Source organism: Mongoliimonas terrestris (assembly GCF_001927285.1).
Lineage (GTDB): Bacteria > Pseudomonadota > Alphaproteobacteria > Rhizobiales > Pleomorphomonadaceae > Chthonobacter > Chthonobacter terrestris.
Window position 1 is genome coordinate 1 of the sequence record NZ_MSIG01000010.1, and the last position, 113,875, is coordinate 113,875.

Sequence of the window (113,875 nt, forward strand, 5' to 3'; positions counted from 1 at the left end):
GGGTGGGAGCGGGTCTTGCGTGGTTCGTGCTCGCCGGCCTTGCATCGTTCGGCGTTGCCGGCCTTGCATCGTTCGGCGTCGCGGGCCTTGCGTGCTTCCGGGTCGCCAGTGTCGCACGACCGACGCCGCCCCCTCCTCCCTCGTCATGGTCCGGTTCAGCCGGACCAGCCACGCATTCCGCCGCACGTCACCTGGAAAAAGCGTGGGTGGTCCGCCTTCGCGGACCATGACGATCGGGGGGGTTCGGGTGGGAGCGGGTCTTGCGTGGTTCGTGGGTCGTCGGCCTTGCGTGGTTCGTGGTCGCCGTTCGCGCACCACCGCTCGCGCGCCCTCCTCCCTCGTCACCATGAAGACGGCTTCGCTACCCCGCCGGCGCGCCGGACCGGCGCAGCCGGATCTCGATGCGGCGGCGTTCCGCCACGTCGGCGAAGGTGGCGCCCTCGATCAGCCGCCCGTCGGTGCCGACCAGGGGGCCGGCGGAGAGCGGCAGCACGTCGAGGCCGGCAAGGCGCGGGTCGGCCGCCAGCACCCGCGCCACCGCCACCGCGCGGGCAAGGCCGAGCCCGGCATTGTCGGCCGGCACCAGCGCCTCCACCGTGCCGCCGCCGCGCACCACGTCGATCAGCGCGCCGTCGAGGTTGGAGATGGTGTTGCGCGCCACCGGCCGCTCGTCCGTGTGGCCCACCACCTCGATCACGTCCACGTCGAAGCGGTCGACGAGCGCGCGCAGCCGCGCTGCCGTCTCGCCGGTCAGCCGGTCGGCGAAGGCCGGGCCGAGCACCGCGCTGCCGGTCTCGAACAGGAAGCCCTCGCGCTCCTTCAGGGTGATGATCGGCGGCAGGTCCGCCGCCCGGCCGTCGCGCGCCGCCACCACGTCGTCCGGCACGAGGTTGGCCGCGCGCGCCGCGGCGGCGGCCGCCTCCGCCTCGGCGATCTCCGCCGCCTCCCGCGCCGCAGCCGCGTCCTCGGTCAGCGCCGCCACGCTCTCCTGAAGCGCCGCCACCTGGCGCTCGGCCTCCAGCAGCCGGCGCGCGGCGGCGACCGCCTGGTCGCGGCTCTCCGCCACGAAGGCCGCCACCTGATCGGCGTCGAGCGGCGCATCGGCCGCAACCCCCAGCCGCTCGCGAAGCGCGTCGGCGAGCGCCACGTCGGCTAGCACCCGCTCGGGTCCGGCGCCCTCGACGAGCGGCCGGAGCGCCCCCAGCGTGTCGCCGGTCTCGGCCATCGCCTCCGGGTCGATCCCCGCCGCCTTCAGCCGCGCCACCGTTCGGTCCGCCGCCACCAGCCGGTCCCAGGTGTCGTCCACCGCCGCCCCGGATGCCGGCGCCACGGCCGCCGTCGCCGTCCCGCCCCCCGGTTGCACCGCCGCCGCCTGGACCGCCTGGGGCGGCGTCGCCAAGGCCTCCCGCCGTGCCTCGTCCAGGGCGGAGAGCGCCAGCGTCCGCGTCGCCGCCAGCTCATCCTCCGCCTTGTCCAGCTTCAGCTTGGCGTCGGCCAGCAACGCCGCGAGCGCGATCAGCAGGCAGAACACCAGGAGCAGCAACAGCTCCGCCATGGTCAGCCCGAGGATGAGCCCCTGGCGGTAGGAGCCGTTCTGCCGGTCCACGTCCTGTCTCATCGCGCGCTCTCCCGCTCCACGTCCGTCGCCGGAAACGCCGCCGGCTCGCGCGGATCATCCGCCGCCGGCTCGGGCGCCTCGACCGCCGCCGCCACCGCGTCCCGCGCCGCCTCCCCCGGGTCGGCCGCCGCCCGGTCCGCCTCGGCCACCACCACCGGCACCGACCATTCGGCAACCGGCGTCGGGTCGGCGAACGCCACCGGCGTCCGCCCCCTATCCGTCGGCCGGTCGTCCCCCGTCCCCGTCGCCGACAGCGCCGCCGTCAGCCGGTCCATGGCGGCGGCGTGGTCGACCAGCATCTGCCCCATCCGGTCCACCACCCGGTCGAACCCGTCCGCCCGCATCGCCGACGTCACGCCCGCCACCGGCACACCCGCGCCCGAAGAACCCGCCCCCGGCACGCCCATCACCGGATCCGGCCGCGAGCCCGCGAGCGGCGCCTTCAGCGCGGCCCGCGCCTCCCCGTCGGCGATGCGCCGGGTCACCCCGTCGAGGGCGGCGGCCAGGGCGGCCGCCTGTTCGCCGAGCTGACGCAGGTCGGCCACGCCCTCCTCCGCCGACTGGCGCACCGAGCGGCGGAAGTGGTTCATCTCGATCACCGCGCTGTCGAGTTCCCGGCGCACCCGCCGGGCCGCGTCGGCCAGCTCCAGCCGCGTCACCCGCTCGATCTCCGCCGGGTCGCGCCGCATCTGGTTCATGAAGAGCCGCAGCGCGATGCCGGCGATCGTCGTCGCGATGGCGACGCCGAAGTTGCGGACGATCTCCTCCGCCGCCCCGGACACGGTGAACTGGGCGAGCGACACGCCGAGCGAGGTCAGCGTGAACAGGAACCCCATGTAGTAGAGGTTGTCGCCGGTCTGGTCGTCCCGCAGCAGCAGCCCGCGGGCGAGCCGCACCGTCACCGCGTAGGCCACCATGATGGCGACCGGCACGAAGGTTACCCAGCCGGCCGGGATGCCGGCCGACTTGGCGATCAGGATGTAGAAGGCCCCGATCGCCACGAAGGCGATGAAGACCATCGCGTCGAGGAAGCCGGTGCCGCCGGCGGGCGCGTCGGGCCGGGCCGCCATCAGCCGGTCCCCTGCAGCTTCACGGCCTCCACGAGGCGGCCCCGCATGGTCTCCACCCAGGTGTTCCAGAAGGCGATGTGCGCGCCCGTGTCGAACGGCGCCGCGCCCGACCGCCGCTGCACGTAGAGCACCGTCACCGCCGCCCCGGCGAGATCCGTGCGAAGGTCCTGGAAGGCCGGCGTTGCGGCGAAGCGCGCGAACGTGAGGTCGCCCGCGTACTGGCTGTAGGCCGGCGTGTTCTCCAGCATGTCGGACACCACCACCAGCCGCTTCTCCCGCGCGGCGGCCGCCTGCCCGTCGAAATGGTCGAGGGCCGCCCGCTGGATCGCCCGCATGATGGGCGAGGTGTCGGCCGGGGCCGCCGGCAGCCCGGCCTCCAGCAGCGCCGTCAAAGGCTGGCGGAAGCCCTCGTCCCAGGTCCGCCGCACGGCCTCCGGGTTGGCGGTGAGGCTGGAGAGCCCCTCCCCGGTGCCCGGATTGCAGCGCGAGAACAGCACCCGCCCCGCCGCGTCGTCCGGCGACAGTACCCGAAGCTCCAGCAGCCCGTGCGTCGGCATGGCGTCGGCAAGGTCGAGGAGCCGCGTGCGCACTTGGAGCCGCGCCGGCTCCGGCAGATCGTCGGAAACGTCGAGCAGCACCACCGTCACCGCCGCCGGCCCGCCCTCCGGGCAGAGCGTCTCGGCGTCGAGCGTCGGCGGCGGCGCCACCGTGGCGCTGAACCAGGCGACGGCGCCGAGGCCGCCGAAGGCGATCAGCGCCAGCACCGCCCCGAAGGCGATCTTCCAGCCGTCGCCGCCCGCGCCGCCGCGCCGGCTCCCGCGCCGGCTACGTCGTTGGCGCGCCATGGGGCCTCTCCTCAAACAGGTCGTCGATCTGGTGATAGCCGGCCACCGCCTGGTCGAAGGCCGCGTGCACGGCAGCCACCTCCCGCTCCAGAAGCCCCTGGGTGTCGTGGATCGCCTGCCGGAGGTCGCCCCGCGCCGGCGCCACCACGTCGGCGTCGAGCGGGATACGGCGAAGCTCGTAGCGGGTGTCGAAGCGCACCGGCGCCGGCGTCGTCCGCGCCTCCCGGTTGGCGGTCCGGTAGAGGCCGAGGAGCATGTTGGCGGTGGTCTCCAGGTGGGTCTGGTGCGCCTCGAACAGGCGGGCGAGGCGCGCCCGCGCGGCGACGATGGCGTCATACTCCGCCCGCCGCACGGCGAGGTCCCGGTGGGCGTCCTCCATGGTCTCGATGTTCTCGTCCCGCACGTCGAGGAGCGCGTCGATCAGCTCCTGCTTGCGCCGGATATAGGTCTCCCGCGCCGCGGAAAGCCGCCGCTCCAGGTCGCCGAACCCCGGATAGGGGTCCACCGTGGCGAAGCCGTCGATGAGGGCGACCACCGAGAAGAAGAAGCCGATGGCGAAGAAGAGCCAGGACTTAACGTCGGCCAGATCCGCCGGCGCCGCCGCCAGCCGCTCCATCACCAGCCGTCCCGCGTCGCCGGAGAGCGCCGAGGCCACCTCCCGGTAGTGGGCGAGCGCCAGGTTGAGGCCGACCGCGAAGGCGAGCCAGGCGAGGAAGCCGATCAGGCCGACGAGCTTGCGCAGCCAGTTCCGGTGCACCAGCTCGGGCAGCGCCATCCGGCCGACGAGGAAGCTCGCCATCACGTTGAGCACCGCGAAGGCCAGTGCCTCGGTGGTGCCGCCGAGAAGGCCGGTGGCCGAGCCGCGGGCGAGGAACGCCCCGTTCACCACCGTCTCCAGAAGGAGCAGCACGGCCAGGAGGCCGAACTTCAGCGCCTGGGCGCCCGTGGTCGGCGGGCGCGGCGTGCGCTCCAGCCGGTGGCGCTTCTTGAACGCCTCCTTCTCGGCCTCGTGGTCCTTCAGCGCCCGGCGCAGCCCGTGCAGCTCGTCCCGCCCGGTCGCCGCCTCGGCGCGGAACTCGCTCACCGCCGCCGGCGCCGCGTGGCGGATCGCCCCGAACCGGCCCTCCAGGTCGAGGCCCGCCAGCCGCTCCTGATAGACCTGCAGCTGGTCGGTCAGCGTCGCGTGGGCGGCCTTCAGCTCCGCCTCCACCCGCTCCACGATCCGCCCCTCCACCTCGTCCGCATAGGCGGCGTCCGAGGGCGGCAGTTCGGCGGCGCCGCGGGCGCGCCCGGCCTCCACCAGCTTGAGGTCGGCGGCGACCCGGTCAGGATCGAGATCGGCGAACAGCTCCAGGTTGGGCTTCAGGTCCCCCGGCTCGCGCCGCAACCCCTCCACCAGACGCGACAACGGATTCGACTTGGCCACGGACACCCTCACCTCATCCCCGTTCCCGCGCGGGCGGCGTCCGGGTCTACACGCTGGCATTGAAAAACGAGACCGTTCACCAATCTTTAAGAGCACCGCGCCGAGGCTTGGACCCGGCGCCGGCCGGATCCGCCCGGCGGTCGCTCAACGCCCAAGGTAATATGAAACGTCTTCTCGTGCTCGCATGTGCGGTCTTTATGGCCATTCTGCAACCGTCCTTCGCCGCCAAGCGGTTTCGCGTCGTGGACGGCGACACCCTGACCCTCGACGGCGAGACCATCCGCCTCCACGGCATCGACGCGCCGGAGGCCGGCCAGACCTGCGCGGCGGCGAAAGGCGGCCGCTGGCCCTGCGGCAACGCCGCCATCAAGGCCCTGACGCTTCTCATCGGCGACGCCACGCCCGTCTGCGACGACCGCGGAAAGGACGCCTACGGCCGCACCCTCTCGGTCTGCGCCGTCCGCGGCCGCGACGTCAACCGCCAGATGGTGGAGCGCGGCGCCGCCTGGGCCTTCCGCCGCTACGCCGACGACTACGCCGCCGCCGAGGACACCGCCCGCGCCGCCGGCCGCGGCATCTGGCAGGCGCCGACCGAGACCGCCTGGGACTACCGCGCCCACCGCTGGGCCGCCGCCGCTGAAGCCGCCCCGTCCGACTGCCCCATCAAGGGCAACGTCTCCGGCGCCAAGCGCATCTACCACGCCCCCTGGAGCCCCTGGTACGACCGCACCCGCGTCAGCCCCGCCAAGGGCGAACGCTGGTTCTGCACCGAAGCCGAAGCCCTCGCCGCCGGCTGGCGCGCCCCCGCCTGGGGCGGCTGAGGGGGCGGGCAGGAATCGCCCCGACGACGGAGGATCGGGGGCCACCGGTGCGCCCCAACCATCACGGGCGCCCCCTCGGGCACCCGCCACCCCCTCACCGCCACCCCCTCCATCGTCATCCCGACGAACGTCGGGATCCAACCGTCCGACCCATCACCCGCACCGGTCCCGCCCCCGCCACCGTCGGCTGGATCCCGACGTCCGTCGGGATGACGGGCAGCGCGCTGCGCCTTCGGCATGACCGGCGCATTCCCTTTCCCACCCCCTCCTCGATCGTCATGGTCCGCGAAGGCGGACCACCCACGCTTTTTCGCCACCCGCCAACCGACGCAATGCGTGGCTGGTCCGGCTGAACCGGACCATGACGATGGCGCAGAGGCGCGGCCCCCAGTACGCCCACCTCACCCGTCGTCACCATCCCCCTCCGTCACACGATCAGCGACTCCCCCCCGTCGATCCAGATCGGCGTCCCTGTCACATGCCGCGCCCGGTCTGAGGCGAGGAAGAGCACCAGGTCGGCCACGTCCTCCGCCTTGCCCTTCTCCCCGCCCGTCAGCGGGATCTCCCCGTCCGGATACTCCACCCGCACCGCCGCCTCCTCCAGGTTGCGCTTCGCCGTGTTGTCCGAGATGGCCGTGCCGATGGCGCCGGGGCAGATCACGTTGACGCGGATGCGGTGCTTGGCGAGCTCCAGCGCCAGCACCTTCGTCATCGCCACCTGGGCCGCCTTGGTGGCCGCGTAGGCGACCGTGCCCGGGTTGGAGAAGGTGCGCGTGCCGTTGATGGAGGCGGTGATCACGATCGACCCGCCCCCCTTCTTCAGGTGCGGCACGGTGGTGTGCAGCGTCAGGTAGGTGCCCCGCAAATTCACCGCGATCGTCTTGTCCCATTCCTCCGGGGTGAGGTCGTCGATCGGCGCCCAGGTGCCGTTGACGCCCGCGTTGGCGAACACCACGTCGAGCCGGCCCGCCGCGTCCACCAGCCGGTCCACCGCCGTGCGCATGGCGCCCTCGTCACTCACGTCCGCGACGAGCACGTGCGCCGTCCCGCCCGCCTCGGCTATGGCCTCCGCCACGTCCTGCAGCTCGCTCTCGGTGCGGCCGAGAAGCCCCACCACCGCGCCTTCGGCGGCAAGCTTCTCGGCGCTCGCCCGGCCGATGCCCGAGCCCGCGCCGGTGACGAGGGCGACCTTGCCGATGAGTTCCATGATCCGTTCCCTTCGCGAGAGGACAGGGCGAGACGCCCGTCGAAGCCCTTCAGAACCCGACGGCCCTCGCCGGTGTTCCGGGGGGCCTGGGCACCGCCGTCGAACGACGCGAAACGCGGAGGGAACGGAGTCGCTCCGCTTCCGTTCGAGTCTGATCCAAGGACCGGGGCGCGTATTGCCGGACCGGTCGCGTCAAGGAGGATGTCCGATGGCCGAGAAGGTCCGGACCATGTGGAAGGGTTTTCTCAGGCTCTCCCTGGTCACCATTCCGGTGCGGATGGTCAGCGCCAGCCGCACGTCGAACGCGGTGAGCTTCCACCAGATCGACCGCAAGACGAACCAGCGGATCCGCTACCAGAAGGTCGTCCCCGGCAAGGGCGAGGTCGACAAGGAGGACATCGTCCGCGGCTACGAGGTGGAGCCCGGCCAGTATGTGCTCCTGGAGGACGAGGAGCTCGACAGCGTCAAGATCGAGAGCCGCCACACCATCGAGCTCACCCAGTTCGTGGAGGCCTGCGAGATTGATCCGCTCTACTTCGAGAAACCCTACTACCTGCTGCCCGACGGCGACGTGGCCGAGGAGGGCTATCGCACCATCCGCGACGCACTCCGGCAGATGGGCAAGGTCGGCATCGGCCAGCAGTCGGTACGCGGGCGGGAGAACCTCGTCACCATCCACCCGGCCGGCGACGGCCTGCTTCTGGAAACGCTCCGCTACGAGGAGGAGGTGAAGGAGGCCGACGAGGTCTTCGCCGACATCGGCCGCGGTACGCTCCGCGGCGACCTGATCGAGATGGCCAAGGACCTGATCGCCCGCAAGGCCGAGCCCTTCGACCCGGGCGCCTTCGAGAACCACTACGCCCAGGCCCTCCGCGAGCTGGTGGAGGCCAAGATCGCCAGCGGCCGGTCGGTCGCCGTCGGCGAGAGCGAGACGGAAGGCCCGTCCACGGTAGTCGACTTCATGGAGGCGCTCCGCCGCTCCGTCGCCCGCGAAGGCGACGGCAAGGGTGGCGACGGCAAGGGCGCCGCTAAGCCCGATCCCAAGCCGGCTGCCAAGGCGTCCGCCCGTGAGACCACTGCCAAGCCGGCCGAACCGAAGCCCGAACCCGCGCCGAAAAAGACCACAGCCGGCAAGGCTGGCGCCTCCAAGCCGGCGGGCAAGACCGCCGCCCCGACGAAGACCGCCGCCGCGTCGAACCGCGCGCCGTCCCGGTCCGAACCGGCCGAGCCGAAGCCGCCCGCCAAGGCTGCGCGCGGCAAGAAGCCCGCCGCCAAGACTGCCGAGCCGGCGCCGAAGCGGCGGAGGGCCGGGTGATGCCCGCCGCCGGGCGAACCCGCCATCCGGCCGCCCCGGCGCCGGTCGGCGACCTCAGCCTCTACAAGGCCAAGCGGGACTTCGGCCGCACGGCCGAGCCGGCGGAGGGCGGCGTCGCCGGCACGGGCCTCTTCGTCATCCAGCACCATTGGGCGCGCCGCGAGCATTTCGATTTCCGCATCGAGATCGACGGCGTGCTCGTCTCCTTCGCCGTCGCCAAGGGCCCGAGCCTCGATCCGTCCATCCGCCGCCTCGCTGTCCGGACCGAGGATCACCCCATCGCCTACGCCGAGTTCGAGGGCACCATCCCGGCCGGCGACTATGGCGGCGGCACCGTCCTCGTCTGGGACCGGGGCGTCTGGGCGCCGATGACCGACGACCCGGCCGCCGCCCTTCGGGACGGGGAGCTGAAGTTCGTCCTCCTCGGCAGCCGCATCGAAGGCGCCTTCGTGCTCGTCCGCATGAACGTGGAGAGGGGGCGCGAGAATTGGCTCCTCATCAAGGAGCGGGACCCCTACGCGGAGCGGGACGGCGACGAGCTCACCGCCCGCCATCCGACATCCGTCCTCACCGGTCGCACCCGCGCGGAGATCGAGGCGGAGGCGGCAACCCATGCGGCGGAAAGTAAGGGTCGCAAGCCGATGGCGTCGACGGATGCAAGCGCCCGAAAGGATCGGAAGTCCCCCGCCGTGGCGGCGGCCCGGACCGCCGCGCCGGTGAAAACGGCGCCGAGACGGGCCGCCACGAAGGCGAAATCGCCCGAGGCGGCTACAACACGCGACAAGGCGGCGACAAAGACCGCTACGAAGGCCCCTACAAGCGCCGCTACAACGGCTTCAAAACCGGCTACGAAGGCGACACGTTCTCCCCGAAAGCCGCCTGTCGCCGCCGATACCCTAGCCGCGCTCGCCCGCCTCACCCACGCCGACCGGGTGGTCTTCCCCGCCGCCGGAGTCACCAAGGGCGACGTCGCCGCCTACTATCTGGGCATCGCCGATCGCATCCTCCCGCACCTCGCCGGCCGGCCGGTCAGTTTCTTGAGGGCGCCCGAAGGCCTTGCCGGCGAGACCTTCTTCCAGCGCCATCCCCTCCCCGGCATGCGCAAGGGTCTTGCCCGGGTGGCCGATCCGGAGGGTCGGCACGCCGACTACCTGGCCGTGGAGACCGCCGAAGGCCTTGTGACGGCAGCACAATTCGGCGTCATCGAGTTCCACGGCTGGAACGCCCGCCTGCCCGACCTGAAGGCGCCGGACCGCATGGTGTTCGACTTCGACCCGGACGAGGGGCTCGACTTCCAGGCCGTCAAGGACGCCGCCTTCGCCATCCGCGAGGTGCTGACGACGGTCGGGCTGAAGAGCTATCCTTTGGCGAGCGGCGGCAAGGGCCTGCACGTGGTGGTGCCGCTCGATGCCAGCCAAACCGTTGACGATCTTGGCGATTTCTCCGGCGGGGTGGCCAAGGGGCTGGCCAGGGCGGAGCCGAAGCGCTTCGTCGCCGTCGCCTCCAAGGCCCGCCGGTCCGGCCGCATCTTCATCGACTGGCTCAGGAACCGGTCCTACGCCACCGCCATCGTGCCCTGGTCGCTGCGCGCCCGCGACAGCGCCTCCGCGGCCGTGCCGCTTGCCTGGAACGAGCTGGAAAAGCTGAAGTCCGCCAATGCCTTCGACCTGAAGGCCGCGCTCGCCCGGCCGGATCCCTGGACCGACTATTTCGATCTCCGCCAGCGCATCGACCCGGACGCCCTCGCCTTCCTGAAGCGATCCACCCGGCGCTAGAGCGTTTTCCGACCTGACGGGATCGTCAGGTCGGCAAGACATCGCTCCCGATCCAATCTCCTCAGCCCATCGCCCGGATCCGCTCGGCCACCAGCTTGAGATCATCGACGAACCGCTGCCGCTCCCGGGCCTTCATCTCCGGGTCCGGCAGGCGCAAGAGATAGGACGGGTGGACCGTCGCGAAGACGCTCGGCCCATCGTCGAAGTCCATGAATTTCCCACGGATTTCGGTGATCTTCACCGGCCGGTCGAGCAGCGACTGGAGCGCCGTTCCGCCGAGCCCGACGATCAGTTTGGGCTTGATCACCGTCAGCTCCTGGGCAAGCCACCAGCGGCAGGCCTCGATCTCCGCCCCGTTCGGCTTCTTGTGGATCCGCCGCTTGCCCCGGGGCTCGTTCTTGAAGTGCTTCACCGCATTGGTGACGTAGGCGAGCGTCCGGTCGATGCCCGCCTCTTCGATCGCCTCGTCGAACACCTGGCCGGCGGGCCCGACGAAGGGCCGCCCGGCCAGATCCTCCCGGTCACCCGGCTGCTCGCCGACGAACACCACCTCGGCCCGCTCCGGACCCTCGCCGAAAACCGTCTGGGTCGCCCCCGCCCAGAGCGCGCAACGACGGCAGCCGTCCGCCTCGGCGCGGATGCCGGCGAGCCCGATGCCGGCGGTTTGACCAATCTCATCAATAGCTTGTGGTCCAACGATGCCGGCAGCCATGCGATCCCCTCCCCGGGCCTGCAGCCGTTCGTGGTGGGCCGGCGGGGCGGTGGGGGCGGCCGCGATCATGGCGGCCACGCGCGCCTCGGCGCCGGCGATCAGGTCGCCAATGACCGTGGCCTCCGGGAGGTTCCGCCAGTATTTCTTCGGCATTTCCGCCGTCATCGCCTTCACCTTCAGCCGGGCGGGGTTGAAGATGTGCGAGAAATAGGTGCGCCAGAGATCCTCCGTGGCGTCCTCCGACGGCGCGTCCTCCCGCCGGGCACCGGGTCCGACGGTCAGGCTCTCCAGGTCCCAGTGGAGCGACAGGCGCGGCGTCAGGACGGACCAGCGCATGGGCGCGAAGCGGCGCACGAAGAAGCCGCTCGCGCGCTCCTCGATGAAATGCTCCGGCTCGAAAAACGCAATGAAGTGAGGGCCTTCCGGGGTGGCGAGCTCGCGGAAGCGGACGAAGGCGTGCATCTTGTGCACGTCCCGCCCGACCGCCTTCTCCATCCGTCTCGCCGCCGTGACGTCCGGATCGGAAGCGATCTCCAGGAGCTTAGGCTCGATCCGGAAGCGGTAGAGGATCTGGTAGAGGAGCGACAGGCGTTCCGGCGCCGAATGGCAGATCACCGCCTCGGCGAGCGGCACGAAAGCGCGCGGCACCTTCACCTCCGTCTCCGCCACCGTCGGCGGCGGCAGCGCTTCGGTGCTGCCAAAAAGATCTCCGGTCTCGCGCCCGGTCCGCCAGACCACGTCGGCGGGCTTCACCCCGTGGGCGGCCAACCGTCTGGCGGTATTGCGAAATCCGGCGAAGTCGGTGTCGCCGGCAAGGTCGACGGCGATCATCAGAAGAGCGACAGCTGCTGGGGTTTCGGAGCGGCGCGGGCGCCAAGGTCGAGCCGGTCCAGACTGCCGCCCGGATGCCAGTCCGCCGCGATCACGAACGGCCGCACCGCCCCGATCGACTTCACCAGCCGGCCGAGATCGTCGAGCCGCAGCCGGGTGTGCCGGCGCGCGCGCAGCAGCCGGTCCACCGATTTGACGCCGAGCCCCGGCACTCTGAGGAGGGTCTCCCGGTCGGCGCTGTTGATATCGACCGGGAAACGGTCGCGGGACTTCAGCGCCCAGGCGAGCTTCGGGTCCACTTCCAGGTCCAGCATGCCGTCCGGCCGCCCGTCGGTGATCTCGGTCCGGTCGAAGCCGTAGAAGCGCATCAGCCAGTCGGCCTGATAGAGACGGTGCTCGCGGATCAGCGGCGGCTTCAGCAGCGGCAGGATGGCCTTGGAGTCCGGGATCGGACTGAAAGCCGAGTAGTAGACCCGCTTCAGGGCGTAGCTGCCGTAGAGATGGGCGCTCCTGTCCAGAATGGCGGCATCGTTCGTTTCGTCCGCCCCGATGATCATCTGGGTGGACTGACCCGCCGGCGCGAACTTCCGCGCCTTCGCCCGCCCCTTCTGCCCGTCCGCCGCCGCCTCGATCCGGGTGCGCAATCCCCCCATGGCCCGGCGGATATCCACCGGCTTCTTCTCCGGGGCGAGGCGGACCACGCTGTCGTCGGTGGGCAGTTCCACGTTGACCGAGAGCCGATCGGCGTGGAGCCCGGCCTGGTCGATCAGGTCCTGGCTGGCGCCCGGGATCGCCTTCAGGTGGATGTAGCCGCGGAAATCGTGCACCGTCCGCAGCGTCTCCACCACGCGCACCATCTCGCCCATGGTGTAGTCGGTGTCCCGGATGATGCCGGACGACAGGAAAAGGCCCTCGATGTAGTTGCGCTTGTAGAAGTCGAGCGTGAGCCGGACCACCTCCTCAACGCTGAAACGGGCGCGCTCCACGTTGGAAGACGAGCGGTTGACGCAATAAGCGCAGTCGAAGACGCAGAAGTTGGTCAGAAGGATCTTCAGGAGCGAGATGCATCGGCCGTCCGGCGCATAGGCGTGGCAGATGCCCATACCCTCGGTGGAGCCGATGCCGGTGCCCTTGCCGGCCCGCCGTTTCTCGCTGCCGGACGACGCGCAGGACGCGTCGTACTTGGCGGCGTCCGACAGGATGGCGAGTTTCTGAACCAGGGTCTTGGCTGACATGCGGCGGCGCTTCGGCTTGTGCTTGTTCGTGCTTTGTACACGAAGAGTTAGAGCGCGTTGCGCCCGCCGGCAAGGGGGCCCGCCGCGCGCCGGCTCTCGCCCGCAGGCCAAGTCCGCTCACCGCGATCGGTCGAACCGGCGGGCGATCGCATAGCCGAACCCGGCGGAGGCCGCGCTGACGAACGTGCCCCAGATCATGTCCACCACGGCCACGGTGGTCGTGTAGCCGGCAAGGGTGGCGAGGTTGGTGAGGTCGTAGGTGCCGTAGGCGGTAGCCCCCAGCAGCGCTCCATAACCGGCCGCCGTGGCGATCCGGCCCGAGACGACGGCCGGACGGACGGCGAACACCACCAGGGAGACGGCATAGAAGGCGTAGAAGCCGGCGGCCACGGGCAGATTGAAGTCGGGCTTCAAGAGGGAACCGAGTTCGGCCCTGTAGAGCGGCTCAGCGGCGAGCGTCAGCCAGATGGCGTCGAGCAGGAGGAACACGGCGAAGACGGCGGCGTAGCGGATCAGGAAGGCGCGCAAGGGGTGGGCTCCTCATGTCGGATCCGGGCATTTGGCCGCGCCGGCTGGCCGAAAGGTGAAGGCAACGGTTGAAGCGTTTTCAACGTTGAGGGTCTACGGTGGATCCGGCTGCTCTGGTTCACAGGGACCCCGGCGCCGCAGACAAGGACAGCAGATGGACAAGAAGACCTACGCGGCCGTGGCCCGCTCCGCCGAGACATCGGCGGCCGCTGTGCTCGACACGGCGACGACCTTGTGGTTCCGCATGCCGATCCTGTTTGCCAACCCCACCGCCGCCTCCATGACGGAATGGCAGCGCGCCTGGTCGGAAAAGGTGGAAGCCGCCTGCACCGGTGCTTTTGCTGCGGGCGTCGCCAGCCATCGGATGACCCTGATGATGGCCTCCGGGGTGCTGGCCGCCGATTCGGTTCCCCTGGAGATGATGCGGATCGCCGAAGCCGCCACTGCGCCCGGCTACAAGGCCGTCGCCGCCAACGCCAAGCGCCTGTCCCGGCCGAAGCGCCGCTGAGCCGCGGCCAGGCGGCGCGTCACCCGGTCCGCGGCATGTTCGCCGCGGCAAGCGAGCCGGTCAGTCGGCAGTGGAACCCCTCCGGGCGGTAGTCGGCCACGAAGGTGCCGGCAAGGTCCACCGTCACACTCCGCTCGATCAGGCGCGAGCCGAAACCCCGACGGGTGGGTGGTTCGGCCGGCGGCCCGCCGGTTTCGCGCCAGTCGACCACCAGACCCGGCTCGCCGTGCAACGGCTCGGCGGCCCAGGCGACCCGCAGGTGCCCGCCGGCGCTTGAAAGCGCGCCGTATTTGCTGGCATTGGTGGCGAGCTCATGAAAGACGAGGCCGAGCGAGAGCGCGGCCTGGGGCGGCAGGATGATGGGCGCGCCCTCGAGGGTGACACGGTCGAGGCCGTGCGGCGCCAGGGTGCGGCGGATAAGATCGCCGAGGTCGGCACCGGCCCACTGCCCCTTGGTCAGGACGTCGTGGGTGCTGGCGAGGGCGCTCAGACGGGCGAGAAACGTATCGGCGAAGGCGCCCGGCGGCGTCGCCCGCAAAGTCTGCACGGCGATCGCCTGCACGGTGGCGAGCGTGTTCTTCACCCGGTGGTTCAGTTCATCCATCAAGAGCCGCTGCTGCTCCTCGGCCCGTATGCGGCCGGTGATGTCGGACCCTTCCACGAAGATGGCCGACACGGTCCCGTCCGGCTCCAGAATGGGCTGATAGACGAAATCGACGTAGCGACGCTCCGGTCGGGCTCCTTCCGTCGGCTGGATGACGAGCTCCATGCCTTGGCCCACGTAGACCTTTCCGGTCTGGTGCACCTTCTCCAGAAGTTCGAAGAAGCCTTGCCCCTTGAGGTCGGGAAGTGCCTCCCGGGCAGGCAGGCCCACCACCTCCCGGCCGCCGATCACCTGGCGGAAGGCCTTGTTGGCGAGTTCGAACACCAGGTCGTCCCCCACCAGCACGCACATGAAGCCGGGCGCCTCGGTGAATAGGCGGCGCAGGTGCGCGCGCTCGGCCCGTAGCGTCCGATTCACCTGGTGCACCGCTTCGGCCCGGCGCAGCACGTCGGTGCCGAGCACACTGGCGCTGTCGACCCGGGCGGCCTCCCGAAGCCGCTGCAGTTCGGTCACATCCTGGGTGTGCTGGAGAATGTAGGCGACGTCGCCGTCCTTTCCGCGAAGCGGTATGTGCGTGGCGCTCCAGGTGCGCAGGTCCACGCCGCCTCCCTGGTCGGCCGGCCGGGCGATCGAATAGGGAATGAGCGCCAGAACGTCGCTCACGCCCTCGTCCCGAGCCCGTTCCAGGCTCTCCTGCAGGCGGCTGCGGCTTTCGCCCTCCGAGGGGAAGGCGTCGAACATGTTGCGGCCGACGATGCTCTCGCGGGTGCGCATGGTCGCCGCCAGATAGGCCTCGTTCATGTCCACGATGGTGAATTCCCGATCGAGCAGCACGTAGGGACTGGGAAGCGCGCGAAACAGCGTGCGGAAATCGATCGGAACCGTCGAAGGCATGAAGAAGACCTGAGTTCGGGATACGGCGTGGACACGACCACCATGGCACAAGGAACCCGCCAGGGAACGAAGCGTTCAGGACAGGGTCACGCTTGAGGGGTTTTCACCCGAGGCCTCTTGCGTTGGAGGTCTGGCTCGTCGATCTTCATATGAACATGTCATGTATGATGTCTCAACACAGGTCGGGCATGGCGCAGTCGCCTGCGCAATCCGGCACAGACAAACCGCTCACCGGGCCGATGCGCCTGCGGCGGGGACCCGCCTCCCCATGATCCTGACCCGGCTTCGCGACGACACGAGGGCGTTGCACCGTGAGATCGAGTCCGTCACCGGATTCGACTCGCCCGACCTGACCCTGGCTCGCTACGTCCGCCTCCTGGCGCGATTTCACGGCATTGTGAAGCCCCTGGAGGACCGGCTCGGGGCGTCGCTTGCCGACGAGGGCTTCTTTGCGCCGCGCCGGAAGACCCCATGGCTCCGCAAGGACCTGGCGCACTTCTGCATCGATGCCGATCGGCTGCCCGTCGCGGAACGCCTGCCCTCGGTGGAGGGACCGGCCGCCCTCGGGGTGATGTACGTGCTGGAGGGATCGACCCTCGGCGGCATGGTCATCGCCCGCCTGCTGGAGCAGCGCTTCGGCCTGACGCCGGAGACCGGCGCCGCCTACCTGCAGTCCTACGGCACCGCCACCGGGCCCATGTGGCAGACGTTCCGGGCGCGGCTCGGGGCCGCCTCCGGTCCGGCCGCGGACGTGGCGATCCTCGCGGCGGCGGCCGAAACCTTTCGCCGGATGATCGCTTGGATCGACGCACCCGCCGAGACCGTCGATCGCCTCGGCGCCCAAGACAGCGAGGAAGGCCAGCCGTGCCGACCGACAACCGCCCTGATCTGACCACCTGCGACCGCGAGCCCATCCACCTCCCGGGCTCGATCCAGCCGCACGGCGTCCTGTTCGCCCTTGCGGACGGTCGGATCGTGGAGGCAGCGAGCGCCAACGCGGCGCCGCTGATCGGCGGCCCCGTGTCGGACGCCTGCGGGCGCCCGCTGGAAGCGGTGTTCGAGGGTCTCGACCCGGCGCACCTCGACGCCCTCATGGGTCCGATCCCGGCGGATCGGGCCGTCCGCCTCGGGCCCGTGCGGTTCGGGCGGCCGAACAGCGGATCCGATGCCGCGCGCACGGAGAGGGGGGCGGTCTTCGATGTGCTTGCCCACCGCAGCGGCGGTCTCACGCTGTTGGAACTGGAGACGATCGAGCCCGACTCCCCATCGCCCGAGGCCGCGGATGACCCGGTCGCTGCCCTCGTCGGACGCCTGCAGCAGACGAGGCGCGCGGGCGAGGCCTTCGCGGACGTGGCGGCGGTCATCCGCGCCGTCTGCGGCTTCGACCGGGTGCTGATCTACCGCTTCGACGAGACGTGGTCGGGCACGGTCATCGCCGAGGACCGGAACGACACCCTGCCCTCCTACATGGACCTCCGCTTCCCGGCGAGCGACATTCCGGCCCAGGCCCGCGACCTCTACCGGCGGAACCGGGTGCGTCAGATCCCGGACGCGGACTACGCGCCGGTGCCCATCCTCGGCCGCTGGCCGGAGCCGATCGACCTCTCCAACGCCGTGCTGCGCAGCGTGTCGCCCGTGCATGTGGAGTACATGCGCAACATGGGCACGGCGGCGTCCATGTCGGTGTCCATCCTCACCGAAGGGCGGCTCTGGGGGCTCATCGCCTGTCACAACCGGCTTGCCAAGGTGGTACCGCCCGCCATCCGGGCGACGTGCGATCTGGTGGCCCAGATCCTCGCCATGCGGATCGCCGTGGAGGACGTGCACGGGGATGCGGCCGACCGGGTGACCGTGCAGGCCTCGCACGCGCGCCTTCTGACCGCGATGGCGCGCGCGACCGATTTCACCGCCGGCCTGGAGAGCGCGCCGGACGCGCTTCTCGGCCTCACCCGCGCCGAAGGGGCGGCGATCGTGCACGAGGGCAAGGTGGTCCGGGTCGGCGCGACGCCGGATCCCTGGCAGGTGCAGCGCATCATCGGCTGGCTCATGAGCCGCGGCGGCGAAGACCTCTTCGCCACCGCCTCGCTCGTGGAGGAGATGCCCGGCGCGGAGGCGTTCGCCGATGTGGCGAGCGGCGTCGTCGCCGTCTCGCTGTCGCGCGTGCACGCCAGCCACATCCTGTGGTTCCGCAGCGAGGTCGTGCGCACCGTCACCTGGGGCGGCGACCCGCGCAAGCAGTTCGAGCCGATCGGCCCGGACACCCGCATCAGCCCGCGCAAATCGTTCGAGGCGTGGCGCCAGACGGTCCGCGCGACGTCGCGGCCCTGGACGCCGGCCGAGATCGACGCGGCCCGAAGCCTGCGCCAGGCCGTGGTGGAGATCGTGCTGAAGCGGGCCGAGGAGCTCGCGGCCCTGACCGAGGACCTGCAGCGCTCCAACCGGGAGTTGGAGGCCTTCTCCTATTCGATCTCCCACGACCTCCGGGCGCCCTTCCGGCATATCGTCGGCTACGCGGAACTGCTGTCCGAGCGCTACGGGCCGCAGTTCGACGACAAGGGCCGGCACTATCTCGCCAACATCACCGAGTCGGCCCAGACCGCCGGCAAGCTCGTCGACGACCTCCTCCACTTCTCCCAGCTCGGCCGGGTGCAGATCCTGCCGGTCAGCATCGACATGGACAGGCTGGTCGCCGAGGTGGTGCGCTCGCTCGCCTTCGAGACCCGCGACCGGCCGATCACATGGCGGATCGACCCGCTGCCGCCGGCGACAGGCGATGCCTCTCTCATTCGCCAGGTCGTGTTCAACCTGATCGGCAACGCGGTGAAATACACCCGCGGCAAGGAGCCGGCGGAGATCGCCGTGCGGGGGCGCCAGACGGTCGGCGAGAACGGGGCGGAGACCATCTTTGAAATTGAAGACAACGGTATAGGCTTCGACATGACCTATGCGGACAAGCTGTTTCAGGTATTCCAGCGGTTGAACCGCGCCGAAGCGTTCGAGGGCACCGGCATCGGGCTTGCGCTCGTCCGTCGGATCGTCGACCGGCACGGCGGACGCACGCTCGCCTTCGGCGAGATCGGCAAGGGCGCCACTTTCACCTTCAGTCTGCCGGCCGGCCCCGGCGCCGCGACGCGGGGAGACGCCTGATGTCGTCGACCCTTCGTCCCATCCTCCTGGTGGAGGACAGCCCCAAGGACATCGAGCTGACACTCGCGGCCCTTGCCAAATGCCAGCTCGCCAACGCGATCGACGTGGTGCGCGACGGGGTGGAAGCCCTCGACTACCTGCACGCCCGCGGCACCTTCGAGGGCCGCAACACCGGCGAGCCCTCCGTCGTGCTCCTCGACTTGAAACTGCCGCGCGTGGACGGCCTGGAGGTGCTGGAGGCGATCAAGAACGATCCGCATCTGCGGCAGATCCCGGTCGTGATGCTCACCTCGTCGCGGGAGGAGCGGGACCTCGTCACCAGCTACCGGCTCGGCGTCAACGCCTTCGTGGTGAAGCCGGTGGGCTTCCAGGCCTTCCTCGAAGCCATCCAGGACATCGGCGTGTTCTGGGCGATCCTCAACGAGCCGCCGCCGCACCGCCTGTCCGGCGTGGCGCGCGACGAGGTCTGAGGCTGGCCGGGGACCCTGACGTCCGCCGCCTTCCGGTTCGACCGAGGACTGATCGAAAGTTGATGGTGATGACCGTTCGCATCCTGCTTCTGGAGGACAGTTCGTTCGATGCCGAACTGATCGGCGAGCACCTCACCAAAGCGCCGTTTCCGTGCCTGATCGAGCGTGTGGTCACCCGTGACGAGTTCGCCGATGCGCTCGACAGCGGCGGCTTCGACCTCATCCTGTCGGACTATGCGCTGCCGGCGTTCGACGGCCTGAGCGCCCTCACCATGGCGCAGGCGCGGGTGCCGGACACGCCCTTCATCTTCATCTCCGGCATGTTCGGCGAGGAGACCGCGACCGAGACCCTGAAACGCGGGGCGACCGACTATGTGCTGAAGCAGCGCATGCACCGGCTGCCGGCCGCCGTCGGGCGAGCGCTCAAGGAGGCGGCGACGCTCCGCGAGCGACGGCTGGCGGAGGAGCGGACGCGCCTCCTGGTCGCCGAGCTCAGCCACCGGGTGAAGAACACCCTGGCCACCGTTGTGGCCATCGCCCAGCAGACCGCCGCGAAGGCGGGCGACCTCGACAGCTTCATGCCGGTCTTCATGGGGCGGATCGAGACCCTGTCGGCCGCCCACGCGCTTCTGTTCAAGGTGCACTGGAGCGAGGTGGACATCCGCGACATCCTGAAGGCCGCCCTCGCGCCCTTCTCGGAGCGGCGCGACGCGGTGGACCTTAACGGCGAGCCGGTCGCCATTCCGCCCGGACACGCGCTGACGCTGAACCTGATCGTCCACGAACTGGCCACGAACGCCGTCAAGTTCGGCGCGCTCAGCGTGCCGGACGGGACGGTCACGGTCCGCTGGCGCGCCGAGACCACGGGCGGCCGGCGCTGCGTGAGCTTCTCCTGGGAGGAGGCGGGCGGACCACCGGTCATGCCGCCGCGGGAGCGGGGCTTCGGCTCCACGTTGATCCAGCGCGCCATCACCTATGAGTTCGACGGTGAAAGCACCCTGGACTTCCGGCCGACCGGCGTCGTCTGCCGGCTCTGCATGCCGATCGAGACGCCGCCCCGGCTGCACTGAGCGAGGCCCCGGTCCTCAACAGGCCCTGACATGGAGGGCTCTGCCGTCAGGCGGCCTTGCCGCCGGCGAACACCACGTTGAGGGTGTCGCGAAGCGCGCTCGGATTGTAGGGCTTGGCGATCTGGGGAAGCTTGTCGTAGGGCGCCGGGATCGCCGAGGTCAGGGCGTAGCCGGAGCAGAGGACGACGGGCACGCCCCGTTCGATGAGGGCCTCGGCCACTGGATAGACCAGCGTGCCGCGCACGTTGATGTCGAGCAGCGCCCCGTCGAGGCGCTCGCTGGCGGCCATGTCGAGGGCCGCGTTCACGGTGGACACTGGACCTATCACTTCGCATCCGAGGTCGAGGAGAATGTCCTCGAGCGCCATCGCGATCAGCGCCTCGTCCTCGACGACGAGAATCCTAGAACCGGCAAGACCCTGCATACGTTAAACTCTTTCCGGCTGGCCGGCTCGTGGGCGTCCGGCGCTTCGCCCGAAGTCTCGATCTGAAAAAACGGCGGTGGGGGCACCGACCGACGCGGCGACCCGCGTGATAACGCATCATGAGGCCCTTCGGTTCTGTGGCGAACCGAAAAAATTCCGCGCGCATTCCGCGCGGGCTCGGCGGGAACGCCGGACGCCCCTGCTCGTTGAGGAAACCTGATGGTGGGTGACCCGGAAGGCGAACATCGATGGCCATGCATGACCGTCCCGAGGCGGTGGAAACGACCGGTATCCCGGACGTCCTCAAGGCCATCGGCCTCAGCTTCGGCAGCGACGAGGCGCCCGGCATCCGCCGCCGGCGCTCCGGCAAGGGATTCACCTACCGGGCGCCGGACGGCCAGACGGTGAAGGACCGGGCGGTGCTCGACCGGATCCGCAAGCTGGTGATCCCGCCGGCCTGGACCGACGTCTGGATCAGCCAGGATCCGACCAGCCACCTGCAGGCGACCGGGCGCGACCAGAAGGGGCGCAAGCAGTACCGCTACCATCCAGCCTTCTCGCTCCAGCGCGAGGCGGTGAAGTTCGAGCACCTTCTGGAGTTCGCCTCGGTGCTGCCGCAGATCCGGGCACGGACCTTGGCGGACCTCCGCAGGCGGTCGCTCTCGCGCGAAAAGATCCTGGCGACGGTGGTGCGTCTCCTGGAGACCACGCTGATCCGCATCGGCAACGAGGACTATGCACGCGAGAACAAGAGCTTCGGCCTCACCACGCTGCGCTGCCGCCACGTGGCGGTGGAAGGTCAGGCGATCCGTTTCTGCTTCAAGGGCAAGAGCGGCAAGGAGTGGCGGCTGCGCGTGAGCGACCGGCGCATCGCCCGGATCCTGCGCACCTGCCAGGAACTGCCGGGCCAGCGGCTGTTCCAGTACCTGGACGAGGACGGCCGGCTGCAGGCCGTCGACAGCGCCGACGTCAACGCGTACCTGAAGGAGATCACCGGCAAGGACGTGACCGCCAAGGACTTCCGCACCTGGGCCGGCACCGTGCAGGCGGCGCTGGCACTCGCCGGGTCCGAGCGGCCCGAGACCAAGACCGCCACCCGCAAGGCGCTCCGGCAGGCCATCGTTGAGGTGTCGGCCAAGCTCGGCAACACCCCGTCCGTCTGCCGCAAGTCCTATGTCCATCCGGAGGTCCTGACGGCCTTCGAGGAGGGCGCGCTCGCCCTCGCCATCGAGGAGCAGGTCGCCGCCGAGGCCGAGGCGGAAGGCACCCTCGAGCCCTACGAGCAGGCGGTGCTCACCTTCCTGTCGGAGCGGATCGAAATCGCCCGCCGTGCGGCCGCGGCGGAAGCCCCGAAGGCCGGGCGCCGGCGACCGGCGGCCGGGAAGGCGGCGCATGTGGCCTGACCCTGGCGCGCCGGATCAGCGCTTCGTGATGCCGTGAGCTTGGCCGTGAAGGAACCGGGGTAGCTGGTTGCGCGTCATCCCTCCGATCCTTCCACTTGAAAAACCGGTGCTCATGTGACGAGCGAGTTGGCGCTTGCGGGAATCTGGCGGACCGAGACCGCGACACGGGCAGCCATGCTGCGGGACGCGGCCCCCTACTACGGGGCGCTGCGCGCCGCCATGCTGAAGGCGGAGCATCAGATTGTCATCGTCGGCTGGGACATCGACAGCCGCACGCCCCTGGTGGGTCCGAGCGGGACCGCCGACGACGGCTACCCGGTGGCGCTCGGCGCCTTCCTGTCGGCCCTGGTGGCGGACCGGCCGGCGCTTCAGGTGCACATCCTGCTCTGGGACTTCTCCGTCCTCTTTGCCGCCGAGCGGGAGATGTTCTCCTCGCTGGTCCTCGGCTGGTCGACGCCGGAGCGGATCCGCTTCTGCCTGGACGACTGCATCCCGTTCGGCTCGTCGCACCACCAGAAGCTCGTCGTGGTGGACGGAACGCTCGCCTTCGTCGGCGGCATCGACCTCACCATCCGCCGCTGGGACACACCGGACCACCCGTTCGAGCACGCCTTCCGGGTGGACCCGGCCAACAAGCCCTACCGCCCGTTTCACGACGTGCAGCTGATGGTGGAGGGCGACGTCGCCCGAGCCGTCGGCGATCTGGCACGCATCCGCTGGCTGCGGGCGCGCTGCGAGGCCCTGCCAGAGCCGCCGCCCCGCGTCGGCACCGCCTGGCCGGACCACGTGACGGCGGACTTCGCCGACATCCAGGTCGCGCTCTCGCGCACGGAGCCGCAGCACGGCGAGGCCGAGGAGGTGCGAGAGGTGGCGGCGCTGTTCGACGCCATGGTGCGCACCGCCGAGCGCACGCTCTACATTGAGAACCAGTTCCTGACCGCCACACCGATCGCCGAGACGATCGCCGCCCGCATGCTGGAGAAGCCCGACCTGGAGGTGCTGCTCGTCGGCCCGAAGACCTACCAGACCTGGCTGGAGGCCCGCACCATGGGGGGCGGCCGGCTGGCCTTCATGAAAGTGTTCGAGGACGCCGGCGTCGCCCGCCGGGTGCGCCTGGTCCATCCGGAGGTCAGCCTGGAAGGCACCTGCGTCGACGTGATGGTGCACGCCAAGGTGACCATCGTGGACGACCGGCTGCTCCGGGTCGGCTCCGCCAATCTCAACAACCGGTCGATGGGATCGGACAGCGAACTCGACCTGTTGATCTTCGCCGAGACCCCGGAGGACAGAGCCACCGTGACACGCCTGCGCGACAGTCTGATCGGCGAACATTATGCCGCCGCGCCCGACCGGGTGGCGGCGACGGTCGCGGCGGCCGGCTCGCTGCTCGGTGCCATGCCGCGCCTTGAAAGCCCCGAGCGGCGCCTCGCCCCCATCGACGACACGCCGCACGGCAGGGAGGACGCGCCGGCGGCCGTGGTGGCGATCGCCGATCCGGACCGGCCGATCGACGCCGACACCCTGGTGACCACCGTCGCCGAGCCGAAGCCGGTACGCCGCACCCTGTCAGGCTATTCCAGGCTGCTCGCGCTCTGCGCCGTCACGGCCGGACTGGTGCTGATCTGGCGGATCACGCCGCTGCGCGAATACACCGACGTCGCCACGCTCCGGGCGGCCGCCGAGGAGCTCAACGGCGACCCGCTGGCGCCGATCTACGTGATCGTCGCCTACATGGTGCTCGGCCTTTTCGCGTTTCCGATCAACATCGCCATCATCGTCACGGCGATGACCTTCGGCACGGTGCTCGGCCTCTTCTACGCGGCGGTCGGCACCCTGGCGAGCGCGCTCCTCACCTACGCGATCGGCGCCACCGTGGGCAAGGGCACCATCGACCACATCCTCGGGCCGAAGTTCGCCCGGGTCGGCCGGCGCATCCGCGACAAGGGGATCTTCGCCGTGGCGGCGATCCGGATGATGCCGGTCGCCCCCTTCACCATCGTCAACCTGATGGCGGGGGCGAGCCACATCCGCCTGCGCGACTACGCCATCGGCACCTTGATCGGGCTCGCCCCCGGCTTCATGGTGATCGCCCCGCTCGGCGGCCAGATCGCCCGGGTGGCCACCAACCCGACGAGCACCGACATCGCCATTCTGGTGGGGCTGTCGCTGTTCTGGCTCGCCGTGTCGTGGGGCCTTCAACGGGTCCTGTCGCGGCTCTCCAATCGTTGAGACCGTTCGGCCCATGCGGGTGATGACCTGGAACATCCACAGCTGCATCGGCTGCGACTTCCGCCGCGACACGCGCCGCGTCGCCAATGCGGTGGGCCTTGCCCGGCCGGATATCTTCGCCGTGCAGGAGGTGGACATCCGGCCCCGCTGGGGCGATCCGGTGCACCTTCTCGACCTTCTCGGCGAACAGGCCGGCGTGCACCGGTTCGAGACCTACACCATGAGCGGGCCATCGCGGGAGTACGGCATCGCGCTTCTTTCCCGCTGGCCGCTCACCCTCAACCGGATCGTCGACCTCGCCTACCGGTCGCGCGAACCGCGCCGGGCGATCGACGCCACCGTGGCGACGCCGGACGGGCCGGTGCGGATACTGGCGACACATCTCGGCCTTACCCGCGGCGAGCGGGCCGATCAGATCGCGCGCCTGATCGACGCCCTGGGGCCGGACGACGGGCCGACCATCGCGCTCGGCGACTTCAACGACTGGCTGAACCCCGGGCCGGTCGGCCGGGCCATGGCGGACCGGTTCCCGTCGGTCGTCACCGGCCGCACCTTCCCGTCGCGCTTTCCGCTGTTCGCCCTCGACAGGATCTTCCTGACGCGCCACTTCCGGGCGACGCCCTTGGCGGTGGACATTCCATGGAAGGCATCCGACCATAGGGCCGTGGTGGCGGACGTGACCCGCACGGATTAGCGCCGGCGCCGTCGTTCGATGTGCGTGAACAGTGCGGCACCCTTCCGGCCCATTGCTCCGGCCGGCCGCAGTCCGATATCGGGGACACACGAAACCCCCACGCGGGAAGGCCATCAGCCATGACCAGCACCACCGCAGACGACGCCCTCGCCCTTGGCGGCATCCACCACCTGACGGCCATCACGGCCGACGCGCCCGGGAACCTGCGCTTCTACACGCACGTGCTCGGCATGCGGCTCGTGAAGAAGACCGTCAACCAGGACGACACCAGCGCCTATCATCTCTTCTACGGGGACGGCGCCGCGACGCCCGGCTCTGACATCACCTTTTTCGACTGGCCGGCCCCGCCGTCCCGCCGCGGCACCCACCAGGTGGCGCGCACCGCCCTCCGGGTGACGGGTGACGCCCTGCCCTTCTGGCGCGACCACCTGAGGGCGGCCGGTGTCGTCACTGGCGACGTGATCGTCGTGGACGGCCGCGCCACCCTGGTGTTCGAGGACCCGGAAGGCCAGCGGCTGGCCCTGGTGGATGATGGCGGCGTCGGCGAGGCTCACCCGTGGGCGAAGAGCCCGATCCCGGCGGAGCACCAGATCCGCGGCCTCGGGCCGATCACCATGAGCGTGCCGGACCTGAAGCCGACGGCGGCCGTGCTGATGCACGTGATGAACATGGAACCGGTGCGGGACTATGCCGACCCGGTCGATCCGAACCGGCAGGTGATCGTCTTCCAGATGGGTCCCGGCGGCGCGGCGGCGGAGCTGCACGTGGCGGTCGACCCGGCGGCGGCGCCCGGCCGCGAGGGCGCCGGCGGGGTGCACCATGTGGCCTTCCGCACGCCGGACTACGACGGCCTGCGGGCCTGGACCGAGCGGGTGCAGGGCTTCCGGGTGCCGTCCAGCGGCGAGGTGGAGCGCTACTATTTCCGCTCGCTCTACTTCCGCGAGCCGAACGGGGTGCTGTTCGAGATCGCCACCGACATCCCGGGCTTTGCCGCCGACGAGCCGGCCGAGAGCCTCGGCGAGCGCCTGTCGCTGCCGCCTTTCCTGGAGCCCAAGCGGGCCGCCATCGAACGGAACCTGAAGCCGCTCTGACGGCCTTGCCGAAGGGATCGACGCCATGACTTCGACCACGAAAACCGGCAACCCGCGGCAGGGTCCGCACGCCGGCGTGCGCATCTTCGCCCGCGGCACCCGGCCGGACGAGGCCGCCGCCGCCGTGATCCTGATCCACGGCCGCGGCGCCAACGCGCCGGACATCCTCTCCCTCGCCGACCCGCTCGGCGGAAAGACGGTCGCCTACGTGGCCCCGGAGGCGACCGGCAACGTCTGGTATCCTGAGCGCTTCCTGGTGCCGACAGCCGCCAACGAGCCGCACCTCTCCTCCGCCCTCGGGGTGGTGGAGGACCTCGCCAAGGGTCTCGTCGAGGCCGGGATCCCGTACGAGCGGCTGGCGATCGCCGGCTTCAGCCAGGGCGCCTGTCTGGCGCTGGAGTTCGCCGCCCGCCACCCGCGCCGCTACGGGGCGGTGATCGGCTTCTCCGGCGGGCTGATCGGCAGCGACGCGGAAATCGAGGGCCGGGACGGCGACCTTGAGGGCACGCCGGTCTTCCTCGGCTGCAGCGACGTGGATTTCCACATCCCGGTGGAGCGGGTGCACGCCAGCGCCCGCATTCTCTCCGCCCTCGGCGGGGCCGTGACCGAGCGCATCTACCCGGGAATGGGGCACACGATCAACGACGACGAGATCGCCTTCGCCGCCGCCATGATCGCCCGGCTGGAGGGTGCGACACCGGGTGCGACCTGACGGCGGTCGCCCGGATCAAACCGAAGGGCGGGCGGGGACGTATTCAAGATCAGACGACCCTGGCCCGTCAAAACGGTGTCCCCGACCGGGGCCAGGGTCCAAGGTCGGATGCCCGGTTTCCCTCGACCGGGCTGCCGGCTCGGAAACCCCGGCGCCTCGGCGTCGGGGTTTCTCATGTCCGGTGCGGCGGCGGCCACCCGGTTCCGCCTCCGCGATACCGGAGGGCCAGGCCGGCACGTCGCGGCCGGGCAGCCCGCCTATTTGCCCTTGAGAGCCGCCGCCAGGGCGGCCGCCAAGGCGCCGTTCGCCGCGCCGGCCTTGCCGTCGCGGGGTGACGCGCCGCGGCCGGGACCGGCGCTCCGAAGGTCGTCGCGGCCGCCGCGCCCACCTGTGCGCGCTTCGGCCTGCTCCGGACGACGGGGCGCCCCGTCGGCGGCGCGGCCGTCGTCCTTGCGCATGGAGAGGGCGATGCGCTTGCGCTTCACGTCGACCTCCACTACCCGCACGGACACCACGTCGCCGGCCTTCACCACCGTGTGCGGATCCTTGACGAACTTGTCGGCAAGCTGGCTCACGTGGACGAGGCCGTCCTGGTGAACGCCGACGTCCACGAAGGCGCCGAAGGCCGCCACGTTGGTGACCGTCCCTTCCAGCACCATGCCGGGCTTCAGGTCGCCGATCTCCTCCACCCCCTCCGCGAAGCTGGCCGTGCGGAATTCCGGGCGCGGATCGCGGCCGGGCTTCTCCAGCTCGGCGAGAATGTCGCGGACGGTCGGCAGGCCGAAACGGTCGTCCACGAAGACGGCCGGGTTGAGGCTCTTCAGGGCGGCGCTGTCGCCCATCAGGCTGCGCACGTCGCGCCCGCAGGCGGCGACGATCTTCTTGGCAAGCCCATAGGCTTCCGGATGCACCGACGAGGCGTCGAGCGGCTCGTCGCCATTCGGGATGCGCAGGAAGCCCGCCGCGAGCTCGAAGGTTCGGGCACCGAGGCGCGGCACGTCGAGGAGGGCCTTGCGGGTGCGGAACGGCCCGGTCCCGTCCCGATGCCGCACGATCGCCTCGGCCAGCGCCGCGCCAAGCCCCGACACCCGGGCGAGCAGCGGCGCGGACGCCGTGTTGAGGTCCACCCCGACGCCGTTCACCGCGTCCTCCACCACCGCGTCGAGCGCCTTGGCGAGGCGCGCCTGATCGACGTCGTGCTGGTACTGGCCGACGCCGATCGCCTTCGGGTCGATCTTGACCAGTTCGGCCAGCGGATCCTGCAGGCGGCGGGCAATGGAGACGGCGCCGCGCAGCGACACGTCGAGGCCGGGAAATTCCGCCGCGGCCGTCTCGGAGGCCGAATAGACCGAGGCGCCGGCCTCGCTCACCACCACCTTCACGGGCTTGGGCGCCGGCAGGGCGTCGAGCAACGCGGCCGCAAGCCGATCCGTCTCCCGGCTGGCGGTGCCGTTGCCGATGGCGATCAGCTCCACCTTGTGCTTGCGGGCGAGCCGCCCCAGTTCGGCGAGCGCGCCGGTGACGTCGTTGCGCGGCTGGAAGGGATACACGGTGGCGGTGTCGAGGAGCTTGCCGGTGCCATCCACCACGGCCACCTTCACGCCTGTGCGGATGCCGGGATCGAGGCCCATGGTGGTGCGCGACCCGGCCGGCGCGGCGAGCAGCAGGTCCTTGAGATTGCGGGCGAACACCCGGATGGCCTCCACCTCCGCCCGTTCGCGCAGGGTGTTCATCAGCTCCACCGAGAGATGCAGCGACAGCTTGACCCGCCAGGTCCAGCGCGCGACGTCGGTGAGGAAGGCGTCGGCCGGGCGGCGCGCCGGATGGGCGATGCCGTAGGCGGCGAGGATGCGCTGTTCCACCGGCTTGATCGGCGCGGGGTCGTCCGCGTCCATCTCCAGGTCGAGGGAGAGCACCTCCTCGTTGCGGCCGCGCAGCATGGCGAGCGCCCGGTGGCTCGGCACCTGCGACCAGCGCTCCTTGTGGTCGAAATAGTCGGCGAACTTGGCGCCGGCCTCCTCCTTGCCGGCCACCACCTTCGCCCGCAGCACGGCGCGGCCCTGCATGTCGGCGCGAAGCTGGCCGACGAGATCGGCGTTCTCGGCGAACTGTTCGGCGAGGATGTCGCGGGCGCCATCGAGGGCGGCCTTCACGTCCGGCACCGCCTCGCCAAGATAGGCGGCGGCGGCCTCCTGGGGCATCAGGCTCCGGTCGGCGAGGAGGGCCGCGGCGAGCGGACCGAGGCCCTTCTCGCGGGCGATCTCCGCCTTGGTGCGGCGCTTGGGCTTGAACGGGAGATAGAGGTCCTCCAGCTCCGCCTTGGTGGAGGCCGCGGCGATCCTGGCCGCCAAGTCCCCGGTCAGCTTGCCCTGGCCGTCGATCGACGAAAGCACGCTCGCCCGCCGGGCCTCCAGGTCGCGGAGATAGGTCAGCCGCTCCTCCAGCTTGCGCAGCTGCGTGTCGTCGAGGCCGCCGGTCGCCTCCTTGCGGTAGCGGGCGACGAAGGGGACGGTCGCGCCGTCGTCCAGAAGGGCCACGGTGGCGTCCACCTGGGCGGGCCGGCAGCCGATCTCCGCGGCGATCAAGGCGGCGATTCGCGCCTTTACGGCGGGGGCGGTGGTGCTCATCGGTCTCATCTCTTCCGGCGTTCGCCCGGCTTCGGGCGCTGACAGCCCGCGCGATCGGCGGCAGGGCGGCTTCGGGAGGGGACCATAAGCCGCCAACGGATCCGCCTCAACGCCATCCGGCGGCGACGATCCCGACATTCCACGCCGACATGCCATCGGACGGTTGATCCGCGAGGCCCAAACGCTGCACAAAGAGTGCAGTGCGGCGACGGTCCTGTCACCGCGTCCGGCGGACGTTCGGCGGTCGAGGAGTAGAGGCGTGAAGATCGCGGTTCTGGGGGGCGGCGTCATCGGCGTGACGACCGCGTGGTATCTGATGAAGGCCGGCTGCGAGGTGACGGTGATCGAGCGCCAGCCCGGCGCCGGCCTGGAAACCTCCTACGCCAACGCGGGCGAGATCTCGCCCGGCTACTCGTCTCCCTGGGCCGGGCCGGGCGTGCCGGCGAAGGCCGTCAAATGGCTGATGATGGAGCACGGCCCCCTGGTCATCCGGCCGCAGTGGGATCCGGCCCAGTGGCGCTGGATGCTGCAGATGCTGCGCAACTGCACCACCGCGCGCTACCACGTGAACAAGACCCGGATGATGCGCGTCGCCAACTACAGCCGCGACATGCTGCAGGCGATTCGGGCGGAGACCGGGATCGCCTACGACGAGCGCACGCTCGGCACGCTCCAGGTGTTCCGGACGCAGAAGCAGCTCGAAGGCATCGGCGAGGATGTGCGGGTGCTGAAGGAGATGGGTGTGCCGTTCCAGGTGCTGGACGCGGCCGGCTGCATCGGCGCCGAGCCGGCGCTCGGCCGTGTGCGCGACCTCCTGGTCGGCGGCCTGCGCCTGCCGGGAGACGAGACCGGCGACTGCCACATGTTCACCCAGCGGCTGGCGCATCTTGCCGCCGAGAAGGGCGTCGACTTCCGGTATGGCACGCTCATCCGCGGGATCCGCACCGAGGGGGACCGGGTCACGGGCGTCGACACCACCAGCGGCCTCGTCACCGCCGACGCCTACGTGGCGGCGCTCGGCAGCTATTCGCCGCTGATGCTGAAGGCGCTCGGCATCAAGGTGCCGGTCTATCCGGTGAAGGGCTATTCGCTCACCATTCCGATCACCAACTCGCAACTGGCGCCCATCTCCACGGTGATGGACGAGACCTACAAGGTGGCGATCACCCGGCTCGGCGACCGGATCCGGGTCGGCGGCACGGCAGAACTTTCCGGCTACAATGACAAGCTCGACCCCAAGCGCCGGGCAACGCTGGAGAAATCCGTGGGCGACCTGTTCCCGGAGGGCGGCGACCGGGCGGCGGCGAGCTTCTGGTCGGGTCTTCGGCCGATGACGCCGGACGGCACGCCGGTGATCGGTCCCACGCGCTTGCGCAACCTCAGCCTCAACACCGGCCATGGCACGCTCGGCTGGACCATGGCCTGCGGCTCAGGCCGTGTGCTCGCCGACATGGTGACGGGGCGGACGCCGGCCATTCCGGTCGACGACCTCTCGGTCGCCCGCTACGGATGACGGCCGCCCGGCACGGATGCCGGGCGGCTCAGTCGAAACACGGGAACGAATGGGCAGGGGAAACGACGACCGGCGGTGGGCACGCCACGCCGGGTCCGGGCGGACACGTCTTCGCGTCGGATCAGCGCCGGCGCTTGCGGCCGGCGGGCGGGATGGCGTCGTTGGCCGCGGCCGGCGGATCGTCGGACCGGACGCTGGTGATCGGCTGCACGATGGCGAGCGGATCGCTCGCCGGGAAGCTTTCCTCGCTGCCCTCGTCCACCGCGTCGGGCGCCGGTGCCCCTTGGGCGGCGTCTTCTTCGTCGACGATGCGGGCGGCGATGCTCCAATGCACGCTGGCCCGATCGTCCGGCCGGCCTTCGCTTTCCCAGATCCGGTGCGCCCGTTCGCGAATGCGGGCTTCCCGGTCGGTGCTGGTGGTCATAGGACATCCTCGGTTGAAAGGTGTGGCAGGAGGAAAACAACGCGCTCCCGCCTTCCGTTCCCACACGGACCCGATTCGGCCGGCCGCCGGACCGTCGCCGGTGTTGAGGCGGTCCGTTCGGCTCGACGGATCCGTCACCCGGGTCGGTGGCAGACCGGGTTCGGCGCGCACCCCCGACTGTTTCGCTGGCGACCCGCGCAAGGTTCGCGTCGGGCAAGGGTTGCGCGACCTGGCGAGGGCGTCAGGCCGGCATGCGTCCTCAGTGGGTGACGTGAGCCCCCTTGCGCGGAGCCGCAGCCCGTGTCCGCGCCTTGGTGAAGCCGGCCTCTTCCGTGCGGGTCTCCGCGTCGGCCCGGGCGGCAGCGGTGCGGCGGGTGTCCTCTTTGGGATGCGCGGGCTCGCCTTCGCCGCGGCCTGGACCGTGCGAAGCCTGGCCGCCCTTGCGGCCCGCCGCGGCGGCCAGCGAATGATCCCGCGCGAAGGACCGCTTCTCCCCGGGCACGCTCTGGCCACCCTTGCGGCCGGCGGCGGCGGCCAGTTCACGATCCTGCGAGAAGGAGCGCTTTTCGTTCGGCACGCTCTGACCACCCTTCCGGCCCGCCTCGGCGGCGAGGGACCGATCCTGCGAGAAGGATCGCTTCGCATGCGGCACGCTCTCGCCACCCTTGCGGGCGATTTCGCGCTGCTTCTCGTCGTCCATCGCCGCGAAACCGCGGTTCGACTTCCTCTGGTCTTCAGCCATGGTGCATCTCCACCGATCATCTCCTGATGAGCCACTTGGCGACAGCTCCAATCTGGAACACCATCTAGACGGCTTTGTTCCCCGTAGAGACCATGTGGTTCAGTGTAGAATCAGGCTTCAGCTGCAGCTTGACCGTTTGCCGTTGAATATAGGGAAGCGTTATTGCGCCGAGACTTTGTGATGACGACTTTCCCCATGCGTGTTTGTTTGTTCGTTTTGACGAAGGAGAAGCACCGATCGCAGCACTGGCGCATTGAAGCATCGGCTGTTGGGACGGAAATACAGAAAACTATCGATCTCCCGCAGGTCCGACCTGCCCCCAGCAGCACCCCCGCGTGTTTCGACGGCCAGAAAGGCCGGGCGGCTGGGGCCGCTTGCAGAGACCGAGCCTGATCGGGCGCGACAGCAAAAAGCCGCCGAAGCGCGTTCGGCGGCTTTCAACAAAGCGGACGGGGCAGATGGTCAGGTGGCTTCCACCGCCTTGCGCCGCCCTTTGGGCTTGGTCGGTGCGGGCGTCTCCGTGGTGCCCTCCGCGCCAACCGTCTTGCCCTTCCGTTTCGGCGCCTTGGGCGCGTCTTCGACGGTCAGTTCGGACGTGTCGCGAGCATCGCGCGCCGCATCGTAGGACGGCGCGGCCGGCCCGTCGCCCTGATCGCGAATGTCGGGGAATTCCCCCTGGTTCTCGACGGCCAGCGCCGGTTCGGCACCGTCGCCGAGGCTGTCTTCGAGAGGTATCAGCGTGGTCGCATTGGAATCTTCGAGAGCGATGATCTCGCGCGCTTCGGTCCAGTGGGCGTCGGCGCGACCCTCCGGCTGGCCTTCGGCCACCCAGAGCTCGTAGGCCTTCTCCCGGACGCGTCGTTCGGTATCGTCGACCATGGATGCATCTCCCGCAGAATCAGTTGCAACGGAACCCGGCCGTCTCCGTATTGTTCCGGGTTTCGCCCCCTGTGCCAATCCCTCGGGCGCGGACTTGCCGCATTGCGGCACGGCTCGGTTCTTTGTTCATCAAGAGGCGCGAATGGGCATGGGCTGGAGCGAAGCGGCCAGTCTTCAGGAACAAAAGCGGGACCGTGACGGTTGAGCGGAACCGGGTGCGCTGCCGTACAGCCCCATGCCGCGCAGGGCGTGTCCGGTCCATTGCTGCCTGAGGACACTCACCATGACGCTCTCGACCATCCTGATCATCATCCTGATCCTCCTTCTGATCGGCGCCATTCCGAGCTGGGGCTACAGCCGCGGCTGGGGCTACGGTCCGGGCGGGATCATCGGGCTCATTCTGATCATCGTCATCATCCTGGCCTTGCTCGGCCGGATCTGAGACATGCGGCGACCACCCGGCCCCTCGGGGACCCGGTGGTCGCCGGCCTGTTGCCGGTTCGCTTCAGGCGACACTGCTCGGCGTATCGTTCGATGGCCGGTCGGCCGCCGCGATCATGTCGCGCACCGTCCGGAGCAGGCGATGGACCTCTCCGTCGGCCGCCCGTTCGACCGCGAACGCGGCGTCCGGTTCGACGCCGGGGTCTTCCTGGTGGTCCTGATAGCCGAGGTGCTGTTCGATCTCGCCGACGAGATCGGCGCCCCGCCCGGTGTGTTCGGCCATCAGGGCGACCAGGACCTGCAGGATCTTGCGGTGCGCGGTGATCGCGCCCTCGATATCCGGCGGCCAGCCGTTACCGGTCGGTCCGGCCGTCATGGGCACCCTCCGATCTGTCCGAGCGATCATCGTCCGAACGCGTCGCATCGGCCTCTCGCCGGAACTCCGGCAGGTCGCGGCGAACCTCGGCGGGCATCTGATCGCCCGTGGTCCGGAAGGTCTCCGGGGTGGTCATGCCGCTCGCATAGGCGCCCTCGACCCGCTCGGCTCCCTCGTAGCGGGGCTGCGGCACGGCGGCCGCTCTGCGCTCGGCAGGAGGCGCATCGATCTCCGCTTTCGGAAGCACGTCGAAGTGGGGCGGACGGGGGCCGTGCGGTTCGCCGTAGGCGAAATCCGCGGGATCGTTCTGGTTGCCGTAGGGAGCACCCGCCACGCCAGTGGTGCCGGGGGCGGCCGTTGTGCCGGGGCTCGCGTCGGTGCGGCCCTTCAGGCCATCGCGTCCGCGTCGGTCATCGATGGACATCGCAATCTCCTTGAGGGCCACCCCGCGACGGGCGCCAGTCCGGTGGTGATGCGCTCCGGCCAACGGGCCGGACCGTCCGGGTCCGTCAGGGTGCTTTGCGCAGATCGGCGCCCTCGGTGGCGTCTCGGCGCTGGTCCGGGTCGGTCGGGGAGTCCACCACCGGGTTGCCGTAGGCCTCCCGTTCGGTGGTGTAGGGCTTGCCGCTCTCCTCGGAGCGCACGCCAGCCTCCTCGGCTGCATCGTGGTCGGGACGTTTCTCCGGTTGCAGACCCTCCACGTCCGCCGGGTCGCGGGCAAGGCGGTGCGCCTCCTCCTCCGGCGTCGCTTTACCGTGGCTGTCGTTCGGTCCGGCCATGGACGTCGTGCCTCCCCGTCAATTCTCGTTGTTGGATATCTCGGGGGGAAAACGGAGCCGGCGCCTACTTCGTTCCGTCCGCGGATGCCGGGCCACCGCGGCCGCCCTCGGGCTCCTCCACCACCACGCGGGCATTCGGGTGGCGGGAGACGAACTCCAGATCCGCGGCGAGTTGGCGTGGGTAGACCGGGCTGATCTCGATGGTGACGATCTCGTGATACTCGTCGGTCGCCAGGATGCAGAGCGTCCTCTCCTCGGGGCGGTATTCCATCTCTTCGATCCTGACGCGCAGCTTCGCCATGCTCATTCCTTCAACCGACGATCCAGAGGGCCGCGACCCGGCAGGAAGGGCCTGCGCGCGCCTGCCGGGGATACGCGCCGTCAGCCTGATGGTTCCCGACAAGGTTGTCAGGAACCGATGGACCTGCCCGGTGTTGGATCCGCAGCGAAACACGTGCCGGAGATGGCCCGATGGCAACCGACAATACGACTATCCGTGACACCTTTGTGGTGGGACTGCGCAATGCCCACGGCCTGGAGAAGCAGGCCCTGCAGATCATGGACCGCCAGCTTGAGCGCATGACCGACTATCCTGAGGTGATCGCCCGGTTGCGACAGCACAAGGAAGAGACGAACCGGCAGGTGGAGCGCCTGGACACCATCCTGGCCCGTTACGGCGAGAGCCACTCCAGCATCAAGGACGCGGTGATGTCCTTCATGGGCAACCTGGCGGCCCTTGGCCATGCGCCGGCCGAGGACGAGGTGCTGAAGAACACGTTCGCCGATCTGGCGTTCGAAGCCTACGAGATCGCCTCCTACAAGTCGCTGATCCTGATGGCCGAACGGGTCGGCGACCAGGACGCGGTTCGCCTCCTGACGGAAAGCCTTCGCGAGGAGGAAGCCACCGCCGCCTGGTTCGACCAGAACATCGGCATGGTGACGGAGCGCTACCTGCAGCAGAGCCGCGCCGCCTGATCCAACGCGGCACACGATCGCGATCGCCCGGCGGGGAGCTGACAGCTTCCGCCGGGCTTTTGTCGTCGGCGGTATTCCGGTCCGGTGAAGGAACGATCCCGTGAAGGAAGCGTTATCGGAGCAGGCGGGCCGGAAGTTCGCGCCGGGTTCCCCCGCCCGTGACGGTCCGTCGCGGGACGACAGAACCATCGACAGGCAGGTGGAAGCGCGATGACCGACGAGACATGGGACGCCAAAGGTGCGATCGCCGCCCTCATTCCGGCTCTGCGCGCCTTTGCCCGAACGCTCGTCCGCAATCCGACCGACGCCGACGACCTGGTGCAGGAAACCCTGATGAAGGGGATTGCCAACGCGCACCGGTTCCAACCCGGTACGTCGCTGAAATCGTGGCTGTTCACCATCCTGCGGAACACCTTCTACACCAGCGTGAAAATCTCCAACCGGGAACACCCGGGCGCGGCCGGCTGCGTGTCGGAGACCTGCATGCTGTTGCCGAGCCAGGAATGGTCGTTGCGGGGACTGGAGCTTCGCGAGGCGCTCGAACGGCTGCCGGCGGACCAGCGCGAAGTTCTGGTGATGATCGGTGTGCTCGGGATCAGCTACGAGGAGGCGGCGGTGATCTGCGGCTGCGCCGTGGGGACCATCAAGAGTCGCCTCAATCGGGCACGAAACCGCATGCTGACCTTCCTGGAGGCCGAGACTCCCACGGAGCTTCTGGAAGACAACGAGCCGGCCCGCGGCATCGCCGCCTGAACGACACCCTCCCCTTCACCTGGCTTTCCGCCCCCACCCGATTTCCGGCGGTCGCAATCCCGCCATTTTCGGCAGCTTACCGCGCGATCGACCCCAAAGGGGTATGACCTTTGGCGGACTGCTCAGGCGTCCGTGGCGGGAGACGACGGGAGGACACCGGGGGGCATGACAGATTCCGGGTGCTTTTCGCCTCCCGCGTCCAACCTGTCTTCCAGCGTCTCGGCAAGGACCGCGAGGTTCGCCGGCAGTTTCTCCTGCAACACGGGATCGAACAGTGCCCGCAGACCGGCGCCGATCTCGGCCTGCGCCGTGTCGAGCAGGGTCACGTCGGCCGGTTCGGGTTCGTCGGGCAGCGTCATCGCGTCAATCTCCGTCCCGTCGTGTACGCACGGTCTCCGGCACCGGATCATCGCCCCATCGGCACCCGCGCGGGCTCCGACCGCGTGTCAGCAGCTTGACCGGCGCGAGGCTGCGGCTGACGGTCATCGGCATGAAAAAGCGCCCCGATGGGGTCGGGGCGCTCCCTGTGGACGGACAGGGCCGGTTGCCCGGACCTTACTGCTGCGGCTGGGCCGGCGGGGTCGAGGTGTCCGCGCCGCCGGTCATGCCGCCGGTGGCACCGGTGGACGGCGTGACGCCTTCCGTGGTGCCGGAGGCATCGGCCTGGGCGTTAGCATCTTCCAGAGAGCGGAAGGCCGGCGCGCCCTCGAGCTCTTCCTTGGTGGTCTCCAGCACGATGCGCACGTCGTCCACGTCGTCGGCTTCCGTGTTGACGGTCAGGCGATCGAACGGGACGGCGACGTTCTTCTCGCCGATGCCGAGGAAGCCGCCGACGCCGATCACCACCGCGCTCGGCGAGCCGTCGTCGCCGATCAGCACGTCGCTGACATCGCCGATCTCCTCATCGCCGGAACCGCGAATTTCCGCGCCCATGAGGTCGGACGCCAGCCACTGGCCGTCCATCTGCATCTCGACGAACTGCGGCGTGGTGCTGGTGGTCGGCATTGCGGCGGTGTCGCCCATGGTGCCGGTGTCGCTCGTGCCCGTGGTCGGAGCCGGCGTGGTCATCTCCGGCGTCGTGGTGGTCGCCGGCGGGGTGGTGTCGGTGTTCGTCTCGATCTGCGGCTGCATGGTGCCGGTGGACGTGCCGGTGTCCTGCGCCACGGCGGTACCGAGGCCGAAGGCGGCAAGGACCGCGATGGCCGAAACGGAAGAAATGGTCTTCATCAGCTTGTTCCTTTCCGATCCCAGCGCTCTGGGGCGCTGCGCAAACAAGCCGGCAACCGGAAGGTTTGTTCCTGCCAATCGCGTGAACCCAGCGCGGTGTCAGCCCGATCAGTCCGCCGCCACGGGACCGGTCGTGCGGAAGAACACGGCCTGGGCGATGACCGCTTTCAGCGCGTCCTCGTAGAACGGCTTGCCGACCACGTAGGTGGGTTCCGAACCGACCCCGGTGAGCAGCCGATCGCTGTGCCCGGTGACGAACACGACCGGCACATCGAACGTCTGCAGAATGGTCTCCACCGCCTCGAGGCCATCACGGCAGTCGTCAAGCTGGACGTCGGACAGGATCAGGTCTGGCTTCAGGATCGACGCCTGGGCGATCGCCGTATCGCGCCGGGTCGCCATGCCGACGACCCCGTGGCCCATCGACTCGACGAGGCGCTTCAGGTCGCCGGCGATCAGCCACTCGTCCTCGATGATGAGAACGCGTGCCTTCATCTGACGGGCGAGGGTGGCGTCTGCACCGGCTACCAGCCGACGGACCGTGCGAAGATCGAAGCCCGTGATGGCGGCGACGTCCGCCTCGTCGAATCCCTCCATGGTGACGAGAAGAAAGACCAGCCGGTCGATCGGCATCATCGACTGCAGCCGCCGGTCCACCACGTGCCCCTCGTGGCTGGCCTGGGCGAGGTGATCGGCGGCCGACTGCCACACCAGGAAGAAGGCGCGGAAAAGGACCGTCCGGGGATCGCTCCCGGCCTCGGCGGGCGCCTTGCCGTCGATCAGCGCACGCAGGGCTTCCCCGACGAGCGTGTCGCCGAACTGGCGGGATCCGGCGAGAGCACGGGCGAAGCGGCGCAGGATGGGAACATGGCGGGTGATCGCACCCATGTGGCCTCGTCGATTGCGAAGAGTACGCGGCGGACCGCTGCCCCTGCCGGGCCCTGACAACGCACCCGCCCCACACGGGCGGAACGGTCGTGACGCCGCCCGGCTTGTGCCGGGCGGCGTCGTGTCGTCAACGGTTCAGGCTCACGGCGTGGCGCCGATGTAGGCCAGGATGAAGCCGATGATCACCAGTGGGATGCCGACGATGAGGACCCAGCGGACCCGGTTCGCCGGCGCCCCGCCACGCGCTTCGGTGGGGCTCACCTCCGGGCTCGGATCACCGGTTCGGCGCAGGTCATCGGGCGTGGGTCGGTCTGGATTGGCCATCAGGTCGGCTCCTTTTCGGGGGTCGGCGTCAGATCGTCGGGGGACATCTCGGGATCGGCGTCGGCCATCGCGTCGGACCCGTCGGCGGTCTCCGCGACCGCCTCAGGGGCCTCGGCACCGGCTGCGGCGGCGCGGAGCGGCTCCAGCGGATCGGCAACGGCCATCTCGGCCTCGTAGATGCGCAGGGACCGCCCGGCGAGCACGACGGATTCGCCGGCGTTCTTCAGGTCCTCGTGGCAGGTGTCGGCGGTGTCGACGAGGCAGAGCCAGCGTTGGTTGCTGGGCGGAATGACGAATTCCACCCCGTCCGGCGCGCCGTTCAGCATGACGAGGAGCGATGGCTCCCGCGGGCGGGCGGGGGCGAGACGCACCGACAGGCACTTGACGTGCGGCTGCGACCACTCGTCGGACGTCATGCGCTGGCCCGTGGAGGAGAACCAGGTCACGTCCGGCACGCCGCGGCTGCCGCGATCGCCGGTCAGGAATTCCGCCCGGGCGACGGCCGAGCGGCGACGGCGCAGGTCCGCCAGCGTGCGGATGAAGGCGACGAGGTCTTCGTCGCTCTTCGACCAGTCCACCCAGCCGATTTCGTTGTCCTGGCAGTAGGCGTTGTTGTTGCCGCCCTGGCTGTTGCCCATCTCGTCGCCGGCCAGCAGCATGGGGACGCCCTGGCTGAGGAAGAGCGTGGCGAGGAGGTTGCGCTTCTGCCGATCGCGGAGGGCGTTGATCTCCGGATCGTCGGTCTCGCCTTCTACGCCGCAGTTCCAGCTGCGGTTGTCCGAGTGACCGTCGTTGTTGCCCTCGCCGTTCGCGTCGTTGTGCTTGTCCTGGTAGGTGACCAGGTCGTGCAGGGTGTAGCCGTCGTGGGCGGTGACGAAGTTCACGCTCGACCAGGGCCGCCGATGGCCCTCGCCGAAGAGGTCCTGGCTTGCCGCAAACCGCGTGGCGAAGGCCCCGAGCATGCCGCTGGTGCCGGCCCAGAAATCGCGCACCACGTCGCGGTAGTCGCCGTTCCACTCGGAGAATCCGGCGGGGAAATTGCCGAGCTGGTAGCCGCCGGGGCCGACGTCCCAAGGCTCGGCGATGAGCTTCTGGTTGCCGAGCACCGGATCCTGCAGGATCGCCTGGAAGAAGGGATGGCGGCTGTCGAAGCCGTCCGGGCGGCGGCCCAATGTCAACGCCAGATCAAAGCGGAAGCCGTCCACATGGTGGACTTCGACCCAGTGGCGCAGGCTGTCGAGGATCATCTGCAGCACGCGCGGGTGGTTCGTGTCGAGCGCGTTGCCGGTGCCCGTGAGGTCGTCGCAGTAGCGTTTGTTGTCCGGAAGAAGCCGGTAGTAGGACATGTTGTCGATGCCGCGCCAGGACAGCGTCGGCCCGAGATGGTTGCCCTCGCAGGTGTGGTTGTAGACCACGTCGAGGATCACCTCCAGGCCGGATTGGTGCAGCCTGTCGACGGTCTCGCGGATCTCCTTGCGGTCGCCGCTCGCCAGATAGCGAGCCTCCGGAGCGAAGAAGGAGAGCGTGTTGTAGCCCCAGTAGTTGGTGAGGTTGCGCTCCAGGAGGTGACGGTCCTGGGCGAAGGCGTGGACCGGCATCAGCTCCACCACGGTGACGCCGATGCGCTTCAGGTGCTCGATCACCGGATCGGTGCCGAGGCCCGCGAAGGTGCCGCGCAGCTTCTCCGGCACGCCGGGGTGCTGCATGGTGAGGCCGCGCACGTGGGCCTCGTAGATGATGGACTTCGGCCAGGAGATGCCGGGCGCGTTGCGGCGGGCGAGATGGTCGGCGACCACCCGTCCCTTCGGGATGAAGGCGGCGCTGTCGCGGCCGTCCATGACGAGATCCGCATCCGGGCCGGCGCCGATGGTGTAGCCGTAGAGGGCGTCGTCCCAGACGAGCTCGCCGACCAATTCCTTGGCATAGGGGTCGATCAGCAGCTTGTTGGCGTTGAACCGGTGGCCGTACTCCGGCGCCCAGGGACCGTCCACTCGGTAGCCATAGACGGCGCCCTCGTAGACGTCCGGCACGTAGGCATGCCAGACGCCGTTGGTGCACTCTTCAAGATCGATCCGCTCGATCTCGTGGATGCCGCGGTCGTCGTAGAGGCAGAGGGTCACGCGCTCGGCGTGATCGGAGAAGAGGGCGAAATTGGTGCCGTCCTGGTCGGGCGTCGCCCCGAGCGGGTAGGGCAATCCCGACCTGAGCCCCCGTCGGGTCCGGTTCTGGACCGCCGGTGCCGGCGGTGCGGACACCGGGTTGGGCTCAGATGCAACATCTGTCATGACCGCTCCTGTCGCTCGGAAAGGCGGCTCCGCCGGCCGTTCCCCGGCGCCGCGCCGCGGAACGGGCCTGTCCCGCCGGCTCCGGTCGGGGAGCACTGGGGTTAGGCGCCGGCGGGAGGTCCGCTGTCGCTCCGGTAACGTGCGGGCTTCTTCGATCGTTCCGCCTATGGTCAGGGTTGCGCTCCAGGATCCGTGCCCCTTTCGCCCCGAACGGGACAGTTGTTGCAATGCGGCATGGCAGCTATTCACCATGCGCATGACCAGCCGAGGCGAGTCTTGGCCGCAATGCCGGGCCGTCACCGGCCGCCGGCCCCAGACGAAACCTGCCTTTGGAGACGTAATCCCCTCTCTTTCTGACACTCTCGAAGGGCGGGACCTGTCTCTTCCCTGTGCCGAACAGGGATTTGATCTCGATTGGAGCGACCGTGGTGAGGCGCTCTTCATCCTGTCGTCGCTCTCGACCTAATCCTTAGGTCGCATTTCGCCGGCTTTCCGGGGCGGCATAGCATCGCGCCAGAGCTTCAGAGCTTGACCTTCTGGCCGCCGAGGCCGCCCGGAACACCGTTCCTTAAGCCTACCAGTGAAGTCCGGGCGCCGATCCGGGAACCCGGAACTGCTCTGGCACGTTGGTTGCTTAGAAACGGCAGGTATTTGATTTTCATTTCGAAACTGCCATTCGATTTCCTTCGGAGACGCGTAGTATGGCGACCCCCAACGTTCTGATCGTGGAAGACGATGCGATTTTCGCCCTGGATCTCCAGGACATCGTCTGGGAATCCGGTTGCACTCCGATCGGCCCGGCGCGCTGCCTTCAAGGCGCGCTGGAGCTGGCGCACAGCTACCCGATCGACATCGCCCTGGTGGACACCACCCTGTCGGATGGCGAGACGGGCCTTGCGGTCGCCCGGCTGCTTTCCGAGCAGTTCGGCATCCGCACTGTGATCGTGTCCGGCACGGTTCCGCCGGCCGACCAGATGGGCGACACGGAGTTCGTGTTTGTGCAGAAGCCGGTGCCCGCCGAGGTGCTGACCAAGATCCTGACCCCCATGGCCCGCACCGGCGCCCAGCGCGTCCGGTCGGTCGCGCGCTATGCCGAGGCACCCGCCGCGGTTTTCTGAGTGGGTCCGGCCGGACGTGCCTCTCCCCGGCATGCATTGCCGGGCTCTTGACGGCCACTGTCCCGATCGGGAGCGATCCTTCTTCCCATGACCGAAGGGCGTCCCGCCAGGGGCGCCCTTTCTTCTTGACGCCCCAGGGCGCGTCACGCCCTACGGGATCGGCGTGCCCGAGGCGGCGCCGGAGGCATCCGGCGGCAGCGCCATGCGCACGATGACGCGCGTGCCGGGTTGGCTGCGCTCCACGTCCGCCGTCGCGTTGAGGGTGTCCAGCATGGCGCGGACTACCCGCATGCCGACGCCCGACCCGTTCTTCGGCGGCGCCTCGGCCGTGTAGCCGACGCCGTCGTCTTCGACAGCCAGGCGGAGGGCGTCGGGATCCCGGGTCAGCACCACACGGATCTCGCCGGTGCCGTCCGGGTAGGCATATTTGTAGGCATTGGTGACCAGTTCGGTGACCACCACGCCCAGCGACACGGCCTGATCGGTCGGGATCCGCACCGGGTCGGCGGCAAGGCGGAGGCGCTGCGGCCGACCTGTGGCCGACAGGGCGGCATCCAACTCGTCGACGAGGCCTTCCAGATAGCTGTGCATTTCCACCGCGCTCACGTCGGCGGACGTGTAGAGGCGCTTGTGGATCTGCGCGATGGCGGCGATCCGCCCCTGGGTCTCGGCCAGCGCCGACCGCGCGGCCGGATCGGTCACGCTCCGCTGCTGCATCGCCACCAGGGAGGCGACCAGTTGAAGGCTGTTGGCGACCCGGTGGTTGACTTCGCGCAGCAGCGTCTCGGCGCGCTCGCGCGCCCGGCGCATCTCGCTCTCCGCCGCCTCCTTGAGATGGCGAAGGCGAACGGCCTCGATGGCCTGCTCGACGGCGGTGCGCAAGAGGTCGAGAAAGACGCCGCCGACGTCCTTGATCACATAGTCGGCCGCGCCGGCCTTCAGGGCGGACACCGCGATCCGGCCCTCGTTGGCGCCGGTCACGTAGATGACGGGCGGCGGGTCCGGCAGCGCCTGGATCTCGGCGAGCACGTCCAGGCCATCACGATCGGGCATGAAATGGTCGAGGGCGACCGCGTCGAACGCCCCGGCCGCCAGATGGGCGAGGCCACTGTCGCCGCCGGTGGCGTGCACCACCGCGTAGCCGTGGCGGCCGAGGGTGCGGGCGACGAGCCGGGCAAGGCCGAGATCGTCGTCGATGTAGAGCAGGCGCAACGGCCGGTCGTCCGAAGGCGTCACGGCGCCTCCGGGATCTGCATCACCGACAGGAAGAGCCCGAGTTGGCGGATCGCCTGGGCGAAGCTCTCGTAGGAGACCGGTTTGGTGATGTAGACGTTGCAGCCGAGATCGTAGCAGCGCTGGATCTCGCGCTGGTCGTCGGTGGTGGTCAGCACGACGACGGGCGCGCGCTTCAGGCGCTGGTCGGCCTTCAGCCGGGCGAGGATCTCCGTGCCGCTCATGTCCGGCAGGTTGAGATCGAGCAGCACCAGGACGGGACGCTCGTCCGGATCGCCCGGCGCGAACAGGTGATCCACCGCGGCGGTGCCGCTGGAGAAGTGCCGGATGGCGTTGCAGACGCCCGCCCGTCGAATGTTCTTCTCGATGAGCCGCGCGTGCCCGTCGTCGTCCTCGATCATCACGATCGTGACCGGCTTCTGGTCTGTCATTCTGAGGCCTGGAAGGTCTGGCTGATCCGCCGGGGCAGATCGAGGGTGAACACGGTGCCTTCGCCCAAGGTGGAGGCGAGCGTGACGCGTCCGCCCACCTTGCGCGCAAGCGCGCGCACGTGGGCGAGGCCTATCCCTTCGCCTGGCCTGTCCTGAACGCCGGCACGGCGAAAGAGTTCGAAAACCCGCTCGAAATCCTTCGGATCGATGCCGCGCCCGTTGTCCGCCACGGTGAACACCGCCCGCTCGTCCGAAAGGCGGCCGCCGATCCGGATGCGAACCGGTCGGTTCTCGGCCCGGTACTTGATGGCGTTCTCCGTCAGGTTGGAGAAGATCTGCTCCAGCGCGAGCCGATCGGACACCACCTCCGGGAGGTCCGGGTCGATCTCCACCGCCCCGTCGACGGCGGCGAGGGACGGCCCGAAGCTGCCCCGGAGCGTCGACAGGAAGGCCTGCATGTCGATCGCCTCCGGGGTGACCATGCGCCGCTCGGCCCTGGAGAGGGTGAGGATGGCGTTGATCAGCCGGTCCATCTTCTCCGTGGACGAGCGGATGAAGCCGATCGCCTCGTCGAAATCCTCCTTGAACAGCCTGTCGATCTCGGGCGACGTCAGGGCCGGCACCGTCGCGATCGCCGCCTCGTAGAAGCCCGAGAGCGCATCTCGCCCGGCCTCCAGCTCGCTCGTAAACCCCATGATGTTGACGAGCGGGGCCCGCAGATCGTGCCCGATGATGTAGGCGAAGCGCTTCAGTTCCTCGTTCGCGGTCTGAAGATCCGCCGTGCGGGCGCGCACGGCGGTTTCAAGGCCCTGGTTGGTGACCTCCAGGACCTTGCGGGCGCGCACCAGTTCGGCGGTACGCTGGCCAACCTTCACCTCCAGGGTCTCGTTGAGGCGGCGGAGGGCGTTCTCCGCCTCCTTGAGGTCGGTCACGTCCGTGTGGATGCCCACCCATTCCTCCACGGACCCGTCCGCGCCGACGAGCGGCGTCGCCCGCACCAGCATGGCCCGGTAGACGCCGTCGTGCCGGCGCAGGCGGTGGCTGGTCTGGTAGAGGGCGCGCGACACGAGGGCGCGCGACCAGTCCTGCGCGGTTGTGCTGCGGTCCTCCGGATGAATGGCCGCGAGCCACCCCCAGCCGGCGGCGGCGTGCTCGTCCTGGCCGGTGAAGGCCATCCACCGGGGCTGCGGGCGGTCGAAGCCTCCGTCTGCCGCGGCCGACCACACCACCGCGTCCGTCGCCGCCACCAGCGAACCGAACCGCTCCTCCGACCGGTTGAGGCGACGCTCCACCGTCTTCAGGTCATCGATGTCCGTGCAGGTGCCGTACCAGCGCTCGATCACGCCCTGGGCGTCGCGAATGGGCAGGGCCCGGCCGAGCACCCAGCGATAGACACCGTCGTGGCGACGGAGCCGGTACTCGATCTCGTAGAGGTCGCCGGTCGCAAGCGCATGGCGCCATTTGCGCCAGGCGTCCGCCTGGTCGTGCGGATGGAAGATGTCGTTCCAACCGGCCCCGTCGGTGGAGCCCTCCGGGACACCGGTGAAGTCGTACCAACGCTGATTGTAGTAGTCGTGAAACCCGTCCGGCCGGGTGGACCAGACCATCTGCGGCATCGTGTCGAGAGCCCGGTGGAGGGAGCTGCGGTCGGCCGAAGAGGGGGACATGTCGGGATCGCGGCGCTGCACCAAGGCGTCCTTTCCGGGGGCTTCGCGGCCCGTGCCGACAAAGCTTCCGTTCAAGTCGGAACGACCCGCTTGGGTTCCAGGCCCGCCTGCCGTCGGCAGGCCCCGGACGCCATATTGCCCTCGCCGAAGCCGCTGCAGAGCCACGCCGACCGCTGGTGAAATCGGCGGAACAAATGACCGCATGGCCGGTTCCCAACAGGCGACCAGGACCCGCCCCGCCGCCGGGGCGGTGACGCCCGATGGCGGGCATTTTTCCGGGGCGCCCATGGGGCTCCGACATGAATCTCATCACCGTGACGAGCGCAAGGGCGGAGCCGGCGAAGGGGGCGGACCTCAACCGCCGGCCGGCTGACCGAGCTGAGCGCGACGGCGGGCGGGCGGGTACGCCCGCCGGCCATGACGTCTGCCTGATCCCGTCGCGGTTCGAGCCCTCCCGCCTCCCCCGGAGCGCTGCCCAGCACCCTTACCGGCCGGCCGCGGCCTCCGCCCCCGTGGACGTCCACCAGCGGGCGCTCGCCCGCGCGCGGTCAAGTGAATGACAGGAGATCCGGTCAACATGCATCCCTTGTTCGGGCCATTGCCGCTCGACGGCGGTGTCGAGTTTCGCATCCACGCGCCGGACGCCGGCACGGTGGAGCTCGTCATCGACGACGTCGCCCATCCGACGACCCGTGACCCGTTCGGCTATTCCAAGGTGTTCGTGCCGGGTGTCGCCGCGGGGACGGCCTATGCGTTCCGCGTGGACGGGCGGGAGGTGGCCGATCCGGCCGCCCGCGCCCAGGAGAGCGACGTGATGGGCCGGTCCCTGGTGGTGGACCCGTCCCTCTTCGGCCGCAACAAGCGCCTCGGCCGCCGCTGGGCCGACATGGTTATCGCCGAGGTCCATGTGGGGACGGTCACGCCGGAGGGAACGTTCCGGGCGCTGATCGACCGGCTGGACCACTATGTGGACGCCGGCTTCACGGCGATCGAACTCCTGCCCATCAACGGCTTCCCCGGCCGGCGCAACTGGGGCTACGACGGCGTTCTCCTGTTCGCCCCGGCCAACGCCTACGGCACGCCGGAGGACCTGGTCGCCCTCGTCGACGCGGCGCACCAGCGGGGCCTCTCGATCTACTGCGACGTGGTCTACAACCACTTCGGCCCGGTCGGAAACTTCATCCCGACCTACGACAAGGGCTTCTTCGACTCCTCGCTGAAGACCCCCTGGGGCGCGGCGATCGACTTCACCCGCGAGATGGTGCGGCGCTTCTTCATCGAGAACGCGCTGATGTGGGTGGATGGCTACGGTTTCGACGGACTGCGGTTCGACGCGGTGCACGCCTATTTCGGCGAGGGCCGGGCGCCCTTCCTGCGCGAGCTTGCAGAGGAGATGTCGGCGCTCTCGCCGAAGCCGCACCTGATCCTGGAGAACGACGACAACCTCGCGGACCTTCTGGAGCGGGACAGCCACCAGGAAGCCGTGCGCTTCCACGCCCAGTGGAACGACGACATCCACCACGCCATCCATGTGCTCACCACCGGCGAGCACGAGAGCTACTACGCGGCCTATGCCGGCGACCCGTCGGCCGACCTCGCCCGGGCGCTTTCGGAGGGCTTCGTCTACCAGGGCGAGCCGTCGTCGAACCGGGACGGCGCGCCGCGCGGCCAGCCGTCCGGCCACCTGCCGCCCACCGCCTTCATCGCCTTCGCGCAGAACCACGACCAGATCGGCAACCGGCCGTTCGGCGACCGGCTGACGGAGATCGCCTCGCTGGAGGCGGTTGCGCTGGCGCGCTTCCTGGTGCTGCTTTCCCCGCAGATCCCCCTGCTCTTCATGGGCGAGGAGTTCGCCACCAAGCGACGTTTCCCCTTCTTCTGCGATTTCGAAGGTGATCTCGCCGAGGCGGTGCGCAAGGGCCGCAAGGAGGAGTTCGGTGCCTTCTCCGGCTTTGCCGGGTCCGATATTCCCGACCCCTTGTCGATGGAGACGTTCGAAAGCGCCAAGATCGACTGGTCGGAGCTCTCCGACGCGGACGCCCAGGAAGCGCTGGAGACCACGCGCCGGCTGCTCTCCATCCGCCGCCGCCTCGTGGTGCCGCGGATCGCCAGCGCCTATCGGGGCGCCGAGCGCGCCCTTGAACGCGGCGTCATCCGCGTCCGCTGGTCGTTCGAGGCGGGCAGCCTGACCATGGTGCTCAACCCGACCGGCGACGACGCGCTCCTCGCCTTCGGGCCGGAGGCGCGCGCAAGCGCCGGCGGCGAGCCGGCCGCCACCACGGGCGTCGTCTCGCTCACCGACACGGGCATCGGACTGGGACCCTGGTCCGCAGCGGCGTGGGCTGGCCGATGACCCGGATCCCGCTGACCGCCACCTACCGGGTGCAGTTCACCCGGGACTTCACCTTCGCCGACGCCGCGCGCCTCGTTCCCTATTTCAAGGCGCTCGGCATCAGCCACCTCTACGCCTCGCCCATCTTCCGGGCGCGCGCCGGGTCCCAGCACGGCTACGACGTGGTCGACCACGACGCCGTCAACCCAGAGCTCGGCGGCATCGAAGGGCTGCGCGCCCTCTCCCGCACGCTGACCGAGGCCGGCCTCGGCATGATCGCCGACATCGTGCCGAACCACGCCGGCGTCGGCGGCACCGGCAATGCCCGCTGGCAGGACGTGCTGGAGTTCGGCCGCCGGTCCCGCAACGCCCGCTTCTTCGACATCGACTGGACCAGCGGACCGCTGATCCTGCCGGTGCTCGACGGCACCCTGGACGAGGTGGCCGCCGCCGGCCGCTTCGGCCTCCAGCCGGACCGCAAGACCGGCCGCGTCGTCCTCACCTTCGAGGATCACCGGCTGCCCTTGCGGCCGCAGACGGTCGGCGCACTTCTGGCCGAAGCCGCGACGGCCACCGGGCGCGAGGACCTTGCCGAAGTCGGCGCCCGCTGGGCCGAACTGGAGCAGATCCGCGCCGCCACCTCCGGCCGCAGGGCCCGCCGCGAGGCGGTGGCCACGGCGCTCGGCGACGATGCCGTGTGCGCGGCCATCGCCAAAGCCGTCACACCCGAGCGGATGGCCGAGATCGCCGGCAGCCAGCACTTCCTCCTGATGCACTGGCGGACCGGCGCGGAGCAGATCAACTACCGTCGCTTCTTCGACGTGAACGAGCTGGCCGGCCTTCGGGTGGAGGAGCCCGCGGTGTTCGACGCCGTGCACCGGCTGCCGCTGGCCCTCGTCCGCGAGGGCATCCTGGACGGCCTGCGGATCGACCACATCGACGGGCTCGCCGACCCGGCGGGCTATTGCGAACGGCTGCGCGCGGCGGTCGGACCCGACGTGACGCTCCACGTGGAGAAGATCCTCGGCGCCGACGAGGTACTCCCCCCGTGGCCGATCGAGGGCACCACCGGCTACGAGACGCTGAACCTCATCAACGGCCTCTTCGTCGATCCGGCGGGCTATGCGACGCTGCAGGCCGCCTCCAGCCGGAACGGGGCGGAAGGCGATGTCGAGGCCCGGATTCGCAGCGCCAAGGCGGAGATCCTGGAGCGCTCCTTCTCGGCCGAGATGGACGTGCTCGCCCGCCTCGGCGCGGACCTCTGCCGACTGCGCGGCCATCCGGTGCGCCTGCGCACCATGCGGGAGATCCTGAGCGGCCTGATCGCCGGGCTGCCGGTCTACCGCACCTACGTGACGGAGACGGCGAGCGAGGCCGACCGGGCCTATCTGGAGGCGGCCGCCGAGGCGGCGCGGCCGCAGCTGCGGCGCGGGGGCAAGCGCGCCCTCGCCTTCCTGGTCCAGGTCATCCTGGAAGGCGCCAAGGACGCCGAGTCGGCCGCCTTCATCCGGCGCTTCCAGCAGCTCTCCGGTCCCGCCATGGCCAAGGGCTACGAGGACACCGAACTCTATCGCAGCATCGCCCTTGCCTCGGTCAACGAAGTGGGCAGCCACCTGACCCATCCCTACCGGAGCAAGGACGACTTCCACGCGGCCTCAAGGGCGGCGGCGGAGCGCGGCCTTACCTCGCTGACGCCGCTCTCCACCCACGACACCAAGCGCGGGGCGGACACGCGGGCCCGGCTCAATCTCCTGTCGGAGATCGCCGAGGCTTGGACCGAGCAGGTCCGGCGCTGGCGCGACCGGCACGCGGAGCTCCGCCGGCCCATGCCGGACGGCGGCGAGGGTCCTGACGCGGTGGACGAGAGCCTCGTCTACCAGACGCTGTTCGGCGCCTGGCCGATCACGGCGGATCGGATCCGCGAATACCTGACCAAGGCGCTCCGGGAGGCCAAGCGGCACACCACCTGGATCGACCAGGACGCCGACTACGAGGCCGCCACCCTGGACTTCGCCGCCACGCTGGTGGAGGGGGAGGCCGGCGCTTCGTTCCGGCGGGATCTGGAAGCCCTGGTGGCCGAGTACGATCCGGCCGGGCGGCGCAACAGCCTCGCCCAGACGGCCCTGCAGCTGACCATTCCGGGGGTGCCGGACATCTACCGCGGCTCGGAGTTCTACGAATATGTGCTGGTCGATCCGGACAACCGTCGGCCGGTGGACTTCGAGGCCCGACAGGCGGCGCTCGGCGACGACGGACCGGAGGACGAGCCGCCGGGCCGGGCCAAGCAACGGCTCATCGCCGCCCTCCTGGAGGTGCGGCGCGCCTATCCGGACGTCTTCCTGAAGGGCAACTATACGCCGCTGCCGGTGGTCGGCGCCGACGACGTGATCGCCTTCGCCCGCCGCTACGACGGCGAGGCCCTGGTGGTGGTGGTGCCGGTGCGCGGCACCGGGCCGACCGCCGGCATGGTGGTGGTGGACGTGGGCTCCCTGCCCCAGGCCCGCTGGCGGCCGATCACCGGCGCGCGGGAAATCCGCGCCGAAGGCCGGCTGCTCAGGATCGGCCGCGGCTCCCTGCCGGCCGCGGTCATCTCCATCGCGCACGACTGATCGGGCGGTCGTCCCGGCGAAGCGCCTTCACGAACGGAAAACGGGACGGGTGCTGAAGCGCCCGTCCCGTTCTCGCAAGATGAGGCGGCTCGCCGCGGCCAGCGGGCGTCCGCGCTTCAGCGCAGCGCGGCGAGGAGCGCGTGGTCCGGCCAGCCGTCCGCTGGCAGGCCGAGTTGCATCTGCATGGTGCGGGTGGCGGTGCGGGTCTGGCGGCCGAGCTTGCCGTCGATCGGCCCCGGATTGACGCCGCGGGCGGCAAGGCCCTGCTGCAGCGTCTTCAATTCCGCCGCCGAGAGCGCGTCCACCTTGCCGTTCCCCTTCCCGACCGGACCGGCGCCGGAGAGGCGGGTGGCGAAGTAGGCGGCGGTCGTCGCGTAGACGAGCGACTCGTTCCACTGCAGGTAGACGTCGAAGTTGTGGAAGGACAGGAAGGCCGGACCGTTCCGCCCCATCGGCAGGAAGAGCGAGGCCGGCAGGTTCGGCAGCGCCTTGCCGTCCGCCGCCCGCACGCCGGCCGCCTGCCAGTCGGCGGTGGAATGCTTGATCGAGAGGTCCGCCTGCTCCCACGGCATGTCGGTCGGGATGGAGACCTCGCGCAGCCACGGCTGGCCCGGCCGCCAGCCGAGCTTCGCCAGATAGTTGGCCGTGGAGCCGAGCACGTCCGGCACCGAGCGGATCAGGTTGCTGCGCCCGTCGCCGTCGTAGTCGATACCGTAGCGCAGGTAGTTCGTGGCGAGGAACTGGGTCTGGCCGAGTTCGCCGGCCCAGGCGCCACGCATCTCCGACGCAGACAGGTCGCCGCGTTCCACGATCCGGAGCGCGTCCACCAGCTCCTCGCGGAACATCTGAGGGCGGCGGCAATCGTAGGCGAGCGTCGCCAGCGAGCGGAGCGTGCTCATGTCGCCGGTGTTGGCGCCGAAGTCCGTCTCCAGGCCCCACACCGCCACGATCACCGGCGCCGGAACGCCGAAATCGCGCTCGATCCGATCGAACAGCGCCTTCTGCTTCTTCATCTGGGCGGCGCCGCTCTGCATGCGGTTCGACGACACCATACGGCCGGCGAACTCCAGGAAGGTCTGCGAGAAGACCTTCTGGCCGCGATCCTTGGAGATGACGCTCTTGTCGTAGGAGACGCCCTGAAGGGCGCTTTCCACCACTTGCGGCGAGACCCCGACGGCCACCGCCTCCTGCTTGAAGGCCTGCAGCCAAGCGCCGAAATCGCCGCCGTTGCCGCACGCCGCCGCGGCCGGCGCCGCCGCCATCCCGATCATCACCGCCGCCGCCGCCACGGTGCGCGCCATCGTCTGCATCGTCATCTGGTCCGAATCCCGGCTTTGAGCCCCGCCGGACCATAGACCGACGCGCGTTCGGATTGAAGACGGGCGCGCGGCGTGGCGTTTCCTGCTGGCCTCGGGCCTGACGGCCCGCCGGGTGTCAGTCCGGCAGCGGGATGAACTCGCCGTCGCCCGGGACCTTCGGGAAGGCGCCGGCCTTCCAGGCGGCCTTGGCCGCCTCGATGCGGTCCTTGTCGGAGGAGACGAAATTCCACCAGATGTGCCGCGGCCCGTCCATCGGTTCGCCGCCGAGCACCAGCAGGCGGCTGTCCTCGGTCGCCGTCACCGTGATGGCGTCGCCGGGCCGGAAGACCAGAAGACGACCCGGACCGAAGGCGTCGCCGGCGATGGTGACCATGCCGGAAAGGGTGTAGATCGCGCGCTCCTCGTGGGTGGCCGGGATGGGAAGGCTCGCGCCGGCGGCGAGGATCGCGTCGGCATAGATGGTCTCGTGCAGGGTCTCCACCGGCGAGGTGATGCCCCAGAGCGAGCCGGCGATGACGCGCACCTTCTTTCCCTCAGCCTCGAGGGCCGGCAGATCACCCTTGCCCACGTGGACGAAAGCCGGCGCGGTCTCCTCGTGCGCCTTCGGCAGAGCCACCCAGGACTGGATGCCGAACAGGGGTCCGCCGGACGCCTTCAGGGCGGGGCTGGTCCGCTCCGAATGAGTGATGCCGCGCCCGGCCGTCATCCAGTTCACGTCGCCCGGGCGGATCGGCAGGTCGCTGCCGAGACTGTCCCGGTGAATGATCTCGCCTTCATAGAGATAGGTCACCGTGGCGAGGCCGATGTGCGGGTGGGGGCGCACATCGATGCCCTGGCCGGTGATGAATTCCGCCGGTCCCATCTGGTCGAGGAAGACGAAAGGGCCGACCATGCGCCGGCCGATCGCCGGCAGCGCCCGGCGGACCTCGAAGCCGCCGAGGTCGCGGGCGCGCGGGACGATGACGGTCTCCACCGCCGCGTTGGGCTCCAGGCGGTCCGCGTCGCCGTGAAGGTCTCTGTCCGAACGGGTCATGGGCGGCTTGTCCTTGTCGTTATTTCCGGCCCCGAACCTAGGCCGCCGCCGGGCTCCTGTCTGTCCCTCGCGCTGTGGACGAGCCGTTCACGGGCGGTGTTCAATCCGGCGAAGACGGCCGCCAACCGTCAGTTTCGAGGTGATCCCATCAAGGAAACCGTGGATCTCATGGTAAACATAGGCCGACGTTATTGAACTTAAGCAATTACACACGTTCGCATGGTCCTATGCGTCAACAATACAAGGGGAGTGGACCATGCGCTGGACGGGCGGCTGGATCGCGGATCGCAGAATGACCACCAAGATCGTGGCCGCTTTCGTGCCGATCCTGGTGCTGAGCGCGGCCGTCGGGGCGACGGGGCTCTATTTCGTCGACGGCCTGCAGAGCCGGATGGATCGCACCGCCCGCACCACGGATGGCCTCAGCGGCCTGCAGCGGCTGGTCGCCGACGTGGGCACCTTTGCGGCCCGGCCGGACGACACGCTCGCCCGCGGGATCGACATGGCGATCCGGGAGCAGACCGCGCGCCTCGACCAGTTGCGCGCCCTGATGCCGACGCCCGACGACGCGCGCATGCTCGACATGGCTTCCACCGCCGTTGCCGGCCTCAAGGCCCGGCTCGACGAGACGGGCGCCGCCCGCACGGCGCTCTTGACCTCCACCGACACCATCCGCGGCGTGGCGGCTGCCGTGCAGGGGGCCAGCGTCGCCCTCTCCGACGCCGCGACGCGGCTGGACCGGGACGGCGGACGCAAGGACCAGGTGGCGCGCGACGCCGTCAAGAGCGCCGGCCGGCTGATCGCCGCCGCCTCCGACATCGAGACCGAGAGCCGCCGGCTCGCCGGAACGCTCGTCCTCGCGGGCGCGCCGCCGGAGACCCTCGCCGCCGACGTCGGCGTCTATGAGGCCGCCGTCGCCAAGGCGATCCGCAAGGCCCGCCCGGTCGCCGGCGGGGCCGGCGAGACCCTGAAGGGCACGGAAGCCGCCGTCGCCGCGGCCCGAGAGGCGCTGGGCCGGACGGGCGAGGGCAATCCGGTCGCCCGCATCGCGGCGGCCGGCGCCCTGGTGCAGGCCGAAGGCGCCGCCGCCGCCCTCCGCGCCGCCGGCACGTCGGCGCTGGTCGCCGCCCTCGACGGCGCCGCCACGGCGGACGGCCTTGCGGTCGCCCGCAAGGGGATCGTCGACGGCGCCAACAAGTACGCGGCGGCGACGCAGAAGCTGATGCTGGACACGGTCGTGTTCACCTCCCGGCCCGACGCGCAGAGCCGCTCCAGCCTCGGCGCCCAGGTGGACCAGGTGGCCCGGATCGCCGCGGTGCTGTCGACCGACGGCGCATCCGAGGAGGAGATCCGCGGGCTCTCCGGCACGGTGCAGCCGCTCCTGGAAACCCTGAAGGCGGAAGCCGACATCGTCCTTGCCAGCCAGACGGTGGCCGAGGCCGGCCTGAAGGCGGTGAACACCGACCTCGGCCGCGCGGCGGCCGTGCTGACCCAGCTCGCCGCCCGCGAGAAGGCGGCGGCGGCGAGCGACCGCACCGAGGCGCTGACCGGCATCCTCGCGGCACTGGCCGCAGCGGTGGTGCTCAGCCTCCTGATCGGCACCGCGCTCGTACTCCTCGTCCAGCGTCCGATCCGTGCGCTCACCGGCGCCATGTCGCGGCTCGCCGCCGGCGACACGGCCCTTTCGCTCTCCGGAGAAAAGCGCCGCGACGAGATCGGCGACATGACCCGCGCGGTCCTCGTGTTCCGCGACAACGCGGTCGAACGCCAGGAGCTGCAGGCCAAGGCGGACGCGGAAGGCCGGGCCCGCGAGGCGCGCCAGGAGGCCGTGGACGCGCTCGTCCAGGAATTCGACGCCCGGGCGGAACGCCTGCTCGGCCTGGTGGCGACGAGCGGCACCACGCTGCAATCCACCGCCGACCGGCTGAACGGGATCGCGTCCGCCACAGCGGCCCGGGCGGTCTCCGCCCGCGCGGCCTCCGACGAGGCGTCCGTCAACGTGCAGACCGTGGCGAGCGCCTCGGAAGAGCTGTCCGCTTCGATCGGTGCCATCTCGTCGGACGTGGAGCGCACCATGGTGATCGTGGAGGCGGCCCGTTCGCGCGCCACCGAGACCAACGCCCAGGTGACGGCCCTTTCCGACGCCGCCACCCGCATCGGCGACGTGGTGAAGCTGATCTCCTCGATCGCGGAGCAGACCAACCTCCTGGCCCTCAACGCCACCATCGAGGCCGCCCGAGCCGGTGAGGCCGGACGCGGCTTCTCGGTGGTCGCCGGCGAGGTGAAGTCGCTCGCCGGCCAGACCGCCAAGGCGACCGAGGAGATCGCCGCCCAGGTTTCGGCCATCCAGAGCTCCACCGCCGACGCGGTGGGCGCGATCGAGACCATCGTGGAGACCATGCAGGAGATCGACCGGCGCACCTCGGAAATCTCCGCCGCCGTCGCCCAGCAGGGCTCGGCGACGATAGAGATCTCGTCGAACGTGCATCAGGCGGCGCACGGCACCGCCCGCGTGGTCTCCGACATGGACGATCTCAACCGCGCCGTGGCCGAGACATCGGAGACCGCCGGCGCCGTCCTGGAGGCGTCCGCCGCCATGCGGGCGACCGCCGACGACCTGAAGGCGGCCATCGGCGGTTTCCTGAAAAACGTCGCGGCGGCCTGACGGGAACGGCGGGCAGGCGATCCTTGCCGCCACGGCAAAGCCGAAGCCTCGGAACAAACCGACCGGGGGCGGGTTCCTTGATGCGTCGCCAACGACGACCAAAGGGATTTGCACCATGGCCAACGGCCCGACCAGCCGCGTCTCCGACGCCACCACCGCCTCCGGCAGCACCGCCTCGGGCGGCACCGCCGCCAGCACCGTCCTCGGCAGCGATGCCGAAAGCCGCCGCCTCGAGGATGAACTCGCCGAGCTGAAGAAGGAGCTTGCGCGGGTGTCGTCCCTCGTCGGCGACATCGCCACGCACCGCTACGAGGCCGCCAAGGACCGTGCGGCCGGCTATGCCGACGAAGCCATGCGCCAGGGCGCGGTGCTGCGCGACGAAGCCTATGCCCGTGCCGGCGCCCTGGAGGCGGAGGCCGAGCGCACCATCCGCGAACGTCCGCTGACCGCCGTCGCGGTGGCGGCCGGTGTCGGCTACCTGATCGGTCTCATCTCGCGCTCGTCGCGGTGATCCGATGCTGGGGCCGATCGTCTCCGCTCTCGCCTTCGCGCAAGCCAGGCAGTCGGCCGGACGGGCCGTTCGCTCGCTGATGCTGGGCGTGGCGGCGGCCGTGGTCGGGCTCATGGCGTTCGCCTTCGTGCTGGCCGCCATCGTCATCGCCCTCGCGCGCGCGGTGGGCCCGATCTGGGCCTGCCTCATCGTGGCGGCGGTGTTCGGCCTCATCGCTCTGGTGATCCAGATGGTGCGCCTGTCGGCGCAGCGTCGTCGCCACGCGCCTCTCGGCGGGCTCGGCATGCTGGGCACGCTCGGCATGGGTGCCGCGGCCGGCTCGGCCGCCGGCGAGGATGCCGCCGAGGACGCCCTGCCGCGCCGCCGCCGACCCTCGTCGGTCCGCCGGAACCTGATGAGCCGCAAGGGCCTGCTCATCCCGGCGGCCGCCTTCCTTGCCGCCGTCTTCGTGGCCCGTCGATAAGCAAGCGAACCGCCCCGCCGCAGTCCGACGGGGCGGCTTGCCTCAGACCATGTCCTGGACCGACGCCTTGGCGAGGGTCTTCTGCCGCTCGAAGATGAAGAGACCGGCGCCGACGATGATGCCGGCGCCGATCAGCATGTTGGTCTGCGGCACGTCGCCGAAGATGAAGTAGCCGAACACGATCGCCCACAGGAGCAGCGTGTACTGCAGCGGCGCCACCACGGCGGCCGGCGCGAGCTTCAGCGATCGGTTGATCAGGATGTGCGCCGTCATGGCGACGACGCCGAGCGTGCCGAGAAGCGCGAAGTCGAAGGGCGTCGGCGTCACCCAGCCGAACGGCGCCATGGCGAGACCGGCGACCAGCGCCCCCACCGTCTGCCAGAACACCAGCGTGGTATCCGGCGTCGCCCGAAGCTGGCGGCTCTGCACCACCATCAGGGCGTAGCAGAGGCTGCCTGCGATGGAGATGAGCGACGGCCAGGAGAGCGTCTCCCCCGACGGGGACAGCACCACCAGGACGCCGATGAAGCCCACCAGGATGGCCGTCCACCGGCGCCAGCCCACCTTCTCGCCGAGGAGGAAGGGCGACATGGCGGCCACGTAGATCGGGCCGGCCAGGTAGAAGCTCATCACGTCGGCGATCGGCAGGTAGATGACGGCGGTGTAGAAAAGCGTCACCTCCACGGTGGAGCAGAGGACGCGCACCACCTGGGTGACCGGGCGCTCCACCACCACCAGCCGCCGGACGCCGGAGCGGGCGATCAGGGGCGCCATCACGACGAGCGCCGCGAGGCTGCGGATCAGGAGCACCTGCCCGACCGTGTAGGTGGCGACCAGCCACTTTCCCATCACGTCGTTGAGGGCGAACATGAAGTCGCCGAGAAGCATCAGCACCACGCCAAGCGCGATGGTGTTCTTCTGGCGGTCGAGCGACGTGGTGATCTGAGCAAGCACGGGTCGAGTGTCCGAACAGCGCCGCCGTCCGGCGCCAGACGGCGGGAGGTATCAGGTCCCGGCCGGTTCGGCGAGCGGTCAGTTCTGCAGGGGGTGGGTCAGCGTCCGGCGGACCGCATCCGCCCAGCCGGCGAGCTTCAGCGTGCGGACCTCCTCGTCCATGGCCGGCAGGAAGCGCCGGTCGAGCCGCCAGCTCGCCGAGAAGCCCGCCTGATCCGGCCAGACGCCTGCCTGCCGGCCGGCAAGCCAGGCCGCGCCGAGGGCGGTCGTCTCCAGCACCGTCGGCCGGTCGACGCAGGCGTCGAGCAGATCGGCGAGCCGCTGCATGGTCCAGTCGCTCGCCACCATGCCGCCGTCGACCCGAAGCACCGTGTCGGCGTCGCCCGCCCAGTCGCGCCGCATGGCCTCCAGGAGATCGCGGGTCTGGTAGCAGACCGCCTCGAGCGCCGCCCGGGCAAGCTCGTTCGGACCGGTCGCGCGGGTGAGGCCGAAGATCGCCCCGCGCGCGTCCGCATCCCACCAGGGTGCACCGAGGCCGGTGAAGGCCGGCACCATGTAGACGGTCTGGGCCGGATCCGCCGCCTCCGCCATCGGGCCGGTCTGATCGGACCGCTCCACCACCTTCAGCCCGTCGCGGAGCCACTGGACGGCGGCGCCGGCGACGAAGATGGAGCCCTCCAGGGCGTAGGTGGTCTTCCCGTCGAGCCGATACGCGATGGTGGTGAGGAGACGGTTCTTCGACGGCACGAAGTCCGGCCCAGTGTTGAGCACGGCGAAACAGCCGGTGCCATAGGTGGACTTGATCATGCCGGGCGCGAAACAGGCCTGGCCGACGGTCGCCGCCTGCTGGTCGCCGGCGATGCCCCGGAGCGGAATGGCGGCGCCGAAGAGCGACGGGTCGGTGGTGCCGAAGTCGGCCGCGCTGTCGTGCACCTCCGGCAGCATCGCCCGCGGCACCCGGATGAGGGCGAGGAGGTCGTCGTCCCAGTCGCCGCGGCGAATGTCGTAGAGGAGCGTGCGCGAGGCATTGGTGGCGTCCGTGGCGTGCACCCGGCCGCCGGTCAGGCGCCAGAGGAGGAAGCTGTCCACCGTGCCGAAGGCGAGCGCTCCCGCCTCTGCCCGCGCCCTTGCGCCGGATACGTTATCGAGGATGTAGGCGACCTTGGTGCCGGAGAAATAGGGGTCGAGGATGAGGCCGGTCTTTGCCGACACCATAGGCTCCGCGCCGTCCGCCTTCAGCCGGTGGCAGACCTCCGCGGTGCGCCGGTCCTGCCAGACGATGGCGTTGTGGATGGCCTGGCCGGTCTGCCGGTCCCAGACGACGGTGGTCTCGCGCTGGTTGGTGATGCCGATGCCGGCGAGATCCGCCGCCGAGAGGCCCGCGTCGGCGAGCGCGAAGCGCACCGTGTCCAGGGTCGTTCGCCACAGGTCCTCCGGGTCGTGCTCCACCCAGCCGGACGCCGGGAAGTGCTGCGGGAATTCCTGCTGCCCGACGCCGCGCACCCGGTAGCTGTCGTCGAACACGATGGCGCGCGTGGACGTGGTGCCCTGGTCGATCGCCAGAATGAAGCCGCTCATGCGTCTTTCCTCCCCGAATGCCCACCCGGCCGTCAGGCCGGTCCGGCCATGCGGCCGGCTGGACCGTCTCGGCGGCGAGGCTCCCCTCCCTGTCCGCCCGCGGTCTTCTCTAGGTCGTCGCGAACTGTCCGCCGGAATGAAACGAAAGTCAAACGAAAGGAAAGCGAAACAGCCGTCGCGGGTCGCCGTGGGCCGTCAGCGATCGATCCGGGTGGAGAGCAGGATGGCCGACGCGGTGCGCTCCACCCCTTCGAGCGCGCCGATCCGGTCGATCACCGCGTCGAGTTCGGCGACCGAGGGCGCCGACACGTGGACGATCATGTCGACCGGTCCGGACACGGAATGAAGCTGGCGCACCTCAGGCATCCGCCGGAGCGCCGCCTCCACCCCGGCGGAGCGCTTGGGATGGCAGACGAGCGTGATGTGCGCCCGCACGGACCGGTTCTCCAGGTCGCCCATGAGCCGGACCGTGTAGCCGAGGATCACGCCGGACGTCTCCAGTCGCTGTAGGCGCGCGGTGACGGTGGAGCGCGACAGGCCGAGCCGGCGGGCAAGGTCCACCGTGGAGGCCCGGGCGTTCTCCCTGAGAAGGGCCAGGATGGCCTTGTCGGTGTCGTCGAGCAGCATAGTGTCGAGCATAGGCGAGCAAAGTGACGAAAGAAAGCGCGCAGACCGGCGGATCGCGCCTTGCGATCGGACAGCGCCCTCCAGCACCCTCTTCGTTCAACCTCAAGGCACGACGACAAGGGAGCGACCCATGTGCAAGGACATCGTGGTCATCGGCGGCGGCAAGATCGGCTCCACCATCGCCGGCATGCTGGTCGCCAGCGGCGACTATGCGGTGACGGTGGTCGACCGCTCCCGCGACGCGCTGGAGCGCATCGACGTGCCGGGCGACGTGGAGCGCCGGGTGCTCGACATCGAGGACGGCCGCGCCCTCACCGGCCTCCTGGCCGGCCGGTTCGCGGTGCTCTCCGCCGCCCCCTGGCACTTGACGATCCGCGTCGCCGAGGCGACTCGCGCGGCGGGTGTGCACTATCTGGACCTCACCGAGGACGTCGCCACCACACGGCGGGTAAAACAGCTCGCCGCCGATGCGGACAGCGCCTTCATCCCTCAATGCGGCCTTGCGCCCGGCTTCATCTCCATCGTCGCCGCCGACCTGATCCGGCGTTTCGACGCGGTGGACAGCGTGCGCATGCGCGTCGGCGCGCTGCCGCAGTTTCCTTCCAACGCGCTCAACTACAATCTCACCTGGTCGACCGACGGGGTGATCAATGAGTACTGCGAGCCCTGCGAGGCGGTGGTGAACGGCGCGCTCAGGGAGGTGCAGCCGCTGGAGGAGCGGGAGGAATTCTCCCTCGACGGCGTCGCCTACGAGGCCTTCAACACCTCCGGCGGGCTCGGCACCCTGGCGGAGACGCTGGCCGGCCAGGTGCGGACGCTCAACTACAAGACCATCCGCTATCCGGGCCATGCGGCCATCATGAAGGCGCTGCTCAACGACCTCCGCCTCCGCGACCGCCGGGACGTGCTGAAGGACATCCTGGAACAGGCGGTGCCGACCACCCTGCAGGACGTGGTGATCGTCTTCGTCACTGTCAGCGGCACCCGCGAGGGCCGGCTGGTGCAGGACACCTTCGCCCAAAAGGTCTATGCCCGGCCGGTGAACGGCATCCTGCACTCGGCCATCCAGGTGACCACCGCCGCCGGCATCTGTGGCGTGCTCGACCTTCTGGCCGAGGGCGCTCTGCCGGCGCGGGGGCTGGTGCGACAAGAGGCGGTGCCGCTTTCGGCCTTCCTCGGCAACCGGTTCGGCGCCCTCTACGGGTCGGACGCCGGGCTCGCCCACGCGGCCTGACAAAAAGAGGCTCCACGGGGCGAAAGGCGTTCGCGCGACGGGGCCGGTTGGCCTGTCCATGCGAACGCGGCTAGGATCGGGCGATCGAGCCTCAAGCGCCGGAGCGCCGCCCATGTCCCTCGACGCCCTCCTTGCCGACCTCCTCGACCAGGAACGCCGGCTGGTCTTCCGCCGCTTCGACAATGACACGGCGATCGCGCTCGGCCTTGCCATCGTGGAGGAGGCGCGCCGGCGCGCGCTCGCCGTGACCGTGAACGTGACCCGCTCGGGCCAGCAGATCTTCCACATGGCTCTGCCCGGCACCACGGCGGACAACGACCACTGGGTCGCCCGCAAGACCGCCGTGGTGATGCGGTTCGGGCATTCGTCCTACTACATGGGCCGGAAGGCGGTGCAGAAGGGCATACCCTTCCACGAGGCCTATCTGGTGGATCCGCTGGCCTATGCGGCGCACGGCGGCTGCTTTCCGGTGACCGTGGCGGGCACGGGGCTCGTCGGCACGGTGACGGTGTCCGGCCTACCGCAAGAGGAGGACCACGCGCTGGTGGTTGCCGTGATGGAGCGCTTCCTCGCCGACCAACCGGACGGCTGAAGCGCGAGAAGCGGAACAGCGATCGCGCGGGAATGAGAGCGGGCCGGGGTCGTTCTTCTTCGAGCGCGGCGCGTGGCGATGGCTGGAGCGGCCGTCCGGCCAGCCGGCCAGGAAGGCAAGCACTGGCGAACACGTCGCGTGTGCGCCACGATTTCGATTCTGTGTGCCATCATTGTTTGGCGCCGTTCATCGAGTATTCACCTTCGCCATACTTCGCAACCAATCGGCCTCGTCTCGACCAGATCTGCCATGATGTGAGCTGGAGAGCGCCTTCAGGCGCGCTCAATTGAAGAACATCGTCCAGGGCCCTTGATCCCACTGAAGAGATCGCGGAACCAACCAGGCGCATCCCGGTTCTTTCCGCACCTCTGCCGTTTCCGGGAAGGCCAAGACCCATGGACAAGAAGAAATCCCACCTCCTCGCGGGCGTGTTCGTCCCCGTGATGCTGCTGGCCGCTGCGCCGGCGCTCGCGGCGCCAGAGGCTCTCCTTCTCGCCCAGGCCGAGGAGCCGCCGCCCTTGCCGCCGGTCGAAGCGCCGCCAGGCGACCCGTCCGAACAGATGGAGCGCCAGCCGGAGGCGGAAGCGCCGCCGCCTCCGGCCGTTGAAGCGCCGCCGCCGGAGCCGGAGGCCCCGCCGCCGGAAGCGCCGCCGCCGGAAGCGCCGGCCGAAGCCGCGCCGGAGCCCGCACCGCCGGCCCCGGAAGCCGAAACGCCACCGCCCCCGGAAGCCGAAGCGCCGCCCGAGCCCGCCGCCCCGCCCGAGCCGGAGCCGCCCGCTGCCGAAGCGCCGCCGGAGGATCCGGAGGGCCAGCAGCGCCGCTCGTCCGAACCCGAACCTGAGCCCGCGCCCGAAGCACCCGCCCCGGAGGCACCGGCCGAGGCCGCGCCTTCTCAGGCGGAGGAGCCCGCCGCCGCACCGGAAGCGCCGGCCGAAACGGCGCCTGCCCCCGATGTGCCCGATCCGGCCGCGACCGAGGCTCCGCGCGCGGCGGAGGAGCCCGTCGCCGACGCCGACCGCGCCGAGGAGGACCGGTCCCCGGAGGCCGCCCGTGAACGGCGCGACGACGTGCGCGAGGAACTGCGCCGCCGGCAGCAGGAGGGCGACACCGCCGATCGGCCCGCCGATGCACCCGCCGCCGATGCGCCCGCAGCCGATGTGCCGGCCGCCGCGACGGCGCCCGACGCCGCGTCCGAGCCGGAGGCCGCCGGCGCGGCGGACGGCCGCCGCGATCGCCTTCGGGCCCTGGAGGATCGCCGGGAGCGGCGCGAGGAGGCGCTCGACAGCGACCTCGACGCGGCGGAACGCGATGCCCGCCGGGCCGAGCGGCTGCGCGACCGCGAAGAGCGGCTCGCCGACCGCGAGGAGCGCTTGCGGCTCTTCGAGGATCGCCAGGACGAGCGGCTCAGCGACATCCGCCGGGAACGCCGGGAGATCCGCGACGAGGACGGCCGTGTGGTGATCGTGGAGCCGGGTGGCCGCCGCATCATCCGCGACGAAGGCCGGACGATCATCCGCTACAACGAGATCGACCGGCTCGGCTTCGGCGCCGACGACGTGACAACGGAAGACCGGGACGGCGGCACCGTCACCACCATCGTGCGGCCCGGCGGTGTCCGGGTGATCACCGTGACGGACGCCGAGGGCCGCGTGCTCCGGCGAACCCGCCGGACCCGCGACGGCGACGACTACGTGCTCTTCGACAACACCCGCTCCTCCGGCCGGGGTCGCGACGCCGACGACTACTATGTGGTGGACGTGGAGCCGCCGGTGTGGGACGTGCCGGAGGACCAGTATATCGTCGAGGCGGACGAGGCCTCGCCGGAGGCCATCTACGAGGCCTTCGCGGCCGCACCGGTGGATCGGCCGCAGCAGCGCTACAGCCTCGACCAGGTGGTGAACACGCCGGCGCTGCGCGAGCGCGTCCGCCGGGTGGACATCGACACGATCACCTTCGACACCGGCTCGTCGCGGGTGAACGAGGACCAGATCGGCGCGCTGGAGACCATCGCGGACGCCATCCTCTCCGTGCTGGAGAAGAACCCGAACGAGGTCTTTCTCATCGAGGGCCACACGGACGCGGTCGGCGGCGATCTCGACAACCTGTCCCTCTCCGATCGACGGGCCGAGGAGGTGGCGGCGCTTCTGACGGAATACTACGACGTTCCGGCGGAAAACCTCACCACCAAGGGCTACGGCGAGCAGTATCTGAAGGTGAACACCGAGGGCGCGGAGCGGGACAACCGGCGCGTGACCATGCGCCGGATCACCGATCTCCTGGAGACCAGCCAGGCCCGCTAGGCCGCGGCGCTCAGTCCGGCAGGGAAACGGGCCGCTTCCCGAACGGGGAAGCGGCCCGTCGCCGTTCGGCGCGGGACTCGACAAGTTGTCGCGGCCGCTTCACAAAGAGCGCCTGCAAGGGGCGGCGACAGGCGCCCGGGAGGCCGGTCTTGGAAATCAAGTGGCTGGAGGACTTCGTGAGCCTCGCCAACACGCGCAGCTTTTCCAAGTCGGCGGTGGAGCGGCACGTGACCCAGTCCGCTTTCAGCCGGCGGATCCAGCAGCTGGAGCAGTGGCTGGGCGTGCCTCTCGTCGATCGCTCCACCTATCCAACCACCCTCACGGCGGAAGGCCGCCGGTTTCGCGAGACGGCCGAGGAGGTGCTGCGCCTTCTCTATGTGGAGCGCTCGCAGCTCCGGTCCGGGCGGCTGCCGACCCAGAACACGGTGACGCTCTCCACCATCCACACCCTGTCGATCAGTTTCTTCCCGACCTGGCTGAAGACCGTGGAGGAGGGCTTCGGCCCGATCAACGCCCGGCTCATCACCGACAATTTCCACGACAGCGTCCGGGTGTTCGCCGAAGGGGACTGCGACTTCCTGCTGACCTACGTCCATCCAAGGGTGCCGGTGCTCCTCGATCCCGAGCGCTATCCCTACCTGGAGCTTGGCACCGACCGCCTGATCCCGGTGTCCGCCCCGCGCGAGGATGGCCGTCCCTGTTACATCCTGCCTGGAACGCCGGAGCGGCCGGTGCCGACGCTGAACTATCTGCCCGAGACGTTTCTCGGCAAGCTCACCGGCATCCTGGTGGCGGAACGGGGCGAGACCTTGCACCTCGCCAGCCTCTACGAGAACGCCATGGCGGAGGCGCTGAAGATGATGGCCATCACCGGCCGCGGCCTCGCCTGGCTGCCGGAGAACAGCGTCGGCCAGGAGATCGCCTCGGGATCCCTCGTCGTCGTGGACCCGACCATCTCGGTGGAGATGGGCATCCGCATCTATCGGTCCATGGACAAGGTGCGGCCGACGGTGGAGCGCCTCTGGCGCTTCCTGAAAGACCGCGCCGCCGTCGCCGCGGTGGCCTGACCGCCCCACGCATCTTGCCGCCGATCAGCCCGCTTCGAGCCGCCGCAATGACGGCGACGGCGTGTTCGGATGTGCACTATTTTTCGGCAACCTGCTTTTCACACGGGGGCAGGCGACGTCGCGAACCGGCTGAATCGGCCCATATGCCGAGAAAAACAGCGTGATTGTTCCTTCGGCGGATGGTTATCCAGTTTCGGAATGAGCGATCCAAATTTCGGGCATTGGATGTGAGGAAAACCTCGTATTATCTTTTCCCAGCCCGCAGAGGCAGCAACAAACAGAAATTGCCATACGGCAGGGGGTTATAGTCGATGCTTGATCGGTCTTGGAAGTCCGTGGCGCTTGGTGCGGCGTTCGTGATGGGTTCGGCCGTGGCCGGCTCCGCGGCTACGCTCGACACCGTCAAGAGCAAGGGTTTCGTCCAGTGCGGCGCCAGCACCGGCCTTGCCGGTTTCTCCGAGCCGGATGATGCCGGCAACTGGAAGGGTCTGGACGCGGACTACTGCCGCGCCATCGCGGCCGCCGTGTTCGGCGACGCCACCAAGGTGAAGTACACCCCGCTCACCGCCAAGGAGCGCTTCACCGCGCTGCAGTCCGGCGAAGTGGACGTGCTGATCCGCAACACCACCTGGACCATGTCCCGCGACACGTCGATGGGCATGATCTTCGCCGGTGTGAACTACTACGACGGCCAGGGCTTCATCGTGAAGAAGTCGGTGGGCGTCAGCTCGGCCAAGGAGCTGAACGGCGCCACGGCCTGCGTGCAGACCGGCACCACCACCGAGCTCAACCTCTCGGACTACTTCAAGACCAACGGCATGGAATACCAGCCGGTGGTGGTGGAGAAGGACGACGAGGCGATCGCCGCCTACGAGGCGGGCCGTTGCGACGTCTACACCACGGACGCCTCGGGTCTCTACGCGTCGCGCCTGAAGTTCGCCAACCCGGACGATCACGTGGTTCTGCCGGAGATCATCTCCAAGGAGCCGCTCGGCCCGGTGGTGCGCCAGGGTGACGAACAGTGGCTCAACATCGTCAAGTGGACGCACAACGCCATGCTGGCCGCCGAGGAACTCGGCGTGACCCAGGCGAACGTCGACGAGATGAAGGCGACCGAGAACCCGGACATCAAGCGTCTGCTCGGCGCGGATGGCACGTTCGGCGAGTCGCTCGGCCTCTCCAACGACTGGGCCTACAACATCGTCAAGCAGGTCGGAAACTACGGTGAGGTCTTCGACCGCAACGTGGGCACCGGCTCGCCGCTGAACATCGAGCGCGGCCTCAACGCCCTGTGGACCGACGGCGGTCTGCAGTACGCCCCGCCGATCCGCTGATCGACGACTGGCGGCCCGGGGCGTGAAGCTCCGGGCCGCCTTTCACCGATCCGACGGACGCTGCCACGGGCGATGCCATTCCCTTGCGGACACCGCGATCGATCGCGGTTGGTGTCCTTGCAAGATGAGGGGCTGGAGCGGTCGTTCCGGCACAGCGTGTGGCGTCCGCCCATTCGGATCTTGATCCTGCACCCTCGTCGAAGCCATCGCGTCCCGCGACTTGGCGCCGCCGAGGAGGTGGCCTCGATCGATCGGTCGCGTCATGCCGAACGCGCACCATCGCGGGTTCCGCCGAGGTTTTTGGATCGATGATAGCGTGACGACGCGCGGACCGCCGCCCACCCGGGTCGTCGGACCGTCTTCCGTCGCTTCAGACTTGTTCCGGCCGGCATCCCGCGGCCCGAATTCGCCGTCCTGCCCTCTCCATCGCGAGCGCATCCGATGACAGCCAGCACGAGCGCGACGCCCGGTTCGGCGAAACCTCGCCACAATCTTCTCTACGACCCGAAGGTACGCGGGATCCTGTTCCAGGTCGCGCTGATCCTGGGCCTGATCTTCCTGTTCTGGGAGATCGCCCACAACGTCGCCATCAACCTCGCCCGGCTCAACGTCGCCTCCGGCTTCGGCTTTCTGGAGAGCCGGGCCGGCTTCGACATGGCGCAGACGCTGATCCCCTACACCAACGACAGCACCTATGGCCGGGCCATCCTGACGGGCTTCCTGAACACGCTTCTGGTGGCCGTGGTCGGCATCGTGCTCGCCACCATCGTGGGCTTCCTGGTCGGGATCGCGCAGCTTTCGCCCAACTGGCTGCTGCGGCAGGTGACCCGGGTCTACATCGAGCTGTTCCGGAACGTGCCGCTGCTCGTGTCGCTGCTGTTCTGGTACAAGGGCGTGCTCGCGGTGCTGCCGGCCCCGCGCCAGGGCTACGAGCTCGGGTTCGGCATGATCCTCTCCAACCGCGGCCTGTCGGTGCCGCGCGGCATCGCCGGCGACCTCTTCTGGCTGACGCCTCTCGCCTTCGCCCTCGGGGCGGCGGCGCTGGTCGGGATCGCCCGCTGGAACCGGCAGCGCCAGCTGGCAACGGGCCAACGCATCGGCATGCTGCTGCCGTCGCTCGGCCTGCTGCTCGGCCTGCCGCTCGTGGTCTTTCTCCTCACCGGCGCGCCGCTCAGCTTCGAATATCCCGAGCTGAAGGGCTTCAACTTCGCCGGCGGCACCACGATCATCCCGGAACTGCTGGCGCTGGAGCTTGGTCTCGTCATCTACACCTCGGCCTTCATCGCCGAGACGGTGCGCGCCGGCATCCAGGCGATCAGCAAAGGCCAGTCCGAGGCGGCCTTTGCCCTCGGCCTTCGTCCCGGCGTCACCACGCGGCTGGTGATCGTGCCGCAGGCCATGCGAGTGATCATCCCGCCGCTGACCAGCCAGTACCTGAACCTCACCAAGAACTCCTCGCTGGCGCTCGCCATCGGCTACCCGGACCTCGTCGCGGTCGCCGGCACGGTGCTCAACCAGAGCGGACAGGCGCTCGAAGTGATCGGCATCGTGATGCTGACCTACCTGACGCTCAGCCTGCTGACGTCCGCCTTCATGAACTGGTTCAACGCGCGCGTCGCGCTGGTGGAGCGCTGAAGACATGTCCGACATCGGCACTTCCTACGTCCGCCAGCAGATGGCGCCACCGGCGCCGGCTCCTTCCAGCGCCGTCGGGGCGACGGCCTGGCTCCGCCAGAACCTCTTCTCTTCGCCGCTCAACACGGCCCTCACCCTCGTGTCGGCGCTCTTCATCGCCTGGGTGGTGCCGCCGCTCCTCTCCTTCCTGGTGTTCGACGCGGTCTGGACCGGTGAGAACCGGGAGGCCTGCATCGTGCCGGAGGCCGGCGCCTGCTGGGCCTTCGTGAAGGCGAAGTTCAGCCAGTTCATGTACGGCCGCTATCCCATCGAAGAACGCTGGCGGGTGGACCTGACGGGCATCCTGCTCGTGGCCGGGCTGGTGCCGCTGGCCATCCCGCAGGTGCCCTACAAGCGCCAGAACGCCATTTTCACCCTGGCGGTCTTCCCGGTGCTCGCCTTCATCCTGCTCTACGGCGGCGTGTTCGGCCTGCCGACTGTGGAGACCTCGCTCTGGGGCGGCCTGATGCTGACGCTGGTGATCGCCATCGTGGGCATCGCCACCTCCCTGCCCCTCGGCGTGCTCCTCGCCCTCGGGCGGCGATCGCAACTGCCGATCATCAAGACCGTGTCGGTGGTCTTCATCGAGTTCTGGCGCGGCGTGCCGCTGATCACCGTGCTCTTCATGGCGAGCGTGATGCTGCCGCTCTTCCTGCCGGCCGGCGTCAACTTCGACAAGCTGCTCCGGGCGCTGATCGGCGTGTCGCTCTTCTCGTCCGCCTACATGGCCGAGGTGGTGCGCGGCGGCCTGCAGGCCATCCCCAAGGGCCAGTACGAAGCCGCCATGGCGGTGGGCCTCGGCTACTGGCAATCGATGCGGCTGGTGATCCTGCCGCAGGCGCTGAAGATCGTGATCCCGGGCATCGTCAACACGCTGATCGGCCTCTTCAAGGACACGTCGCTGGTGCTAATCATCGGCCTCTTCGACCTTCTGGCGATCGTGCAGTCCAACTTCACCGACACCAACTGGGCCGGGCCGACCACCCCGATCACGGGCTACATCTTCGCCGCCTCGGTGTTCTGGATCTTCTGCTACGGCATGTCCATGTACTCCCGCTACATGGAGCGCCGGCTCGACACCGGGCACCGCAAATGACCGACGCGGTCGCCGCATCGCGGCGCCCGGGACCCGCCTTTGCATGAACTGCGCCCCGATGGGGCGATCGGCCCCGAAGGGCGGCCGCTGACCGGAAGAGGACCGTCATGAGCGAGAACACCGCCCGCGTGGAGGATATTGCGATCGACCGCTCGAAGCTGCAGATCGGCAACGAGGTCGCCGTCGAGCTCATCGGCGTGAACAAGTGGTACGGCGAGTTCCACGTGCTCCGCGACATCAACCTGAAGGTCCGGCGCGGCGAGCGCATCGTGGTCTGCGGTCCGTCCGGCTCTGGCAAGTCCACCATGATCCGCTGCATCAACCGGCTGGAGGAACACCAGAAGGGCCAGATCATCGTCGACGGCACCGAGCTCACCAACGATCTGAAGAAGATCGACGAGGTGCGGCGTGAGGTCGGCATGGTGTTCCAGCACTTCAACCTCTTCCCGCACCTGACCATCCTGGAGAACTGCACCCTCGCCCCCATGTGGGTGCGCAAGCTGCCGAAGAAGCAGGCCGACGAGATCGCCATGGAGTATCTCGCCAAGGTGCGGATCCCCGAGCAGGCGAACAAGTATCCCGGCCAGCTCTCCGGTGGCCAGCAGCAGCGTGTGGCGATCGCCCGCTCCCTCTGCATGAACCCCAAGATCATGCTGTTCGACGAGCCGACATCGGCGCTCGACCCGGAAATGGTCAAGGAGGTGCTGGACGTGATGATTTCGCTCGCCGAGAGCGGGATGACCATGCTCTGCGTCACCCACGAGATGGGCTTCGCCCGCCAGGTGGCCAACCGGGTGATCTTCATGGACCAGGGCCAGATCGTCGAGCAGAACGATCCGGACACCTTCTTCACCAACCCGCAGCACGAGCGGACCCAGCTCTTCCTGAGCCAGATTCTGCACTGACCCCCGGATCGAGACGTTCGGACGGGTCCGAACGTCTCGAAGAGGCGGATCCGCCCGGCCGCGCCGAACCAACGGCCGGTGCGCCCGGACGAAGCGCGGATACCGAAGCGCCGCTGCTTTCATCGGCCGATGCACGCGCCCGTCGAGACCCGACCGCCGCGCAGCTCAGCCGTAACGGTGCTGCATCACCGCGTAGAGGGCGCGGATCACCTGGGCCTCCCCACCGTCGGGCTTGCCGGGCTTGGCGCTCGGCGTCCAGCCGAAGATGTCCGCGTGCATCCAGGTGCGCGCCGCCTGCACGAACCGCCCCAGGAACAAGGCGGCCGTGATGGAGCCTGCGAAACCGCCCGTCGCCACATTGTTGAGATCCGCCACCTTGGAGGCGAGCAGGCTGTCGTAGGCGGGCCAGAGGGGCATGCGCCAGAGCGGGTCGTGCACCGCCCGGCCCGCCTCCGCGAGGGCAGCGGCGAAGTCGTCGTCCCGCGTGTAGACCGGCGGAAGGTCCGGGCCGAGCGCCACCCGTGCCGCACCGGTGAGTGTCGCCATGTCGACCAGGAGATCCGGCGCCTCCTCGTCGGCGAGCGCCAGGGCGTCGGCGAGAATGAGCCGGCCTTCCGCGTCCGTGTTGCCGATCTCCACCGTCAGCCCCTTGCGGCTGCGATAGACGTCGCCCGGACGGAAGGCGCGGCCTGAGATGGCATTCTCCACGATCGGCACGATCACCCGCAGCCGGACGCGCAGGCCCGCCTCCATGACCATTTGGGCAAGGCCGAGCACGTTGGCGGCGCCGCCCATGTCCTTCTTCATCAAGAGCATCCCGGTGTCGGACTTGATGTCGAGGCCGCCAGTGTCGAACACCACGCCCTTGCCGACCAGCGTGACCTTCGGATCGCGCTCGTCGCCCCAGGTCACGTCCAGAAGCCGCGGCGCGCGCTCGCTGCCGGCGCCGACCGCATGGATCAGGGGGAAGTTCGCGTCCAGGAGATCGTCGCCAACGATCTCGGTCACCGCCGCCCCGTGCCGATCCGCCACGGCGCGGATCGCCGCAGCCAGATCCGCCGGTCCGAGGTCGTTGGCCGGGGTGTTGATGAGGTCGCGCACCATGTGCACCGCCCGGGCGATCCGGTCGACCTGACGGATGTCGACGGTGGAGGGCACCACCAGCCGCGGCACGGCCTCGCGCGGCTTGACGTATCGCTCGAACCGGTAGCCGCCGAGGGCGAAGGCCGTGACAGCGGCGGCAAGATCGCCCTCGAAGGTGGCGAGTCGGTAAAGGCCGGGCGGCAGGACGGTGGCGAGCTTGCCCGGCAGGAAGGGCGACCGGGCCGGATCGTCCGCCTTGCCGAGGCCGAACAGCACGGCACCCGGGGCACCGCTCGCCTCCGGCACGATCAGGTGGCTTCCCGCCGCGGCCTTGAACCCGTTGGCGGCGACCCAGCGACCGGCCCCCTCCCCCAGCGCCTCCACCGTCTCGGAGAGGCCATCCTCGGTCAGGACGTGGACCGGAATGGCGGGCTCGGTGGTATCGGCAGCGACCAAGGTGGCAAGCAAGGCGGAGATCCTCGAATTGTGAGCGCCGGCGGCGCGGGTCGGCCGGATGATGGCCCGCCGCGGCCTTCCCGGGCAAGCGGGCTTGCCTTGCAAGAGGTGCCAAGCGACATGCGCGGCAGACCAAGGTGGGCGGCGGTTAACCAGTCGTTAGGGTTAACGCTTTACTGATTTGCCCGAGACAGCCGATGCCGGAAAGATCGATGCGCCACGCTCCTGCCCGCCGCTCCCTCGCCCTCCTCGGGATTCTTTTGCCGCTGACGCTGGCGGTCGCCGGATGCCAGAGCGGATCCGCCGTCGGCAGCCACGGCGGCGTCACGGTCACCGGGTCGACGAACCTCACCGACCAGCAGATCGCCACGGCAACGCAGACCTGGGGCGCCCGCTACGACAAGGACCCCAAGGACCGGGTGGCGATCCTCAACTTCGCCGCCGCCCTCCGGCTGAACGGCCAGGCCGACCAGGCCGTGGCGGTGATGCGCAAGGGCGTGCTCGCCCATCCGAAGGACCAGGAGATCGCCGCGGCCTACGGCAAGGCGCTGGCGGCGAACGGCGAGTTCGAAAACGCCCTCCGGGTGATTCGCAACGCCCAATCCGCCGAACGGCCGGACTGGAAGCTGCTCTCCGCCGAAGGTGCCATCCTCGACCAGATGGGCCAGACGGCCGACGCGCGGGCGCTTTACGAAAAGGCCCGCCTGATCGCCCCGGACGAGCCGAGCATCCTCAACAACCTCGCCCTCAGCCATCTCCTCTCCGGCGACCTTCCGCCGGCCGAGCAGTTGCTGCGCCAGGCGTCGGCCTCGCCGAAGGCGAACAGCCGGATCCGTCAGAACCTCGCACTGGTGATCGGCCTGCAGGGTCGCTTCCAGGAGGCCGAGCAGGTGGCCTCGGCCGAGCTCGACCCGGCGCAGGCGGCCGCCAATGTCGCCTATCTGAAGGGCATGATGGCCCAGGCGAACACCTGGAGCGACATCAAGGCGGCCGACAAGAAGAAGACCTCCTGATCGGTCTGCCGTCGGGCGCCGCGCCCGGCGCAGCCTTTCCGGCCGTCGCGGCCGTGCCTTCGGCCAGCAACGCTGCGGCGGTGCTTGATCCGCCGCGCCCGGCTTGCGACAAGGCGCCATGCCGCCGCCGCTCGCGCCCCTTCCCATCGACGCCGCTCTTCCGGACCTCCTGAGGACGCTGACCGCGACGCCGCGCGCCGTCCTGGTGGCGCCGCCCGGCGCCGGCAAGACGACCCGCGTGCCGCTGGCGCTCCTCGGCGAGCCCTGGCGCGGCGACGGGCGGGTGCTGCTGGTGGAACCGCGCCGCATCGCCGCCCGCTCGGCCGCCGCCCGCATGGCCGAGACCCTCGGCGAGGCAGTCGGCGCAACGGTCGGCTACCGGGTGCGCCTCGACAGCCGCATTTCGGCCCGCACCCGGGTGGAGGTGATCACCGAGGGCGTGTTCACCCGCATGATCGTGGACGATCCCACCCTCGACGGGGTGGCGGCCGTGCTCTTCGACGAATTCCACGAGCGCAGCCTCGACGGCGACCTCGGCCTCGCCCTGGCTCTCGACAGCGCCGACGCCCTTCGGGACGACCTTCGGATCCTCGTCATGTCGGCCACCCTCGACGGAGCCCGTGTGGCGGGCCTCCTCGGCGACGCGCCGGTGGTGACGAGCGAGGGCCGCGCGTTTCCGGTCGCAACGCGCCACGTGCCCCGCGACCCGGCCGAGCGCTTCGAGGACCAGGTGGCGGCGCTCGTCCTCCGGGCGCTCGGCGAAGACGCCGGGTCGGCCCTCGTCTTCCTGCCCGGCCAGGGCGAGATCCAGCGGGTGGCCGAGCGGCTGAAGCCGCGCCTGCCGGACGGCGTCGAGCTTGCGCCGCTCTACGGCGCGCTCCCGCCGGCCGAGCAGGACCGGGCGATCCGGCCGGCCACCGAGGGCCGCCGCAAGGTGGTGCTCGCCACCTCCATCGCCGAGACGTCGCTCACCATCGAGGGCGTTCGCATCGTGGTCGACGGCGGGCTCGCGCGGGTGCCGCGCTACGAGCCGGGCACCGGGCTGACCCGGCTGGAGACGGTGCGCGTCTCCCGCGCGGCGGCCGACCAGCGCCGCGGCCGCGCCGGACGTATGGAGCCCGGTGTCTGCTGGCGGCTCTGGGGCGAGGGGCAGACGGCGGCGCTGGAGCCGTTCGACCGGCCGGAAATCCTGGAGGCGGACCTCTCCTCCCTCGTCCTCGACCTCGCCGCCTGGGGCGTCGACGATCCAGGCCGGCTCGCCTTCCTGGATCCGCCGCCGCGCCCGGCATTCGACGAGGCGGTCAAGCTTCTACAGGGCCTCGACGCCCTCGACGCGGACCTTCGGCCGACCGCCGCCGGCCGCGCGCTCGCCCGCCTGCCCCTGCACCCGCGCCTCGCCCACATGGTGATCGCGGCGGCCGCGGAGGGCGAGGCCCTGCTTGCCGCCGACATCGCGGCCGTCCTCACCGAGCGCGGCCTCGGCGGCGACGCCACCGACCTTGCCGAGCGGCTGCGGCGCTTCCGAACAGACCGGGGATCCCGGGCGGAGGACGCCCGGCGGCTGGCCGCCCGTTGGGTGGCGGCCGCAAGCGGCGGCGGCCCACGCGCTGGCCGCGACCAGCGGGGCGGACGGGTGGAGGACGCCGGCCGGCATCTCGCCCGCGCCTACCCGGATCGCGTCGCCCAGGCGCGCGGCGCGCGGGGCGGCTTTCGCCTCGCCAACGGCCGCGGCGGCACCCTGGAGGAGCACGACGCGCTCGCCCGCGAGGCCTTCCTGGTGGTGGCGGACCTGACCGGCCCCGCCGACAAGGCGCGGATCCGCCTGGCGGCCGCGATCGACCGGGCGGACGTGGAGGCGCTCTTCGCCGGTCGGATCAGGGACGGCGTGGTCGTCGCCTGGGACCGGACCGCGCGGGCGGTGCGGGCCCGGCGGGTGCGCCGGGTGGAGGCGCTGGTGCTCGCGGAGGAGCCGGCGAGCGTGCCGGCGTCCCTGGAAACCGCCGTCGCCCTTGCCGGCGGCATTGCCGAGACAGGCGTCGATCGTCTGCCCTGGTCCAAGGACCAGAAGGCGCTTCGTGGCCGGGCGAGCTTTCTTCATGAGACGGTGGGCGAGCCCTGGCCCGACCTCTCCGACGCGGCGCTGAGAGGGGCGCTGCCCGACTGGCTGGCGCCCCACCTCGTCGGCCTCACCCGCTTCGACGAGGTGGACGCGGCCGTTCTCGGGGTGGCGCTCGACGGACTCCTGCCCTACGCCCTCCGCCAGGAGATGGACCGGCTGCTGCCGAGCCACTTCGAGGCGCCGACCGGCAGCCGGGTGCCCATCGACTATGGCGCGGAAGGCGGGCCGGCCATCACCATCCGGGTGCAGGAGCTATTCGGCCTCGACCGGCATCCGAGCGTCGCCGGCGGGCGCGTGCCGCTTGCCGTGGTGCTCACCTCGCCCGCCCACCGGCCGATCCAGACCACCAAGGACCTGCCGGGCTTCTGGCGGGGCTCGTGGCGGGAGGTGGCGAAAGACCTCAAGGGCCGCTACCCGCGCCACCCCTGGCCGGACGACGCCCTCGCGGCTCCGGCAACGACGCGCGCGAAGCCGCGCGGGCCGTGACGGGTTCCACGCTACGGCACGACCTGGGGTGAAAGCCGGCCGACGCGGACCCCTTTCCGCAACAAATTGACAAAATAAGCAAAGTCTTCGCTATTACTGCGATATTCGCTGCCGCAAGGGAAGATTTGATGGACGGCGCATTCTCCACTTGGCTCGTTGAGGCGATCGGTGCGCTCGCAGCAATTCTCGGGACGATATGCTGGCTTCCGCAAGCGATCCGAACCGTTCGCACGCGCGATACCAGGGGTCTTTCGCTTGCGAGCAACCTGTTGCTGCTGACGACCGTGACGCTCTGGTTTCTCTACGGGGTAGCCATCGGCGCATGGCCGCTGGTTGCCGCCAACATCGTCTCGATGGTCCTGATCGGCGCGATCGTCGCCATGAAACTGCGACACGGGTGAATGCCCCATCCCCGGCGGCGGCTGGACAGCGGGAGGTTGTGTCGAGCCGACCATCCAATCCGGGACCTGAGAAGCTCAGGCGCCCCGACAGGTCGAGATTTGGCGGTCCGGATCACACCGTGATCTTCGCCCGCACGGCCTCCTCGTCCATGGTCTCGCGGGTGCCGGACATGATCACCTCGCCGCGGTCCATCACCACGAAGCGGTCGGCGAGATCCTTGGCGAAGTCGAAATACTGCTCCACCAGCACGATGGCCATGGTGCCCTGGTCGCGCAGGTAGGTGATGGCGCGGCCGATGTCCTTGATGATGGAGGGCTGGATGCCCTCCGTCGGCTCGTCGAGCACCAGGAGGCGCGGCCGTGTGACCAGCGCCCGGCCGATGGCGAGTTGCTGCTGCTGGCCGCCGGAGAGGTCGCCGCCTCGGCGCTTCAGCATGTCCTTCAACACGGGGAAGAGCTCGAACACCGTGTCCGGCACGAACCGGTCCTTGCGGGCGATCGGCGCGTAGCCGGTCTCCAGGTTCTCCTTCACGGTGAGAAGCGGGAAGACGTCGCGGCCCTGGGGCACGATGGCAATGCCCTTGCGGGCGCGATCGTGCGGGGTGAGCCGGGAGACGTCCGCCCCTTCCCAGACGATCTTCCCGCCGGAGATGCCCTGCAGGCCCACGATGGCCCGCATCAGCGACGTCTTGCCGACGCCGTTGCGGCCCATCACGCAGGTGACCTTGCCGGGCTCGGCGACCAGCGACACGCCGCGGAGCGCCTGGGCGGCGCCATAGTGCAGGTTGACGGCTTCCACGTTCAGCATGGCCTTGACCTCGTTCAGACGGCGGTTCTCGCGCTGCGGCGGCGGCGCGGCGGCACCCCCCACCCTGCCCTCCCCCTCAAGGGGGGAGGGTTCTCGTGTCCTGACGGCATGGAGCCCTTGACAAAGACCCCTCATTTTCAAGGTCTGGCACCCCCTCCCCCCCTTGAGGGGGAGGGTAGGGTGGGGGAAGAACCCCCTCAACGGCCTAGATAGACTTCCACCACCTTCGGATTGCTCGACACCGCGTCGAGCGATCCTTCCGCCAGCACGGTGCCCTCGTGCAGCACCGTGACCTTCACCCCGAGATCGCGCACGAACGTCATGTCGTGCTCCACCACCACGACCGACTGGGTCTTGGCGATCTCCCGGAGGAGAATGGCCGTTTCGGCGGTTTCGGCGTCCGTCATGCCGGCGGCGGGCTCGTCGACGAGCAGGAGGCGCGGTTCCTGGGCGAGCAGCATGCCGATCTCCAGCCACTGCTTCTGGCCGTGGCTGAGCCGGGCGGCGAGCATCTTGCGCTTGTCGGTGAGGCGGGTGGTGGCGAGGAGTTCGTCCACTCGCGCCGCCTCCGCCCTGGTTGTCTGGTGGAAGAGGGTCGCGAAGGCGCCACGCTTGGCCTTGAGGGCGAGGACGATGTTGTCCTCCACCGTGTGGCTCTCGAACACCGTCGGCTTCTGGAACTTGCGTCCGATGCCGAGGTTGGCGATCTTCGCCTCGTCCAGCCGGGTGAGGTCGGTGGAGCCCTCGAAGAGCACGTCGCCCGTGTCCGGCTTGGTCTTGCCGGTGATGATGTCCATCATGGTGGTCTTGCCGGCGCCGTTCGGGCCGATGATGGCCCGCATCTCGCCCGGCGCCAGCACCAGGGACAGGTTGTTGATCGCCTTGAACCCGTCGAACGCCTTGTTGACGCCGTCGAGGTAGAGGAGCGTGCCTTCGGCCTTGTCCGTCATGGTTCGGCTCCTTACTCGGCGGGTTCGGGGGCGAGCGACGCCGGGGCGGCCGGACGGCGGCGGTTCGCCCAAAAGGCCTGGACAGTTCCGACGATGCCCTTCGGCAGGAAGAGCGTGACCACGATGAAGAGAGCGCCGAGGGCGAACAGCCAGAACTCGGGCAGCACGCCGGTGAACCAGGTCTTGCCGAAGTTGACCGTGATGGCGCCGACGATGGGTCCGACCAGGGTGCCGCGGCCGCCGACGGCGACCCAGATCACAGCCTCGATGGAGTTGGCCGGCGCGAACTCCGACGGGTTGATGATGCCGACCTGCGGCACGTAGAGCGCCCCGGCGACGCCGGCCATCATGGCCGACAGGGTCCAGACGAAGAGCTTGTAGTTCTCCACCCGGTAGCCGAGAAAGCGGGTGCGGCTCTCCGCGTCGCGCACGCCGACCAGCACCTTGCCGAGCTTGGAGCGCGTGATGGCCGAGGCGATGAAGAAGAAGAGCGCCAGGAAGAGCACCGTGAGGGCGAAGAGCGTCGCCCGGGTGGTGTCCGCCTGCACGTTGTAGCCGAGGATGTCCTTGAAGTCGGTCAGGCCGTTGTTGCCGCCGAAGCCCATGTCGTTGCGGAAGAAGGCGAGCAACAGGGCGTAGGTCAGCGCCTGGGTGATGATGGAGAGGTAGACGCCGGTGACACGGGAGCGGAAGGCGAACCAGCCGAACACGAAGGCGATCGCGCCGGGCACCAGCACCACCATCAGGGCGGCGAACCAGAACATGTCGAAGCCGTACCAGAACCACGGCAGTTCCTTCCAGTTCAGGAACACCATGAAGTCCGGCAGGATCGGGTCGGCGTAGACGCCGCGGGTGCCGATCTGGCGCATCAGGTACATGCCCATGGCATAGCCGCCAAGGGCGAAGAAGGCGCTGTGGCCGAGCGAGAGGATGCCGCAATAGCCCCACACCAGGTCCACCGCCAAGGCGAGCAGCGCGTAGGCGAAATACTTGCCCATCAGGGTGACCAGATAGGTCGGCACGTGCAGCGGATGGTCCGGCGGCAGCATCAGGTTGGCCGCCGGCACCAGGAGCGCGATGGCGATCAGGATGGCGACGACGATCCGTGCCCGTGTGTCGAAGCCGTTGAGGAGGAAGCCAGTGATCATGCCTCGATCGCCCTTCCCTTGAGCGCGAACAGGCCGCGCGGACGCTTCTGGATGAAGAGGATGATGAAGACGAGGAGCAGGATCTTGCCGAGCACCGCGCCGGCGTAGGGCTCCATCAGCTTGTTGGCGATGCCGAGCGTCATGGCGCCGACCAGCGTGCCCCAGAGATTGCCCACCCCGCCGAACACCACGACCATGAAGCTGTCGATGATGTAGCCCTGGCCGAGGTTGGGAGAGACGTTGCCGATCTGGCTGAGGGCGACGCCGGCGATGCCGGCGATGCCGGAGCCTAGGCCGAAGGTGAAGGCGTCGACCCAGGGGGTGCGGATACCCATGGCGCTCGCCATCGAACGGTTCTGGGTCACCGCGCGGGTCTGCAGGCCGAAGGTCGTCCGCTTCAGCACCAGCATCAGCCCGGCGAACACGACGAGCGAGAACACGATGATCCAGAGCCGCGACCAGGTGATGGAGAGTTCGCCCACCATGAACGAGCCGGACATCCAGGAGGGATTGCCCACCTCCCGGTTCTGGGCGCCGAAGATGGTGCGCACCGCCTGTTGCAGGATGAGGGAGACGCCCCAGGTGGCGAGCAGCGTCTCCAGCGGCCGGCCGTAGAGCCAGCGGATCACGGAGCGCTCGATGAGGACGCCGATGCCGCCGGAGACCAGGAAGGCGAGCGGCAGGGCGATCAGCAGTGAATAGTCGAAGAGGCCGGGCGCGGAGGTGCGGATGATCTCCTGCACCACGAAGGTGGTGTAAGCGCCGATCATCACCATCTCGCCATGGGCCATGTTGATGACCCCCATCACACCGAAGGTGATGGCAAGGCCGATGGCGGCGAGGAGGAGGACGGAGCCGAGCGATATGCCGTAGCTGATGTTCTGGGCGGCATCCCAGAGGAGCAGGCCGCTCTCGATCGAGGTGGCCGCCTTGCGGGCCGCTTCGCCGACCGGACCTTCCAGACCGGTGTAGGAGGTCAGCATGGCGAGCGCGTCGCGGGTGCCGAGGTCGCCGATGGTCTCGACGGCGGCGAGCTTGTCGGCCTCGGGCAGGTCGGAGGCCATCACGGCCGTCGCTCGGGCGGCGATCATGACGCCCTTCACGCCCTCGTCAGGCTCGGCCGCGATGGCGGCGTCGAGGGCCGGGATAGCGCTGGCATCCTTGGATTTCATCACGGCCTCGGCCGCGGACCGGCGTACCGCCGGATCGTCGCTGCGCAGCGTCAGCGTGCCAATGGCGGCGGCGACGGTGCGGCGCAGGCGGTTGTTGACGCGGATCTTCTCCACCGCTGCCTTCGGCACCATGCCGAGGTCGGCGCCGGTGACCGGATCGGTCAGCTTCAGCTCACGGCCGGCGGCCTCCGTGAGCACCACCACCCGGTCGGCCTTGCGCACGAAAAGGTCGCCGGAGCCGAGCTTGTCCAGGATGGACGAGACCCGGTCGTCGCCGGTCGCCACCAGGGCGCCGATGGCCGCTTCCACCTCGTCGAACCCCCCCTCCGCCAGCTGGTTGACCAGCCTGCTGAGATCCGGATCCGCAATCGCCGTCGCGGCGGCCGCGGTCGGGGCGAGGGCCGCCGACAGCATCAGCCACAGGGCGGTGACCAGAACCGTGAGTGCGCGCATCTCGGCTTCCCCGCTCCCAGAAGTCCGCCGGCCGCGACGCGCGGACGGGCATTCGCCGGGTGGGTCGCCCCACCCGGTCGGTGATGATGCAAACGGCCCGCCAACCGGCGGGCCGCGAACGCTTCAGGAGACGATCAGCCGCCGCACTTGCCGGTGACGACGTTGAAGTTGCCGCAGGAGAGCGGCTTGCGCCAATCGGCGATCAGGTCCTTGGAGCCTTCCAGGTAGTCCGACCACTCGTCGCCGACCACGAGACCAGCGGTCTGCGATACGATCTCGAACTGGCCGTCGGCCTGGATCTCGCCGATCAGGACCGGCTTGGTGATGTGGTGGTTCGGCATCATGGCCGAGTAGCCGCCCGAGAGGTTCGGCACCGAGACGCCGATCAGGCTGTCGATCACCATGTCCGGCTCGACCGAGCCGGCCGCCTCGACCGCCTTCACCCACATGTTGAAGCCGATGTAGTGGGCTTCCATCGGGTCGTTGGTCACGCGCTTGTCGTTCTTCGTGTAGGCCTGCCAGCCTTCGATGAAGGTGGCGTTCACCTCGGCGTCGACCGACTGGAAGTAGTTCCACGCGGCCAGGTGCCCAACCAGCGGGGCGGTGTCGAGACCGGCCAGCTCTTCCTCGCCGACCGAGAAGGCGACGACCGGGATGTCCTCGGCCTTGATGCCCTGGTTGCCGAGCTCCTTGTAGAAGGGCACGTTGGCGTCGCCGTTGATGGTCGACACCACGGCGGTCTTCTTGCCGGCCGAGCCGAACTTCTTGATGTCGGCGACGATGGTCTGCCAGTCGGAATGACCGAACGGCGTGTAGTTGATCATGATGTCTTCCGGAGCCACGCCCTTGGCGAGCAGGTAGGCTTCCAGGATCTTGTTGGTCGTGCGCGGGTAGACGTAGTCGGTGCCGGCCAGCACCCAACGCTCCACGCCTTCCTCGGCGGCGAGATAGTCGACGGCCGGGATCGCCTGCTGGTTCGGGGCGGCGCCGGTGTAGAACACGTTGCGCTCGGACTCCTCGCCCTCGTACTGGACGGGATAGAAGAGGATGGAGTTCAGCTCCTTGAACACCGGCAGCACGGACTTGCGGCTGACCGAGGTCCAGCAGCCGAACACGACCGAGACCTTCTCCTTCTCGATCAGCTCGCGGGCCTTCTCGGCGAACAGCGGCCAGTCGGAGGCCGGGTCGACCACGACCGCCTCAAGCTTCTTGCCGAGGACGCCGCCCTTCTTGTTCTGCTCGTCGATGAGATAGAGGACGGTGTCCTTCAGGGTGGTCTCGGAGATGGCCATCGTGCCGGACAGGGAGTGCAGCACACCCACCTTGATGGTGTCTTCCTGGGCGGCGGCGCCGGAAAGGCCGGTGGCCGACAGGAGCGAGAAGGCAAGCGCGCCCATCAGGCTCCTGGTCGCGCGGGTCTGGCCCGCGGTCGAACGCTCGGTCGTCATGGTATCCCCCTGTTCATTGCTGGTCGAAGCGAAGCCATCGGGCGGCTGACCGCTTTCTCGGGGGACTTTGGACAGTCGGACCGCCGCGGGGTATACGTCGATTGACGCAATTCGCGACGCGGCGAGAATGCGTGCAGTTGCACTTTTTTTGGTCAGAAATTGCCCGATTGGAGGCTGACCGTCCCGGCGGGCGGCGGTTGCGCGCCTCTTGCATGGGACGCGGCGCGGTGCTGGCCGGACCGCCGCGGACACGCGATCGACGATGGGCTGCCGCGGGTCCGGGGCGGCGAGATGGGAGCGGCATGACGGGGCGGCAGCGCATCATTCCGGTGAGACGGCAGTACAACCAGTGGGTCGCGAACGAGACCCTGGAGGACTATGCCCTTCGCTTCACCGCCAAGCGGGCGCGCCGCTGGTCCGCCACCCGGGTGGCGCAGACCGCCATCGGGGCGATCTCCTTCCTGGCGCTGGAGGCGATCGGCGGCGCCATCACGCTTTCCTACGGCTTTACCAACGCCGTCGCCGCCATCCTGATCGTCGGCGCCATCATCTTCGCCACCGGGCTGCCGATCAGCCTCTACGCGGCCCGCTACGGGGTCGACATCGATCTGCTCACCCGCGGCGGCGGCTTCGGCTACATCGGCTCCACCGCCACCTCGCTGGTCTACGCCACCTTCACCTTCATCCTCTTCGCCATCGAGGCGGCTATCATGGCGACGGCGCTGGAGCTCTGCTTCGGCGTGCCGCTCTGGCTCGGCTACATCCTCAGCTCCGTCGCCGTCATCCCGCTGGTGACCCACGGCGTTGCCTGGATCAGCCGCTTCCAGCTCGCCACCCAGCCGCTCTGGATCGTCCTGAACCTGCTGCCGCTGCCCTTCATTCTCCTCGCAGACTGGAGCACGGTGGAGCGCTGGACCGGCTTTGCCGGCCTGGCGCCGCCGGCCGGCACCAACGACGGGTTCGATCTCCTCCGGTTCGGCGGCGCCGCGTCCGTGATCCTGGCGCTCCTGCCGCAAATTGGCGAGCAGGTGGACATCCTGCGCTTCATGCCGGCGAAAACCCGGGAGAACCGCGCCGGCTGGATCGTGTCGCTCCTTGCCGCCGGGCCGGGCTGGATCGTCCTCGGCATCCCGAAGCTCCTGTTCGGGTCCTTCCTGGCGGTGGTGGTGCTGGAGGCCGGCGTCGGGTCCGAGCACGCGGCCGAGCCCGCCTACATGTACAAGGTGGCGTTCGACTACGTCTTCCCGACCGAGTGGATGGTGCTCGCCGCGACGGCCCTCCTGGTGGTGGTCTCGCAGCTGAAGATCAATGTGATGAACGCCTATGCGGGCTCGCTCGCCTGGTCGAACTTCTTCTCGCGCCTCACCCACAGCCATCCGGGCCGGGTGGTGTGGCTGATGTTCAACGTGGTGATCGCTCTTCTCCTGATGGAGCTCGGCATCTACCGGGCGCTGGAACAGACCCTCGGCCTCTTCGCCATCGTGGCGGTCGCCTGGCTCGGCGCGCTCGTGGCGGACCTCGGCATCAACAAGCCGCTCGGCCTGTCGCCGCCCGGCATCGAGTTCAAGCGCGCCCACTTGCACGACGTGAACCCGGTCGGCGTCGGCGCCATGGGGCTTGCCATCGCGGCGGCGCTCGCCGCCCTCTCCGGCGTCTTCGGGCCCGAGGCCCAGGCGCTCGCGCCCTTCGTCGCGCTTGCGGTGTCGCTCGTCGCGGCGCCGCTGATCGCGGTCGCCACCGGCGGCCGGTTCGCCCTCGCCCGCAAGCCGCGCCGGGCCTGGGCCGGCAAGGGCCAGATCGAGTGCCGGGTCTGCGAGAACCCGTTCGAGCCGGAGGACATGGCCTTCTGCCCCGCCTACTCGGCGCCGATCTGCTCGCTCTGCTGCTCGCTCGACGCCCGCTGCCACGACCTCTGCAAGCCGAAGGCGCGCTTCCAGACCCAGGTGATCGGCGCGCTCAAGCGGGTGCTGCCGCGCCGCGCCGGCGAGCGGCTGAACCCCAGCCTCGTCCAGTACGGCGGCGGACTGCTCCTCTCGGCCGCGGTCATCAGCCTGGTGCTCGGCCTTATCCACGCCCAGGTGCCGCAGACGGACCCGGCCCACACGGCCACCATCGAGCGGGCGCTCTGGGGCGCCTTCTTCGTGCTCCTCATCGTCGCCGGCATCGTCACCTGGTTCTTCGTGCTCGCTCAGGAGAGCCGGCGCGTCGCCCAGGAGGAGAGCGCCCGCCAGACCGCCCTCCTCCTTCAGGAGATCGAGGCGCACCGGCGCACGGACGCGGCGCTGCAGCGCGCCAAGGAGGTGGCCGAGGCGGCCAACCTCGCCAAGAGCCGCTACGTGGTCGGCCTCAGCCACGAACTCCGCACGCCGCTGAACGCGGTGCTCGGCTACGCCCAGCTGATGGAGCGCGACCCGACCCTGCCGGACGCGCCGCGCGGCAGCGTCGGCATCATCCGCAAGAGCGCCGAGCACCTGTCGCGGCTGATCGAGGGCCTCCTCGACATCTCCCGCATCGAGGCTGGCCGGATGCAGATCCAGCAGACGGAGGTGCGCCTCGCCGACCTGATCGACCCGCTGGTGGACATGTTCCGCATGCAGGCGCGGGAAAAGGGCCTGGAGTTCCGCTACATCCGGCCGGAGACCCTGCCAGCCGTGGTCCGCGCCGACGAGAAGCGCCTCCGCCAGGTGCTGATCAATCTTCTCTCCAACGCCATCAAGTTCACCGAGAGCGGCCACGTCACCTTGCGGCTCGCCTACCGCAGCCAGATCGCCACCCTGTCCGTGGAGGACAGCGGCATCGGCATCCCGCCGGACGACCTGGCGCGGGTCTACGAGCCGTTCGAGCGGGGCTCGGAGGCCCGCGCCCAGGCGACGCCGGGCCTGGGGCTCGGGCTCACCATCACCAAGATGCTGGTGGAGCTGATGGGCGGCGACATCAACGCCGAGAGCGGCCCGGCGGGAAGCGTCTTCCGGGTGCGCCTGATGCTGGCGACCGTGCATGCGCCGCGCGCCCTGCCGCCGACCGCCGCCCGGGTGGTGGGCTATACGGGCGACCGGCGGACCGTCGTGGTGGCGGACGACGACGCCACGCACAGAGGCCTCGTGCGCGACATCCTGGTGCCGCTCGGCTTCGCGGTCCTTGAAGCCGCGGACGGTCCGTCCTGCCTCACGCTCGTGGAGGCGGTGCGGCCGGATCTCTTCCTGCTCGACGTCTCCATGCCCGGCATGAACGGCTTCGCGCTCGCCCACGCGCTCCGCGCCGCGGGCCATGACGCGCCCATTCTGATGCTCTCGGCGAACCTTGCCGACGCGCCGCCGGGGGAGGTCGGCGCCCCGCACGACGGCACCATGACGAAGCCGTTCAGCCTGTCCGCCCTCCTGGAGCGGATCGGCGCCCTGACCGGCCTCACCTGGATCGAGGGACCGGACGGCGCGGCCGGCCCGGTCGCCGGCCTCCGTCCCATGACGACAGCGGCCGCCACGACGCCGGCGGAAGGCACGCCGGCCACCATCTCGCCGGGTGCGGCGCACGTGCGCGAACTGGTCCAGCTCGGGCGCATCGGCTATGTGCGCGGCATCGAGGCCAAGCTCGCCGAACTGGAGGCCGACGAGTCGGCCCGGCCGCTGGTGGAGGACCTTCGCGACTACGTGCGCCGGTTCGATTTCCGCGGCTACCTCAAGCGGCTGGAGGCGCTCGACGATGCCCCCTGACCCGGTGCGGCGGCGCGACACCATCCTGGTGGTGGACGACAGCCCGCAGACCCTCCGGCTCCTCACCGACGCCCTCGACGCGACGGGCGCCATGGTGCTCGTCGCCCTCGGCGGCGAGGAGGCGCTGGAGCTCGTCCGCCAGATCACGCCGGACGTCATCCTGATGGACGCCGTGATGCCGGGGATCGACGGCTTCGAGACCTGCCGCCGGCTGAAGGCTGGGCCGCTCGCCCATGTGCCGGTGATCTTCATGACCGGCCTTAGCGAGACCGAGCACATCATCGCGGGCCTGGAGGCCGGCGGGGTGGACTATGTGACGAAGCCGCTGGTGCTCGACACCCTGATGGCGCGGATCCGGGTGCATCTCGCCAACGCCCGCGCCGCCCAGAGCGCCCGCGCCGCCCTCGACACCGCCGGCCGCCACCTGCTGGCGACCGACGGCGAGGGGCGGATCCGCTGGTCGACGCCCCAGGCGGCGCACCTGCTCGGGGTGGTGGCGCCGGACGCGGCGGAACGCACCATCCTGCCGCCGACGGCGATCGCCTGGCTGAAGAACATCGATACGCGGCCGGACGAAGCGGGCTTCGAAATCGCCGCGCCGGGCGGGCCCAGCCTCACCCTTTCCTTCGTCGGCCGGGTCGGCGGGGACGAGTATCTGTTCCGCCTGATCGGCGAGGACGGCGACGCGCGGATCCTGCTTCTCAAGGAACGGTTCCAGATGACCAACCGGGAGGCTGAGGTGCTGCACTGGATCGCCCACGGCAAGTCCAACCGCGACATCGCCGACATCCTCGGGCTCAGCCCGCGCACGGTGAACAAGCACCTGGAGCAGGTCTACGCCAAGCTCGGCGTGGAGAACCGCTCCTCCGCCGCCGTGTTGGCACTCCGCGCGCTGGGGGAGACGTGACCATGTCGACCGCCACGGACGCGAGACCGCACGTTCCAAACACCGCGCCATCCGGTATACAGCTTGCACAGGACCCACGCCGATCCCGAGCGGGATTGAGGAGCGCCCCATGACATCGACCGAGTCGACCCCGGAACGCCGCACCATCGTGCTGACCGGTGCCAGCCGCGGCATCGGACACGCCACCGTGAAGCGCTTCTCCGCGGCGGGGTGGCGGGTGATCACCTGCTCGCGTCAGCCCTTCTCCGACAAGTGCCCGTGGCCGATGGGCCCGGAGGACCACATCCAGGTGGATCTCTCCGACCCGGAGAACCTCGGCAACGCGGTCGCCGAGATGCGCGGGCGCCTGGAGGAGAACGGCGGCCGGCTCGACGCCCTCGTCAACAACGCCGGCATCAGCCCGAAGGACGACCACGGCAAGCGGCTCGACAGCATCGTGACGCCCATCCACCAGTGGCGGACGGTGTTCCAGGTGAACTTCTTCGCCCCGCTCCTCCTCGCCCGCGGCCTTTTCCACGAGCTGAAGCGGGCGGGCGGATCGGTGGTCAACGTCACCTCCATCGCGGGCGCTCGGGTGCACCCGTTCGCCGGATCGGCCTACAGCACCTCCAAGGCGGCGCTCGCCTCGCTGACCCGCGAAATGGCGGCCGACTTCGGTCCGCACGGCATCCGGGTGAACGCGATCGCGCCCGGCGAGATCGACACGTCCATTCTCTCTCCCGGCACCGAGAAGATGATCGACGACATCCCGCTGCGGCGGCTCGGCCAGCCGGCCGAGGTCGCCGACACGATCTACTATCTCTGCACCCAGGCGTCGTCCTACGTCACCGGCGCGGAAATCCATGTGAACGGCGGCCAGCACGTGTGAGGACCATCGGAAGGGTCGGCGCCGAGCCGAGACCTGTCAATTCGAGTCTCAGCATAAATACATAATATAGTGGGTTCTTTAACAGTTATGGGGCGATCGTCTGCTGCAGCCACCCAGCAGCAGGAATTTCAATGCGCCTCTACACGCTCTTTTCACTGCCGATGCTGATCAGCACGATGGCCGTAGGCGCCGTCCTGCTCACGGCGTCCGTTCTGGCCGGCCTTGTCACCTGGTCCACGTACGGCGAAGTTTCAGAGCGCGCCATCGCCGAACAGGCGCATGCCCTCGGCGTGGCGGCTTCGCTGATCGAACGGGACATGGCCGGGACCACCGTCGAGCGTGCCGCCGATGGAACGCCCAGGCGGATCACCATGACCGCCGTGCCGGCGATCGAGGATCACCGACTGGTCGACGAGGTCAGCCTGCTGACCGGCGGCGCCGTTACGCTCTTCGCCTATGACGCGGCCGTGGACGACTTCGTGCGCGTCACCACGTCGGTGCGCACGGTGGAGGGCGCGCGGGCCGTGGGAACGCGCCTCGGCGCGGGCCATCCGGCATTCGGGGCCATGAAGCGTCTGGAGGCCTATTCGGGCGAGGCGACGATCCTGGATCAGCCCTTCTATACCAGCTACCAGCCCATCGGTGGCCCCGGCGGGGCTGTGGTCGGCATCCTGTTCGCCGGCATTCCGAAGGCGGTGGTCGCCGCCTCCGCGGCTTCGCTCGTACAGGGAACGCTCGTGGCGAGCGTCGTGCTTGCGCTCATCCTGTCGCCGATCGCGGTCCTGGTCGCCCGCCGGCTGGTCAGGCCGATCCCCGATCTTGCGGCCGTGATGGCGCGAATGGCCGAGGATCGGTTCGACGACGCCATCCCGCTCACTGAGGCCAAGGGCGAACTCGGCGCCATGGCGCGCGCCGTCCAGGTGTTCCGCAACGCCGGGATCGACCGCCAGCGCCTTGCGGCGTCGCAGGCCGCCCAGGCAAAGGCCGCCGAGGCCCGGCAGGCGGCGGTGGACAAGGCCATCTCGGTGTTCAAAGGCGACGTGAACGCGGCGCTCGGATCCGTCGCCTCCACCATGCGGGAGATGCGGGAGACAGCCTCCCGGCTCGACGGCGCCTCGCGCGGGACGGCGGAGAACGCCCGCGAGGCGGCGAGCGCCTCCGAACAGGCCGCCAACAACGTGCAGACCGTGGCGAGCGCCGCGGAGGAACTGGCCTCCTCGATCGGGGAGATCACCGATCAGGTCAACCGCACCACCGACGTGGTGGCCAAGGCGGCCGTCGCCACCAACGCGGCCAACGCCAAGGTGGCAAGCCTCGTCCAGTCCGCCGCCAAGATCGGCGAGGTGGTCACGCTCATCCAGGCGATTGCCGAGCAGACCAACCTCCTCGCCCTCAATGCCACCATCGAGGCGGCCCGCGCCGGCGAGGCCGGCCGCGGGTTCGCCGTGGTGGCGAGCGAGGTGAAGTCGCTGGCCGCCCAGACCGGCCGCGCCACCGAGGAGATCGCCGCCCAGGTGTCGGGCATCCAGACCTCCACGGGCGACGCGGTCACGGCCATCGAGGACATCACCGCCACCATGCAGGAGGTGAACCGCTACACCGGCGCCATCGCGGCGGCCGTCGCCCAGCAGGGCGCCGCCACCGGCGAGATCAGCCGCAACGTCACCCACGCGGCGGCCGGAACCCAGCGGGTCAACGGCAACGTGGGCGCCGTGTCCCGGTCCGCCACCGAAACCATCCAGACCGCCGAGAGCGTCGCCAATGCCTCGGCCACCGTGTCGTCGGAGACCAAACGTCTTGAGGAAAGCGTCGGCCGCTTCCTTGCCAGCGTGGCGGCCGCCTGAGCCGCGAACGACGTGGGGCGCGAAGCGCCAGGCTGCCGAAACAACGAAAGGGCCGGACGGGGTGCACCCCGTCCGGCCCTTTCGCGTTTCATACCAAGCCCGTCGTCAGCCGAGCGCCGCCACCGCGCGCTTGGCCATCACCTTGACGAGATTGGCCCGGTAGGCCGCGTCGCCGTGGATGTCGGAAAGCATCGCCGAGGCGTCCGCCGTCAGGCCGTCGAGGGCCGCCGGCGTCATAGTGCCGGCGAGCGCCGCTTCCGCGTCGGCCCAGCGGAACACGCCGTCGGAGCCGGCGCCGGTCACCGCCACGCGCACCGTGCCGCCGGTCACCGCCACGAACACGCCCGCCATGGCATAGCGCGACGCCGGGTTGGCGAACTTGGCGTAGGCCGCCTTCTCCGGCACCGGGAAGACGAAGCGGACGATGATCTCGTCCTCGTCGAGGGCGGTGGTGAACATGCCGGCGAAGAAGTCGTCCGCCGGAATTTCCCGCTTGGTGGTCACCACGGTCGCGCCGAGGCCGAGCACCGCCGACGGATAGTCGGCGGCCGGGTCGTTGTTGGCGACCGATCCGCCGATGGTGCCGAGGTGCCGCACGTGCGGGTCGCCGATGCCGCCGGCGAGCTTGGCGAGCGCCGGGATGGCGGCCTTCACGTCGGCGGAGGTGTTGACCTCCGCGTGGGTGGTGCCCGCCCCGATGGTCACGGTGCCGCCGGAGACCGTGATCCCCTTCAACTCGGCGATCTTGCCGAGGTCGATGAGGTTGGCCGGCGCGGCGAGCCGCTGCTTCATGGTCGGGATCAGAGTCTGGCCGCCCGCGAGCAGCTTCACGTCCTCCGCGGAGGCAAGCAGCGAGGCCGCTTCCGTGACGGACGACGGCCGGTGATAGGTGGTCTGGTACATGGGGGTCCGTCCTCCTTCAGGCCGCGTGGACCGCCGCCCACACCTTGGCGGGCGTGGCGGGCATGCTGAGGTTGTTGTTGCCGATGGCGTCCGTGATGGCGTTGATCACCGCCGGCGGCGAGCCGATGGCGCCCGCCTCGCCGCAACCCTTCATGCCGAGCGGGTTGCCCGGGCAGAGGGTGGTGACGTGGTCGACCTTGAAGGACGGCACGTCGTCGGCGCGCGGCATGCAGTAGTCCATGTAGGAGCCGGTGAGCAGCTGGCCGCTCTGCGGATCGTAGGAGACGCCTTCCATCAGCGCCTGGCCGATGCCCTGGGCGAGGCCGCCGTGCACCTGGCCTTCCACGATCATCGGGTTGATGATCCGGCCGAAATCGTCGACCGCCACGAACTGGACGATCTCCACCTTGCCGGTGTCCGGATCCACCTCGACCTCGCAGATGTAGGTGCCGGCCGGATAGGTGAAGTTGGTCGGGTCGTAGAAGGCGCCTTCCTTCAGGCCCGGCTCCATGCCGGCCGGCAGGTTGTGCGCCGTGTAGGCGGCGAGCGCCACCTGGAAGAAGGGCAGCTTCTTGTCGGTGCCGGCGACCTTCAGCTCGCCGCCTTCCATGACGATGTCGGCCTCGGAGGCCTCCATCAGATGGGCGGCGATCTTCTTGGCCTTGGCCTCCACCTTGTCGAGCGCCTTGACGATGGCCGACATGCCGACCGCGCCGGAGCGCGAGCCGTAGGTGCCCATGCCGAACTGCACCTTGTCGGTGTCGCCGTGGACGATCTGGATGTTCTCCATCCCGATGCCGAGCCGCTCGTTGACGAGCTGGGCGAAGGTGGTCTCGTGGCCCTGGCCGTGGCTGTGCGACCCGGTGAGGATCTCCACCGAGCCGACCGGGTTCACCCGAACCTCGGCCGATTCCCAGAGGCCGACGCCCGAGCCGAGCGAGCCGACCGCCTGGGACGGCGCGATGCCGCAGGCCTCGATGTAGGAGGAGAAGCCGATGCCGCGCAGCTTGCCGCGCGCCTTGGCCTCGGCCTTGCGAGCCGCAAAGCCGGCGTAGTCGACGGCGGCGAGCGCCTTGTCGAGGTTGCCCTCGAAGTCGCCGGCGTCATAGGTGAGGATGACCGGCGTCTGGTAGGGGAAAGAGCGGATGAAGTTCTTCCGCCGGAGCTCCGCCGGGTCCATCCCGAGCTGGCGCGCCGCGGTTTCCACCAGGCGCTCCACGATGAAGGTCGCCTCCGGCCGGCCCGCGCCGCGGTAGGCGTCCACCGGGGTGGTGTTGGTGTAGACCGCCTTCACGTTGGTGAAGATCGCCGGGATCACATACTGGCCCGACAGAAGCGTGCCGTGCAGGTAGGTGGGCGTCGCCGACGAGAAGGTCGACATGTAGGCGCCGATGTTGGCGATCGTGTCGGAGCGGAGCGCCAGGAAAGTGCCGTCGGCGGCGAGCGCCAGCTTGGCCTTCGTCACGTGGTCGCGGCCGTGGCAGTCCGTCAGGAAGGCCTCGGCGCGTTCCGACGTCCACTTCACCGGCCGGCCGCCGATGCGCTTGGACGCCCAGAGGCACGCGGTCTCTTCCGGATAGATGTAGATCTTGGCGCCGAAACCGCCGCCGACGTCCGGCGCTACCACGCGGAGCTTGTGCTCCGGCGCGATGCCGATGAAGGCGGAGAGCACGAGGCGCGCCACGTGCGGGTTCTGGCTGGTGGTGTAGAGGTCGTAGTGCTCTTCCGACGGGTCGTAGTAGCCGATGGCCGACCGCGGCTCCATCGGGTTCGGCGACAGGCGGTTGTTGATGATGTCGAGTTCCACCACGTGGGCGGCGTTGGCGAAGGCGGCGTCGGTGGCCGCCTCGTCGCCGAGCACCCAGTCGAAGATCAGGTTGTTGGGCGCCACGTCGTGGAGCTGCGGCGCGTCCGCGTCCATGGCATGGGCCGGATCGACCACCGCCGGCAGGGTCTCGTACTCGACCTCCACCAGTTCGGCGGCGTCGCGGGCCTCGGCCTTGGTCTCCGCGATGACGAGCGCCACCTGGTCGCCCACGTGGCGGACCCGGTCGTGCGCGATGGCCGGATGGGCGCCCGCCTTCATGGGGCTGCCGTCGCGCGAATGGATCATCCAGCCGCAGATCAGCCCGCCGATGCGGTCGCCGGCCAGGTCCGCGCCGGTCAGCACCGCGATCACGCCCGGCGCCGCCAGGGCGGCCGCGGTGTCGATCGACAGGATCTTCGCGTGCGCATGGGGAGAGCGCACGAACACCCCGTGAGTGGTGTCCTTGAGAACGATATCGTCCGTGTACTTGCCCCGGCCGGTGATGAAGCGCTTGTCTTCCTTGCGGACGACCCGTGCGCCGATGCCTTCAAGTCCCATGATGTCCTCCCATGCTGCCTTGAGGTGGACTCTCTCCCCGCCCGCGTCGCATCCCCTCCGCGCGTCCCGTCCTCCACGGGTGCAAGCGGCGGCGCGACACCGGCAGGGCCTCCCGAGCCCGCCCGTGACGATTGCTTACTCGGCCGCCTGCCGCAGACCCGCCATCTCGGCGGACGCGGCCTCGATGGCCTTGACGATGTTGTGGTAGCCGGTGCAGCGGCAGATGTTGCCTTCCAGCTCGTGCCGGATGGTCGCCTCGTCGAGCGGCCCGCCGTGCCGGTTGATCATGTCGACAGCCGCCATGATCATGCCGGGGGTGCAGAAGCCGCACTGCAGGCCGTGGTGCTCGCGGAAGGCCGCCTGCACAGGGTGCAGCTGGTCGCCGGTGGCGAGGCCCTCGATGGTGAGGACCGTGGTGCCGTCCGCCTGGGCGGCCAGCATGGTGCAGGCCTTCACGGCCTTGCCGTCCACATGCACCACGCAGGCGCCGCACTGGGACGTGTCGCAGCCGACGTGCGTTCCGGTGAGCCCGAGCGTCTCGCGCAGGTACTGGACCAGCAGCGTGCGGTCCTCGACCGTCGCCGACACGGCCTTGCCGTTCACGGTCAGGGAAATGGTGGCCATCGCTTCCTCCCTCCTTGTCAGAGTGTCCATGCCGACCAGGGGTCGGGTTTTCAGGTGATGCCGGGTTGGGCCGGACCTTGGCGAGGTCGCCGCGCCACGGCGGGACTAAATCGATATAGGAACGCGCGCACGGCCGTCACATGGCGACGGTCGGCGCCCGCGCTCGGGTCAGAGCGCCCCGATGATCAGAATGACGACGAGCACCGCGAGCGCCACCAGGCCCCACAGCATGGGCCCGGACGGACCGGACTTGATCGCGGCCGTCTCGACCCGCTTCTCGGCTTCCCGCTCGGCGGCCTCGGCGGCGTGCACCACCCGGTCGAGCGCGTCTTCCTTGACGGCGACGGCGCCGCCGTCCCGATCGGCCGGCGCGGTGCCGTCGTAGGCTCCCGTCGCCACCGGCGCGTCGGCCACGACACCGGCCGGCGCCGCGGCGGCCGCGGCTGCCCCCACCTTCGCCGTGAAGGCGGAGAAGAACTGGTCCGCCATCATCTTGGCGGTGCCGTCGATCAGCCGGCTGCCGAGCTGGGCGAGCTTGCCGCCAACCTGCGCCTTGGCCGTGTAGCTGAGGATGGTGTCGGCGCCGTCGTCGGCCAGCGACACATCGGCGCCGCCCTTGGCAAATCCCGCCACGCCGCCGGAGCCTTCACCCACGATCGAATAGCTGGTCGGCGGATTGAGGTTCTCCAGCCGCACCTTGCCGGAGAACTTGGCCTTCACCGGACCGATCTTGGCCACCACGGTGGCGTTCATCTCGTCGCCGGACTTCTCCAGGCTCTCGCACCCGGGAATGCACGCCTTGAGGACGTCCGGGTCGTTGAGCGCTTCCCACACCGCCTGGCGCGGCGCCGGAATACGGTATTCCCCGGTCATGTCCATGCGTTCACTCCCATGATTGGCGCCATTCGGCGTCCTTCAGCGACGGGGCGAACGGTAGCGTCGCCGTCCCCGCCGGCACCATTGTACTTTCGGTCTCCACCGCCGGCGCGATGCGACCGGCGTCATGCTACACCGTGTCCGGCGGGTCCGTCGCGCCCGGACTTGCACGAAATCGGCCGGATCCGCATACTTGCCGACAAAGAAACAAGCATGCACTTGGGGGAGGACGGGTCGCGTGTCGAGCCGCACCGACGGACCGGCGTTCACCTCCGGCATCAGGGCCCTGTCGGTGTCCGAAGCGTCGCTCGACGAGGCGGTGGCGGCTGTGCGCCGTGATGTCGACCCGGCGGACGTCGGGTTTCTCATCGTCTTCTATGCGGCCTCCTACGACAGCGCCCGCTTGGGCGCTGCGTTCGCCCGCGTGCTGCCCGGCGTGCCCGTGGTCGGCTGCTCCACGGCCGGGGAGATCTCCTCCGACGGGCTCAGCGACGGCGGCATGGTGGCGATCGCCTTTCCGCGCGCCGGGTTCGAGATCGTCTCCGGCGTGATCCCGGACCTGTCCCGGCTTTCCGTCGACCGGGGCTCGGAGACCGTGGCCGCCCTCAAGGCGGAGCTTGCCCGCCGCCGGCCGGCGCTTCAGCCGCGCTCCACCTTCGCGGTCAGCCTCATCGACGGGCTCTGCATGCGCGAGGAGGCGGTGGTGTCGGCGATCGACTGGGCGCTCGGCGACATCCCGCTCGTCGGCGGTTCGGCCGGCGACGGCCTCGCCTTCCGGGCCACCAGCCTCCTCCACGACGGGGTCATCCACACCGACGCCGCCATCCTGATCCTCGTCCACACCGACCACCCCTTCCAGGTGTTCAAGACGGACAACTTCCACCCCACGGGCCAGCGCCTGGTGGTGACCGCCTCCGACCCGGAGACGCGCACCGTCTACGAGCTCAACGCCGAGGTGGCGGCGGACGAGTACGCCACCCTCGTCGGCCTCGACGCGGACCGGCTGTCGCCGTTCGGTTTTGCTTCCCATCCGATGGTGGTGCGGGTCGGCGGCGAATACTTCTGCCGGTCGCTCCGCTCCACCAACCCGGACGGATCGCTCTCCTTCTTCTGCGCCATCGACGACGGGGTGGTGCTGACGGTGGCCGAGCCGGTCGACCTCGTCGACAGCGTGGAGACGACGCTCGCCCAGCTCGACCGCGACCTCGGCGGCATCGACTGGATCCTCGGCTTCGACTGCGTGCTCCGCCGCCTGGACGCCCAGAACCGGCAGGTGGCGCACCGCATCTCGGAGATCTACCGCCGGCACAATGTGTTCGGCTTCAACACCTACGGCGAGCAGTACCGGACCATGCACCTCAACCAGACCTTCACCGGCGTGGCGATCGGGCGAGGCGGTCCGGCACGATGACGGGCGGACCTGAGCGGCCGGGGCGGCCGGGCCGGACGGCCCTTGCGGCGGTGACGGAGGTGGACGACGGCGAAGCGGCGCTCCGCGAGCGGATCCGCCGGCTGGAGCGGATCAACGCCGCCCTGATGGATCGGGTGGAGCGCTCCACCGACGCCCACGGCAACGCCTACTCGCTGTTCCAGACCGCCATCAACCTGGAACGCCAGGTGCGGGCGCGGACCGAGGAGCTCACCGCCGTGCTGCGCCGCCTGGAGCAATCCAACGAGGCGCTGCGGCGCGCCAAGGAGCAGGCCGAGCAGGCCAACCTCTACAAGACGCGCTTTCTCGCCGCCGCCGGGCACGACCTCCTGCAGCCGCTCAACGCCGCCCGTCTCTCGGTCTCGGCGCTCGCCGAGGTGCAGACCTCCGAGGAGGGCAGCCGTCTCGCCGGCCAGGTGGACCGGGCGCTCTCCTCCATCGAGGATCTCCTGACCACGCTCCTCGACATCTCCCAGCTCGACGCGGGCGTGCTGAAGGCCGAGATCAAGACCGTGCACCTGGAGGAAGTGCTGTCGGCGCTCGCCTCCGACTTCGCGCCGATCGTCGCCAAGAAGGGGCTGGATTTCCGGGTGCGCCCGACCCACGCGGTGGTGCGGACCGACCCGCTTCTCATCCGCCGCGTGCTGCAGAACCTCATCTCCAACGCCGTTCGCTACACGCCGTCGGGCGGCGTGCTGGTGGGCGTGCGCCCGGGTCCGGGCGCGTTCGCGCGCATCACCGTGGCGGACACCGGCGTCGGCATCCCGCCCGGCGAGCACGAGGTGATCTTCGAGGAGTTCCACCGGGGCCGCATGCCGAAGGGCGACGGCGGGGCGGGCCTCGGCCTTGGTCTCGCCATCGTGCGGCGCATGGTGCAGGCCCTCGACCACCGTCTCTCGTTCCGCTCCAGGGAGGGGCGCGGGACGGCCTTCACCGTCACCGTGCCCCTGGCCGGCGCTGCCGATCGGGGACCGCCGGCGCGCGCCACCCGGGCGGCGCTGAAGACGTTCGGACTTGCCGACGCCAAGGTGATGGTGGTGGAGAACGACGAGGCCGTGCGACTGGCGACGGCGGCGCTCCTCGTCCGCTGGAGCTGCCGCGTCTCCACCGCGTGTACCGTGGCCGAAGCGGTCGCCTCCGTGGTCGGCGGCGGCCCACCCGACCTCATCCTGGCCGACTACCATCTGGACCAGGGCGAGACCGGCCTGGAGGCCGTCGACCGGATCCGCCGGGTGCTCTCCCATCCGGTGCCGGCCGTGGTGATCACCGCCAACGCCAGCCCCGACGTCGCCGCCCTGGTGCGCGCCGCCGGTTGCGAGCTGATGCAGAAACCCGTGAAGCCCGCCGAGCTGCGTGCCCTGATGGCGCATCTCTTGGGTTGAGCCGAGGACGCCGCCGGGGGCTTCACCCCTCCTGGTCGGCGAGCACCTGGTCGAAATCGATCTTGGACGCCTCGATCACCGCCTGGGTGCGGCTGTAGACGCCGAGCTTGCGCAGGATCTCCGACACATGCGCCTTCACGGTGGTCTCGCCCACGTTGAGCTCGAAGGCGATCTGCTTGTTGAGGAGGCCCTGGCGCAGCATCTTCAGGACGCGGATCTGCTGCGGCGTCAGCGTCTTCAGCTTCTGGATCCGGTCGGCGCGGGACGGGTCGGTGGCCTCGCCGGCGGGCTCCAGGCCGGCCGGCACGTAGACGGAGCCCATCATCACCTCGCCGATGGCCCGGCCGAGTTCGTCCCGGCGCACCGACTTCGGAATGAAGCCCGCGACCCCGTAGGAAAGCGCCTCGCGCACGATGCGGGCGTCCTCAAGGCCGGACACCACCACGATGGGCAAGCGCGGATAGGCGGTCCGCAGGCGGAGAAGACCGTCGAAGCCGGCGACGTCCGGCATGGAGAGGTCGAGCAGCGCGAGGTCGACGGAGAGCCCCGCGCCGAGCAGGTCCTCCGCGGCTTGGATGCTGTCCGCCTCGCGGATCTCCGCGTCCGGCCAGTCCCGGCCGATGACGCTCTGCAGCGCCTCGCGAAAGAGCGGGTGGTCGTCGACGATCAGGAAACGGGTCATCGCAGGCGTCGCCCAGAAAGCAGCCGGCCGCCGTCGGAGGACGGCAGCCGGGAAAGCATAGGCGGGCGCGATCCGCAGCGATAGGCCACCTTCGCAGGAGGCCGGCGCCGGAGGCAGGCCCAAGCGCCGGGCGCGTCAAAGGAAGCGCGTGATCGCCTCGACGCCGAGGCGCGGGCCGCGCGGGCGAAGCGCGCTGCGGTCGCCATAGCCGACGTTGACGAGGAGGTTGGACCGCCAGGTCGTGCCCTCGAAGAAGGCGGCGTCCACCGCGCCCTTGTCGAACCCGCCCATCGGGCCCGTGTCGAGGCCGAGCGCGCGGAGGGCGACGATCAGATAGGCTGCCTGGAGCGTGGCGTTGTAGGCCGCGTAGTCCACCGCCGCCTGGCCCTGGAACCAGTCCTTGGCGCCGGGGGCGTGCGGGAAGGTCGTGGCCAGCGTCTCGGTGAAGGCGATGTCGTGGGCGACGATGACCGTCACCGGGGCTTTGGCCGTCTTCTCCTTGTTGCCCTCCGACAGTGCCGGCAGCAGCCGCGCCTTGGCTTCCGGCGAACGCAGAAAGAGGAACCGGCCCGGAACGGCGTTGACGCCGGTGGGGCCGAGTTCGGCAAGGCGAACCGCCTCCGTCAGGGTCTCGTCGGCGACGGGCGTGTCCGTGAAGGCGTTGAAGGTGCGGGCCTCCCGAAAGATCAGGTCGAGACCGGCGTCATCAAGCGGCAGGAGGGTTTTCTGAACGGCGGCATCCATGAGGCAAAGGCTCCGGTGCGGGATCACCCGGACCCGCCGGACCGGCGGGCCTTTCGGAGCTGTACATAAGCCCTACTGGAAACGGATAAATACCCCGATGCTTCGACAAACCGTTCACGATTGTCGAACAATCGACCCGTGGGCTTCATTGAAAGAGCCGCATCCGGAGGCGGACGCGGCTCTTTGAACGGCGGAACGGGTTCTCGGACGAGGGTCAGGAGACGGCCCGCACCTCGGCCACGTCCGGCAGGAAATGCTTCAGAAGGTTCTGGATGCCGTGCCTGAGGGTCGCGGTGGACGACGGGCAGCCGGCGCAGGAGCCGCGCATGTTGAGATAGACGATGCCGTCGCGGAACGACCGGAAGGTGATGTCGCCGCCGTCGGCCGCCACGGCCGGGCGCACGCGCGTCTCCAGGAGTTCCTTGATGGTCTCCACCGTCTCGGCGTCCGCCGGATCGAAATCCTCCGGTCCGGGGACCTCGGCCTCGTCGCTCTCCAACAGGATCGGCGCGCCGGAGACGAAGTGCTCCATGATGGCGCCGAGCACGGCCGGCTTCAGGCGCGGCCACTCCGAATCCGCCTTGGTGACGGTGATGAAGTCGTAGCCGAAGAAGACGGCGGTCACGCCCGGCACCTGGAAGAGGGCCGACGCAAGGGGCGATTCCTCCGCCTCGTCCGGGGTGCGGAACTCGCGCGGGTCGCCGTCGAGGACCACGCGGCCGGGCAGGAACTTCAGCGTCGCGGGGTTGGGCGTCGCTTCGGTCTGGATGAACATGGGTCTTCTCCGTTGGGACGACCGTCCGCCGTGCGGGCCGGACGCGGCAGGACCCGGCGCGCCGCCAGACCCTGGAATTGTTCTAAACCGAATGTAGCGACTCCCCGGCGCCGTTCAAGCGGCAAGTCGGCGACGAGGCGGCGAGGAAGCGGCCAGCGCCTCAGGATCGACCGAAGGGCCGACCCCGACGGGCCTCTCAGGCCACCGCTGTGATGTCCTCGTCGGAAAGGCCCGCCGGCACGATGGTGACCGGAATGGCGAACCCGCCGGAGGTCTTGGAGGCGATGGACGAGACGAGCGGTCCAGGCCCCTCCGCGCCGCTGGAGGCCGCCAGCACCAGGATGGCGATGTCCTGGTCCTCCTCGATCAGGGCGTTGATCGCGTCGCTCGACTTGCCCTCTCGGATCACCAGTTCCGGGTCGATCGCCGCCAGCACGCGCACCTTCTCGGCATAGTCGGCGAGCCGCGCCTCCGCCTCGTCCATGGCCTCGGCGCGCATGATGCTCTCCACCCCGCGCCAGTGCTGGAAGTTGCCCGGCTGGATCACGTAGAGCAGCACCAGCACGCCGCCGGTGCGCGCCGCTCGCGACGCCGCGTAGACGACCGCCCGCTCGCACTCGGGCGTCTCGTCCACGATGGCCAGGAACTTGCGGCGATGCCCTTCCTCGCGGGCGAGACGTTTGGAAACCATGGCACCACTTTATCGGGCGAAGCCGCTCATAGGCAAGTCGGTCAAGGTATAACAACAACGTCGAAGTCGAACCGTATCGAATAGCGGCAAAGCTTAACATTCGGCAGCACGCGCACAGCCGACAAGGTTCGCTGATCGAAGTCGGATGCCACAATGATTCCGAGAACGTCGGGTGACTGCTCTTCGCTCATGATGTCACCCATGTAACCGAGTATCTGTCCCAGAACTCGAGCGTCCGTCTTGCCAGCCTTCAATTCGATCACAACAAGCCTGCCGGCACCGTCGCGACAGAGAATATCGATAAACCCGGACGCAACGCCACGCTCGACGCCGTCATCGATAATCGTCAAATCAGGCTGGAGACGGAGGATGTCCTTTCTGAGCGCGGCCTGCATATCTCTTTCGAGCGACAGATGTTGCTTCTCCAGAGAAGCCTCTTTCTGTACGACATTGACAACCTTCAAAGGCGTGTCCACAGTCGATTGGAGCCCGAGATCGCCAATATCGAGCAAATATTTCCGATAGAGCAGCGCCGCATTCTTGTACGATTGCAGGTTTTTTCTAATGTTTCCGTCGAAAGACATTTTCGATGGGTTTGGCCTATTGAACTTTTCGTCTTGCGTAGAATAAGTAAGGTCCTGAACGATAACGTCGAAAAGGCCTTGAGCTAGAGCCTGTTCGAGATCCCCGTAGGCTTGTTCAACTTTTTGTACGCGGTGCATCTGCGCTGCAATCGTGTTTTCCGCATACTCTTGGCCGACCAGCCACTCCCGATAGTCCGTTCGCATGACCTCTCCCCCGAAGCGGTGCCGCGCGGAGCCTAACACACAACCAGACGAGGTCATCTCGTGTGATACTCGGCTTACATAGTAGGCAAGCGCCCTGGCCGATCCGCCCTCACCGCAGGAAGCCCACGATGTCCTTCACCGCGTCCATCACCGGGCGGGCGATGGCGGAGGCGCGCGCGCCGCCGTCCTTCAGCACGCTGTCGATGTGGGCCGGGTCGGCCATCAGGTCGCGCATGCGGCCCGTCACCGGCGACAGGGTGGCGACCGCGAGGTCGGCGAGGGCCGGCTTGAAGGTGGAGAACTGCGCCCCGCCGTATTCGCGCAGAACGTCCTCCTTGGTGCGGTCGGCCAGCGCGGCGAAGATGGTGACGAGGTTCTCCGCCTCGGCGCGGCCTTTCAGGCCTTCAAGCTCCGACGGCAGGGCGTCCGGGTCGGTGCGGGCCTTGCGGATCTTCTGGGCGATGGTGTCGGCGTCGTCGGCAAGGGCGATGCGCGAATAGTCCGACGGGTCGGACTTCGACATCTTCTTGGTGCCGTCGCGAAGGCTCATCACCCGCGGCGCCGGACCCTGGGTCAGCGGCTCGGGCTGGGGAAAGAAGCCGTCCTCCGGGTCGTGGCCGTTGGCGGCGATCGACGCGGCGAAGTCGGTGTTGAACTTGCCGGCGATGTCGCGGGCCAGTTCCAGATGCTGCTTCTGGTCCTCGCCGACGGGCACGTGGGTGGCCCGGTAGACCAGGATGTCCGCCGCCATCAGGGTCGGGTAGGCGAAGAGGCCGACGGAGGCGTTCTCCCGGTCCTTGCCGGCCTTCTCCTTGAACTGGGTCATGCGGTTGAGCCAGCCCATGCGGGCGACGCAGTTGAACACCCAGGCGAGTTCCGCGTGCTCGGCCACTTGCGACTGGTTGAAGACGATGTGGGCGGCCGGGTCGATGCCGGCGGCCAGGAAGGCGGCGGTCACCTCCCGGATCTGCGTCTTCAGCTCGGCCGGGTCCTGCCAGACCGTCACGGCGTGGAGGTCGACCACGCAATAGATGCAGTCGTGGGTCTTCTGCATCTCCACGAAGCGTTTGATGGCGCCGAGATAGTTGCCGAGATGCAGGTTGCCGGTCGGCTGGACGCCGGAAAAGACCAGAGGCTTGAACGCCATCGCGCGGGATCCGAGAAGGGCCTGGAGGAAGGAACGGGCGCGCCCTTATGCGCGAGTGCGCCGCTCAACTCAAGCCTCCGGCGTCGCGTCCCCGGCGGGCGCCTTGGCGGCGGACCGCCGCGCCTTCCGCCGCTCCAGGAGCGCGCGGCCGTAGCGCCGGACGTCGGCCGCCCCCGTCGCCACCACGGCGAGCGCGTAGACGCCCATCCCGCCGGCGCAGAGCGCCAGGAGCGCGAGACCCGAGACCCACTCCGACCGGTCGGCGAGTCGGTCGGCGACGAGCCGCTCGCCGCCGACGAGCGCCGCCCCCATGGCGAGGCTGGCGAGAGCCAGCAGCACCAGGCGGCGGACGAGCAGCCCGTCGGACACGAAGTGCCCGCGGCGCACGAGCGTCGTCAGCAGCATGACGGCGTTCACCCAGGCTGCGAGGCTGGTGGCGAGCGCGATGCCGGTGTGCCCGAGGAAAGGCACCATGGCGAGCGATCCGGCCACGTTCACGCCCATGGACCAGAAGCCCTGGATGGTGGGCGTGCGGGTGTCCTCGCGCGCGAAATAGCTCGGCTGGAACACCTTGATGGCGACGAAGGCCGGCAGGCCCAGCGCGAAGGCCGCGACGGCGGCGGCGGTGGCGTCCGTGTCGGCGGCCGTGAAGGCGCCGCGCTCGAACAACACCTGCATGATCGCGTGGGGAATCGCCACCAGGGCCACCGCTGCCGGCAGGGTCAGCGCCATGGCGAATTCCAGCGACCGGTTCTGGGTGTGGAGCGCGCTCGCCGCCTCGCCGGAGCGGAGCCGGCGGGTGAGCTCCGGCAGAAGCACCACGCCGACCGCGACGCCGATCACCCCGAGCGGCAGCTGGTAGATCCGGTCGGCATAGTTGAGCCACGACACCGCGTTGGGGATGAAGGACGCGATGGCCGTGCCGATGACGATGTTGAACTGGGTGATGCCCCCGGAGATCACCCCCGGAATGCCGAGCGTCACCAGCCGGCGCACGTTCGCCGTCATCTTCGGCCGACGCAGCGACACCGGAAAGCCGATGAACCACAGGCTGCCGGCCACGGCCGCCAGCTGGGCGAATCCGGCGATGAACACCGCCCAGGAAAGGGTGTAGGCCGCGGTCGCCGTGCCGGCCCAGCCCTGCCGCCAGATCAGGCCGAGCGCCGCCACCAGCACCACGTTGAGAAGAGACGGCGCGAAGGCCGCCACGGCGAACCGGCCGAACGACTGCAGCATGCCGGCCGCCATGGCGGTCAGCGACATGCAGGCGAGATAGGGGAACATGATGCGGGTCATCAGTTCCGCGTCGGAGAACTTCTCCGGATCGGACGCAAAGCCCGGGGCGAGCACGCCGACGAGCAGCGGCGCCGCCAGTTCGGCGACGATCGTGATCGCCACCAGGGCGACGAGGAGGACCGCCAGAATGTCCTCCGCCAGGCGGCGCGCGCCCGGCGGCCCCTCCTCCGCCAGCGCCCGGCCGAACAGCGGCACGAAGGCGGCCGAGAAGGCGCCCTCGGCGAACAGGCGGCGGAAGAGATTCGGAAGACGGAAGGCGACGAAGAAGGTGTCGGCGATCGGTCCGGCGCCCAGCATGGAGGCCATGAACACGTCGCGGATGAAGCCGAGCACCCGGCTCGTCATGGTCGCCATTCCGACGGTGGCGAAGTTCTTCAGGAGTGACATCAGGTCCAGCCCGTTCCGCGGCGACAGTCGGCCGCACTCCTACTACCCTTCGCCCGTCCACGGGAAGCCGGGAGGCACGAACCCGATCCGCCCTGTTGCCGCGCCGGCCGGTGCAAGTTCGTATGGAGCCTCGGTTTTCGGTGAAATGCCGCCCGCGCGCCCGCCGATTGTGCGGTGCGGGACCTTGGACTGCAGAGCCGGCTTGCGGGACAAGAGGCCGCATCATGCCGCTTTCGCGTGTTCGTCTCGTGTTGGACCATGCCGTTCCTGCATAACCGCCATGCATTCTTGCTGCGTTGCAAAACGCGTCCAATCGCGCGATATTCGAACTCGCGACGGGTTCTCCTGTCGCATGCCCTCCTTGGGCGTTTCCTCCCTAAGACTTCAGGCCGCGCAAGCGGCCTTTTTTTTTGCCCGCGCGGTCCCGCTGGCGGGCGCCGCGGCGATGCTTGGCGGGCGGCGACTCCATGCCCGTCGGCGGCGTTGTCCGAACGGCGAATGCGCCGCGCCTGCCGCTTGCCCGCACCTCTCCGGCCACGCCCGCGGCCACGCTGATCCGGCAGAATTCCGGCCTTTCTGGAGCGTGCGGACGTCTTTGCGGGAACAACCGTGCCGATACCCGGTTGGCTATTCGATCCCGTGCGAGACGGCCGCGACACGGCCCCGCACTCCGGACGAGGAGCTTCCCAATGAGCACGACATCGACACCCGGCACCGGGCCCGGTTCGTCCCAGACCACCCAGCGGGCGACGGATCCCAATCCGTCCACCCGGCCGTCCTCTCAGGTCGGCGCGGACGCGCACGCCGCCGCCGACACCTTGAAGCATGCGGGCGAAAGCGCGCGCCAGGAGGCCGAAGGGCTGGCCGAGAGCGTGAAGGCACGGCTGCGCGACGAGGCGGACCGTGGCCGGCAGACCGGCGCGGAGACCATCCACAACGTGGCGGACGCCGCCCGCTCGGCCGCCGAAAGCCTCGACGAGAGCAACCCGGCGTTCGCCCGCTACGCCCGTGACGCCGCCTCCATGGTGGACGAGGTGTCGGACGCGATCCGCGACCGCAGCACCGGCGATCTCATCCGCAGCGTCGATCGCTTCGCCCGGCGCGAGCCGGTCGCCTTCTTCGGCGTCGCCCTCGTGGCCGGCTTCGCCGCCGCCCGCTTCCTCGGCAGCTCGGCGCGACACAGCCATGGCAGCCACGCCGACGAGCGCGGCTTCGACCGGCAGGACACCCGGTACGACGACCGGTCCGGCTACGGATCCGGCCGCTCGGTCTACGGGACCGGCAGCGGCTACGAGCCCGGCCGCAGCAGCAATTTCGGTTCGCCGACGGGCGGCACCGCCCGCACCGGTACGGCGAGCGGCCTTGGCGCCGGCAGCCGCACCTCGCCCGGCTTCTCGGCGCCGGAGTCGGCCAGCCCCGTGCCGGACCCGATCCGGTCCGCCGGTCTCCACACCGCCGGCCCCGGCGAGACGCCGAAGCCCGCCGGGACGAGCACCCTCGGCCGGACCGACAGCGCCACCTCGGTCGGTGACGGCGGCCCGTCCACGGCCACCGGCACGCCCGGCGCCACCCCCGATCGCCCGATCCGCTGACGGAGACATCCCATGGACACCCAACGCTCCGTATTCGATCTGTTCGGCGATCTCGTCGACCAGACCTCCACCCTCTTCCGCAAGGAAGTCCAGCTCGCCAAGGCCGAGGTCTCCGAGAAGGTCGGCCAGGTCGGCAGCGCCGTCTCCAGCGTCGCCATCGGTGCCGTCTTCATGGTGGCGGCCCTCGTCATCCTGTTGCAGGCGGCCGTCTACTGGCTCGACTACCTCGACGTGCCGCCGCGCTTCGGCGCGCTGATCGTCGGCATCATCGTCGCCATCATCGGCGCCGTCCTTCTGAAGAAGGGCACCAACGCGGTCAGTGCCGCCAATCTCGCCCCAAACCGGACGACCGAGCAACTGCAGCGCGACGCGGCCGTCGTGAAGGAGAAGACCCGATGAGCACGACCTACAGCAACGGCAACGGCCACGAGTCGCAGGATCCGGATCGGATCGAATCGGAAGTGGAAGAGGCGCGGGCGCGCCTTTCGCTCACCCTCGACCAGATCCGCGAGCGCATGTCCCCGGGCCAGATCCTCGACCAGGTGCTCGACTACAGCAAGGACTCCGGCGGCGGCATGTTCGCCAAGAACCTCGGCCGGCAGGTGCGCGACAACCCGCTTCCGATCCTCCTCATCGGCGCCGGCATCAGCTGGCTGATGACAGCGGACCGGTTCGGCGTCTCGCGCGGCCCGTCGCTGCGCGGCATGGGCGCCAGCCATGATGTCGGCGACGGTCCGGAGGGCTATGGCCCGTCCGGCGGCGTCGACGTGGCCGGCTCGCCCCGCGAAGGCATGGGCAGCCGCATGGGCCATGCGGCAAGCGGCCTCGGCACGTCGGCGTCCAACGCCTACGGCAATGCCAGTGCGCGGGCCTCGTCGGTCGCCAGCGGTGCCGGCGAGCGGGTGTCGTCCGCCTATTCGGCGGCATCCGATCGGGCCTCCTCGGCCTATGGCGCCGCCTCCGACCGGGTGTCGGCGGCCGCCGGCGGGGTCGCCTCCGGCGCGTCCCACCTCGGGGCCAGCATCCGCGACGCCGCCGCCTCGGCCGGCGGCCAGGCCCAGGCGTTTGGCAGTCATGCGTCGGAGTACGGCGCCCAGGCCCGCCAGTCCTTCGGCCGCCTGATCGAGGACCAGCCGCTGGTGCTCGGCGCGATCGGCCTTGCGGTCGGCGCGGCGCTCGGCGCCATCCTGCCCTCCACCCGGACGGAAGACCGGATGATGGGCGACACCGCCGATCGCATGAAGGCGCAAGGCTGGGCCGCCGCCCGCGACTACCAGGAGCAGGCCACGACCGCCGCGAAGGAGACCTTCGACGACGTGGCCGAGACGCTGAACGAGAAGGGCATCAACCGTGAGACCCTGACCGACGCCGCCTCGGCGGTCGCCGGGACGGTGAAGGCGAGGACGGACGGCCTGAAGGACGAGGTCGCCGGTTCCGGCGCGCACACGGGGTCCGGCTCTCCGTCGTCCGGATCCGCCGGCCAGACCGCCGGCCAGCGCGGAACCACCACCGGGACCACCACAGGCACCACCGGGTCGCAGGCGTCGGCCACGCCGACCCGCGGCGTTCAGACCGCCTCGGGCCAGACCGTCACCGGCGGCCCGTCGGTCGGCGCGAGCCTCGGCACCGGCACCACCGGCATCGGCACCACGCCGAAGGCGGCCGGCACCGCCGGCGGGCCGGCCAGCGACAAGGACAGCCCGTACGTGAAGCCGGCGATCGGCACCACGGCGCCGAACGCCGTCACGGACACGACCCGCGGCCCTGCCCGCACCGACCGTACACCGTCCTGAACCGGGCGGGCCTTGCGCCCGACCCTCTCGCGACAGATCAAGGGCGGCGCCTTCGCGGGCGCCGCCCTTTCTCATGGCGCCCTGTCCGGGCCCTTCGTGGATGACCCTCGAGACTCATCCGACAGCCTCCAACCGCTCTGCCAGCGTGGCGATTCGGGCGCTTTCCTCCTCGATGGCGATCCGGACGAGCACCCGGTCGTCTTTCGCCGCGACGAGCGGTTCGTCGAGATCGGCCGCAAGCGCGGTCGCCGCCTCGGCGTCCCCCAGCGTGCAGGCGAGCGCCTGCGGGCCGAGGTCGACGCGCCGGATGCCGAGGGCGCGCGCGACCACGCGCAGCCGCAGCACGGCGAGGAAGGCCTGCACCGGCGGCGGCGGCGCGCCGAAGCGGTCCTTCATCTCCTCGGCGAACGCCTCCACGCCGTCCGGATCGCCAAGCCGATAGGCCCGAGCGTAGAGGTCCAGGCGCACGTCCGGCTCCGGCACGAAGTCCGGCGGAATGCGGCCGAGGTCGACGCCCCGGATCTCCGGCGGCGGCGTCTCGTCCACCGCCGTGCCGGCTTCCCGCAGAAGCGCCCGCTCCAGCATGTGCCGGTAGAGACCGGCGCCGATCAGCTTCACATGGCCGGTCTGGTCCTCGCCGAAGAGGTCGCCGGCGCCGCGCTGGTCGAGGTCGGACGCCGCGATCGCGAAGCCCGCCCCCAGCTGGTCGAGCGCCACCAGGGTCGCCAGCCGCTTGGCCGTCGCCTCGGCGGGCGGCGCGTCCGGGTCGGTGAAGAGCAGCGCCACGCCGCGCCGGGTGCCGCGTCCCACGCGCCCGCGCAGCTGGTGCAGCTGGGCAAGGCCGAAGCGGTCCGCGTGCCAGAGCAGCATGGTGTTCACCCGCGGCATGTCGAGCCCGCTCTCCACGATGGACGTGGCGAGGAGCACGTCGCCCTCGCCGCGCCCGAAGGCGAGCAGCGTCCGGTCGATCACGTCGGCCGGCAGGCGGGCGTGGAGGACGGCGACGGCAAGGTCCGGCGCGATCGCGGCGAGCCGCGCCGCCATGGCGTCCAGATCCTCGATGCGCGGGCAGACGACGAAGCTCTGCCCCCGGCGGCGCGCTTCGGCGCGAAGCGCCTGGGCGGCCGCTTCGTCGCTCCACGGCAGCACGCGGGTGGCGATCGGCCGGCGGAGCGCCGGGGGCGTCGCCACCACGCTGATGTCGCTGAGGCCCGCAAGGGCGCCCTGCAGGGTGCGCGGAATGGGCGTCGCCGTCAGGGTGAGCACGTGCGCATCGGCGCCGAGCGCCCGAAGCGACGCCTTCTGGGCGGCCCCGAACCGCTGCTCCTCGTCGATCACCAGGAGGGCGAGGTCCGGGATGGAGACGCCCTTGGCGGCGACCGCGTGGGTGCCGACCACGACGCGGACCGACCCGTCGGCAAGTCCGGCGCGAACGGCCGCGCGCTCCTTCTCCGGCACGAAGCGGGAGAGGTGCCCGACCGTGATGCCGAGGCCGCGGAAGCGCTCCGCCACGGTCTGCATGTGCTGGCGCGCCAGCACCGTGGTCGGCGCCACCAGCGCCACCTGGTGGCCGGCGAGGGCCACGGCCGCGATGGCCCTAAGCGCCACCTCCGTCTTGCCGTAGCCGACGTCGCCGCAGACGAGCCGGTTCATCGGCCGCCCGGCGGCCAGATCGGCCAGCACCGCCTCGATGGCCCGGCCCTGGTCCGGCGTCTCCGCATAGCCGAAGCCGGCGGCGAAGCGCTCCATCCGGTCGGCCGGCGGGCGGATCGCCGGCGCCGCGCGCTCGGCCCGCTCCCGGGCCGCCGCCGCAAGCCGCGCCGCCGCCTCGCCGAGGGCAGCCTCCACCTTCGCGCGGCGCTTCGGCCAGGCGTCGCCGTCGAGCCGGTCGAGGGTCACGGCGTCCGGGTCGCCGCCATAGCGCCAGATCCGGTCCATCTCGGCGACCGGCACCATCAGCACCGCGCCGCCCGCATACTCCAGCCGGACGGTCTCGCCCCCTTCGCCGGCGACAGCCTCCAGGCCGCGGAGAATGCCGAGCCCGTGGTCCACGTGGATCACCGCGTCGCCGACCGCCAGACCGCCGTCGCTCATCAGCGCCTCGGCGGCCGTCTGATGGGCGGGTGCGCGGTGCGCGCGCCGCCCGAGCACGTCGGAGGCGGTGACGACGACAAGCCGCTCGCCGGCAAGACGCACGCCGGTCGGCAGGTCCGCCGCGATCCCCAGCAGCGAACCCGCCGGCGCCCGGAGCGCATCGCCCGCCGCGTCGACCGGCTCCGGCGTCCGGCCGAGACGCCTTGCGAGCGCCGTGCCGTCGCGCGGGTCGGCGGCGGCGATGAGCACCCGGTCGCCCGCCTGAAGCGCCGCGTCAACGTGGGTGCGAAAGGCCGCGGCGCCGCCACGCCTTGCCGCGAACAGCGGCACGGGTGCGGTGTCCCCGATGCCAAGATCCGTTGCCGCGGCGAGCACCCGTTCCGCCGTCGCCCGGTCGAGGAGCATGCGGCGCGCGCGGTGATCGTCCGCCGCCTGGTCGAGGATGGCCGCCGCCCGCCGGCGCGCGGCCGGCTCCACGAGAACCGCGGCGTCTCCCATCAGCGCGAACAAATCATCGAGCGTGCCGTAGAGCCCCGGCAGGTCGGCCTCCAGCGCCAGATCCCGCTCGCGTTCGGTGCCCGGTTCACCCGACTGAGGATCCGGTTCCGCGTCCGGCTCCACGGCTTCCGACGTCGGCCAGAGGTCCACGTACGCGATGCCGTTGGTGGTGGTGCGCTGGCTGAGCGGGTCGAAGCGGTGAATGGCGGTCACCCGGCCGTCCGCATGATCGAGCCGGAACGGCGCCGCCGCGTCGGCCGGATAGACGTCGATCACCTGGCCGCGGATCGCCACCTCGCCCGGCTCGTCCACCCGGTCGTCGAAGGCCCATCCGGTGCGCACGAGAAAACGCCGGAAGGCGGCAAGATCAAGCGGCGCGTCGACCGAGAGCGGGAAGACCGTTTCGGCGAGAAGCCGGGCGGGCGGCAGCCGCTGCAGCGCCGCGTCGGCGGTGGTGACCACGAGGCGCGGCTCAGGCGACCCGGACGCCAGCCGCCGGATCACCGCCACCCGCCGCCCCATGACGGCGCGCGACGGCGACACCGCCTCGCCAGGCGGCACGTCCCAGCGTGGCAGGAGCAGGATCTCGCCGACAGGCCCGAGGCCGGAGAGGGCGGCGGCGAGCGCGCTTGCCCGGCCCTCGTCGCCCATCAGCACCAGCCGGTCGCCCGCGGCGGGCTCGGCCGCCAGCCGGATCGCGACGGCGGCGATCGGGTCCGCGCTTCCGCCCGCGCGGGCCGGTGCGCCGGACGCCGGCGCGCTGGATGACGGCTCGGGCGTTCGGCCGGCCGGCCGCGTGGGATCGATGGTGCCGTCCGCCATAAGGGCCTCGCCGGTGGGTTGCCGGCATGGGGGCCTCGCCGGTGCGGTGGGGTGAACGTCCCTGCCGTCCGCCCGTTCCGCCGGAACCCACCCGGGTTCGACACGTTGAGAAGCAACCCAGCCGATCCAGCCAGGAGCCCGCCTTGCCCGTAGATTCTCCCGTCGTGCCGGTGGCCCTCACGGTCAACGGCAAGCCCGAGCGGCTTGAGGTCGACCCGCGCACCACGCTCCTCGACGCCCTCCGCGACCGGCTGCACCTTTCCGGCACCAAGAAGGGCTGCGGCCTTGGCCAGTGCGGCGCCTGCACCGTTCTGGTGGACGGCCGCCGGGTGGTCTCCTGCCTCACCCTGGCGGTGATGAACGACGGCGCATCGGTCACCACCATCGAGGGCCTCGGCACGCCGGACGCCCTCCACCCCATGCAGGCCGCCTTCGTCGCCTGCGACGCCTTCCAGTGCGGCTACTGCACGCCGGGGCAGATCCTTTCCGCCGTCGCCCTCATCGACGAGGGCCACGCCGGCAGCGACGAGGAGATCCGCGAGCATATGTCGGGCAACCTCTGCCGCTGCGGCGCCTACGCCAACATCGTCGAGGCGATCCGCACCGTCGCCGGCCAGGAGGGCTGATCCCATGCGCGCCTTCACCTACGAGCGCCTCGACGGCGACAGCGCCGCCCGGCGGCGGGCCGATACGACCGACAGCGCCTATGTGGCCGGCGGCACCGACCTCCTGCAGCTGATGCAGGAGGGCATCGCCGCCCCGCGCGCCCTCCTCGACGTGTCGCGCGTCGGCACAGACGGCGTCACCGCCGAACTCGACGGCATCCGGATCGGCGCCGGCACCCGGCTGACCGACGCGATCGAGGATCCGACCGTCGCCGCTCGCCTGCCGCTCGTCGCCGAGGCCCTGGCCGCCTCCGCCTCGCCGCAGGTGCGCAACATGGCGACCATCGGCGGCAACCTCCTGCAGCGCACCCGCTGCCTCTACTTCCGCGACGTGACGACGCCCTGCAACAAGCGCGAGCCCGGCTCCGGCTGTCCGGCGCAGGCGGGCGAGAATCGGCTGAACGCCATTCTCGGCGGCAGCGCCCACTGCATCGCCACCCATGCCTCGGACCTTGCCGTCGCCCTCGTGGCGCTCGACGCGGAGGTGATCGTGGAGCGGCGGAACGGCGAGCGCTCCATCCGCCTCGCCGACTTCTATCGCCTGCCCGGCGACACGCCGCACCGGGAGACGCACCTGGAACCGGGAGACCTCATCACCGCCGTCTTCGTGCCCATCGCGGCGACGGGGCTCTCCTCCCGCTACCTGAAGCTTCGCGACCGGGCCTCCTTCGAGTGGTCGCTGGTCTCCGCCGCCGTCGCCCTCAAGATCGACGACGGGGAAGTCACCGCCGCCCGAGTGGCGGCCGGCGGCGTCGGCACGGTGCCCTGGCGGCTGCCCATGGTGGAAGACCGGCTCCTCGGTCGCACGATCGACGTCGCCACGCTCCAGCTCGCCGCCGAGGCGGCGGCCGAGGGCGTCGACCCGCGCCCGGGCAACGCCTTCAAGGTCCCGCTGCTCGTCAACGCCGTGGCGCGCGCCCTCGCCGCCGTGGCCGATCAGGAACTTGCCCGATGAACGCTCCCGCCCTTTCCGCCGTGATCGGCCAGCCGGTGAGCCGGGTCGACGGTCCTGCCAAGGTCACCGGCACCGCCCGCTACGCGGCCGAGTTCGTGCCCGACGGCCTCGCCTACGCGTCCGTCGTCTCCGCCACCATCCCGCGCGGCCGCATCCGCGCGCTCGACACGTCCGCCGCGGAAGGGATGCCGGGCGTGCTCGCCGTCGTCAGCCACCGGAACGCGCCGAAGCTCCCCTACCTGGAGCGCGACCAGCGCCCGCCGGTGGATCCGAAGTCCGGCGACCAGCTGAGGATGTTCCAGGACGACAAGGTGCTGTTCAACGGCCAGCCGGTGGCCGTGGTGATCGCCGACAGCCAGCAGGAGGCGGATGCCGCCGCGCGCTGCATCGGCATCGCCTACGACGAGACCGAGCCGACCACCACCTTCGATCCGGGCCGGGGCCGGCCGCCGAGCGAGGAGACCGCCAAGGGCGGGCGGCCGGGCGCGGCCGGGCGCGGCGACGGCGCGGCGGGCCTTGCCGAGGCTGCGACGACGGTCGACGTCACCTACGTGCAGGCGCGCGAGCACCACAACGCCATCGAGCCGCACGCCACCATCGCCCAGTGGGATGGCGACAGCCTGACGCTCTACGACAAGTCCCAGTGGGTGCAGAACGTGGTGGTGGAGATCGCCCACGTGTTCGGCATCGAGGCGGGGAAGATCCGCGTGATCTCGCCCTTCGTCGGCGGCGCCTTCGGCTCGGCGCTCCGCACCTGGCCGCACGTGACCATCGCGGCGATCGCCGCGAAGATGACCGGCCGGCCAGTGCGGGTGGAGCTCAGCCGGCGGCAGCTCTATCACTCGGTCGGCTTCCGGCCGCACACCCTGCAGCGTGTCCGCCTCGGCGCCGCGCCGGACGGACGGCTGACCGCCATCCTCCAGGACGCCGCCGCCCAGGTGGCGACCTATGAGGAATATGCCGAGACGACGCTGCAGCCGGCCGAGACCACCTACAGCTGCCCGAACGTTGCGACCGCCTATCGTCTGGTGGAGATGGACACCAACTCGCCCTGTCCGATGCGCGGACCCGGCATCGTGACCGGCCTCTACGCGCTGGAGGCGGCGATGGACGAGCTCGCCGTCGCGCTCAACGTGGACCCGGTGGCGTTGCGCCTGAAGAACCACGCCGACATCAACGAGAAGACCGGCCTGCCCTGGTCGTCGAAGGCGCTGAAGGCCTGCTACGAGACGGCCGCCGAACGCTTCGGATGGGCCGACCGGATCGCCGCCCCGCGGTCGATGCGGATCGGCACCGACCTCGTCGGCTACGGCATGGCGACCGCCATCTACCACGCGGACCGGGCGCCGGCGGAGGCGGAGGTGATCCTCTTCGCCAACGGCACGGCGGTGGTCCGCACCGCCGCCTCGGACATGGGACCGGGCACCTATACGTCGATCACCCAGATCGCCGCCGACGAACTCGGCCTGCCGGTGGAGGCGATCCGGTTCGAACTCGGCGACAGCACCTTGCCGATGGCGCCGGTGCACGGCGGCTCGATCACCCTCGTCAGCGTCGGCAGCGCGGTCGCGGAGGCCTGCGCCGCGGTCCGGCAGAAGCTGGAGGCGCTGACGGGCGAGGGCTCGATCGCCGAGCGGCTGCGGGCGAACGGCCTCGACCGGCTCGCCGCGTCCGCCAAGGCGTCGCCCGGCGAGGAGACCAAGCGCTACGCCTCCTCGGCCTTCGGGGCGGTGTTCGTGGAGGTGCGCGTCGACGAGGGGCTCGGCACCCTCCGGGTCAAGCGGATGACCGGCGCCTACGACGTCGGCCGGGTGATCAACCCGAAGATCGCCCGCAGCCAGTGCATCGGCGGGATGATGGGCGGGCTCGGCATGGCGCTGATGGAAGCGGCGGAGTGGGATCCCCGGTTCGGCAAGGTGATGAACGCCAATCTGGCCGAATACCTGGTCCCGGTCTGCGCCGACACGCCGGCGCTCGACGTCACCTTCGTGCCGTCCGAGGACACGGTGCTCAATCCGCTCGGCGCCAAGGGCCTCGCCGAGATCGCCATCTGCGGCGTCGCCCCGGCGATCGCCAACGCGGTGTTCCACGCCACCGGACGGCGCCAGCGGCACATTCCGATCCGGCCGGAAGACCTGATCGGGACCTGATCGGCAAAGGCCCGCTCGGAACGCTCGATGAGGCGATGACGTCAGCCATCACCTTTCGGCGAGCGGCGCCGTTTCGTCACGCGAACGGGAGGCCGATGCGTTAGGGGAAGGCGGGCGGGAGCAGCTACACCCCCTTTTTCGGGATCGCCACAGCCCGCTCGCCGCTTCTTGCCCGCCCGGACACCGCCCTTTCGTGCCCGGGTCTTGCCTTGCCGCGCGGCCGCTGCCGCCGATGGACCCGACATGGACACCCGCACCGCCCCTCCTCGCCCCGCCGTGGCCACCGACCTGCGTTTTGCCGAGTTCGTCGGCATCGTCGCCCTGATGATGGGGCTGACGGCGCTCTCGATCGACTTCCTGCTGCCGGCCTTCCCGCCGATCGCGGACAGCTACGGCATCACCGACACCAACCAGCTCCAGTGGCTGGTCTACAGCTACATGATCGGCTTCGCCGTGATGCAGCTGGTCTACGGGCCGCTGTCGGACATCGTCGGGCGGCGGCCGGCGCTGATCGGCGGAACCCTCGTGTTTGCAGTGGGTTGCGTCCTCGCCCTGTTCGCGCCGAGCTTCGCCGTCCTCATCGCCGGCCGGGTGGTGCAGGGGATGGGCGCGGCGGCGGCGCGGGTGCTGGCCGTCTCCATCGTCCGCGACCGGTTCGGCGGACGCGACATGGCGCGGGTGATGTCCTTCGTGATGATGATCTTCATCACCGTGCCGATCTTCGCGCCGGCGCTCGGCGGGGTGGTG

Annotated in this window: 96 protein-coding genes (1 of these 96 cut by a window edge); 47 read left to right on the top strand and 49 right to left on the bottom strand. The window is 69.9% G+C overall.

The features are described 5' to 3' along the window. Positions 1-361: 361 nt before the first annotated feature. From BUQ68_RS14900 to BUQ68_RS14915, 4 genes are read right to left on the bottom strand one after another with little or no spacing between them, the layout of a single operon-like run. Positions 362-1,618 (bottom strand): hypothetical protein, encoded by a 1,257-nt coding sequence (locus BUQ68_RS14900; RefSeq protein WP_075216793.1) that lies wholly within the window; start codon positions 1,616-1,618, stop codon positions 362-364. Next, complete coding sequence (locus tag BUQ68_RS23800; protein ID WP_075216794.1) at positions 1,615-2,688, bottom strand: hypothetical protein; 1,074 nt, start codon at positions 2,686-2,688, stop codon at positions 1,615-1,617. Before BUQ68_RS23800 ends, BUQ68_RS14900 begins: the two co-directional genes overlap by 4 nt. Then, complete coding sequence (locus BUQ68_RS14910; RefSeq protein WP_075216795.1) at positions 2,688-3,533, bottom strand: hypothetical protein; 846 nt, start codon at positions 3,531-3,533, stop codon at positions 2,688-2,690. The genes BUQ68_RS23800 and BUQ68_RS14910 overlap by 1 nt, the downstream gene beginning before the upstream one ends. Beyond that, positions 3,514-4,959, bottom strand: a complete 1,446-nt coding sequence (locus BUQ68_RS14915) for a hypothetical protein (protein ID WP_139315250.1) — start codon at positions 4,957-4,959, stop codon at positions 3,514-3,516. The genes BUQ68_RS14910 and BUQ68_RS14915 overlap by 20 nt, the downstream gene beginning before the upstream one ends. 197 nt (positions 4,960-5,156) lie before the next feature. On the opposite strand from BUQ68_RS14915, the gene BUQ68_RS14920 reads away from it, so the two are divergent. After that, positions 5,157-5,780 (top strand): thermonuclease family protein, encoded by a 624-nt coding sequence (locus BUQ68_RS14920; RefSeq protein ID WP_083656599.1) that lies wholly within the window; start codon positions 5,157-5,159, stop codon positions 5,778-5,780. A gap of 427 nt (positions 5,781-6,207) precedes the next feature. Here BUQ68_RS14920 and BUQ68_RS14925 read toward each other — a convergent pair whose 3' ends face one another. After that, entirely contained in the window at positions 6,208-6,987 is a 780-nt protein-coding gene (locus BUQ68_RS14925) for an SDR family oxidoreductase (RefSeq protein ID WP_075216797.1), read from the bottom strand. A 208-nt stretch (positions 6,988-7,195) separates the two neighbouring features. Between BUQ68_RS14925 and ku the strand changes: the two genes are divergently transcribed. Both ku and ligD read left to right on the top strand, forming a co-directional pair. Next, positions 7,196-8,302: a non-homologous end joining protein Ku gene (gene ku / locus BUQ68_RS14930; protein ID WP_075216798.1), complete on the top strand. Its 1,107-nt coding sequence runs from the start codon at positions 7,196-7,198 to the stop codon at positions 8,300-8,302. Beyond that, positions 8,302-10,077, top strand: a complete 1,776-nt coding sequence (gene ligD, locus BUQ68_RS14935) for a non-homologous end-joining DNA ligase (protein WP_075216799.1) — start codon at positions 8,302-8,304, stop codon at positions 10,075-10,077. Before ku ends, ligD begins: the two co-directional genes overlap by 1 nt. A 61-nt stretch (positions 10,078-10,138) precedes the next feature. Here ligD and BUQ68_RS14940 read toward each other — a convergent pair whose 3' ends face one another. The 3 genes from BUQ68_RS14940 to BUQ68_RS14950 form a co-directional block, all read right to left on the bottom strand. Continuing rightward, positions 10,139-11,620, bottom strand: coding sequence for a UdgX family uracil-DNA binding protein (locus BUQ68_RS14940; protein ID WP_075216800.1), 1,482 nt, complete (start codon positions 11,618-11,620; stop codon positions 10,139-10,141). After that, a complete protein-coding gene (locus BUQ68_RS14945; protein ID WP_075216801.1) occupies positions 11,620-12,855 on the bottom strand; it encodes a putative DNA modification/repair radical SAM protein in 1,236 nt (411 codons plus the stop codon). The genes BUQ68_RS14940 and BUQ68_RS14945 overlap by 1 nt, the downstream gene beginning before the upstream one ends. A gap of 117 nt (positions 12,856-12,972) precedes the next feature. Beyond that, positions 12,973-13,383 carry a DUF2177 family protein gene (locus tag BUQ68_RS14950; protein ID WP_075216802.1) on the bottom strand — a complete coding sequence of 137 codons (411 nt, stop codon included), beginning with the start codon at positions 13,381-13,383 and terminating at the stop codon, positions 12,973-12,975. Positions 13,384-13,537: 154 nt separating this feature from the next. Between BUQ68_RS14950 and BUQ68_RS14955 the strand changes: the two genes are divergently transcribed. Continuing rightward, positions 13,538-13,891 carry a hypothetical protein gene (locus BUQ68_RS14955; RefSeq protein WP_075216803.1) on the top strand — a complete coding sequence of 118 codons (354 nt, stop codon included), beginning with the start codon at positions 13,538-13,540 and terminating at the stop codon, positions 13,889-13,891. Between the two features lie 19 nt (positions 13,892-13,910). Here BUQ68_RS14955 and BUQ68_RS14960 read toward each other — a convergent pair whose 3' ends face one another. Continuing rightward, positions 13,911-15,389, bottom strand: coding sequence for a sensor histidine kinase (locus tag BUQ68_RS14960; RefSeq protein ID WP_075216804.1), 1,479 nt, complete (start codon positions 15,387-15,389; stop codon positions 13,911-13,913). A gap of 268 nt (positions 15,390-15,657) precedes the next feature. Between BUQ68_RS14960 and BUQ68_RS14965 the strand changes: the two genes are divergently transcribed. The 4 genes from BUQ68_RS14965 (at position 15,658) to BUQ68_RS14980 (ending at position 20,076) form a co-directional block, all read left to right on the top strand. Further along, complete coding sequence (locus BUQ68_RS14965; protein ID WP_075216805.1) at positions 15,658-16,281, top strand: biliverdin-producing heme oxygenase; 624 nt, start codon at positions 15,658-15,660, stop codon at positions 16,279-16,281. Further along, positions 16,254-18,536, top strand: a complete 2,283-nt coding sequence (locus BUQ68_RS14970) for an ATP-binding protein (RefSeq protein WP_075216806.1) — start codon at positions 16,254-16,256, stop codon at positions 18,534-18,536. Before BUQ68_RS14965 ends, BUQ68_RS14970 begins: the two co-directional genes overlap by 28 nt. Continuing rightward, positions 18,536-19,006, top strand: a complete 471-nt coding sequence (locus tag BUQ68_RS14975; protein WP_075216807.1) for a response regulator — start codon at positions 18,536-18,538, stop codon at positions 19,004-19,006. Before BUQ68_RS14970 ends, BUQ68_RS14975 begins: the two co-directional genes overlap by 1 nt. A gap of 68 nt (positions 19,007-19,074) precedes the next feature. Then, positions 19,075-20,076 carry a sensor histidine kinase gene (locus BUQ68_RS14980; protein ID WP_075216922.1) on the top strand — a complete coding sequence of 334 codons (1,002 nt, stop codon included), beginning with the start codon at positions 19,075-19,077 and terminating at the stop codon, positions 20,074-20,076. Positions 20,077-20,122: 46 nt separating this feature from the next. Here the strand turns inward: BUQ68_RS14980 and BUQ68_RS14985 are convergent, their stop codons facing one another. Further along, complete coding sequence (locus BUQ68_RS14985) at positions 20,123-20,500, bottom strand: response regulator (protein ID WP_075216808.1); 378 nt, start codon at positions 20,498-20,500, stop codon at positions 20,123-20,125. 254 nt (positions 20,501-20,754) lie between these two features. Here BUQ68_RS14985 and BUQ68_RS14990 point away from each other — a divergent pair, with 254 nt between their 5' ends. The 5 genes from BUQ68_RS14990 (at position 20,755) to BUQ68_RS15010 (ending at position 26,629) form a co-directional block, all read left to right on the top strand. Then, positions 20,755-21,903, top strand: coding sequence for a DNA topoisomerase IB (locus tag BUQ68_RS14990; protein WP_083656624.1), 1,149 nt, complete (start codon positions 20,755-20,757; stop codon positions 21,901-21,903). A gap of 174 nt (positions 21,904-22,077) precedes the next feature. Then, positions 22,078-24,132: a VTT domain-containing protein gene (locus tag BUQ68_RS14995; RefSeq protein WP_083656602.1), complete on the top strand. Its 2,055-nt coding sequence runs from the start codon at positions 22,078-22,080 to the stop codon at positions 24,130-24,132. Between the two features lie 13 nt (positions 24,133-24,145). Then, a complete protein-coding gene (locus tag BUQ68_RS15000; protein WP_075216811.1) occupies positions 24,146-24,826 on the top strand; it encodes an endonuclease/exonuclease/phosphatase family protein in 681 nt (226 codons plus the stop codon). A gap of 119 nt (positions 24,827-24,945) precedes the next feature. Further along, positions 24,946-25,917 carry a ring-cleaving dioxygenase gene (locus tag BUQ68_RS15005; protein WP_075216812.1) on the top strand — a complete coding sequence of 324 codons (972 nt, stop codon included), beginning with the start codon at positions 24,946-24,948 and terminating at the stop codon, positions 25,915-25,917. A gap of 25 nt (positions 25,918-25,942) precedes the next feature. Beyond that, on the top strand, positions 25,943-26,629 hold the full coding sequence (locus BUQ68_RS15010; protein WP_075216813.1) for an alpha/beta hydrolase: 687 nt from the start codon (positions 25,943-25,945) through the stop codon (positions 26,627-26,629). A gap of 257 nt (positions 26,630-26,886) precedes the next feature. On the opposite strand, the gene BUQ68_RS15015 is transcribed toward BUQ68_RS15010, so the two are convergent. Continuing rightward, entirely contained in the window at positions 26,887-29,256 is a 2,370-nt protein-coding gene (locus BUQ68_RS15015) for a Tex family protein (RefSeq protein ID WP_075216814.1), read from the bottom strand. A gap of 259 nt (positions 29,257-29,515) precedes the next feature. Between BUQ68_RS15015 and BUQ68_RS15020 the strand changes: the two genes are divergently transcribed. Continuing rightward, a complete protein-coding gene (locus BUQ68_RS15020) occupies positions 29,516-30,769 on the top strand; it encodes a D-amino acid dehydrogenase (RefSeq protein ID WP_245293269.1) in 1,254 nt (417 codons plus the stop codon). 121 nt (positions 30,770-30,890) lie between these two features. Here BUQ68_RS15020 and BUQ68_RS15025 read toward each other — a convergent pair whose 3' ends face one another. From BUQ68_RS15025 to BUQ68_RS15040, 3 genes are all read right to left on the bottom strand, one after another. Next, complete coding sequence (locus BUQ68_RS15025) at positions 30,891-31,193, bottom strand: DUF2934 domain-containing protein (protein ID WP_075216815.1); 303 nt, start codon at positions 31,191-31,193, stop codon at positions 30,891-30,893. 259 nt (positions 31,194-31,452) lie between these two features. Further along, a complete protein-coding gene (locus BUQ68_RS22905; protein WP_083656603.1) occupies positions 31,453-31,935 on the bottom strand; it encodes a con-10 family general stress protein in 483 nt (160 codons plus the stop codon). Positions 31,936-32,397: 462 nt separating this feature from the next. Then, positions 32,398-32,814 carry a DUF2934 domain-containing protein gene (locus tag BUQ68_RS15040; RefSeq protein ID WP_075216816.1) on the bottom strand — a complete coding sequence of 139 codons (417 nt, stop codon included), beginning with the start codon at positions 32,812-32,814 and terminating at the stop codon, positions 32,398-32,400. Between the two features lie 283 nt (positions 32,815-33,097). Here BUQ68_RS15040 and BUQ68_RS15045 point away from each other — a divergent pair, with 283 nt between their 5' ends. Then, positions 33,098-33,256: a DUF3309 family protein gene (locus tag BUQ68_RS15045; protein WP_075216817.1), complete on the top strand. Its 159-nt coding sequence runs from the start codon at positions 33,098-33,100 to the stop codon at positions 33,254-33,256. Between the two features lie 63 nt (positions 33,257-33,319). On the opposite strand, the gene BUQ68_RS15050 is transcribed toward BUQ68_RS15045, so the two are convergent. The 4 genes from BUQ68_RS15050 to BUQ68_RS15065 all read right to left on the bottom strand — a co-directional run bounded on the left by BUQ68_RS15050 (position 33,320) and on the right by BUQ68_RS15065 (position 34,711). Further along, positions 33,320-33,631, bottom strand: a complete 312-nt coding sequence (locus BUQ68_RS15050) for a hypothetical protein (protein WP_075216818.1) — start codon at positions 33,629-33,631, stop codon at positions 33,320-33,322. After that, positions 33,609-34,055 carry a hypothetical protein gene (locus BUQ68_RS15055; RefSeq protein ID WP_075216819.1) on the bottom strand — a complete coding sequence of 149 codons (447 nt, stop codon included), beginning with the start codon at positions 34,053-34,055 and terminating at the stop codon, positions 33,609-33,611. The genes BUQ68_RS15050 and BUQ68_RS15055 overlap by 23 nt, the downstream gene beginning before the upstream one ends. 85 nt (positions 34,056-34,140) lie before the next feature. Next, positions 34,141-34,410: a hypothetical protein gene (locus BUQ68_RS15060; RefSeq protein ID WP_075216820.1), complete on the bottom strand. Its 270-nt coding sequence runs from the start codon at positions 34,408-34,410 to the stop codon at positions 34,141-34,143. Positions 34,411-34,474: 64 nt separating this feature from the next. After that, entirely contained in the window at positions 34,475-34,711 is a 237-nt protein-coding gene (locus BUQ68_RS15065; protein ID WP_075216821.1) for a hypothetical protein, read from the bottom strand. Between the two features lie 170 nt (positions 34,712-34,881). On the opposite strand from BUQ68_RS15065, the gene BUQ68_RS15070 reads away from it, so the two are divergent. Together BUQ68_RS15070 and BUQ68_RS15075 are read left to right on the top strand one after the other, a co-directional pair. Continuing rightward, entirely contained in the window at positions 34,882-35,385 is a 504-nt protein-coding gene (locus BUQ68_RS15070; protein WP_075216822.1) for a ferritin-like domain-containing protein, read from the top strand. A gap of 210 nt (positions 35,386-35,595) precedes the next feature. Then, positions 35,596-36,138 carry a sigma-70 family RNA polymerase sigma factor gene (locus BUQ68_RS15075; RefSeq protein ID WP_075216823.1) on the top strand — a complete coding sequence of 181 codons (543 nt, stop codon included), beginning with the start codon at positions 35,596-35,598 and terminating at the stop codon, positions 36,136-36,138. A 122-nt stretch (positions 36,139-36,260) separates the two neighbouring features. Here BUQ68_RS15075 and BUQ68_RS15080 read toward each other — a convergent pair whose 3' ends face one another. From BUQ68_RS15080 to glgX, 5 genes are all read right to left on the bottom strand, one after another. After that, positions 36,261-36,497, bottom strand: a complete 237-nt coding sequence (locus BUQ68_RS15080; RefSeq protein WP_139315251.1) for a hypothetical protein — start codon at positions 36,495-36,497, stop codon at positions 36,261-36,263. A gap of 196 nt (positions 36,498-36,693) precedes the next feature. After that, entirely contained in the window at positions 36,694-37,365 is a 672-nt protein-coding gene (locus BUQ68_RS15085; RefSeq protein ID WP_075216825.1) for a PRC-barrel domain-containing protein, read from the bottom strand. Positions 37,366-37,473: 108 nt separating this feature from the next. After that, positions 37,474-38,253: a PhyR family response regulator anti-anti-sigma factor gene (locus tag BUQ68_RS15090; protein ID WP_075216826.1), complete on the bottom strand. Its 780-nt coding sequence runs from the start codon at positions 38,251-38,253 to the stop codon at positions 37,474-37,476. Positions 38,254-38,394: 141 nt separating this feature from the next. Further along, positions 38,395-38,577 (bottom strand): hypothetical protein, encoded by a 183-nt coding sequence (locus BUQ68_RS24010; protein WP_075216827.1) that lies wholly within the window; start codon positions 38,575-38,577, stop codon positions 38,395-38,397. After that, positions 38,577-40,772 (bottom strand): glycogen debranching protein GlgX, encoded by a 2,196-nt coding sequence (glgX, locus tag BUQ68_RS15100; protein WP_075216828.1) that lies wholly within the window; start codon positions 40,770-40,772, stop codon positions 38,577-38,579. Before glgX ends, BUQ68_RS24010 begins: the two co-directional genes overlap by 1 nt. A 791-nt stretch (positions 40,773-41,563) precedes the next feature. On the opposite strand from glgX, the gene BUQ68_RS15105 reads away from it, so the two are divergent. Further along, the gene (locus BUQ68_RS15105; protein WP_075216829.1) at positions 41,564-41,980 is read left to right on the top strand and encodes a response regulator; all 417 of its coding nucleotides are present in this window, start codon (positions 41,564-41,566) and stop codon (positions 41,978-41,980) included. Positions 41,981-42,130: 150 nt separating this feature from the next. Here the strand turns inward: BUQ68_RS15105 and BUQ68_RS15110 are convergent, their stop codons facing one another. Genes BUQ68_RS15110 through BUQ68_RS15120 form a run of 3 tightly spaced genes read right to left on the bottom strand, consistent with a single transcriptional unit; the run spans position 42,131 to position 45,311 of the window. Next, a complete protein-coding gene (locus BUQ68_RS15110) occupies positions 42,131-43,216 on the bottom strand; it encodes a sensor histidine kinase (protein ID WP_075216830.1) in 1,086 nt (361 codons plus the stop codon). Then, complete coding sequence (locus tag BUQ68_RS15115; protein ID WP_075216831.1) at positions 43,213-43,644, bottom strand: response regulator; 432 nt, start codon at positions 43,642-43,644, stop codon at positions 43,213-43,215. Before BUQ68_RS15115 ends, BUQ68_RS15110 begins: the two co-directional genes overlap by 4 nt. Further along, positions 43,641-45,311: a PAS domain-containing protein gene (locus tag BUQ68_RS15120; protein WP_175577826.1), complete on the bottom strand. Its 1,671-nt coding sequence runs from the start codon at positions 45,309-45,311 to the stop codon at positions 43,641-43,643. Before BUQ68_RS15120 ends, BUQ68_RS15115 begins: the two co-directional genes overlap by 4 nt. Positions 45,312-45,888: 577 nt before the next feature. Here BUQ68_RS15120 and treZ point away from each other — a divergent pair. Both treZ and treY read left to right on the top strand, forming a co-directional pair. Further along, positions 45,889-47,664 (top strand): malto-oligosyltrehalose trehalohydrolase, encoded by a 1,776-nt coding sequence (gene treZ / locus BUQ68_RS15130; protein ID WP_075216834.1) that lies wholly within the window; start codon positions 45,889-45,891, stop codon positions 47,662-47,664. Then, positions 47,661-50,252 carry a malto-oligosyltrehalose synthase gene (treY, locus tag BUQ68_RS15135; RefSeq protein WP_139315252.1) on the top strand — a complete coding sequence of 864 codons (2,592 nt, stop codon included), beginning with the start codon at positions 47,661-47,663 and terminating at the stop codon, positions 50,250-50,252. The genes treZ and treY overlap by 4 nt, the downstream gene beginning before the upstream one ends. A 116-nt stretch (positions 50,253-50,368) precedes the next feature. Here the strand turns inward: treY and BUQ68_RS15140 are convergent, their stop codons facing one another. Further along, entirely contained in the window at positions 50,369-51,568 is a 1,200-nt protein-coding gene (locus BUQ68_RS15140) for a lytic murein transglycosylase (RefSeq protein WP_075216836.1), read from the bottom strand. Positions 51,569-51,686: 118 nt separating this feature from the next. Next, on the bottom strand, positions 51,687-52,604 hold the full coding sequence (locus BUQ68_RS15145) for a pirin family protein (protein ID WP_075216837.1): 918 nt from the start codon (positions 52,602-52,604) through the stop codon (positions 51,687-51,689). A 292-nt stretch (positions 52,605-52,896) separates the two neighbouring features. Here BUQ68_RS15145 and BUQ68_RS15150 point away from each other — a divergent pair, with 292 nt between their 5' ends. The 3 genes from BUQ68_RS15150 to BUQ68_RS15160 all read left to right on the top strand — a co-directional run bounded on the left by BUQ68_RS15150 (position 52,897) and on the right by BUQ68_RS15160 (position 56,243). Further along, the gene (locus BUQ68_RS15150; RefSeq protein WP_075216838.1) at positions 52,897-55,269 is read left to right on the top strand and encodes a methyl-accepting chemotaxis protein; all 2,373 of its coding nucleotides are present in this window, start codon (positions 52,897-52,899) and stop codon (positions 55,267-55,269) included. A gap of 115 nt (positions 55,270-55,384) precedes the next feature. Beyond that, complete coding sequence (locus tag BUQ68_RS15155) at positions 55,385-55,780, top strand: ElaB/YgaM/YqjD family protein (RefSeq protein WP_075216839.1); 396 nt, start codon at positions 55,385-55,387, stop codon at positions 55,778-55,780. Between the two features lie 4 nt (positions 55,781-55,784). Beyond that, positions 55,785-56,243, top strand: coding sequence for a phage holin family protein (locus tag BUQ68_RS15160; protein ID WP_075216840.1), 459 nt, complete (start codon positions 55,785-55,787; stop codon positions 56,241-56,243). A 42-nt stretch (positions 56,244-56,285) separates the two neighbouring features. Here the strand turns inward: BUQ68_RS15160 and BUQ68_RS15165 are convergent, their stop codons facing one another. The 3 genes from BUQ68_RS15165 to BUQ68_RS15175 all read right to left on the bottom strand — a co-directional run bounded on the left by BUQ68_RS15165 (position 56,286) and on the right by BUQ68_RS15175 (position 59,399). Then, complete coding sequence (locus BUQ68_RS15165) at positions 56,286-57,197, bottom strand: DMT family transporter (protein ID WP_280949702.1); 912 nt, start codon at positions 57,195-57,197, stop codon at positions 56,286-56,288. Between the two features lie 78 nt (positions 57,198-57,275). Then, positions 57,276-58,775 (bottom strand): glycerol kinase GlpK, encoded by a 1,500-nt coding sequence (glpK, locus tag BUQ68_RS15170; RefSeq protein WP_075216841.1) that lies wholly within the window; start codon positions 58,773-58,775, stop codon positions 57,276-57,278. A gap of 195 nt (positions 58,776-58,970) precedes the next feature. Beyond that, entirely contained in the window at positions 58,971-59,399 is a 429-nt protein-coding gene (locus BUQ68_RS15175; protein ID WP_095407348.1) for an Lrp/AsnC family transcriptional regulator, read from the bottom strand. 133 nt (positions 59,400-59,532) lie between these two features. Here BUQ68_RS15175 and BUQ68_RS15180 point away from each other — a divergent pair, with 133 nt between their 5' ends. The 8 genes from BUQ68_RS15180 to BUQ68_RS15215 all read left to right on the top strand — a co-directional run bounded on the left by BUQ68_RS15180 (position 59,533) and on the right by BUQ68_RS15215 (position 69,604). Further along, positions 59,533-60,636 carry a saccharopine dehydrogenase family protein gene (locus BUQ68_RS15180; protein ID WP_075216843.1) on the top strand — a complete coding sequence of 368 codons (1,104 nt, stop codon included), beginning with the start codon at positions 59,533-59,535 and terminating at the stop codon, positions 60,634-60,636. A 112-nt stretch (positions 60,637-60,748) separates the two neighbouring features. Beyond that, positions 60,749-61,228: a heme-degrading domain-containing protein gene (locus BUQ68_RS15185; protein ID WP_075216844.1), complete on the top strand. Its 480-nt coding sequence runs from the start codon at positions 60,749-60,751 to the stop codon at positions 61,226-61,228. Positions 61,229-61,623: 395 nt separating this feature from the next. Further along, entirely contained in the window at positions 61,624-63,528 is a 1,905-nt protein-coding gene (locus tag BUQ68_RS15190) for an OmpA family protein (RefSeq protein ID WP_075216845.1), read from the top strand. A 149-nt stretch (positions 63,529-63,677) separates the two neighbouring features. Then, entirely contained in the window at positions 63,678-64,595 is a 918-nt protein-coding gene (locus BUQ68_RS15195) for a LysR family transcriptional regulator (protein ID WP_075216846.1), read from the top strand. Between the two features lie 311 nt (positions 64,596-64,906). After that, entirely contained in the window at positions 64,907-65,929 is a 1,023-nt protein-coding gene (locus tag BUQ68_RS15200; protein ID WP_075216847.1) for an amino acid ABC transporter substrate-binding protein, read from the top strand. A gap of 441 nt (positions 65,930-66,370) precedes the next feature. Beyond that, the gene (locus BUQ68_RS15205) at positions 66,371-67,564 is read left to right on the top strand and encodes an amino acid ABC transporter permease (RefSeq protein WP_075216848.1); all 1,194 of its coding nucleotides are present in this window, start codon (positions 66,371-66,373) and stop codon (positions 67,562-67,564) included. Between the two features lie 4 nt (positions 67,565-67,568). Beyond that, on the top strand, positions 67,569-68,699 hold the full coding sequence (locus tag BUQ68_RS15210; RefSeq protein WP_075216849.1) for an amino acid ABC transporter permease: 1,131 nt from the start codon (positions 67,569-67,571) through the stop codon (positions 68,697-68,699). A 107-nt stretch (positions 68,700-68,806) separates the two neighbouring features. Next, complete coding sequence (locus BUQ68_RS15215) at positions 68,807-69,604, top strand: amino acid ABC transporter ATP-binding protein (RefSeq protein ID WP_075216850.1); 798 nt, start codon at positions 68,807-68,809, stop codon at positions 69,602-69,604. A 165-nt stretch (positions 69,605-69,769) separates the two neighbouring features. Here the strand turns inward: BUQ68_RS15215 and BUQ68_RS15220 are convergent, their stop codons facing one another. Beyond that, positions 69,770-71,155: a leucyl aminopeptidase family protein gene (locus BUQ68_RS15220; protein ID WP_083656607.1), complete on the bottom strand. Its 1,386-nt coding sequence runs from the start codon at positions 71,153-71,155 to the stop codon at positions 69,770-69,772. Between the two features lie 200 nt (positions 71,156-71,355). Between BUQ68_RS15220 and BUQ68_RS15225 the strand changes: the two genes are divergently transcribed. The 3 genes from BUQ68_RS15225 (at position 71,356) to BUQ68_RS15235 (ending at position 75,162) form a co-directional block, all read left to right on the top strand. Continuing rightward, on the top strand, positions 71,356-72,156 hold the full coding sequence (locus BUQ68_RS15225; protein WP_245293271.1) for a tetratricopeptide repeat protein: 801 nt from the start codon (positions 71,356-71,358) through the stop codon (positions 72,154-72,156). 118 nt (positions 72,157-72,274) lie between these two features. After that, a complete protein-coding gene (hrpB, locus tag BUQ68_RS15230) occupies positions 72,275-74,761 on the top strand; it encodes an ATP-dependent helicase HrpB (RefSeq protein ID WP_075216852.1) in 2,487 nt (828 codons plus the stop codon). Positions 74,762-74,889: 128 nt separating this feature from the next. Next, the gene (locus tag BUQ68_RS15235) at positions 74,890-75,162 is read left to right on the top strand and encodes a SemiSWEET family sugar transporter (RefSeq protein WP_075216853.1); all 273 of its coding nucleotides are present in this window, start codon (positions 74,890-74,892) and stop codon (positions 75,160-75,162) included. Positions 75,163-75,274: 112 nt separating this feature from the next. On the opposite strand, the gene urtE is transcribed toward BUQ68_RS15235, so the two are convergent. From urtE to urtA, 5 genes are all read right to left on the bottom strand, one after another. Further along, a complete protein-coding gene (gene urtE, locus BUQ68_RS15240) occupies positions 75,275-75,970 on the bottom strand; it encodes an urea ABC transporter ATP-binding subunit UrtE (RefSeq protein WP_075216926.1) in 696 nt (231 codons plus the stop codon). Positions 75,971-76,167: 197 nt separating this feature from the next. Further along, positions 76,168-76,920 carry an urea ABC transporter ATP-binding protein UrtD gene (gene urtD / locus BUQ68_RS15245; protein ID WP_075216854.1) on the bottom strand — a complete coding sequence of 251 codons (753 nt, stop codon included), beginning with the start codon at positions 76,918-76,920 and terminating at the stop codon, positions 76,168-76,170. A gap of 11 nt (positions 76,921-76,931) precedes the next feature. Then, positions 76,932-78,068 carry an urea ABC transporter permease subunit UrtC gene (gene urtC / locus BUQ68_RS15250; RefSeq protein ID WP_075216855.1) on the bottom strand — a complete coding sequence of 379 codons (1,137 nt, stop codon included), beginning with the start codon at positions 78,066-78,068 and terminating at the stop codon, positions 76,932-76,934. Further along, the gene (urtB, locus tag BUQ68_RS15255) at positions 78,065-79,693 is read right to left on the bottom strand and encodes an urea ABC transporter permease subunit UrtB (protein WP_075216856.1); all 1,629 of its coding nucleotides are present in this window, start codon (positions 79,691-79,693) and stop codon (positions 78,065-78,067) included. The genes urtC and urtB overlap by 4 nt, the downstream gene beginning before the upstream one ends. A 134-nt stretch (positions 79,694-79,827) precedes the next feature. Further along, on the bottom strand, positions 79,828-81,090 hold the full coding sequence (gene urtA / locus BUQ68_RS15260; RefSeq protein WP_095407349.1) for an urea ABC transporter substrate-binding protein: 1,263 nt from the start codon (positions 81,088-81,090) through the stop codon (positions 79,828-79,830). A gap of 353 nt (positions 81,091-81,443) precedes the next feature. Here urtA and BUQ68_RS15265 point away from each other — a divergent pair, with 353 nt between their 5' ends. The 4 genes from BUQ68_RS15265 (at position 81,444) to BUQ68_RS15280 (ending at position 88,470) form a co-directional block, all read left to right on the top strand. Further along, positions 81,444-84,851: an ATP-binding protein gene (locus BUQ68_RS15265; protein ID WP_075216858.1), complete on the top strand. Its 3,408-nt coding sequence runs from the start codon at positions 81,444-81,446 to the stop codon at positions 84,849-84,851. Further along, positions 84,841-85,758 carry a response regulator transcription factor gene (locus tag BUQ68_RS15270; RefSeq protein WP_075216859.1) on the top strand — a complete coding sequence of 306 codons (918 nt, stop codon included), beginning with the start codon at positions 84,841-84,843 and terminating at the stop codon, positions 85,756-85,758. The genes BUQ68_RS15265 and BUQ68_RS15270 overlap by 11 nt, the downstream gene beginning before the upstream one ends. A gap of 109 nt (positions 85,759-85,867) precedes the next feature. Further along, positions 85,868-86,626: an SDR family NAD(P)-dependent oxidoreductase gene (locus BUQ68_RS15275; protein ID WP_075216860.1), complete on the top strand. Its 759-nt coding sequence runs from the start codon at positions 85,868-85,870 to the stop codon at positions 86,624-86,626. Positions 86,627-86,757: 131 nt separating this feature from the next. Then, on the top strand, positions 86,758-88,470 hold the full coding sequence (locus tag BUQ68_RS15280; protein WP_083656608.1) for a methyl-accepting chemotaxis protein: 1,713 nt from the start codon (positions 86,758-86,760) through the stop codon (positions 88,468-88,470). Between the two features lie 105 nt (positions 88,471-88,575). Here BUQ68_RS15280 and BUQ68_RS15285 read toward each other — a convergent pair whose 3' ends face one another. From BUQ68_RS15285 to BUQ68_RS15300, 4 genes are all read right to left on the bottom strand, one after another. Next, positions 88,576-89,373 (bottom strand): FAD binding domain-containing protein, encoded by a 798-nt coding sequence (locus BUQ68_RS15285; RefSeq protein ID WP_075216861.1) that lies wholly within the window; start codon positions 89,371-89,373, stop codon positions 88,576-88,578. A gap of 16 nt (positions 89,374-89,389) precedes the next feature. Then, complete coding sequence (locus BUQ68_RS15290; RefSeq protein WP_075216862.1) at positions 89,390-91,738, bottom strand: xanthine dehydrogenase family protein molybdopterin-binding subunit; 2,349 nt, start codon at positions 91,736-91,738, stop codon at positions 89,390-89,392. A 135-nt stretch (positions 91,739-91,873) separates the two neighbouring features. Then, the gene (locus tag BUQ68_RS15295; protein WP_075216863.1) at positions 91,874-92,362 is read right to left on the bottom strand and encodes a (2Fe-2S)-binding protein; all 489 of its coding nucleotides are present in this window, start codon (positions 92,360-92,362) and stop codon (positions 91,874-91,876) included. Between the two features lie 168 nt (positions 92,363-92,530). Next, on the bottom strand, positions 92,531-93,241 hold the full coding sequence (locus tag BUQ68_RS15300) for an SRPBCC family protein (protein WP_075216864.1): 711 nt from the start codon (positions 93,239-93,241) through the stop codon (positions 92,531-92,533). Between the two features lie 235 nt (positions 93,242-93,476). Here BUQ68_RS15300 and BUQ68_RS15305 point away from each other — a divergent pair, with 235 nt between their 5' ends. Continuing rightward, complete coding sequence (locus BUQ68_RS15305; RefSeq protein ID WP_245293272.1) at positions 93,477-94,649, top strand: FIST N-terminal domain-containing protein; 1,173 nt, start codon at positions 93,477-93,479, stop codon at positions 94,647-94,649. Between the two features lie 125 nt (positions 94,650-94,774). Further along, positions 94,775-96,049: a hybrid sensor histidine kinase/response regulator gene (locus BUQ68_RS15310; RefSeq protein WP_245293277.1), complete on the top strand. Its 1,275-nt coding sequence runs from the start codon at positions 94,775-94,777 to the stop codon at positions 96,047-96,049. 22 nt (positions 96,050-96,071) lie between these two features. Here BUQ68_RS15310 and BUQ68_RS15315 read toward each other — a convergent pair whose 3' ends face one another. The 7 genes from BUQ68_RS15315 to murJ form a co-directional block, all read right to left on the bottom strand. Beyond that, positions 96,072-96,731: a response regulator gene (locus tag BUQ68_RS15315; RefSeq protein ID WP_075216866.1), complete on the bottom strand. Its 660-nt coding sequence runs from the start codon at positions 96,729-96,731 to the stop codon at positions 96,072-96,074. A 135-nt stretch (positions 96,732-96,866) separates the two neighbouring features. Further along, positions 96,867-97,475, bottom strand: coding sequence for a malonic semialdehyde reductase (locus tag BUQ68_RS15320; protein ID WP_075216867.1), 609 nt, complete (start codon positions 97,473-97,475; stop codon positions 96,867-96,869). A 214-nt stretch (positions 97,476-97,689) separates the two neighbouring features. Continuing rightward, positions 97,690-98,250, bottom strand: coding sequence for a NifU family protein (locus BUQ68_RS15325; protein ID WP_075216868.1), 561 nt, complete (start codon positions 98,248-98,250; stop codon positions 97,690-97,692). A 196-nt stretch (positions 98,251-98,446) separates the two neighbouring features. Then, entirely contained in the window at positions 98,447-98,941 is a 495-nt protein-coding gene (locus BUQ68_RS15330) for a universal stress protein (protein WP_075216869.1), read from the bottom strand. Positions 98,942-98,982: 41 nt separating this feature from the next. After that, positions 98,983-99,729: an endonuclease NucS domain-containing protein gene (locus BUQ68_RS15335; protein WP_075216870.1), complete on the bottom strand. Its 747-nt coding sequence runs from the start codon at positions 99,727-99,729 to the stop codon at positions 98,983-98,985. 109 nt (positions 99,730-99,838) lie between these two features. Further along, a complete protein-coding gene (gene trpS, locus BUQ68_RS15340; RefSeq protein WP_075216871.1) occupies positions 99,839-100,876 on the bottom strand; it encodes a tryptophan--tRNA ligase in 1,038 nt (345 codons plus the stop codon). Between the two features lie 69 nt (positions 100,877-100,945). Continuing rightward, positions 100,946-102,559 carry a murein biosynthesis integral membrane protein MurJ gene (gene murJ / locus BUQ68_RS15345; protein WP_075216872.1) on the bottom strand — a complete coding sequence of 538 codons (1,614 nt, stop codon included), beginning with the start codon at positions 102,557-102,559 and terminating at the stop codon, positions 100,946-100,948. A gap of 689 nt (positions 102,560-103,248) precedes the next feature. Here murJ and BUQ68_RS15350 point away from each other — a divergent pair. The 3 genes from BUQ68_RS15350 to BUQ68_RS15360 are packed head-to-tail and all read left to right on the top strand — an operon-like array spanning position 103,249 to position 105,944. Then, entirely contained in the window at positions 103,249-104,151 is a 903-nt protein-coding gene (locus BUQ68_RS15350; RefSeq protein ID WP_075216873.1) for a hypothetical protein, read from the top strand. Positions 104,152-104,163: 12 nt separating this feature from the next. Beyond that, positions 104,164-104,550, top strand: a complete 387-nt coding sequence (locus tag BUQ68_RS15355) for a phage holin family protein (protein WP_075216874.1) — start codon at positions 104,164-104,166, stop codon at positions 104,548-104,550. After that, positions 104,547-105,944 carry a DUF3618 domain-containing protein gene (locus tag BUQ68_RS15360; RefSeq protein WP_075216875.1) on the top strand — a complete coding sequence of 466 codons (1,398 nt, stop codon included), beginning with the start codon at positions 104,547-104,549 and terminating at the stop codon, positions 105,942-105,944. Before BUQ68_RS15355 ends, BUQ68_RS15360 begins: the two co-directional genes overlap by 4 nt. A 114-nt stretch (positions 105,945-106,058) precedes the next feature. Here the strand turns inward: BUQ68_RS15360 and BUQ68_RS15365 are convergent, their stop codons facing one another. After that, a complete protein-coding gene (locus tag BUQ68_RS15365; RefSeq protein ID WP_075216876.1) occupies positions 106,059-109,358 on the bottom strand; it encodes a DEAD/DEAH box helicase in 3,300 nt (1,099 codons plus the stop codon). Between the two features lie 26 nt (positions 109,359-109,384). On the opposite strand from BUQ68_RS15365, the gene BUQ68_RS15370 reads away from it, so the two are divergent. From BUQ68_RS15370 to BUQ68_RS15385, 4 genes are all read left to right on the top strand, one after another. Then, positions 109,385-109,984, top strand: coding sequence for a (2Fe-2S)-binding protein (locus tag BUQ68_RS15370; protein WP_083656611.1), 600 nt, complete (start codon positions 109,385-109,387; stop codon positions 109,982-109,984). 4 nt (positions 109,985-109,988) lie between these two features. Continuing rightward, positions 109,989-110,978, top strand: coding sequence for an FAD binding domain-containing protein (locus BUQ68_RS15375; protein ID WP_075216878.1), 990 nt, complete (start codon positions 109,989-109,991; stop codon positions 110,976-110,978). Then, the gene (locus BUQ68_RS15380; RefSeq protein WP_075216879.1) at positions 110,975-113,128 is read left to right on the top strand and encodes a xanthine dehydrogenase family protein molybdopterin-binding subunit; all 2,154 of its coding nucleotides are present in this window, start codon (positions 110,975-110,977) and stop codon (positions 113,126-113,128) included. Before BUQ68_RS15375 ends, BUQ68_RS15380 begins: the two co-directional genes overlap by 4 nt. A gap of 243 nt (positions 113,129-113,371) precedes the next feature. Then, positions 113,372-113,875 carry the 5' end (the start) of a multidrug effflux MFS transporter gene (locus BUQ68_RS15385; RefSeq protein WP_075216880.1) on the top strand. The gene runs 762 nt beyond the window's last position, so 504 of the gene's 1,266 nt are visible here — the first part of the coding sequence; its start codon is at positions 113,372-113,374; its stop codon lies off the right edge, out of view.

Bases quoted from the DNA above. Each gene is read 5' to 3' on its own strand.
- BUQ68_RS15360 (WP_075216875.1), top strand. From the start codon at position 104,547: ATGAGCACGACCTACAGCAACGGCAACGGCCACGAGTCGCAGGATCCG.
- murJ (WP_075216872.1), bottom strand. From the start codon at position 102,559: ATGTCACTCCTGAAGAACTTCGCCACCGTCGGAATGGCGACCATGACG.
- glpK (WP_075216841.1), bottom strand. From the start codon at position 58,775: ATGAGCGGCTTCATTCTGGCGATCGACCAGGGCACCACGTCCACGCGC.
- BUQ68_RS14920 (WP_083656599.1), top strand. From the start codon at position 5,157: ATGGCCATTCTGCAACCGTCCTTCGCCGCCAAGCGGTTTCGCGTCGTG.
- BUQ68_RS23800 (WP_075216794.1), bottom strand. From the start codon at position 2,688: ATGGCGGCCCGGCCCGACGCGCCCGCCGGCGGCACCGGCTTCCTCGAC.
- urtD (WP_075216854.1), bottom strand. From the start codon at position 76,920: ATGACGGACAAGGCCGAAGGCACGCTCCTCTACCTCGACGGCGTCAAC.
- BUQ68_RS15310 (WP_245293277.1), top strand. From the start codon at position 94,775: ATGGATCGGGTGGAGCGCTCCACCGACGCCCACGGCAACGCCTACTCG.
- ligD (WP_075216799.1), top strand. From the start codon at position 8,302: ATGCCCGCCGCCGGGCGAACCCGCCATCCGGCCGCCCCGGCGCCGGTC.
- BUQ68_RS15290 (WP_075216862.1), bottom strand. From the start codon at position 91,738: ATGGGACTTGAAGGCATCGGCGCACGGGTCGTCCGCAAGGAAGACAAG.
- BUQ68_RS14940 (WP_075216800.1), bottom strand. From the start codon at position 11,620: ATGATCGCCGTCGACCTTGCCGGCGACACCGACTTCGCCGGATTTCGC.
- BUQ68_RS22905 (WP_083656603.1), bottom strand. From the start codon at position 31,935: ATGGCTGAAGACCAGAGGAAGTCGAACCGCGGTTTCGCGGCGATGGAC.
- BUQ68_RS15280 (WP_083656608.1), top strand. From the start codon at position 86,758: ATGCGCCTCTACACGCTCTTTTCACTGCCGATGCTGATCAGCACGATG.
- BUQ68_RS15060 (WP_075216820.1), bottom strand. From the start codon at position 34,410: ATGGCCGGACCGAACGACAGCCACGGTAAAGCGACGCCGGAGGAGGAG.
- ku (WP_075216798.1), top strand. From the start codon at position 7,196: ATGGCCGAGAAGGTCCGGACCATGTGGAAGGGTTTTCTCAGGCTCTCC.
- urtE (WP_075216926.1), bottom strand. From the start codon at position 75,970: ATGCTGAACGTGGAAGCCGTCAACCTGCACTATGGCGCCGCCCAGGCG.
- BUQ68_RS15275 (WP_075216860.1), top strand. From the start codon at position 85,868: ATGACATCGACCGAGTCGACCCCGGAACGCCGCACCATCGTGCTGACC.
- BUQ68_RS14965 (WP_075216805.1), top strand. From the start codon at position 15,658: ATGATCCTGACCCGGCTTCGCGACGACACGAGGGCGTTGCACCGTGAG.
- BUQ68_RS15325 (WP_075216868.1), bottom strand. From the start codon at position 98,250: ATGTTCATCCAGACCGAAGCGACGCCCAACCCCGCGACGCTGAAGTTC.
- BUQ68_RS15265 (WP_075216858.1), top strand. From the start codon at position 81,444: ATGACGGGGCGGCAGCGCATCATTCCGGTGAGACGGCAGTACAACCAG.
- BUQ68_RS14910 (WP_075216795.1), bottom strand. From the start codon at position 3,533: ATGGCGCGCCAACGACGTAGCCGGCGCGGGAGCCGGCGCGGCGGCGCG.
- BUQ68_RS15375 (WP_075216878.1), top strand. From the start codon at position 109,989: ATGCGCGCCTTCACCTACGAGCGCCTCGACGGCGACAGCGCCGCCCGG.
- BUQ68_RS15010 (WP_075216813.1), top strand. From the start codon at position 25,943: ATGACTTCGACCACGAAAACCGGCAACCCGCGGCAGGGTCCGCACGCC.
- BUQ68_RS15210 (WP_075216849.1), top strand. From the start codon at position 67,569: ATGTCCGACATCGGCACTTCCTACGTCCGCCAGCAGATGGCGCCACCG.
- BUQ68_RS15080 (WP_139315251.1), bottom strand. From the start codon at position 36,497: ATGACGCTGCCCGACGAACCCGAACCGGCCGACGTGACCCTGCTCGAC.
- BUQ68_RS14925 (WP_075216797.1), bottom strand. From the start codon at position 6,987: ATGGAACTCATCGGCAAGGTCGCCCTCGTCACCGGCGCGGGCTCGGGC.
- BUQ68_RS15335 (WP_075216870.1), bottom strand. From the start codon at position 99,729: ATGCGAACGGACTATCGGGAGTGGCTGGTCGGCCAAGAGTATGCGGAA.
- BUQ68_RS14980 (WP_075216922.1), top strand. From the start codon at position 19,075: ATGACCGTTCGCATCCTGCTTCTGGAGGACAGTTCGTTCGATGCCGAA.
- BUQ68_RS15315 (WP_075216866.1), bottom strand. From the start codon at position 96,731: ATGACCCGTTTCCTGATCGTCGACGACCACCCGCTCTTTCGCGAGGCG.
- BUQ68_RS15185 (WP_075216844.1), top strand. From the start codon at position 60,749: ATGTCCCTCGACGCCCTCCTTGCCGACCTCCTCGACCAGGAACGCCGG.
- BUQ68_RS15180 (WP_075216843.1), top strand. From the start codon at position 59,533: ATGTGCAAGGACATCGTGGTCATCGGCGGCGGCAAGATCGGCTCCACC.
- BUQ68_RS15040 (WP_075216816.1), bottom strand. From the start codon at position 32,814: ATGGTCGACGATACCGAACGACGCGTCCGGGAGAAGGCCTACGAGCTC.
- BUQ68_RS15380 (WP_075216879.1), top strand. From the start codon at position 110,975: ATGAACGCTCCCGCCCTTTCCGCCGTGATCGGCCAGCCGGTGAGCCGG.
- BUQ68_RS15045 (WP_075216817.1), top strand. From the start codon at position 33,098: ATGACGCTCTCGACCATCCTGATCATCATCCTGATCCTCCTTCTGATC.
- BUQ68_RS15235 (WP_075216853.1), top strand. From the start codon at position 74,890: ATGGACGGCGCATTCTCCACTTGGCTCGTTGAGGCGATCGGTGCGCTC.
- BUQ68_RS15140 (WP_075216836.1), bottom strand. From the start codon at position 51,568: ATGACGATGCAGACGATGGCGCGCACCGTGGCGGCGGCGGCGGTGATG.
- BUQ68_RS15285 (WP_075216861.1), bottom strand. From the start codon at position 89,373: ATGTACCAGACCACCTATCACCGGCCGTCGTCCGTCACGGAAGCGGCC.
- BUQ68_RS15115 (WP_075216831.1), bottom strand. From the start codon at position 43,644: ATGACAGACCAGAAGCCGGTCACGATCGTGATGATCGAGGACGACGAC.
- BUQ68_RS14945 (WP_075216801.1), bottom strand. From the start codon at position 12,855: ATGTCAGCCAAGACCCTGGTTCAGAAACTCGCCATCCTGTCGGACGCC.
- BUQ68_RS14955 (WP_075216803.1), top strand. From the start codon at position 13,538: ATGGACAAGAAGACCTACGCGGCCGTGGCCCGCTCCGCCGAGACATCG.
- BUQ68_RS14985 (WP_075216808.1), bottom strand. From the start codon at position 20,500: ATGCAGGGTCTTGCCGGTTCTAGGATTCTCGTCGTCGAGGACGAGGCG.
- BUQ68_RS15000 (WP_075216811.1), top strand. From the start codon at position 24,146: ATGCGGGTGATGACCTGGAACATCCACAGCTGCATCGGCTGCGACTTC.
- BUQ68_RS15355 (WP_075216874.1), top strand. From the start codon at position 104,164: ATGGACACCCAACGCTCCGTATTCGATCTGTTCGGCGATCTCGTCGAC.
- urtB (WP_075216856.1), bottom strand. From the start codon at position 79,693: ATGCGCGCACTCACGGTTCTGGTCACCGCCCTGTGGCTGATGCTGTCG.
- BUQ68_RS15050 (WP_075216818.1), bottom strand. From the start codon at position 33,631: ATGACGGCCGGACCGACCGGTAACGGCTGGCCGCCGGATATCGAGGGC.
- BUQ68_RS15145 (WP_075216837.1), bottom strand. From the start codon at position 52,604: ATGACCCGTTCGGACAGAGACCTTCACGGCGACGCGGACCGCCTGGAG.
- BUQ68_RS14960 (WP_075216804.1), bottom strand. From the start codon at position 15,389: ATGCCTTCGACGGTTCCGATCGATTTCCGCACGCTGTTTCGCGCGCTT.
- BUQ68_RS14990 (WP_083656624.1), top strand. From the start codon at position 20,755: ATGCATGACCGTCCCGAGGCGGTGGAAACGACCGGTATCCCGGACGTC.
- BUQ68_RS15320 (WP_075216867.1), bottom strand. From the start codon at position 97,475: ATGGATGCCGCCGTTCAGAAAACCCTCCTGCCGCTTGATGACGCCGGT.
- BUQ68_RS15370 (WP_083656611.1), top strand. From the start codon at position 109,385: ATGGGGGCCTCGCCGGTGCGGTGGGGTGAACGTCCCTGCCGTCCGCCC.
- BUQ68_RS15025 (WP_075216815.1), bottom strand. From the start codon at position 31,193: ATGACCACCAGCACCGACCGGGAAGCCCGCATTCGCGAACGGGCGCAC.
- BUQ68_RS15160 (WP_075216840.1), top strand. From the start codon at position 55,785: ATGCTGGGGCCGATCGTCTCCGCTCTCGCCTTCGCGCAAGCCAGGCAG.
- BUQ68_RS15270 (WP_075216859.1), top strand. From the start codon at position 84,841: ATGCCCCCTGACCCGGTGCGGCGGCGCGACACCATCCTGGTGGTGGAC.
- BUQ68_RS15295 (WP_075216863.1), bottom strand. From the start codon at position 92,362: ATGGCCACCATTTCCCTGACCGTGAACGGCAAGGCCGTGTCGGCGACG.
- BUQ68_RS15225 (WP_245293271.1), top strand. From the start codon at position 71,356: ATGCGCCACGCTCCTGCCCGCCGCTCCCTCGCCCTCCTCGGGATTCTT.
- treZ (WP_075216834.1), top strand. From the start codon at position 45,889: ATGCATCCCTTGTTCGGGCCATTGCCGCTCGACGGCGGTGTCGAGTTT.
- BUQ68_RS15005 (WP_075216812.1), top strand. From the start codon at position 24,946: ATGACCAGCACCACCGCAGACGACGCCCTCGCCCTTGGCGGCATCCAC.
- BUQ68_RS15300 (WP_075216864.1), bottom strand. From the start codon at position 93,241: ATGGACATGACCGGGGAATACCGTATTCCGGCGCCGCGCCAGGCGGTG.
- BUQ68_RS15155 (WP_075216839.1), top strand. From the start codon at position 55,385: ATGGCCAACGGCCCGACCAGCCGCGTCTCCGACGCCACCACCGCCTCC.
- hrpB (WP_075216852.1), top strand. From the start codon at position 72,275: ATGCCGCCGCCGCTCGCGCCCCTTCCCATCGACGCCGCTCTTCCGGAC.
- BUQ68_RS15200 (WP_075216847.1), top strand. From the start codon at position 64,907: ATGCTTGATCGGTCTTGGAAGTCCGTGGCGCTTGGTGCGGCGTTCGTG.
- BUQ68_RS15350 (WP_075216873.1), top strand. From the start codon at position 103,249: ATGAGCACGACATCGACACCCGGCACCGGGCCCGGTTCGTCCCAGACC.
- trpS (WP_075216871.1), bottom strand. From the start codon at position 100,876: ATGGCGTTCAAGCCTCTGGTCTTTTCCGGCGTCCAGCCGACCGGCAAC.
- BUQ68_RS15085 (WP_075216825.1), bottom strand. From the start codon at position 37,365: ATGAAGACCATTTCTTCCGTTTCGGCCATCGCGGTCCTTGCCGCCTTC.
- BUQ68_RS15330 (WP_075216869.1), bottom strand. From the start codon at position 98,941: ATGGTTTCCAAACGTCTCGCCCGCGAGGAAGGGCATCGCCGCAAGTTC.
- BUQ68_RS15075 (WP_075216823.1), top strand. From the start codon at position 35,596: ATGACCGACGAGACATGGGACGCCAAAGGTGCGATCGCCGCCCTCATT.
- BUQ68_RS15065 (WP_075216821.1), bottom strand. From the start codon at position 34,711: ATGGCGAAGCTGCGCGTCAGGATCGAAGAGATGGAATACCGCCCCGAG.
- BUQ68_RS15120 (WP_175577826.1), bottom strand. From the start codon at position 45,311: ATGTCCCCCTCTTCGGCCGACCGCAGCTCCCTCCACCGGGCTCTCGAC.
- BUQ68_RS15090 (WP_075216826.1), bottom strand. From the start codon at position 38,253: ATGGGTGCGATCACCCGCCATGTTCCCATCCTGCGCCGCTTCGCCCGT.
- BUQ68_RS15190 (WP_075216845.1), top strand. From the start codon at position 61,624: ATGGACAAGAAGAAATCCCACCTCCTCGCGGGCGTGTTCGTCCCCGTG.
- BUQ68_RS14995 (WP_083656602.1), top strand. From the start codon at position 22,078: ATGCTGCGGGACGCGGCCCCCTACTACGGGGCGCTGCGCGCCGCCATG.
- BUQ68_RS15150 (WP_075216838.1), top strand. From the start codon at position 52,897: ATGACCACCAAGATCGTGGCCGCTTTCGTGCCGATCCTGGTGCTGAGC.
- BUQ68_RS15105 (WP_075216829.1), top strand. From the start codon at position 41,564: ATGGCGACCCCCAACGTTCTGATCGTGGAAGACGATGCGATTTTCGCC.
- BUQ68_RS15215 (WP_075216850.1), top strand. From the start codon at position 68,807: ATGAGCGAGAACACCGCCCGCGTGGAGGATATTGCGATCGACCGCTCG.
- BUQ68_RS14900 (WP_075216793.1), bottom strand. From the start codon at position 1,618: ATGAGACAGGACGTGGACCGGCAGAACGGCTCCTACCGCCAGGGGCTC.
- BUQ68_RS15015 (WP_075216814.1), bottom strand. From the start codon at position 29,256: ATGAGCACCACCGCCCCCGCCGTAAAGGCGCGAATCGCCGCCTTGATC.
- BUQ68_RS24010 (WP_075216827.1), bottom strand. From the start codon at position 38,577: ATGGCCAATCCAGACCGACCCACGCCCGATGACCTGCGCCGAACCGGT.
- urtA (WP_095407349.1), bottom strand. From the start codon at position 81,090: ATGGGCGCGCTTGCCTTCTCGCTCCTGTCGGCCACCGGCCTTTCCGGC.
- BUQ68_RS15365 (WP_075216876.1), bottom strand. From the start codon at position 109,358: ATGGCGGACGGCACCATCGATCCCACGCGGCCGGCCGGCCGAACGCCC.
- BUQ68_RS14975 (WP_075216807.1), top strand. From the start codon at position 18,536: ATGTCGTCGACCCTTCGTCCCATCCTCCTGGTGGAGGACAGCCCCAAG.
- treY (WP_139315252.1), top strand. From the start codon at position 47,661: ATGACCCGGATCCCGCTGACCGCCACCTACCGGGTGCAGTTCACCCGG.
- urtC (WP_075216855.1), bottom strand. From the start codon at position 78,068: ATGATCACTGGCTTCCTCCTCAACGGCTTCGACACACGGGCACGGATC.
- BUQ68_RS15205 (WP_075216848.1), top strand. From the start codon at position 66,371: ATGACAGCCAGCACGAGCGCGACGCCCGGTTCGGCGAAACCTCGCCAC.
- BUQ68_RS15055 (WP_075216819.1), bottom strand. From the start codon at position 34,055: ATGTCCATCGATGACCGACGCGGACGCGATGGCCTGAAGGGCCGCACC.
- BUQ68_RS15070 (WP_075216822.1), top strand. From the start codon at position 34,882: ATGGCAACCGACAATACGACTATCCGTGACACCTTTGTGGTGGGACTG.